The 114,126-nt window shown below is 68.2% G+C and carries 107 protein-coding genes (2 of these 107 cut by a window edge); 62 read left to right on the top strand and 45 right to left on the bottom strand.

Going from position 1 to position 114,126, the window contains the following annotated elements; translation table 11 throughout:
- Positions 1-798 carry the beginning of an FAD-binding and (Fe-S)-binding domain-containing protein gene (locus IT779_RS11070; protein ID WP_196149131.1) on the bottom strand. The gene continues 1,953 nt to the left of window position 1, outside the view, so only the first 798 of its 2,751 coding nucleotides appear in the window; the start codon lies at positions 796-798; the stop codon falls past the left edge of the window.
- An 85-nt stretch (positions 799-883) separates the two neighbouring features.
- Here IT779_RS11070 and IT779_RS11065 point away from each other — a divergent pair, with 85 nt between their 5' ends.
- Complete coding sequence (locus IT779_RS11065; protein WP_196149130.1) at positions 884-1,879, top strand: acrylyl-CoA reductase family protein; 996 nt, start codon at positions 884-886, stop codon at positions 1,877-1,879.
- A 42-nt stretch (positions 1,880-1,921) separates the two neighbouring features.
- Here the strand turns inward: IT779_RS11065 and IT779_RS11060 are convergent, their stop codons facing one another.
- Both IT779_RS11060 and IT779_RS11055 read right to left on the bottom strand, forming a co-directional pair.
- Positions 1,922-3,802 (bottom strand): ABC transporter ATP-binding protein, encoded by a 1,881-nt coding sequence (locus IT779_RS11060; RefSeq protein WP_196149129.1) that lies wholly within the window; start codon positions 3,800-3,802, stop codon positions 1,922-1,924.
- Between the two features lie 92 nt (positions 3,803-3,894).
- The gene (locus IT779_RS11055) at positions 3,895-4,998 is read right to left on the bottom strand and encodes a DNA polymerase IV (protein ID WP_196149128.1); all 1,104 of its coding nucleotides are present in this window, start codon (positions 4,996-4,998) and stop codon (positions 3,895-3,897) included.
- 108 nt (positions 4,999-5,106) lie between these two features.
- Between IT779_RS11055 and IT779_RS11050 the strand changes: the two genes are divergently transcribed.
- The gene (locus IT779_RS11050; protein WP_196149127.1) at positions 5,107-5,688 is read left to right on the top strand and encodes a TetR/AcrR family transcriptional regulator; all 582 of its coding nucleotides are present in this window, start codon (positions 5,107-5,109) and stop codon (positions 5,686-5,688) included.
- The gene (locus IT779_RS11045; RefSeq protein ID WP_196149126.1) at positions 5,688-6,116 is read left to right on the top strand and encodes a PaaI family thioesterase; all 429 of its coding nucleotides are present in this window, start codon (positions 5,688-5,690) and stop codon (positions 6,114-6,116) included. The genes IT779_RS11050 and IT779_RS11045 overlap by 1 nt, the downstream gene beginning before the upstream one ends.
- A 225-nt stretch (positions 6,117-6,341) precedes the next feature.
- Here IT779_RS11045 and lon read toward each other — a convergent pair whose 3' ends face one another.
- Positions 6,342-8,681, bottom strand: a complete 2,340-nt coding sequence (gene lon / locus IT779_RS11040) for an endopeptidase La (protein ID WP_232541654.1) — start codon at positions 8,679-8,681, stop codon at positions 6,342-6,344.
- A 315-nt stretch (positions 8,682-8,996) separates the two neighbouring features.
- Between lon and IT779_RS11035 the strand changes: the two genes are divergently transcribed.
- From IT779_RS11035 to IT779_RS11025, 3 genes are all read left to right on the top strand, one after another.
- Positions 8,997-10,277, top strand: a complete 1,281-nt coding sequence (locus IT779_RS11035; RefSeq protein ID WP_196149125.1) for an AAA family ATPase — start codon at positions 8,997-8,999, stop codon at positions 10,275-10,277.
- Positions 10,274-10,939, top strand: coding sequence for an RloB family protein (locus tag IT779_RS11030; protein ID WP_196149124.1), 666 nt, complete (start codon positions 10,274-10,276; stop codon positions 10,937-10,939). Before IT779_RS11035 ends, IT779_RS11030 begins: the two co-directional genes overlap by 4 nt.
- A gap of 218 nt (positions 10,940-11,157) precedes the next feature.
- A complete protein-coding gene (locus IT779_RS11025) occupies positions 11,158-12,495 on the top strand; it encodes a lipase family protein (RefSeq protein WP_196149187.1) in 1,338 nt (445 codons plus the stop codon).
- 158 nt (positions 12,496-12,653) lie between these two features.
- Here IT779_RS11025 and IT779_RS11020 read toward each other — a convergent pair whose 3' ends face one another.
- Positions 12,654-13,670: a phosphotransferase gene (locus IT779_RS11020; protein ID WP_196149186.1), complete on the bottom strand. Its 1,017-nt coding sequence runs from the start codon at positions 13,668-13,670 to the stop codon at positions 12,654-12,656.
- A gap of 231 nt (positions 13,671-13,901) precedes the next feature.
- On the opposite strand from IT779_RS11020, the gene IT779_RS11015 reads away from it, so the two are divergent.
- From IT779_RS11015 to IT779_RS11005, 3 genes are all read left to right on the top strand, one after another.
- Positions 13,902-14,885 carry a LacI family DNA-binding transcriptional regulator gene (locus IT779_RS11015; protein ID WP_196149123.1) on the top strand — a complete coding sequence of 328 codons (984 nt, stop codon included), beginning with the start codon at positions 13,902-13,904 and terminating at the stop codon, positions 14,883-14,885.
- 94 nt (positions 14,886-14,979) lie between these two features.
- Positions 14,980-16,335, top strand: coding sequence for a hypothetical protein (locus IT779_RS11010; RefSeq protein WP_196149122.1), 1,356 nt, complete (start codon positions 14,980-14,982; stop codon positions 16,333-16,335).
- Positions 16,336-16,771: 436 nt separating this feature from the next.
- On the top strand, positions 16,772-17,224 hold the full coding sequence (locus IT779_RS11005) for a hypothetical protein (protein WP_196149121.1): 453 nt from the start codon (positions 16,772-16,774) through the stop codon (positions 17,222-17,224).
- A 13-nt stretch (positions 17,225-17,237) separates the two neighbouring features.
- Here the strand turns inward: IT779_RS11005 and IT779_RS11000 are convergent, their stop codons facing one another.
- Positions 17,238-17,594, bottom strand: a complete 357-nt coding sequence (locus IT779_RS11000) for a hypothetical protein (protein WP_196149120.1) — start codon at positions 17,592-17,594, stop codon at positions 17,238-17,240.
- Between the two features lie 234 nt (positions 17,595-17,828).
- Here IT779_RS11000 and IT779_RS10995 point away from each other — a divergent pair, with 234 nt between their 5' ends.
- The 6 genes from IT779_RS10995 (at position 17,829) to IT779_RS10975 (ending at position 25,948) form a co-directional block, all read left to right on the top strand.
- Positions 17,829-19,397, top strand: a complete 1,569-nt coding sequence (locus IT779_RS10995; protein ID WP_196149119.1) for an FAD-binding oxidoreductase — start codon at positions 17,829-17,831, stop codon at positions 19,395-19,397.
- Positions 19,398-19,874: 477 nt separating this feature from the next.
- Complete coding sequence (locus tag IT779_RS10990) at positions 19,875-20,609, top strand: IPT/TIG domain-containing protein (RefSeq protein ID WP_198428345.1); 735 nt, start codon at positions 19,875-19,877, stop codon at positions 20,607-20,609.
- Positions 20,610-20,707: 98 nt separating this feature from the next.
- A complete protein-coding gene (locus IT779_RS10985; RefSeq protein WP_196149117.1) occupies positions 20,708-21,598 on the top strand; it encodes a hypothetical protein in 891 nt (296 codons plus the stop codon).
- 512 nt (positions 21,599-22,110) lie between these two features.
- On the top strand, positions 22,111-22,245 hold the full coding sequence (locus IT779_RS38475; RefSeq protein WP_269781559.1) for a hypothetical protein: 135 nt from the start codon (positions 22,111-22,113) through the stop codon (positions 22,243-22,245).
- A 63-nt stretch (positions 22,246-22,308) separates the two neighbouring features.
- Complete coding sequence (locus IT779_RS10980) at positions 22,309-24,144, top strand: cutinase family protein (protein ID WP_196149116.1); 1,836 nt, start codon at positions 22,309-22,311, stop codon at positions 24,142-24,144.
- Positions 24,145-24,478: 334 nt separating this feature from the next.
- Complete coding sequence (locus IT779_RS10975; RefSeq protein WP_196149115.1) at positions 24,479-25,948, top strand: metallophosphoesterase; 1,470 nt, start codon at positions 24,479-24,481, stop codon at positions 25,946-25,948.
- Between the two features lie 9 nt (positions 25,949-25,957).
- Here the strand turns inward: IT779_RS10975 and IT779_RS10970 are convergent, their stop codons facing one another.
- Complete coding sequence (locus tag IT779_RS10970) at positions 25,958-26,980, bottom strand: alpha/beta hydrolase (protein ID WP_232541595.1); 1,023 nt, start codon at positions 26,978-26,980, stop codon at positions 25,958-25,960.
- A gap of 258 nt (positions 26,981-27,238) precedes the next feature.
- Between IT779_RS10970 and IT779_RS10965 the strand changes: the two genes are divergently transcribed.
- Positions 27,239-28,288 (top strand): hypothetical protein, encoded by a 1,050-nt coding sequence (locus IT779_RS10965; protein ID WP_196149114.1) that lies wholly within the window; start codon positions 27,239-27,241, stop codon positions 28,286-28,288.
- Positions 28,289-28,436: 148 nt separating this feature from the next.
- Here the strand turns inward: IT779_RS10965 and IT779_RS10960 are convergent, their stop codons facing one another.
- The 3 genes from IT779_RS10960 to IT779_RS10950 all read right to left on the bottom strand — a co-directional run bounded on the left by IT779_RS10960 (position 28,437) and on the right by IT779_RS10950 (position 32,931).
- On the bottom strand, positions 28,437-29,255 hold the full coding sequence (locus tag IT779_RS10960; RefSeq protein ID WP_196149113.1) for an SAM-dependent methyltransferase: 819 nt from the start codon (positions 29,253-29,255) through the stop codon (positions 28,437-28,439).
- 322 nt (positions 29,256-29,577) lie between these two features.
- On the bottom strand, positions 29,578-30,585 hold the full coding sequence (locus IT779_RS10955) for a Ppx/GppA phosphatase family protein (RefSeq protein WP_196149112.1): 1,008 nt from the start codon (positions 30,583-30,585) through the stop codon (positions 29,578-29,580).
- A 117-nt stretch (positions 30,586-30,702) separates the two neighbouring features.
- The gene (locus IT779_RS10950; RefSeq protein ID WP_196149111.1) at positions 30,703-32,931 is read right to left on the bottom strand and encodes an acyl-CoA dehydrogenase; all 2,229 of its coding nucleotides are present in this window, start codon (positions 32,929-32,931) and stop codon (positions 30,703-30,705) included.
- A 441-nt stretch (positions 32,932-33,372) separates the two neighbouring features.
- Between IT779_RS10950 and IT779_RS10945 the strand changes: the two genes are divergently transcribed.
- Together IT779_RS10945 and IT779_RS10940 are read left to right on the top strand one after the other, a co-directional pair.
- Positions 33,373-34,311, top strand: coding sequence for a helix-turn-helix domain-containing protein (locus IT779_RS10945; protein WP_196149110.1), 939 nt, complete (start codon positions 33,373-33,375; stop codon positions 34,309-34,311).
- A gap of 137 nt (positions 34,312-34,448) precedes the next feature.
- Positions 34,449-34,616 carry a hypothetical protein gene (locus IT779_RS10940; protein WP_196149109.1) on the top strand — a complete coding sequence of 56 codons (168 nt, stop codon included), beginning with the start codon at positions 34,449-34,451 and terminating at the stop codon, positions 34,614-34,616.
- A gap of 21 nt (positions 34,617-34,637) precedes the next feature.
- Here IT779_RS10940 and IT779_RS10935 read toward each other — a convergent pair whose 3' ends face one another.
- The gene (locus tag IT779_RS10935; protein ID WP_196149184.1) at positions 34,638-34,973 is read right to left on the bottom strand and encodes a cupin domain-containing protein; all 336 of its coding nucleotides are present in this window, start codon (positions 34,971-34,973) and stop codon (positions 34,638-34,640) included.
- Between the two features lie 430 nt (positions 34,974-35,403).
- Between IT779_RS10935 and IT779_RS10930 the strand changes: the two genes are divergently transcribed.
- On the top strand, positions 35,404-36,258 hold the full coding sequence (locus IT779_RS10930; RefSeq protein WP_196149108.1) for a mycofactocin-coupled SDR family oxidoreductase: 855 nt from the start codon (positions 35,404-35,406) through the stop codon (positions 36,256-36,258).
- A gap of 6 nt (positions 36,259-36,264) precedes the next feature.
- Here IT779_RS10930 and IT779_RS10925 read toward each other — a convergent pair whose 3' ends face one another.
- Positions 36,265-37,443: an acyl-CoA dehydrogenase family protein gene (locus IT779_RS10925; RefSeq protein ID WP_196149107.1), complete on the bottom strand. Its 1,179-nt coding sequence runs from the start codon at positions 37,441-37,443 to the stop codon at positions 36,265-36,267.
- A gap of 73 nt (positions 37,444-37,516) precedes the next feature.
- Positions 37,517-38,212, bottom strand: a complete 696-nt coding sequence (locus IT779_RS10920) for a TetR/AcrR family transcriptional regulator (RefSeq protein WP_196149106.1) — start codon at positions 38,210-38,212, stop codon at positions 37,517-37,519.
- A gap of 105 nt (positions 38,213-38,317) precedes the next feature.
- On the opposite strand from IT779_RS10920, the gene IT779_RS10915 reads away from it, so the two are divergent.
- The 3 genes from IT779_RS10915 to IT779_RS10905 all read left to right on the top strand — a co-directional run bounded on the left by IT779_RS10915 (position 38,318) and on the right by IT779_RS10905 (position 39,815).
- Positions 38,318-38,494 carry a DUF6374 family protein gene (locus IT779_RS10915; RefSeq protein ID WP_196149105.1) on the top strand — a complete coding sequence of 59 codons (177 nt, stop codon included), beginning with the start codon at positions 38,318-38,320 and terminating at the stop codon, positions 38,492-38,494.
- 195 nt (positions 38,495-38,689) lie between these two features.
- Positions 38,690-39,418 (top strand): DUF308 domain-containing protein, encoded by a 729-nt coding sequence (locus tag IT779_RS10910; protein ID WP_196149104.1) that lies wholly within the window; start codon positions 38,690-38,692, stop codon positions 39,416-39,418.
- Positions 39,419-39,485: 67 nt separating this feature from the next.
- Positions 39,486-39,815, top strand: a complete 330-nt coding sequence (locus IT779_RS10905; RefSeq protein ID WP_196149103.1) for a plasmid stabilization protein — start codon at positions 39,486-39,488, stop codon at positions 39,813-39,815.
- A gap of 49 nt (positions 39,816-39,864) precedes the next feature.
- On the opposite strand, the gene IT779_RS10900 is transcribed toward IT779_RS10905, so the two are convergent.
- Both IT779_RS10900 and IT779_RS10895 read right to left on the bottom strand, forming a co-directional pair.
- Entirely contained in the window at positions 39,865-40,455 is a 591-nt protein-coding gene (locus tag IT779_RS10900) for an SLATT domain-containing protein (protein WP_196149102.1), read from the bottom strand.
- A gap of 327 nt (positions 40,456-40,782) precedes the next feature.
- Positions 40,783-41,652 (bottom strand): formylglycine-generating enzyme family protein, encoded by an 870-nt coding sequence (locus tag IT779_RS10895; RefSeq protein WP_332838744.1) that lies wholly within the window; start codon positions 41,650-41,652, stop codon positions 40,783-40,785.
- Between the two features lie 120 nt (positions 41,653-41,772).
- Between IT779_RS10895 and IT779_RS10890 the strand changes: the two genes are divergently transcribed.
- The 4 genes from IT779_RS10890 to cysC all read left to right on the top strand — a co-directional run bounded on the left by IT779_RS10890 (position 41,773) and on the right by cysC (position 46,872).
- On the top strand, positions 41,773-43,131 hold the full coding sequence (locus IT779_RS10890) for a sulfatase family protein (protein ID WP_196149101.1): 1,359 nt from the start codon (positions 41,773-41,775) through the stop codon (positions 43,129-43,131).
- Positions 43,132-43,232: 101 nt separating this feature from the next.
- A complete protein-coding gene (gene stf0 / locus IT779_RS10885; protein WP_196149100.1) occupies positions 43,233-44,036 on the top strand; it encodes a trehalose 2-sulfotransferase in 804 nt (267 codons plus the stop codon).
- A complete protein-coding gene (cysD, locus tag IT779_RS10880) occupies positions 44,033-44,965 on the top strand; it encodes a sulfate adenylyltransferase subunit CysD (RefSeq protein ID WP_332838743.1) in 933 nt (310 codons plus the stop codon). Before stf0 ends, cysD begins: the two co-directional genes overlap by 4 nt.
- Complete coding sequence (gene cysC / locus IT779_RS10875) at positions 44,965-46,872, top strand: adenylyl-sulfate kinase (protein ID WP_196149099.1); 1,908 nt, start codon at positions 44,965-44,967, stop codon at positions 46,870-46,872. Before cysD ends, cysC begins: the two co-directional genes overlap by 1 nt.
- A 127-nt stretch (positions 46,873-46,999) precedes the next feature.
- Here the strand turns inward: cysC and IT779_RS10870 are convergent, their stop codons facing one another.
- The 5 genes from IT779_RS10870 to IT779_RS10850 all read right to left on the bottom strand — a co-directional run bounded on the left by IT779_RS10870 (position 47,000) and on the right by IT779_RS10850 (position 50,719).
- Positions 47,000-47,446 carry a hypothetical protein gene (locus tag IT779_RS10870; protein WP_196149098.1) on the bottom strand — a complete coding sequence of 149 codons (447 nt, stop codon included), beginning with the start codon at positions 47,444-47,446 and terminating at the stop codon, positions 47,000-47,002.
- Positions 47,446-48,243 (bottom strand): hypothetical protein, encoded by a 798-nt coding sequence (locus IT779_RS10865; RefSeq protein WP_196149097.1) that lies wholly within the window; start codon positions 48,241-48,243, stop codon positions 47,446-47,448. The genes IT779_RS10870 and IT779_RS10865 overlap by 1 nt, the downstream gene beginning before the upstream one ends.
- Positions 48,244-48,258: 15 nt before the next feature.
- Positions 48,259-48,570 (bottom strand): hypothetical protein, encoded by a 312-nt coding sequence (locus IT779_RS10860; protein ID WP_196149096.1) that lies wholly within the window; start codon positions 48,568-48,570, stop codon positions 48,259-48,261.
- A complete protein-coding gene (locus IT779_RS10855; protein WP_196149095.1) occupies positions 48,570-49,253 on the bottom strand; it encodes a hypothetical protein in 684 nt (227 codons plus the stop codon). Before IT779_RS10855 ends, IT779_RS10860 begins: the two co-directional genes overlap by 1 nt.
- Positions 49,254-49,777: 524 nt before the next feature.
- Entirely contained in the window at positions 49,778-50,719 is a 942-nt protein-coding gene (locus IT779_RS10850) for a nitrilase-related carbon-nitrogen hydrolase (protein ID WP_232541594.1), read from the bottom strand.
- A gap of 55 nt (positions 50,720-50,774) precedes the next feature.
- Between IT779_RS10850 and IT779_RS10845 the strand changes: the two genes are divergently transcribed.
- On the top strand, positions 50,775-51,794 hold the full coding sequence (locus IT779_RS10845) for a zinc-dependent alcohol dehydrogenase (RefSeq protein ID WP_196149094.1): 1,020 nt from the start codon (positions 50,775-50,777) through the stop codon (positions 51,792-51,794).
- Positions 51,795-52,012: 218 nt separating this feature from the next.
- Here the strand turns inward: IT779_RS10845 and IT779_RS10840 are convergent, their stop codons facing one another.
- Together IT779_RS10840 and IT779_RS10835 are read right to left on the bottom strand one after the other, a co-directional pair.
- Positions 52,013-52,618, bottom strand: coding sequence for a TetR/AcrR family transcriptional regulator (locus tag IT779_RS10840; RefSeq protein ID WP_196149093.1), 606 nt, complete (start codon positions 52,616-52,618; stop codon positions 52,013-52,015).
- A gap of 59 nt (positions 52,619-52,677) precedes the next feature.
- Complete coding sequence (locus tag IT779_RS10835; protein WP_196149092.1) at positions 52,678-54,249, bottom strand: Scr1 family TA system antitoxin-like transcriptional regulator; 1,572 nt, start codon at positions 54,247-54,249, stop codon at positions 52,678-52,680.
- A gap of 432 nt (positions 54,250-54,681) precedes the next feature.
- Here IT779_RS10835 and IT779_RS10830 point away from each other — a divergent pair, with 432 nt between their 5' ends.
- On the top strand, positions 54,682-54,945 hold the full coding sequence (locus IT779_RS10830) for a hypothetical protein (RefSeq protein WP_196149091.1): 264 nt from the start codon (positions 54,682-54,684) through the stop codon (positions 54,943-54,945).
- A gap of 134 nt (positions 54,946-55,079) precedes the next feature.
- Positions 55,080-56,078, top strand: a complete 999-nt coding sequence (locus tag IT779_RS10825; RefSeq protein WP_332838742.1) for an NAD-dependent epimerase/dehydratase family protein — start codon at positions 55,080-55,082, stop codon at positions 56,076-56,078.
- On the opposite strand, the gene IT779_RS10820 is transcribed toward IT779_RS10825, so the two are convergent.
- From IT779_RS10820 to IT779_RS10780, 9 genes are read right to left on the bottom strand one after another with little or no spacing between them, the layout of a single operon-like run.
- A complete protein-coding gene (locus IT779_RS10820; RefSeq protein ID WP_232541593.1) occupies positions 56,052-56,660 on the bottom strand; it encodes a hypothetical protein in 609 nt (202 codons plus the stop codon). The two genes, IT779_RS10825 and IT779_RS10820, sit on opposite strands and share 27 nt — an antisense overlap.
- A 41-nt stretch (positions 56,661-56,701) precedes the next feature.
- A complete protein-coding gene (locus IT779_RS10815) occupies positions 56,702-57,658 on the bottom strand; it encodes an MlaD family protein (protein ID WP_196149089.1) in 957 nt (318 codons plus the stop codon).
- Entirely contained in the window at positions 57,655-58,722 is a 1,068-nt protein-coding gene (locus IT779_RS10810) for an MlaD family protein (RefSeq protein WP_196149088.1), read from the bottom strand. Before IT779_RS10810 ends, IT779_RS10815 begins: the two co-directional genes overlap by 4 nt.
- Entirely contained in the window at positions 58,719-59,825 is a 1,107-nt protein-coding gene (locus tag IT779_RS10805) for an MlaD family protein (protein WP_232541592.1), read from the bottom strand. The genes IT779_RS10810 and IT779_RS10805 overlap by 4 nt, the downstream gene beginning before the upstream one ends.
- The gene (locus IT779_RS10800) at positions 59,825-60,877 is read right to left on the bottom strand and encodes an MlaD family protein (RefSeq protein ID WP_332838741.1); all 1,053 of its coding nucleotides are present in this window, start codon (positions 60,875-60,877) and stop codon (positions 59,825-59,827) included. The genes IT779_RS10805 and IT779_RS10800 overlap by 1 nt, the downstream gene beginning before the upstream one ends.
- Complete coding sequence (locus IT779_RS10795; protein WP_196149086.1) at positions 60,865-61,869, bottom strand: MlaD family protein; 1,005 nt, start codon at positions 61,867-61,869, stop codon at positions 60,865-60,867. Before IT779_RS10795 ends, IT779_RS10800 begins: the two co-directional genes overlap by 13 nt.
- Complete coding sequence (locus IT779_RS10790; protein WP_196149085.1) at positions 61,869-62,912, bottom strand: MlaD family protein; 1,044 nt, start codon at positions 62,910-62,912, stop codon at positions 61,869-61,871. Before IT779_RS10790 ends, IT779_RS10795 begins: the two co-directional genes overlap by 1 nt.
- A 3-nt stretch (positions 62,913-62,915) precedes the next feature.
- A complete protein-coding gene (locus IT779_RS10785; protein WP_196149084.1) occupies positions 62,916-63,779 on the bottom strand; it encodes an ABC transporter permease in 864 nt (287 codons plus the stop codon).
- Positions 63,776-64,603 carry an MlaE family ABC transporter permease gene (locus IT779_RS10780; RefSeq protein ID WP_332838740.1) on the bottom strand — a complete coding sequence of 276 codons (828 nt, stop codon included), beginning with the start codon at positions 64,601-64,603 and terminating at the stop codon, positions 63,776-63,778. Before IT779_RS10780 ends, IT779_RS10785 begins: the two co-directional genes overlap by 4 nt.
- 748 nt (positions 64,604-65,351) lie before the next feature.
- Here IT779_RS10780 and IT779_RS10775 point away from each other — a divergent pair.
- From IT779_RS10775 to IT779_RS10760, 4 genes are read left to right on the top strand one after another with little or no spacing between them, the layout of a single operon-like run.
- Positions 65,352-67,121, top strand: coding sequence for a hypothetical protein (locus IT779_RS10775; RefSeq protein ID WP_232541649.1), 1,770 nt, complete (start codon positions 65,352-65,354; stop codon positions 67,119-67,121).
- Positions 67,118-67,282 (top strand): hypothetical protein, encoded by a 165-nt coding sequence (locus tag IT779_RS10770; RefSeq protein ID WP_196149082.1) that lies wholly within the window; start codon positions 67,118-67,120, stop codon positions 67,280-67,282. Before IT779_RS10775 ends, IT779_RS10770 begins: the two co-directional genes overlap by 4 nt.
- Positions 67,279-67,650 carry a hypothetical protein gene (locus tag IT779_RS10765; protein WP_196149081.1) on the top strand — a complete coding sequence of 124 codons (372 nt, stop codon included), beginning with the start codon at positions 67,279-67,281 and terminating at the stop codon, positions 67,648-67,650. The genes IT779_RS10770 and IT779_RS10765 overlap by 4 nt, the downstream gene beginning before the upstream one ends.
- Positions 67,647-68,972: a hypothetical protein gene (locus tag IT779_RS10760; protein WP_196149080.1), complete on the top strand. Its 1,326-nt coding sequence runs from the start codon at positions 67,647-67,649 to the stop codon at positions 68,970-68,972. Before IT779_RS10765 ends, IT779_RS10760 begins: the two co-directional genes overlap by 4 nt.
- 37 nt (positions 68,973-69,009) lie before the next feature.
- On the opposite strand, the gene IT779_RS10755 is transcribed toward IT779_RS10760, so the two are convergent.
- Complete coding sequence (locus IT779_RS10755) at positions 69,010-70,398, bottom strand: lipase family protein (RefSeq protein ID WP_196149079.1); 1,389 nt, start codon at positions 70,396-70,398, stop codon at positions 69,010-69,012.
- A gap of 685 nt (positions 70,399-71,083) precedes the next feature.
- Positions 71,084-72,571 (bottom strand): amidase, encoded by a 1,488-nt coding sequence (locus IT779_RS10750; protein ID WP_196149078.1) that lies wholly within the window; start codon positions 72,569-72,571, stop codon positions 71,084-71,086.
- 290 nt (positions 72,572-72,861) lie between these two features.
- Between IT779_RS10750 and IT779_RS10745 the strand changes: the two genes are divergently transcribed.
- From IT779_RS10745 to IT779_RS10710, 8 genes are all read left to right on the top strand, one after another.
- Positions 72,862-73,605, top strand: a complete 744-nt coding sequence (locus tag IT779_RS10745) for an ABC transporter permease (RefSeq protein WP_196149077.1) — start codon at positions 72,862-72,864, stop codon at positions 73,603-73,605.
- Between the two features lie 104 nt (positions 73,606-73,709).
- Complete coding sequence (locus IT779_RS10740; protein ID WP_196149076.1) at positions 73,710-75,047, top strand: cytochrome P450; 1,338 nt, start codon at positions 73,710-73,712, stop codon at positions 75,045-75,047.
- Between the two features lie 46 nt (positions 75,048-75,093).
- Positions 75,094-75,693: a TetR/AcrR family transcriptional regulator gene (locus IT779_RS10735; RefSeq protein ID WP_196149075.1), complete on the top strand. Its 600-nt coding sequence runs from the start codon at positions 75,094-75,096 to the stop codon at positions 75,691-75,693.
- A 97-nt stretch (positions 75,694-75,790) separates the two neighbouring features.
- Entirely contained in the window at positions 75,791-76,768 is a 978-nt protein-coding gene (locus tag IT779_RS10730) for an oxygenase MpaB family protein (protein ID WP_196149074.1), read from the top strand.
- 162 nt (positions 76,769-76,930) lie between these two features.
- Positions 76,931-77,830, top strand: coding sequence for an iron uptake transporter permease EfeU (gene efeU, locus IT779_RS10725; protein WP_196149073.1), 900 nt, complete (start codon positions 76,931-76,933; stop codon positions 77,828-77,830).
- Positions 77,831-77,848: 18 nt separating this feature from the next.
- A complete protein-coding gene (gene efeO / locus IT779_RS10720) occupies positions 77,849-78,979 on the top strand; it encodes an iron uptake system protein EfeO (protein ID WP_196149072.1) in 1,131 nt (376 codons plus the stop codon).
- Positions 78,963-80,246 (top strand): iron uptake transporter deferrochelatase/peroxidase subunit, encoded by a 1,284-nt coding sequence (efeB, locus tag IT779_RS10715; RefSeq protein ID WP_196149071.1) that lies wholly within the window; start codon positions 78,963-78,965, stop codon positions 80,244-80,246. Before efeO ends, efeB begins: the two co-directional genes overlap by 17 nt.
- Positions 80,247-80,410: 164 nt before the next feature.
- A complete protein-coding gene (locus tag IT779_RS10710; protein WP_196149070.1) occupies positions 80,411-81,433 on the top strand; it encodes an esterase/lipase family protein in 1,023 nt (340 codons plus the stop codon).
- Positions 81,434-81,501: 68 nt separating this feature from the next.
- Here the strand turns inward: IT779_RS10710 and IT779_RS10705 are convergent, their stop codons facing one another.
- On the bottom strand, positions 81,502-83,751 hold the full coding sequence (locus IT779_RS10705; RefSeq protein WP_196149069.1) for an MMPL family transporter: 2,250 nt from the start codon (positions 83,749-83,751) through the stop codon (positions 81,502-81,504).
- A 200-nt stretch (positions 83,752-83,951) separates the two neighbouring features.
- Between IT779_RS10705 and IT779_RS10700 the strand changes: the two genes are divergently transcribed.
- Positions 83,952-84,566 (top strand): TetR/AcrR family transcriptional regulator, encoded by a 615-nt coding sequence (locus IT779_RS10700; protein WP_196149068.1) that lies wholly within the window; start codon positions 83,952-83,954, stop codon positions 84,564-84,566.
- Positions 84,567-84,577: 11 nt separating this feature from the next.
- On the opposite strand, the gene IT779_RS10695 is transcribed toward IT779_RS10700, so the two are convergent.
- The 6 genes from IT779_RS10695 to IT779_RS38745 all read right to left on the bottom strand — a co-directional run bounded on the left by IT779_RS10695 (position 84,578) and on the right by IT779_RS38745 (position 91,842).
- Entirely contained in the window at positions 84,578-85,261 is a 684-nt protein-coding gene (locus IT779_RS10695) for a hypothetical protein (RefSeq protein WP_196149067.1), read from the bottom strand.
- Between the two features lie 73 nt (positions 85,262-85,334).
- The gene (locus tag IT779_RS10690) at positions 85,335-86,549 is read right to left on the bottom strand and encodes an FAD-dependent oxidoreductase (RefSeq protein ID WP_196149178.1); all 1,215 of its coding nucleotides are present in this window, start codon (positions 86,547-86,549) and stop codon (positions 85,335-85,337) included.
- Between the two features lie 58 nt (positions 86,550-86,607).
- Positions 86,608-87,879, bottom strand: coding sequence for a lipase family protein (locus tag IT779_RS10685; RefSeq protein WP_196149066.1), 1,272 nt, complete (start codon positions 87,877-87,879; stop codon positions 86,608-86,610).
- Between the two features lie 403 nt (positions 87,880-88,282).
- Positions 88,283-88,912, bottom strand: coding sequence for a TetR/AcrR family transcriptional regulator (locus IT779_RS10680; RefSeq protein WP_196149065.1), 630 nt, complete (start codon positions 88,910-88,912; stop codon positions 88,283-88,285).
- A 204-nt stretch (positions 88,913-89,116) separates the two neighbouring features.
- Positions 89,117-90,493, bottom strand: a complete 1,377-nt coding sequence (locus IT779_RS10675) for an ABC1 kinase family protein (RefSeq protein WP_196149064.1) — start codon at positions 90,491-90,493, stop codon at positions 89,117-89,119.
- Between the two features lie 11 nt (positions 90,494-90,504).
- Positions 90,505-91,842 (bottom strand): PucR family transcriptional regulator, encoded by a 1,338-nt coding sequence (locus IT779_RS38745; RefSeq protein WP_196149063.1) that lies wholly within the window; start codon positions 91,840-91,842, stop codon positions 90,505-90,507.
- Between the two features lie 568 nt (positions 91,843-92,410).
- On the opposite strand from IT779_RS38745, the gene IT779_RS10665 reads away from it, so the two are divergent.
- The 5 genes from IT779_RS10665 (at position 92,411) to IT779_RS10650 (ending at position 96,012) form a co-directional block, all read left to right on the top strand.
- Positions 92,411-93,004 (top strand): TetR/AcrR family transcriptional regulator, encoded by a 594-nt coding sequence (locus IT779_RS10665; RefSeq protein ID WP_196149062.1) that lies wholly within the window; start codon positions 92,411-92,413, stop codon positions 93,002-93,004.
- Positions 93,001-93,900 (top strand): glycosyltransferase family protein, encoded by a 900-nt coding sequence (locus IT779_RS10660; protein WP_198428343.1) that lies wholly within the window; start codon positions 93,001-93,003, stop codon positions 93,898-93,900. Before IT779_RS10665 ends, IT779_RS10660 begins: the two co-directional genes overlap by 4 nt.
- On the top strand, positions 93,783-94,322 hold the full coding sequence (locus tag IT779_RS37135) for a glycosyltransferase (RefSeq protein ID WP_232541591.1): 540 nt from the start codon (positions 93,783-93,785) through the stop codon (positions 94,320-94,322). Before IT779_RS10660 ends, IT779_RS37135 begins: the two co-directional genes overlap by 118 nt.
- Positions 94,323-94,456: 134 nt before the next feature.
- Positions 94,457-94,654 (top strand): hypothetical protein, encoded by a 198-nt coding sequence (locus IT779_RS10655; RefSeq protein WP_196149061.1) that lies wholly within the window; start codon positions 94,457-94,459, stop codon positions 94,652-94,654.
- Positions 94,651-96,012, top strand: a complete 1,362-nt coding sequence (locus IT779_RS10650; protein WP_332838739.1) for a LuxR family transcriptional regulator — start codon at positions 94,651-94,653, stop codon at positions 96,010-96,012. Before IT779_RS10655 ends, IT779_RS10650 begins: the two co-directional genes overlap by 4 nt.
- Positions 96,013-96,478: 466 nt before the next feature.
- On the opposite strand, the gene IT779_RS10645 is transcribed toward IT779_RS10650, so the two are convergent.
- Positions 96,479-96,904 (bottom strand): DUF1330 domain-containing protein, encoded by a 426-nt coding sequence (locus IT779_RS10645; protein ID WP_196149059.1) that lies wholly within the window; start codon positions 96,902-96,904, stop codon positions 96,479-96,481.
- Positions 96,905-97,224: 320 nt separating this feature from the next.
- On the opposite strand from IT779_RS10645, the gene IT779_RS10640 reads away from it, so the two are divergent.
- On the top strand, positions 97,225-98,958 hold the full coding sequence (locus IT779_RS10640; RefSeq protein ID WP_196149177.1) for a phytoene desaturase family protein: 1,734 nt from the start codon (positions 97,225-97,227) through the stop codon (positions 98,956-98,958).
- A gap of 219 nt (positions 98,959-99,177) precedes the next feature.
- On the opposite strand, the gene IT779_RS10635 is transcribed toward IT779_RS10640, so the two are convergent.
- A complete protein-coding gene (locus IT779_RS10635) occupies positions 99,178-100,326 on the bottom strand; it encodes an acyl-CoA dehydrogenase family protein (protein ID WP_196149176.1) in 1,149 nt (382 codons plus the stop codon).
- 201 nt (positions 100,327-100,527) lie between these two features.
- Between IT779_RS10635 and IT779_RS10630 the strand changes: the two genes are divergently transcribed.
- Genes IT779_RS10630 through IT779_RS10610 form a run of 5 tightly spaced genes read left to right on the top strand, consistent with a single transcriptional unit; the run spans position 100,528 to position 103,606 of the window.
- Positions 100,528-101,319: an enoyl-CoA hydratase/isomerase family protein gene (locus IT779_RS10630; RefSeq protein ID WP_196149058.1), complete on the top strand. Its 792-nt coding sequence runs from the start codon at positions 100,528-100,530 to the stop codon at positions 101,317-101,319.
- Between the two features lie 40 nt (positions 101,320-101,359).
- Positions 101,360-102,625 (top strand): aromatic ring-hydroxylating oxygenase subunit alpha, encoded by a 1,266-nt coding sequence (locus IT779_RS10625; RefSeq protein WP_196149057.1) that lies wholly within the window; start codon positions 101,360-101,362, stop codon positions 102,623-102,625.
- A complete protein-coding gene (locus tag IT779_RS10620) occupies positions 102,622-103,143 on the top strand; it encodes an aromatic-ring-hydroxylating dioxygenase subunit beta (RefSeq protein WP_196149056.1) in 522 nt (173 codons plus the stop codon). Before IT779_RS10625 ends, IT779_RS10620 begins: the two co-directional genes overlap by 4 nt.
- A 26-nt stretch (positions 103,144-103,169) precedes the next feature.
- Positions 103,170-103,418, top strand: a complete 249-nt coding sequence (locus IT779_RS10615) for a hypothetical protein (protein WP_332838748.1) — start codon at positions 103,170-103,172, stop codon at positions 103,416-103,418.
- Complete coding sequence (locus IT779_RS10610; RefSeq protein WP_196149054.1) at positions 103,415-103,606, top strand: ferredoxin; 192 nt, start codon at positions 103,415-103,417, stop codon at positions 103,604-103,606. Before IT779_RS10615 ends, IT779_RS10610 begins: the two co-directional genes overlap by 4 nt.
- Before the next feature lie 177 nt (positions 103,607-103,783).
- On the opposite strand, the gene IT779_RS10605 is transcribed toward IT779_RS10610, so the two are convergent.
- From IT779_RS10605 to IT779_RS10595, 3 genes are read right to left on the bottom strand one after another with little or no spacing between them, the layout of a single operon-like run.
- Positions 103,784-104,938 (bottom strand): acetyl-CoA C-acetyltransferase, encoded by a 1,155-nt coding sequence (locus IT779_RS10605; protein WP_196149053.1) that lies wholly within the window; start codon positions 104,936-104,938, stop codon positions 103,784-103,786.
- The gene (locus tag IT779_RS10600; protein ID WP_196149052.1) at positions 104,931-105,599 is read right to left on the bottom strand and encodes a TetR/AcrR family transcriptional regulator; all 669 of its coding nucleotides are present in this window, start codon (positions 105,597-105,599) and stop codon (positions 104,931-104,933) included. Before IT779_RS10600 ends, IT779_RS10605 begins: the two co-directional genes overlap by 8 nt.
- Positions 105,599-106,396 (bottom strand): SDR family NAD(P)-dependent oxidoreductase, encoded by a 798-nt coding sequence (locus IT779_RS10595; protein WP_196149051.1) that lies wholly within the window; start codon positions 106,394-106,396, stop codon positions 105,599-105,601. The genes IT779_RS10600 and IT779_RS10595 overlap by 1 nt, the downstream gene beginning before the upstream one ends.
- Positions 106,397-106,485: 89 nt before the next feature.
- On the opposite strand from IT779_RS10595, the gene IT779_RS10590 reads away from it, so the two are divergent.
- From IT779_RS10590 to IT779_RS10550, 9 genes are all read left to right on the top strand, one after another.
- On the top strand, positions 106,486-106,938 hold the full coding sequence (locus IT779_RS10590; RefSeq protein ID WP_196149050.1) for a MaoC family dehydratase: 453 nt from the start codon (positions 106,486-106,488) through the stop codon (positions 106,936-106,938).
- The gene (fabG, locus tag IT779_RS10585) at positions 106,935-107,669 is read left to right on the top strand and encodes a 3-oxoacyl-ACP reductase FabG (RefSeq protein WP_196149049.1); all 735 of its coding nucleotides are present in this window, start codon (positions 106,935-106,937) and stop codon (positions 107,667-107,669) included. Before IT779_RS10590 ends, fabG begins: the two co-directional genes overlap by 4 nt.
- On the top strand, positions 107,666-108,445 hold the full coding sequence (locus IT779_RS10580; RefSeq protein WP_332838738.1) for an enoyl-CoA hydratase/isomerase family protein: 780 nt from the start codon (positions 107,666-107,668) through the stop codon (positions 108,443-108,445). Before fabG ends, IT779_RS10580 begins: the two co-directional genes overlap by 4 nt.
- 2 nt (positions 108,446-108,447) lie before the next feature.
- Complete coding sequence (locus tag IT779_RS10575) at positions 108,448-109,257, top strand: enoyl-CoA hydratase/isomerase family protein (RefSeq protein ID WP_196149048.1); 810 nt, start codon at positions 108,448-108,450, stop codon at positions 109,255-109,257.
- On the top strand, positions 109,257-109,448 hold the full coding sequence (locus IT779_RS10570; RefSeq protein WP_196149047.1) for a hypothetical protein: 192 nt from the start codon (positions 109,257-109,259) through the stop codon (positions 109,446-109,448). The genes IT779_RS10575 and IT779_RS10570 overlap by 1 nt, the downstream gene beginning before the upstream one ends.
- The gene (locus IT779_RS10565) at positions 109,445-110,650 is read left to right on the top strand and encodes an acetyl-CoA C-acetyltransferase (RefSeq protein WP_196149046.1); all 1,206 of its coding nucleotides are present in this window, start codon (positions 109,445-109,447) and stop codon (positions 110,648-110,650) included. Before IT779_RS10570 ends, IT779_RS10565 begins: the two co-directional genes overlap by 4 nt.
- 17 nt (positions 110,651-110,667) lie before the next feature.
- Positions 110,668-112,098, top strand: coding sequence for an OB-fold domain-containing protein (locus IT779_RS10560; RefSeq protein WP_196149045.1), 1,431 nt, complete (start codon positions 110,668-110,670; stop codon positions 112,096-112,098).
- On the top strand, positions 112,095-113,288 hold the full coding sequence (locus tag IT779_RS10555; RefSeq protein ID WP_196149044.1) for an acetyl-CoA acetyltransferase: 1,194 nt from the start codon (positions 112,095-112,097) through the stop codon (positions 113,286-113,288). The genes IT779_RS10560 and IT779_RS10555 overlap by 4 nt, the downstream gene beginning before the upstream one ends.
- 64 nt (positions 113,289-113,352) lie before the next feature.
- Positions 113,353-114,126: the 5' portion of an SDR family NAD(P)-dependent oxidoreductase gene (locus IT779_RS10550; protein WP_196149043.1), read on the top strand. 90 nt of this gene lie beyond the right edge of the window; the window shows 774 of its 864 coding nt (coding positions 1-774); it begins with the start codon at positions 113,353-113,355; the stop codon falls past the right edge of the window.

Raw genomic sequence — 114,126 nt, 5'->3', positions numbered from 1 at the left:
GGCGGCCTCCGCCATGCCCGGATAGCCGAGCACCGTGAGCACCGTCGCCGCGGGCAACTCCGCCAGCCGCACCGTCGCCTCCAGCAGCACACCGCAAGTTCCCTCGCTGCCGACGAAGGATTTCGCCACCGCCGAACCACGCTCGGGCAGCAGATGTTCCAATCCGTAGCCGCTGGCCTGCCGGTCGAATCTCCCCAGTTCCGTACGCAGTACAGCGAGGTTGGCCCCGGTGAAATCGGCCAGGCCAGGCACCGAGCCGAGATCGTCGGCGAGGATCCGTTCGGCGCCGGTGCCGTCGAGTACGCGCAGCGACACCGTGTTGTCGGAGGTCCGCCCCCACGCCACCGCATGCGGTCCGCAGGCATTGTTGCCGATCATCCCGCCCAGAGTGCAGCGATTCTGGGTCGACGGATCGGGGCCGAACCGCAGCCCGTGCGCAGCCGCGACACCTTGCAGGCGCGACAACACCACCCCCGGCTGCACCCGCGCGATCCGACGCTCCGGATCGATATCGAGCACACGACGCAGATACCTACTGAAATCGAGCACGATGCCGGAACCGATGGCATTACCCGCCACCGAAGTGCCCGCACCACGCGCGGTAACGCCGAGTCCGTGTTCGCGCGCGAAGTCGAGGACCGCCGCGACATCGGCATCGGCACGCGGAAAGACGACGGCAGCCGGAAGCACCCGGTAATTCGAGGCATCCGAGGAATACTCCGCAAGCCGCCGCACGGACAGGTCGACCTCACCGTCGAGCCGCCCGCGCAACGCCGATACCAACCGGTCGTCGATCACCCTGCCAGCGTAAACGCGATCCCGCAGCACCAGGCCCAGCAGGCACGTCCCGCGGAGCTGAAGGCGACGCCAATAGACTCAACCCATGGATTTCTGGGCGATGGTGGCACACGAATCGGACAGCGGGATCGTCTTGACCAAGGAACGGGTGTCGGAGGATTTCCTCCCTCCCGCCGCGGTGACGATCAAAGTGCACTACTCGAGCGCGAACTACAAGGACGCCCTGGCGATCACCCCGGGCGGCGGTGTGGTCCGCAAGTACCCGATAGTTCCCGGTATCGACATAACCGGCGAGGTGGTCACCTCCGAGGACGACGATTTCACCCCCGGCGACCTGGTCGTAGCGCACGGCTACGACATCGGCGTCGCCCAGCACGGCGGTTTCGCCGAGTACGCGCGGGTCCCCGCCGAGTGGGTGGTGAAACTCGACGGCCTCAGCACCCGCGACGCCGCGATCATCGGCACCGCCGGTTTCACGGCCGCCCTGAGCGTGCAGACCTTGCTCGACCGGGAACTGACCCCGGAGACCGGCGCGATCCTGGTGACGGGAGCGACCGGCGGCGTCGGCAGCGTGGCCATCGATATCCTGTCCGGTCTCGGTTTCGAGGTGGTGGCCTCCACCGGCAAGTCCGACGCCGCCGACCGTCTCGCCGATATCGGCGCGAACGAGGTCATCGGCCGCCTACCGGAGGATCCGGACGCCAAGCCGCGCCCGCTGGGCCGCACCAGGTGGGCGGGCGCGGTGGACAGCGTCGGCGGCGCCTCCCTGGCCCACGTCCTGAGCGTGATCGGCTACGGCGGAACCGTGGCGGCCGGCGGCTTGACCGGCGGCACGGCCTTGCCGACCACGGTCATGCCCTTCATCCTGCGCGGCGTCGCCCTGATCGGCATCGATTCGGTGGCCCTCCCCATCGAGAAGCGCCGCGCTCTCTGGACCCGCCTCGCGAACGAATTCCGCCCGAGCCACCTGTCGACCCTCGAGAACTTCGCCCCCATCACCGAGGCCGAACCGGTCCTCCGCAGCCTCCAGAACGGAACCCATTCCGGCCGAACCATCTTCGGCGTGGCCGGCGAATTCTGACCCGAAAAGCGCGGCCTCGATCCGGCCGCGCTTTCCCGGATGTCACGCGGCGGCGGGTTCCGAAGCGTCGGCGAATTGGGTGCGGTAGAGCTCGGCGTAGCGGCCGTTGGCGGCGAGCAGGTCCGGGTGGGTGCCGCGTTCTATTATTCGGCCCTCTTCCATGACCAGGATCTGGTCGGCGGCGCGGACGGTGGAGAGGCGGTGGGCGATGACGAGTGCGGTGCGGCCGGACAGCGCCTCGGTGAGCGCTTCCTGCACGGCGGCTTCGGAGGTGGAGTCGAGGGACGCGGTCGCTTCGTCGAGGATGACCACTCTCGGCTGTTTCAGCAGGAGGCGGGCGATGGTGAGGCGTTGACGTTCACCGCCGGACAGCCGATAACCGCGTTCGCCGACCACGGTGTCGAGCCCGTCCTGCAGGGATTCGACGAGATCGCGTAAACGGGCGCGCAGCAACGCGTCCCACAGTTCCGGCTCGGTGGCTTCGGGGCGGGCGAGCAGCAGGTTGGCGCGGATGGTGTCGTGGAACAGGTGCCCGTCCTGGGTGACCAGGCCCACCGCGGCGCGCAGCGAAGGCGTGCTCAGTTCGCGCACGTCGACGCCGCTGAGGCGGACCGCGCCGGAGTCGACATCGTAGAGTCGCGAAACCAATTGGGCCACGGTGGATTTACCGGCACCGGAGGAACCGACGAGCGCGATCAGCTGACCCGGCTCGGCCCGCAACGACACCCCGTGCAGCACCTCGACCCCGCCGCGCGTATCCAGTGTCGACACATCCTCGAGCGAGGCCAGCGACACCTTGTCCGCGGACGGATACCCGAAACTCACCGCGTCCAATTCCACCGAGACCGGGCCTTCGGGCACCGCCACCGCGTCGGGCGCGTCCTCGATCAGCGGTTTCAGGTCGAGGATTTCGAAGACCCGCTCGAAACTCACCAGCGCCGACATGATTTCCATGCGCGCGCTCGCCAACGCCGTCAGCGGAGCGTAGAGCCTGGTCAGCAGTAGTGACAGCGCGACAACCGCACCCGCGTCCAACTGTCCGCGCAGCGCGTACCAGCCGCCGAGCCCGTAGACCAGCGCCACCGCGAGCGCCGAGACCAGGGTGAGCGAGGTGACGAACACGGTCTGCAACATGGCGGTGCGCACCCCGATATCGCGCACTCGTCGCGCCCGCGTGGCGAATTCGTCGGACTCCTGCGCGGGCCTGCCGAACAGTTTGACCAAAGTGGCCCCGGGCGCGGAGAACCGTTCGGTCATCTGGTTTCCCATGGCGGCGTTCAGACCGGCGGCTTCGCGCTGGATATCGGCCAGTCGGCGCCCCATCCGTCGCGCGGGAATCACGAAGACCGGCAACAGGATCAGGGCGAGCAAGGTGATCTGCCAGGAGATGGTGACCATCACCGCGAGCGTCAGCGCGAGGGTGACGAGATTGGCGACCACTCCGGACAAGGTGTCGCTGAAGGCTCGTTGCGCGCCGATCACATCGTTGTTGAGGCGGCTGACGAGCGCGCCGGTTCGGGTGCGGGTGAAGAAGGCGACCGGCATGCGCTGCACGTGGTCGAAGACCGCGGTGCGCAGGTCGAGGATCAGTCCTTCACCGATACGGGTTGACATCCACCGGATTGCCAGGCCGAGTCCGGCGTCTACCACGGCCAGGGCGCCGATAAGGGCGGCGAGGGTGACGACGACGCGCGGGGCGGAGCCGTCGACGATGTCGTTGACTACTCGGCCCGCGAGGACCGGTGTGGCCACCGCCAGCAGTGCCGACAGGACGCTGAACAGGAGGAACGAACCGATCCTCCGTCGGTGTGGGCCTGCGAAGCTCAGGATTCGGCGTGCGATGGCCAGGCGGAACGGGCGCTGTTCGCGCGGTGCGTTCGCTTGGCGATACATCTGGTTCCACGCCACGGATTCGATACTCACGTCCTGGTCCTCTCGCTCCCCGTCATTCAACCCCCGGACACCGACACTAAAACCTCAACCTAGGTCCAGGGCAAGTTGTATTCATCGGCGGGTTATTCGGGTAGTAGTTCGAGGCGTACGCCTAGTAGGCGTACTGGGCGGTCCAGGGGGAAGCGGGCTGTTACCGCGAGGGCGGTGTCGGCGATTTGGTCTACGTCGGTGGTCGGGGTGGGGAGTTTGCGTTGTTTGGTGCGGGTGAAGAAGGTGTTGGTGCGGACGGTTACCGAGACTCTGGTGCTGATGCGGCCTTCGGCGGCCATCTCTTCGGCGACCTCGCGGGCCAGGCGTGCTACCTGCGCGTCTATCTCGGTGCGGTCGGTCAGGTCTTTCGGGAAAGTTTCGGATTTGCTGCGGCCCACGGGGGTTCTCGGTTCGGTGGTTACTTCGGTGTCACCTTTGCCGTGGCCGAGGACCCGCAGGTAGGGGCCGGTATTCGGGCCGAATTCGGTGGCCAGACGCCCGCGGTCGGCGGTCATGAGGTCGGCTACGGTGTCGATGCCGAGTGTTGCCAGTCTGGCGGCGATGCGGGGGCCGATTCCCCAGAGAGCGCTGGTGGGGCGGTGGGCCATTACTTCGGTCCAGTTGGCGGCCGTCAGTCGGAACATGCCCGCAGTGGCCGCGACGGGGTCGGCGGGCGGTGCGGCGGATTTGCTCGCGGATTTGGCGAAGCCGGTGGCCAGTTTGGCGGTGAGTTTGTTGTCGCCTATGCCGATGGCGCAGGTCAGGTTCAATTCGGCGATGGCGGTGCGGATTTCGGTGGCGAGTTGTTCGGGGGCCGCGGTGTCGGCGGCCAGGAAGGCCTCGTCCCAACCCCAGACTTCGACTCGGCCGGGGAAGGTGCGCAACAGGGCCATGACTTCCTCGGATGCCTCCTCGTAGGTGGTCATGTCCAGCGGGAGGAATATGCCTTCGGGGCATTTGCGGTGTGCTGAACGCAGTGCCATTCCGGCGCGCACGCCGAAGGCGCGTGCGGGGTAGGACGCGCAGGTGACGACCTTGCGGGGCTCGGTGGGGTCGCCGTTGCCGCCGACGATCACGGGGAGGCCGCGCAGTTCGGGGTGGCGGCGGTACTCGACGGCGGCCTGGAACTGGTCGAGATCGATATGCAGCAGCCAGCGGGCGGCGGCGCCGTCCGGTTCGGGCGAAATCTCGGCCATCGGGGCACCTCCGCGCGCCACGTGTCGTGTTGCCCACACCCTCGCGCCCCATCGTAGGGATACGGGGAAGTCTTGCGTGCGACACCAGAACAGAACTAGATTCTGTTTGTGAAGATTCGAGATCGGTTGCTGCTCGCGGCGGAACGGCAGTTCGCCGAGCACGGCGCTCTCGACGCGACATTGACCCAGATCAGGGCGGCGGCGGGGGCCAGCGTCGGTGCGCTCTATCACCACTTTCCCGACAAATCCGATCTGTATCGGCAGGTGTGGGCGCATGCGCTCACCGACTATCAACAGCATTTCTGGGTGGTGGTCGGGCACAGCGCCTGCGCGCGCGAAGGCGTCACCGCGGGGGTGCGCGAACATCTGCGCTGGGTGGGGGAGAACCAGTACCGGGCGCGGATACTGCTCTCGGCGCGTCCGCCCGGAGTCCGCGACAGCGAAAGCAACCGGGCCTTCCTCGCCGACGTCTGGCGCTGGTGGCGCACCCACGCGAACTACGGCGCGGTGCGCGAGCTGCCCTTCGACCTGGTCTACGCGCTGTGGCTCGGACCGGCCCAGGAATACAGCAGGCAATGGCTCGCGGGCGACATGCGCGCCGCCCCGACCTCCGTCGCCGGAGAACTCGCCGAAGCCGCCTGGCTCACCCTCGGCGTCGCCACCGGAACACCAGGCACGAAAGGCACGTGATGACGACCACGACCATGGACATCGACTCCGCGCGGCAAGTGCTCGCCGCCCAGCCGTTCGCGCGTCTGGTCGGCACCGAGATCACCGAATTCGGCGGCGGCCGAGCTACTCTGGTGATCCCGGTGCGCGACGAACTGCGGCAGCAATTCGGTTTCGTGCACGGGGGTGTGCTGTCCTACGCCGCCGACAACGCCCTCACCTTCGCGGCGGGCACCGTACTCGGGCCCAATGTGCTGACCGGAGGGTTCACCGTCACCTATCTGCGGCCCGCGGCGGGCGATCGGCTGCGCGCCGAAGCCGTCGTCGCCGGGTCGACCCGCAGGCAGGCGGTGGTGAACTGCGAGATCTACGCGGAGAGTTCGGATGCGGAGCCGGTGCTGTGCGCGGTCGCCCAAGGGACCACGCGCGTCGTGGAGCGGGCGCTGTAGCCGAACCGTGCACGCACGAGGCCCGCGCTTCGTACCCGGACGCCGAACACCGTCGAGAGCGGTCACGGACGCCGACGGCGATACCGCGAGCGTGGTCGGCGGAACACCTGTTGTCGACCGGCATCTTGTTGTGCGCCCGAGTGACAGGACCCGAGAGGCCGGGCACGAAAGAATCCGTGCCGGCCTCTGGTTTCGGCCGATCAGACCGAAGCTCGCTCAGGCCGATTACGCCGAGGCCGCGAAAGCCCGACGATCCAGCGACGCCTCCGTCATCGGCTCGATGGCGTAGGCGAGGATGTCGGCCACGTCGGCGACGGGACGGACATCGAGGGCGGCCAGCACCTCGGCGGGGACCTCGTCCAGATCCGGTTCGTTGCGCGCCGGAATGAACACGGTCTTCAACCCGGCCCGCTGCGCGGCGAGCAGCTTCTGCTTCACGCCGCCGATCGGCAGCACCCGGCCGTTCAGCGTGACCTCACCGGTCATGCCGACATCGCCGCGCACCTGCCTGCCCAACGCCAGCGACACCAGCGCCGTAACCATCGTCACACCCGCGGAAGGGCCGTCCTTCGGGACCGCGCCCGCCGGGAAATGGATGTGGATGCCTCGGTCGAGCACCGACGGTTCGATGCCGATCTCTTCCAGGTGCGAGCGCACGTAGGTCAGCGCGATCTGCGCGGACTCCTTCATGACGTCGCCGAGTTGGCCGGTGAGGGTCAACGAGCGTTCGCCCTCGGCGGCGTTGGCCTCGATGTAGAGGACGTCGCCGCCTGCGCCCGTCACCGCGAGTCCGGTCGCGACGCCGGGCACCGAGGTGCGTTCCATCGAATCGGGGGTGAAGCGGGGTCGGCCGAGGTAGTCGGTCAGGTCGCCGAGTCCGATCGTCAGTGCGGTCGACGTGCCGATCTCCTCGACGCCGCCGTTGTAGCCGAGTTCGGTGTCGTAGCCGAGCGAGTCGGGTTCGGACAGTTTCGTCGCGGCCTTGCGCAGCGCCTTCGCGATCAGCCGTTCCATCTGCCGCACGCCCGCCTCGCGGGTGTAGTTCGCGGCGATCTCGCGCAGCGCCTCCTCGGTGATCGACACCTCGTCGGCGGTCAACGCGTTGCGGTCCAGCTGCCGTGGCACCAGGAAGTCGCGTGCGATGGCCACCTTGTCGGCCTCGGTGTAGCCGTCGACGGTGATGAGTTCCATCCGGTCGAGCAGCGGGCCGGGGATGGTTTCCATCACATTGGCGGTCGCGATGAAGAGCACGTCGGACAGGTCGAGATCCAGGTCGAGGTAGTGGTCGCGGAAGGTGTGGTTCTGCGCGGGATCCAGCACCTCGAGCAGGGCCGCCGCCGGGTCGCCGCGGAAATCGGAGCCGACCTTGTCGATCTCGTCGAGCAGGACGACCGGATTCATCGAACCCGCCTCCTTCATCGCGCGCACGATCCGACCCGGCAACGCGCCGACATACGTGCGGCGGTGCCCTCGGATCTCGGCCTCGTCGCGCACACCGCCGAGGGCGACGCGCACGAACTTCCGGCCGAGCGCACGCGCCACGGATTCACCGAGCGAGGTCTTGCCGACACCGGGCGGGCCGACCAACACAAGCACCGCGCCGGAACCGCGTCCGCCGACCACCTCCAACCCGCGCCGCGCGCGACGGGCACGCACGGCCAGGTACTCGACCATGCGGTCCTTGACCTCGTCCAGACCGTGATGATCCGCGTCGAGTACCGCGCGCGCCGCCGAGATATCGGTGCTGTCAGCGGTTTTCACCGTCCACGGCAGTTCGAGGACGGTGTCGAGCCAGGTGCGGATCCACCCCGATTCCGGGCTCTGATCGCTGGCGCGCTCCAACCTGCCGACCTCGCGCAACGCGGCCTCGCGCACGGTGTCGGGCAGGTCAGCGTCGGTCACGCGGGTCCGGTAGTCGTCGGCGCCGTCGGGCTCGTCCTCGCCGAGTTCCTTGCGAATCGCGTTGAGCTGCTGGCGCAGCAGGTATTCGCGCTGACTCTTCTCGAGTCCTTCGCGCACGTCGTCACTGATCTTCTCGGTGATCTCGGCTTCGGCGATATGCGCCTTCGTCCACTCGATGAGCGTGGTCAAACGCTGTGTGACATCCGGGGTTTCGAGCAGTTCACGTTTCTGGTCGGCGGTCAGGTACGGCGCGTAGCCCGCCGTGTCGGCGATGGCCGACGGATCGGTGAGCTGGTTGACCGCATCGATGACCTGCCACGCCTCGCGCCGTTGCAGCACCGAGACGACGAGTTTCTTGTATTCGGCGGCGAGTTCCCTGGTCCGGCCGTCGGGTTCGGGCGTCGCCACCACCTCGGCCTCAACCCACAGCGCGGCGCCGGGCCCGGTGACCCCGTGCCCGATCCGCGCCCGCCGCTCGGCTTTCAACACGGCCGCGGGCGCGCCACCGCGCATCCGACCGACTTGTTCGATGGTGGCGACGACGCCGTAGGCGGCATACCCTTCCGACAGCCGCGGCGCGAGCAGCACCGCCTCGGTCTTCGCGGCCCGCGCGGCGTCGATCGCCGCCTGCGCGGATTCATCCAGTTCGATGGGCACGACCATGCCCGGCAGCACGATCGGATCGGTCAGGAACAGCACCGGCAGATTCTGAGCTGTAGTCACGTTTCGACCCTTCCAAAACTTGAGCGATACCCACTCAACCCCCACCCCACCCCCGTTGTTCCCCCACCAACCCCACTTCGCTCACAGCGGAACCAACAAGGTCCGCAACAGCGCGAACCTGCTACCGGACGGCAGTCTCGCGCGGAGATCAAGGACAGAAGCGCTGTTGATCCAATCCCCGATCGAGCGCTGACAGAGTCGGATTTTGGTATCTTTTGGACGAAAACACCCATTTGAATGTAGTGAGGTGGCGCGATGCTCATCCGGTTCGAAGTGGAGAACTTCCGCTCGATCGTCGAGCCGGCGGAGTTGTCGATGGTCGCGGTGGACGACAGACCGGAGGTACGGATCCATCCGAAGTTCGGCGCTTCCCTGGTACCGGTCGCAGGCATCTTCGGTCCCAACGCCTCCGGGAAATCGAATGTGCTGGCGGCACTGGCCTGGCTGCGGTCAGCGGTGCGACATTCGTTGCGTGGATGGGACGACGAGATCCCGGTCGAACCATTCGCCTTCGGCGACCGGAAAAGCCAAGACTCTTCGTTCGCATTGGAGCTGGAGATCGGCGGGATCCGCTTCGAGTATCTCCTGGATGTCGGAAGGCATCGAGTCAGCTACGAGGCACTCTTCCACTATCCGGAAGGACGCAAGCGAAGGGTTTTCGAGCGCGAGGCGAACGAGCTCGTGCTCCAGCGCGGCCTCGGTGAGCTCGCGGGCACCCGAACGCTCCTCACCGACCGGTCACTCGCGCTGTCCATCATGCGACGCTTCGACGAGCCGACCACCTCGGCTTTCGCTCGAACCCTCCTTCGCATCACCGCGATGGGGCAACCTCTCAGCGGCCTGCGACGCAGTCCCGCCCGGACAATGCACTCGACGCTGCGCCTGTTCGATCCACCACGAGAGGGAGATTTCGACGACGCGCTGCCGGGTGAAACAGAGTTCGACGAGCAAGAATGGCAATCGACTCGCCGACACGCGATCGCATTGCTCCAGCTCGCCGATCTCGGCGTGGCAGATGTCGAAATCGAGGAAACCCGAATCGAATCCGAGCGAAGCGGTACCGTCACGCGACGAGTACCGCAACTTGTCCACGTCGCCGACAAAGAACGATTGCCGTTCGAGTATCAGCACGAGTCGGCCGGAACTCAAGCTTGGTTCGAACTGATCGGACCGGTGCTCATGGCACTGCGAAGCGGCGCGGTCATACTCTTCGATGAACTCGATGCCAGTTTGCACCCGACACTTACGGCTCGCCTCGTCGAACTATTCAAAGGCCACAAGTCCAACCCGCACGGCGCTCAACTCGTGTTCACCTCGCACGACACCAACCTCTTGAATCACCTCAACCGCGACGAGGTATGGCTGACTCAGAAGGAGTCGAACGGCTCGACACGCTTCGCCGCTCTCTCCGATTTCGCGGGCGAGCGAGTTCGCCGATCGGCGAACCTGGAGAGTGGCTATCTGAGCGGGCGCTTCGGTGCGCTGCCTGACGTGTCCCGCCTTGATGTCCTGCAAGATCTGGGACTGATCGGATGAGCGCGAAGGACCGGGGCAAGAAGGGGAAGCCCCTGAAGCGCAGAACCGAAACCAAACCGGTGCGAACCACCTTTCCGGTCTACGCGGAAGGAAAGTCGACCGAACCCGAGTACATCGACGCACTGAAACGGCTACCCGAGTTCACCGAAGCTGTGTCCGTGGATGTGTCGATCGAGGAAGCCGGGGCCACACCGATGCGCCTCGTGGAAAGCGCCTGCGCCGACAAGCGCCGCGCCGACCTCGACATCGATTTCTATTGGTGTGTATTCGATGTGGAATTCCCACAAAATCATCCCCACCTCGATCGGGCAAGGCAAATGGCGACGGACAATGGCGTCCGTTTGGCGATCAGCAACCCGTGCTTCGAGATCTGGCTGATCCTTCACCACTGTCGCCACGCAGGTCATATCTCGACCGATGGGGCAATACAGCTCCGACGTGAACTCGACGGATCAGATGGCAAACATCTCGACGGTCCCCTCTACATGAAACTCGCGGACGACGCTGTCCGCCACGCGCAGTCTCTCCGGGAGAAACACCGTAGGGATGGCACAGAGTTCCCGGACGACAACCCCTCATCCTCCGTGGACCTGTTCGTGACCCACCTTCGCCAGGAAGTACGGTCCGCGATGGAAAACCTGCGGACCGCCACACACCCGTAGGACGGCCATTCGACTACGAGAGTGTCGCTCACCGCACAGACCTGCACGGATACTTCGCTCACAGCGGATTTCGAACGATGTGAGTCGGGGGGTTCTCGCAAAATTTCGGTAACTAAGTTACTGTCTGGTAGTCGTTTGGTGACCCGTGTCATGTCTCGGGTCGCGGTGCGGCGTTGGACACACCGGCGATGGCGCCGGGGATCTCATGGGAGTTGCAGATGTACGGACAGCGCGGTCGGGGCCGATCGCTATGGGGACGTTGTGCCGCTTCATTCGCGGTCGCGGTGGCGGCGGCGTGCTTCACCGCGGCGGGCGGGGTCGGCGTCGGCGTGCCGGAGGCGGCGGCCGCGCCGGTCAGCAGCTTCTACACGCCGCCCGCGCAGATCCCATCGGCGCCGGGCTCGATCGTCAAGACCCAGCCGATGCCGCTGTACATCACGGCGCCGACATCGGCGGGTTGGCCGGGCAAGGCGCAGCTGGTCATGTACACGAGTCGACTACAGGACGGGTCGCCGGTCGCGGTCAGCGGCACGTTCATCGACGCGGCGGTGCCGTGGTCCGGTCCCGGTCCTCGGCCGACCGTCGTGATCGCCCCCGGTACCTCGGGCCAGGGTGACCAGTGCGCGATGTCGGTGGCGTTCTCCACGGGCCTCGCGCTGCTCACCGACCCGTCGCTCGGAATTTCGGCGAACCAGGAACTGCCCGCGTCGGCGGTGTGGAGCGCGCTCGGCGCGCGGGTCCTCGTCACCGACTACATCGGCCTCGGCACCCCCGGTATCCACACCTACGGCAACCGGATCGAATCCGGCCAAGCCGTGCTCGACGGCGTACGCGCCGCCAACGCGCTCGCCGGGGTCGGATCGGACACCCCGACGGTGCTGTGGGGCTACTCACAGGGCGGCGGCGCGACCGCGGCGGCCGTGGAGATGGCCCCCGACTACGCGCCCGAACTCAACCTCAAGGGCACCTGGGCCGGTGGGCCGACCGCCGATCTCGGCGCGATCACGCCGCGCATCGACGGCTCCCTCATCAGCGGCGCCATCGGCTTCGCCATCAACGCGCTGGCCGCTCGCTACCCCGCGATCAACGACTCCATCAGGAAGATCTCGAGCCCGTCCGGTATCGGGCTGCTGAACGAGTTGAGCACTTCGTGCATCGCCGACGTGATCATGAAACACCCGTTCATGCGCACGAATTCGATGACCATAGACGGCCGTTCGCTGAGCGAGCACATCGCGGAACTGCCCGAGGCCGTGGCCGCGCTGGACGAGATGAAGATCGGCAATCTGACCCCCGCGTCGCCGGTGCTCATCACCAGCGGTCGCAACGACGACGCGGTGCCGTACGGCCAAGCCCGTCAGCTCGCCTCCGACTGGTGCGCGAAGGGCGCGACGGTCACCTTCCGTACCAACGAACTGCCACCGATCCTGCCGGGCAGCGTGCTTCCCGGCCACTTCGGGCCGGAACTGATCGACGGGTTCGGTCCCGACAACGCCGTCACCTACTTGCTCGATCGCCTCGGTGACAAGCCCCTCACCGGCTGCACCATCGACTGATCGACGCACACGCGTGGCGGGCCGCACCGAAAGGTGTCGGCCCGCCATCGTCGTATCCGGGACGACCTTCTCCGAAGCCTCGCCGCTCCCGGAGCATCGCCCCTTCGGCGTGGCGATGCTCCGGGACAACGGCTGTCTCCCGCTCGGCCGCGGAAAATCTAGCGGGCGAGGTCGTGCAGCGCCGCGGCGGTTTCGAGGTCGGCGTAGGCGGCCGAGTAGCGGCGTGCGAGGGCGATAGCGATATCGGGACGCTGCCAGAGTTCGCCCGCACTCGCGGTGCACAGCCACAGCGTGAGGCCGTGCGCGACGGAAGCCCGGTAACCCTGGCGGATCTCCGCCCGCGTCGGTTTCTCCCCGGCGGGGAGTTCGAGGGCGTCGCGATAGTCGTCGAGGATGCGGTCTTCGGCGGCGCGACGGTCCTCGATCGTGAGCGCGCCCTGGAGGAAGTAGCCGAGATCGAGCGACCAGTGTCCGCGCCGAACCACCTGCCAGTCCAGGAATCCGACGTGGGTGTCGTCGATGAGGTAGGTGTTGCCGATATGAGCGTCGCCGTGCAGTAGGGTCTGCGGACCCGCGGTGAGGCTGCGAATGTAGGGCTTCCAGATGTCCTCGATCAGTTCGCCGATGGTGAGCGCGGTCACGGCGGGTGGCGCGTCCGGGCCGAGAGCCGCGATCGCCGCGGGTAAGGGGGCGATCTCCATCCCGTCCCATGGCCGGAACGGTTCGAGCCATTCGAGATCAGGCCGCTCGCGCAGGCGCGATCCCCAGAATCGGCTGTGCAGTCGCGCCAGCGCGCGCACGCCGTTCGCGGCCTGGTCGACGGTGAGCGGCCGGGTGGCGTCGCGCGGGTCGGCGTCGCGCAGCGTGAGGTCTTCCATGACCAGGAGGAAGTCCTCGGCGTCTTCGTCGATGAGCGCGGCGAACACGGCCGGGTGTTCGACGGGCAGTGGCACGCCGCTGCCGAAGAGTCGCGGTTCGTGGAACATGCCGCTGGTGAGTTTGATCAGTTCCTTGTGCGCGGGGTCGGCGGCCTTGACGAAGACCGACTCCGGACCCGGCGTCCCGTCGTAGGTGAGGGCGAGACGGGCGCGGCGGTTGGTGCCGTCGTCACGCAACGCGACCTCGATCGACGTCACTCGGACGCCGGGATGACGGTCTCCGAGGACGGTGGTCATCCATTCCGGAGTGATCTGGTCCCAGTCCGCTGGGATCGGCGAATGTTCGACAGCCACCGCGATTCCTTCGTTCGAATTCGGCTTCTCCAGATTTGAGAAGCAGATTCTCAACTTACTCGCGTAAGTGGTCGCCGTCCAGAGTGCGACACAGCCGTGGCGGCGCGCGCGGTCGGCCGTGCGATGATGCTGGTCGGGACGTAGCAGGGGCCGGTTCGGAGGCGGTGAGTTGGCGTGAAACGGTCGGCAAGACCGACGCGGGCCGATGTCGCCAGACTGGCGAAGGTATCGACGGCGACGGTTAGCTACGTGCTCAACAACGTCGCCGGACAACGGATCTCGCCGCAGACCCAGCGAGCCGTGCGGGAGGCGGCGGCCGCGCTCGGCTACCGGCCGAACCTCGCCGCCCGGAACCTGGTGATCGGCGGCAGCGGCCTGGTGCTCTACATCGTGCCGCAGATGGCGCTCGGCGCACTCGCCATGGAGGTCGGCAGCCGCCTGACCACGGCATTGGCCCGCCACGGCATCGTGATGTCGCTGCAATTCGAAACCGAGGACGGCGCGAACATCGCCGAGGCCATCGCCGGACTCGATCCCATCGCCGTCGCGGGCGTCTTCCCGCTCACCGGCGCGGCACTCGACCTGGCAGGCGCCGCGGGCCTACCCCAGATCCATTTGGGCAGCGCCAATCTGCACACCCTGGCGGCACTGCACCTCGAAGTCGGGCGGCTGCGGGTGCGCCACCTGCTCGCCCACGGACACCGCAGACTCGGATTCGCCTACTCCGACGACCCCAAACTCCGACTGTTCGGCGACTACTGGCTGGAGGGCCTGCGCGTCGCCGCCCGCGACCACGAACTGCCCGACCCCGTCGTCGGTGAAGTCGGCGCCGACGGCGCGAACGCCGCCGAGATCGTGAGGTCCTGGACCGAACGCGGCGTGACCGCCGTCTGCGCGCAGAGCGACGAGACCGCCTTCGTCGTCCTGCACGGCATCCGCCGGGCCGGGCTGCGCTGCCCCCAGGACCTGGCGGTCATGGGAGTCGACGCCATCGGTCTCGGCATCGTCAGCGACCCGCCGCTGACCACGGTCGGCTTCCGCGCCGCCGCCATCGTCGACACCGCGGTCGATTCGATGATGAGCGCACTCGGCCTCCCCCACGAGCCCGCCGAGGAGCACGGCGAATTCGCGATACTCATCGACCGCGACTCGGTATAGCCGCGAGCGCGCAGGCCGCGTTGACACCCGGGACGAGCTGATGAGACGGTGAGTCCCACCAACTCGGACAAGGCCGGATCAGGGGGCTTCCACGATGACGACACTCGCCTCGGGCGTGTTCATCGATTGGGAGGAATTGACCGGACAGTCGAAATTCGTGGTCGATCTGATCACCTTCCCGATCTTCAGCGCGCTCGCGGGCTGGCTGACGAACTGGACCGGCGTGCTGATGTTGTTCTGGCCGGACCGATTCCGCGGCGTGCGCGTCCCCGGTTTGGCCGTGCTCTACCCGTATTTCCCGAGACGAGTCCAGGTGCTGCCCACCTTCTCCGGTGACGGCCGCCGTTTCGGATTCCAGGGATTCATTCCGGCGCGGGCCGAGAAGATGGCGAGCATCTGCGTCGACAAGGCGCTGCTCCGCATCGGAAGTCCACGCGATTTCATTCACGAGCTAGACCTCGAGGGCATCGCCGACTACATCGCCGAAAACGCCCGCTCGCAGGTCAGATCGATCGTCGACGACATCATGTACCGGGAGAATCCGGACCTGTGGCGCACGGTCCCCAAGCAGATGAAACAGGTCGTCTACCAGCGAGTCGACCGGGAGCTGCCGCGTTTGACCAGACGCGCGTTCGAATCGCTCGGCGACAATATCGACCATCTGATCGATATCAAGAGTTTCGTGATCCGCTACCTACAGGGAAATCCGACCATCCTCAAGGACCTGACCACCACGATCGCCGCACCGGAATTGCGATTCATGGTCAGGATCGGTCTGCTCGGCGCACCGTTCGGCCTGCTCATGGCGTTGTACCTGCACGTCCACCACAACATTCCGGTAATCGGCTGGCTGCCCACGTGGGTGATCGTGCTCGCAGGCGCCGCCGCCATCGGCGTGATCGTGAACGTGATCGCCGTGAAGATGGTCTTCGAACCCGGCGATCCACAGCCCCGCTACAAATACCTGTGGAAGCAGGCCCTACTGGCCAAACGCCAGCCACAAGCGGCAACCGACCTCGCACATATCCTCGCCTACCAGGTGTTGACGCTCCCGAACCTGTCACACGAACTCCTCGACGGCCCGAACGGCGACAAGACACGGCAGCTGATCGAGCGCCTGGTCTCCGACGAGATCCACCGCCAACTCGGCCCAACCACCCCGATGGTGCGCGCGGCATTCGGCAAACGACAGTTCGACAATCTGAAAGTCGGCGCGGCAGGCGCAGCGGTCGGCCTGGCGCCGAGCGTGATGCAAGACGAGGAATTCGCCCTGGAGCAGGCACAAAAGATCGATGAATTCGCGGCACGCAAGCTGCAATTACTGAGCCCAGGCGAGTTCATGGAGATGTTCTACGCCTCGGTAGAACAAGACGCCTGGCTCCTCTACCTACACGGAGCCCTACTAGGCCTAGGCGTCGGCCTGACCCACCTACTCCTCTTCGGCTGGTAACCCCAAAAACAAGCGATCATGCTTGCATCTTTCCTACCCCCGATGCATGCTGAAAACCCCAAACCCGCAACCCCCAACCCCACCAGGAGCCAGCCCGCCAACCACCGTTCACGCCCCACCTCAACCCAACCACCACCACTCGCCCGATACCGCTCGCCCGATACCGCTCGCCCGATACCCCCCCGACCACCACCGCTCGCCCCCGATACCGCCAACCACCACCACTGGCGGTACCCCCCAAGCGTCTCCTTCCAAGCCCCACCCCAGCCCACTCGGGAGCGAGCCCGACGAGCGACGGTTCGCGGCCGTCTCGCGTCCCAGCGTTCGAGACAATGCGACGCAGGAGCAAGTATCGAACGCTGGGACGCGAGACCCCCAGGGCCGCGAACCCGCGGCGCCGCAGGCGCCGCCAAATAAACAGAGCTAAGCTGCCGCGATGGGTGTTCTCGACATCGTGCTCCTGGTGGCCGCCATCGTCGTGGTCGTGCTCACCGTCGTCGTGATCGTCGCGCGTGTGGCGCTCGGGAAGGCGCGTCGGTCCGCGCAGGAGACCATCGCCGCCACCTTCGCGCCAGGGGAGGCGCTACGCACCGACCCGATGGCCAACTTCTTCGGGCTGGCGTCCAAAGCCGGACTCCAGATCCGCGGCAACGGCCCCCTCGTGCTGACCGGAACACGCCTGTGGTTCCAGCGCATCGGTTCGGATGCGCCACTGGAGATCTCGCTCGCCTCGGTCACCGATGTCGACCTCGTTCGCTCGCACGCGGGCAAGACGGTGAGTCGCGATCTGCTGCGCGTCACCTTCGACGGCGACAGCGCCGCATGGTATGTCCGCGAACCCGCTGCCTGGCGCGACCGAATCCTCACCGGGCGACCCGAATTCCACTAGCCGGACCGGGTTTTCACGATGTCGAGCAGGTCCACACGGTAGGCGTATCTGTCGGATCGCCGTAACCATGGACCGAATGACTGCACGGTGCGGCGAAGTTGAGCACCGAATCCTCGATGTCGGAGTTGCCGCGATAGATGATCAGGCAGGTGCCCGCGGCGAACAGGGCGCCGACGAATATCCCGTGCACCGAGGTGTAGAACGAGGCGCTGATCGAGGTCGACACGTCGCCGTCGGCCAGCCATTCGGCGAACTGCGCGACCGCGATGAGTCCGACCACGAGGACGATGCCGAACCGGAGTGCGCGGTAGGTGTCGATCGCGTCCGGCGGATGCGCGATGACCAGTGGTTTCGGGTCCGCGGCGTGCATTTTCGTCCTCCTCGGCGAAGACAGCGGGATGTGGCGAGGGGAGGAGAATTGTCCTCGCTCGCACGGTAGTCGGGGCGGGATCGGTCCCGTATCGTTCGAACGTTCGGAAATCCTTGCGTTGTCGTGATGTTCGCAACTCGGATCGGCCGTGCGGGGTGAGGTCGCACGCGGCGCGGCGCGACCGGCTACTGTCTGGTGCGCCCGTATGCACACGTGACCCGAGGGGGATCCGTTATGCCGTTGTCTCGCCGGAGCTTCCTCGCGGCGCCCATGGTCGGCGCCGCCGCGACCGCTCTCGGTGCGGGGGCCGCGAACGCCGCGGACGTGAAGGTGGTGCGGGCGGGTGAGGCCGAGTACGCGGCGTTGACCACGCGCGGCTACAACCGGCGGTTCACCGCGCGCCCGAGGCAGATCTTCGTGCCCGCGAACGCGGAGGAGGTGCGGGTCGCGGTCGAACGGTCGGTGGGCGATGGGCTGCCGTTGGCGGTGCGGTCCGGCGGGCACGGATTCGACGATTTCGTGGACAACGACCGGACCGGGGCGATCGTGGACCTGCAGCGTCTGGCCGGGGTGTCCTGGGACGAGTCGCAGCGCGCGTTCGCCGTCGAACCCGGCGCCGATCTGGGCTCGGTCTACGAACGGCTGCTCGGCGGTTGGGGTGTCACGGTGCCCGCGGGCATCTGCAAGGGGGTCGGTGCAGGCGGTCACGTGAGCGGCGGCGGGTACGGTCCGCTGTCGCGGCGGTTCGGCCTGGTGGCCGACCATTTGTACGGAGTCGAGGTGGTGACCGTCGACGCGCGCGGATCCGCGACGACGGTGCTGGCGACCAAAGACGGCCCGCACGCGGATCTGTGGTGGGCCCACACCGGCGGCGGTGGCGGCAATTTCGGTGTCGTGACCAAATATCTGCTGCGTTCGCCCGAGGCCGACGGCGCGGATCCGGCGCGCGCCCTGCCGAAGCCGCCGGGCAGCATGCTGAATACCCGGCTGGTGCTGCCGTTGGCCACCGAGGAATCGTTCATCCGTTTCGTCGGCAATTATCTCGCTTTCTTCGAACAGCACAGCGCACCCGACGATCCGTTCGCGGGCCTGTACGCGCCGCTGCACATCCGGCCCGGTATCGCGGGGCCCTCCGACGTGCTGATCCTGCTCGACGCCGACCGGCCCGACGCGGGCGCGCTGTTCGACGAATTCGTCGCGGCGGTGTCGCGGGATGTCGTTCCCGGTCCGGTGGTGCTGCCACCGACCACGGCCTCCTACGCCGACACCCTCGCGAATGTCTATTACGCGAAGGGTATGCCGGGATTCCGGGTCAAGGTGAAATCCGCGTACCTGCGCACCTCGTATTCGACGGACCAATTGCGCACCCTGTACCGCTATCTCACCGATATTCGTTTCCTCGGCGAATCCCAGCTGGAATTCATGCCGTTCGGTGGCCGGACCAATGCCGTCGCCCCCGACGCCACCGCCGTGTCCGCGCGCGATTCGTTCATGAAGATGCTCGTCCACGCGGCTTGGCGGGTGCCCGGCGACGACGAGCGCTATGTGGCGTGGGCGCGCGAGATGTTCCGCGACGTCTACGCGGGCACCGGCGGCGTGCCCGCGCCGAACGCGGCCAACGGCGGCAGCTACATCAACTACCCCGATCCCGACATGGCCGATCCGCGCTGGAACACTTCGGGCGTGCCGTGGCACACCCTTTACTACGGCGCCAACTATCCCCGCCTCACCCGCGTCAAGGCGCAGTACGATCCGGCGAATCTGTTCCAGCACAAACTGTCCGTCGGCCGACCCGACTGGTGAACGACGCCGTTACCGTCTCGGGGGCCGACTTTCCGGCCCCGGAGTCGGTCTCGATCGGGTCACGGTCGCGCCGGACCGAATGACGTTCCAGCCCTTCGTTGTCGGGGCCGTTGATGTGAAACCGTCTATGTAACAGGACGACTACTCGAATGCGGGGTGAATATCCGTGTCCGGTGGTGGTCGAATTCGTCGTGAACAGACCGTCCCGTTCGTCGGATGTTGTGATGGCTAACCTTCTGCTCACCGCAGTAGTGTCGACGAAATATCCAGTGCGGCAAGGATTCGCGGTGTCATGTGGCACCATGGAGGCAAGCCTCCACTTCCTCCGGCAACGAATGCGAAAACGGACAAAACCGGATCAGAGATTCGTTGCCAGACACCGCCGCAAGGGTGTTAATGGAAGTACCGGGGCGGTTCGAGAACTGGACGACCCGGGTCGGGGAGTTCACATTCATCGCAACAAGAGGAGGCAGAGCCATGCCTACCATCACTTCTCTCGCGCCGACTTCCGGCCCGTCGACCGGTGGCACGAGCGTGGTCATCACCGGTACCGGGTTCGGTGGCGCCACCACGGTTCTATTCGACTCCACCGCAACCACTTTCACGCTCGATTCGGATACGCGGATCACCGCGATCGCGCCCGGCGGAGCGGTCGGCGCCGCGCAGGTCACCGTCACCGACGCGAACGGCGTCAGCAATGCCGTGACCTACGACTACCTCGCGGTGCCCGCGCTCACCGACATCACGCCGAGTCAGGGCGCCACCGCGGGTGGAACCACCGTGGTACTCACAGGCGCCGGTCTCACCGACGTGACCGCGGTCGACTTCGGCGGCACACCCGCGACCTCGTTCACGGTCGACTCCGACACCCAGATCACCGCTGTCACACCGGCGGGCACCGGGATCGCGGCGGTCACGGTCACCGCGCCCGGCGGCGTGAGCGGCGCGGTGACCTACGTGTACGTGGTGGTGCCGAACGTCACGGCGGTCTCGCCCGCATCGGGTGCGGAGGCGGGCGGCACCGCCGTCACGATCACCGGCACCGATTTCAGCGGTCCGTTGACGGTGCGGTTCGGCGGCACGGCGACCTCGTTCACCATCGATTCCGACACCCAGATCACGGCCGTCGCGCCACCCGGAACGGGCACGGTGCAGGTCACGGTCGCCGGAACCGGTGGTGCGGGCACAGGTGTCGTGTACACCTACATCTGAGGCGAAGCGCATCCAGCGCCGTCGGTGACGACCGAGGCGCGGGGCGCTCGACGGTGGAACGACGCGTGCGCGCACGCGCAGGGGCGAGGGGGTTCGCGGTGCCGACCGTGTTGAAAATGCTGCTGGCGGAGCGTCATCTGACGAGTCATCCGGATTTTCTCTCCGTCTACGATCGATGCGCCGCGCAACTCGACCCGCCGGTGCCGCCGGGGCACGGGCCGGCGAAAGCGCAGTACTACCAATGGTTGTCGGGCCGCATGGTCGGGCTGCCGCGCGACTACCACCGCAAGGTGCTCCAGCGCATGTTCCCCGGCTGGACCGTGGAGAGACTGTTCCAGATGGCAGACATCATTCCCTCGGGCGCGCGCGGGCACCGGCCGTCCACACCGGTCGACAGCGAGCTCGAGGCGTTCCTCGGCGCCGATATGGTCGAGCACGGCGCGACTCTGGTCTATCCCGCTCGCGGCGGCTCGGCGGTGATGGTGCCCGAGGGCGATCTGCGCGGGCTGCTGTATGTGTCGGCGCTGTTGCAGCGCAATACCGGTCTGCGCGTGGATTTCCGCAACGATCGCGAGGTCGCCGTGCGCGGTGACCGCCAGTACATCACCTTCGGCGCCGCGGGCGCCGCCCGGTATTCGCTGATGGCCGAGCATCCGCTGTTCACGCTGGGGGTCGGGCGCGGCGAGACGATCGACCACGTGGAGTTGAGCGACGGCGCCCGTTTCGACGCGGGCGGCGATCGCCACATCGGTCTCGTCGCCCGCGTGCGGCCGAGTCCGCGGCTGTATCCCGGTCGGTACTGGTTCCATTGCGCGGGGCCGGGTACGCGTGGCGCGGCGGGTGCGGGCTGGTTCCTGGCGAATCAGTGGAATGCGCTGCACGAGCAGGTCGGCGATCGGGAGTTCGTCGCGGTCGTCGGCGTCCGCGCGCACTCCGACCAGACCTCGGGCTTGGTGACGTTGCTCGTGGCGCCACCCCGCGAACCCTGAACCGCGCGCGCCGAAGTGAAATTCGGCGCGCCGGTGGTTTGGAATGCGGGGCCCGTGGGTAATAAGTCGAATTGGGGATTTCCGTGTGCCGCTTCGTATATCCGGAAATCGCGGAATTCAGAATAGATTCGGCCCGCGACAGGCCATCCTTTACCGCTCCGGTGCCGAATACGAGATGGTTGTGCCGCTCCGGCAGGAAATCTCGCGCATGCCGTGCCGGTGCGGTGCGATCACGGAAAGTCCGGACGTTCGTCCGGGCGTGACATCGAAATTCGACGAAAGAGGCGAGAAGAATGGGTCTGCTCAGTGGTCTGCTCGGCGTGGTCGGCAATGTCGTGACGAGCCTGGTCGGTGTGATCACCGGCCTCGGGGGCGCGCTGTTCTGACCCCTCGCACCGGCGGAGATCTCGCGTCGCGCTCGATCGCGCGAGAATCTCCGCCGCGCCGTGTGAAGCGGCTCGGATGCCCGCCTCGGACACGCTCGACGTGCCGAACGAGGTGGGCATTCCGGTGTGGTACGCCCGTTTGTCGCGGGCGCCGCGCACGCGTGGCGCCCGGTGGTGAGAGGACACGGAATGCTGTTGAGCGTGCTCGGCCAATTGGTCGGCGCCGTACTGGATCTGGTGATCGGACTGCTGGTTCCCTAGCGGGCCCGCCGCATCGTCGTCCGCCGCTCACCCGCCACCGCTGTCGTGAAATCGGAGGTACGGATGAAGTGTGCCCGTCGTGCGGTGCGGCGTTCGATCCGCGTGCTCGTCGTCGCGGTGGCCGTGCAGGCCGCGGCGGCGGCGGTCACCGTCGCCGATGACAGCGTCCTGGATTCCGGCGCCTGTCCCGGCCTCGTCGTGCTCGGTGTGCAGGGGACCGGCCAGTCCTCGCCGGACTCCGCCGTCGGCGAGGATTCCGGCATGCTGGCGTTGGTGCTCGGTCCGTTGCACGGCGTCGGCGACGGTCGTGTGGTCGCGCGCGCGTACGTGCCTTACGCGGCGGGCTTCGGTGGCGCGGTGCCGGGTGCGCGGATACCGTATTCCGCCTCGGCGAGTGCGGGTTTGGCGCGGCTGCGGGAGATGGCAGGCGAGATCGCGGCTCGCTGTCCGCGATCCCAACTCGGATTGATCGGGTATTCCCAAGGGGCACATGTTGTTTCGATGTTCGCGCGGGAAGTGGGGCGCGGTGCGGGTGTGGTCGCGCCCGACCGGGTCGCCTCGGTCGCGCTGCTCGCCGACCCGACGCGCACGCCCGGCGCGCCGACCTTCCCCGGACTCCCCGGCCGCGAGCGACCCGATCCCGCGCCGGGAACCACCGGCGCGCAGGTGGATACCGTCCCCGAATTCGCGCCCGAGGGCCCGTCCGGCGGCGGCATCGGCCCGCTGAGCGATATCGCGGACGATTTCGGGGCGCTGACCGGTCGTGTGGCGTCCCTGTGCCTGCCGGGTGACCTCGCCTGCGACGCGCCCGCAGGCGCGCCGCTACTGCACATGGTCGTCAATATTCTCGGCCAAGCCGATCTGGTCGCCTCGGACCCGCTCGGTTCGCTCACTTCCATCTCCGACGCGGTGGGGGAGACGGTCGGGCGCACCGCGGCCGCGGTCGTCAATCACGATCTGCGCGGCTATTCCCTCGGCACGCTGTCGCTGCGGCCGGAGAAGCCGCTGAGCGTCCGCCTCGCCGAAGCGGCCGACCCGCGCGTCGAGGCCGACGCCGAAATGCGCGCCGCCGCACTGAAACTCGGTACCAGCGCACTCAACACCCTGCTGGCGATCGTCGGTATGGCGTTCACCCCGGACGAGGTCGCGGCCATCGCGACGGCCACCGATCCGCTCGGCGGCATCGAGCGCGTGGTGACCACGATCATCGCCGCCGCGCGTCGCCCGCTGCCGCGGCGCACCGTCTTCGATCTGGTCACCAAGACCTTCGACGCCTTGGGGTATCTGGGCGCCGACGCGAGCGAACTGCTCGATCCGGTGCTGTGGGCGCGCTACACCGACGCGGTGCGCCGCCACCGGGACTATCCGAACGCGGGTTTCGCGGCAGACGGGGAGTCGGCGACGGGGCTGGTGCTGAACTGGTTCACGGCGGTCGCCGAGGATCTCGCCGTGCACCGGATTCCGCCGACACCGCCGTCCATCGTCCCCGACTCCGCTTCGAACGATCCGGCTCCCGACACCACCCCGCTCGTGCCGATCGAGGAATCCGCGCCGGCCGAGCGGTACGCGCCGCCGAGCGGTGCGAGTGTGCCGGTGAATTCGGAGCATCGGGTGCGCCCGGTGTCGGACACCACCTCGCGGCCCCAGAACGGGCAGCGCACGTATCTGCACGCGCTGCTGTTGCTGATGGGCATGGTCGTGTGCGCGGTCTCGGCGAGCTACTACGCGCGCCGCGTGCGGCCGGAATACCTGCTGCGTCCCGTGCCTCGCACGCGAGGCATCGGGTTCCTCCGCTCGGGCCGCACCACCGTAACCGCGCCGCCGCGCCCGCGACGGGGCGCACCGCGGAGCGGGGTGGGCGGATCCGAAGCCGACTCACGTGTGCGAGACGACTCGTGAGCGGGTGCGCCCGCCAACGCGTGTGAGGCGAGTCTCGATGGGGTGCGGCCGGATCGCGGGTATGGGGGCGCGTGTGGGACGACCCTGATGTGTGAAGCTGATCGCGTGGGCGGCCCGAGTTCATGAGGCGCGAACTCGGGCCACCGCGGGTGGTTCCGCTCGATGCGACGGGATGGCTCGGATGGAATGGCTCGTGAACTGCCGATGACGTGCGGTGTGGCTCATTCAGGAAACCGGCGGTCAACGGACCGGTGCGGCTCAACCGGTGTTCACGGACCGTAACGATCGGGTCGATACGCTCGTCGCCGTCGATAGACCTACCTCAGGGGTTGCGATGGGCCGTTACGAGCCTTCCCGCAGGACCGTCCTCACCGCTCTGACCGCCGTCGCCGCATTTCCGGTGGGCGGACTCACTGTGCTCGCGTCCACTTCCGAGGCGGTGATGGCCCGCGACCTCGAGGTGCTCACGGTGAGCGACCAGTCCGTCGCGGTGAGCTGGACGACCGCCGTGGCCGACCCGCTCGGGCGGTGGCGTCCGGTCGAGGCGGATACCGAACTCGCCCTCGGCCCCGCGGATTCGCGCAGGCCGCCGCCTGTGGTGTATTTCGATCCGACGCCGACCGCTTTCCACTATGTCGAGATCAGCGGACTGGAGCCGGGACGGCGGTACTGGTTCGAGGCGCGGTCGAACGGGGTGCGCGCGGTGTCGGGGGTGACGCTGCGCTGGTGGAACGACGAGCAGCGGCACGAGTTCCGCACGCTCACACCGCCGCCGGGGCGACTGCTGCGCACCCTCGCGCTGGCCAACGACCTGCACTACGGCGAGGAGGTGAGCGGACAGATCCTGGCGGTGCTGCCGACCGGCGTGCGTCAGGAACCGGGGATGCCGCCGTATCCGGCGGTCATGCTGGACGCGCTGTTGGCCGACGTGCGCGCACCCGATCGCGCGGCGGACCATCTGATCCTGGCGGGCGACCTCACCAGCGACGGCCGCCCGACCGAATCGCGCGCGCTGCGAGACCGGCTCGACGCCTTCGGCGAATTCGGCCGGGACCTGTTGGTGTGCCGCGGCAATCACGACCGGCCGCGCGTCGGTGCGCACTGGCAGTCGGGCGTCCGGCTGTCCGGTACCGAACACCACGACTGCTGGGGGCCGTATTTCCTGCCGAGGCAGCGGCTCTACGACTACGACCTCGACGGGCTGCGGGTGATCGGACTCGACACCACCGACCTCGACGGCGCGGGCGGCGGCATCGACGCCGACCAGATGTCGCGGCTGCGCACCCTGCTGCGCGCGGAACCCGACCGTCCCACCCTGGTTTTCGGACATCACCCGGTGACGCGCGAGTCCGGTATGAGCAATCTCGGCGGCCCCGGCTTCGTGTTGAACCGACGCGACGGCGCGACGCTGCACCAGCTCTACGAGCGCGCGCCGGGGGTGTTCCTGCACCACAGCGGTCACACGCACCGCAACCGGCGCACCCGCCCCGACACCGCCGTCCCGGTGGAATTCCTCGAAGTGGCCTCGATCAAGGAATACCCGACCGGCTACGCGCTGCTGCGGCTCTACGAGGGCGGGTACATGGTCACCTTCCAGACCACTCGGACGGCCGCCGCGCGGCGCTGGAGCGCACGCACCCGCACCCAGCTGTTCGGGCTGCAGCAGCGCTACAGTCTCGGGTCGCTCGCCGACCGCAATCACGTGGTGCGCCGCGACATGTCGGGGATCAGGCGGGCCCGCAAGTCGAACGCGCCCGCGCTGCGGACCCGACATCGCGGCGTGCCAACCGTTGCCCATCGCTGAACTCGGAAGTCATTCGCCCACAGTCGCTTTCATCCAGTCGAGGACGGCCTCGCGGTAGCCGGCGGTATTGCGGGCGAGGTTCACCGAGTGTCCGCTGTCGGGCAGAACGTAGGTGCGCAGCCGGGCGGCGGGGGAGAAGTAGGGCGCCTCGGCGGCATACAGGGCGGCGCTGTCCCGGCAGACGGAATAGGCCGGGCCGCAGGACAATCGGTCCAGGCTGCCATTCACCAGGAGTACCGGGACGTCGATGCGGGCGGACATGCCCGGCAGCGTCGAGGTGAGGCCGTCGGGGTATTCGGTGAGCGAGAAGGTCTCCTTGCTCGCCTCGTCGAGCGCGAGCACACGCGGGTCGACATTGCCCGCGCCGAAGAAGTTCTGTTCGCGTGTACCGGGTCTGGTGACGAGGTAGCCGGAATCCAGGTCGCGCCCGGCGAATACCGGGTCATCGGCGGCGGGGTGGTAGGTGCCGATGACGCCGAGCACTTCGGGGATGTTCAGTGCGTGGGAATAGCCGGTCAGCAGTACGCCGTCGACGTCGCGATAGGCGGTGGCCTCCATCACCGAGGTGCCCGAACTCAGCGAATGCCCCGCGGTGACGACCTTGCCGAACGGCGCTGCGCCCGCGACTCCGCCGCGCAGCGCACCAACGATGCCGTGCAAGGCGTCGGCGGTGGCGGTGGCGGTGAGCGACAGGCTCGGCGGTCGGCTGCTCGCGCCGTTGCCGAGGCGATCGGCCACCAGGGTCGCGTATCCGGCGGCGTTCATGGCGCGTCGGAAGTTGTAGGTCTGCGGTTCGTAGGGGAAATCCCAGTAGGTGTGGTTGTAGTTGGAGCCTGCCATCAGCACCATCACGGTGTCGGTCGGGCGGTCGGGCAGGCACAGGGTGGCGGCCAGCGTGCCCTGCGGTACGGGGAAGCCGATGTCGCGGCAATTATCTTGTGGCGCAGTGGGTTCGGCTTCGGCAACGGCGGGCGTGAGACACAGCAGTGCCGCCACGGCGGCCGCGGCCGCGGCTCGGATCGAGCTTCGCAAGTGCTGCACTCCCTGCGGTATCGGCGTGTGACATGCCTCTTCCGGTGACGGAGGCTAGCGGGCGATCCGTGCGGTGCGCAAGAGCTCGCGCAGGGCGAACCGATCGCGGGTGCGGGTGGAATCGCCGGTGCGCAGCGCGTTCTCGGCTCAGCTATCGCGCGGCAAGGGTTTGTGCCATGCTCCCGTCATATGTGCGTGCATCTGTGCGCACGGTCGACCACGGCGGTCGGCGGGAGTTCTGGAGAGGTTCGATCTGCCATGTACGACTCGGGCGCGCGGGTGGCGCATTTCGTCGGCAGTTTCCCGGCGGGGAGTACCGAGGAGGCGATGCGGGCGATACTCGACGGCGCGGGTTCGCGTCTGTTCAGCTTGCCCACGGGGGAGACCGGTCGGTACGAGTGGTACATCACGCCGATCATCGAGGATCTCGTCGCCCAAGGGGTGCTCGAGGTCAAGCGGCACGGCACGGCTCGGTCGAGTCGTGAGCGGACGATCCATCGCGTTCCGGATGGTGTCGAACTGACAGGCGAGGCAATGGAACTCGGCTACCGGCGCGAGGCCGAGGAGGCTTTGCCGCTGTTCCGGCGGTTCCGCGCGGAACGCGACCTGCCCGGCCTTGCCCTCCAGATCGGCATGCCTACCGATTTCACCCTGGCCTTCATCGCGTTGGGACCCGGCGGTATCCGCGCGCACCGCGCCGCCTTTCGCGATGCGACGGTCCGCGATATCGCCGCGATCCGAGCGGCGGCCGGTGACGATGTCGTCGTGCAGCTGGAGGCGACCGCCGAGATGATCTCCATGGTGAAAGCCCGGCCGCTGCACCGGATCGCGGACGCGGCCGTCGGACTCGGAAAGAACATCGCGGCACTGGCCGCGGCCGCGCCCTCGGGTACCCGATTCGGCGTGCACCTGTGCCTCGGCAGTATGAACAACCGGTCTCGCGCGATACCGCGAGACGCCCGCCCACTCGTCGACCTGGCGAATTCCGTTGTGCGTCAGTGGCCTTCGGGGCGACCGCTGGAGTACCTACACGGCCCGCTCGCGGCGGGCGCCGTCCCGCCCGCCACCGACGCGAGGTTCTACGCGCCACTACGCGAGCTGGACCTACCGCCCGGAACCCGGTTCATCGCCGGATGCGTACACGAAACACCCTCGTGGACAGCGCAGCTCGATACCCTGCGGATGATCGAGGACGCACTGGGTCGCCCGGTGGACGGCGTCGCGAGCGCGTGCGGACTCGGTCGTCGTCCGCGCACCGTCGCGGACGCGATGGTGGCCCGCGCCGCCGCGTTGTGCGTTGCGCCTTGAGTATTCGAGCGGTGCGGCCGACGCCGAGGACGACGGGTTTCGGTGGTTCACGCCGCCGTGTTGTGCGTTGCGCCTCGAGTATTCGATGCGGTGCGGCCACCGCGGAGCACGGCGAGTTGGGTGGCCCGCGCCGCCGCGCCCTGAACGTTCAGACGGTGCGGCCGATGCCGCCGAGGACGACGAGTTTGGTGGCGGGCAGGTCGTCGTCGAGCCAGTCCTGCACGGTGACCACGCCGGGTTCGAGCACGTCGAAGCCCTCGAGCAGGGCCGCCACCTCGTCACGGGTGCGGTAGCGGGGCTGCGCCGAACTGCCCGCCGTCGAACTCGACGAGCGGTCGATGAAGTCGGCGTGGGTGTCGACGGTGGCGTGGGTGAAAGCCAGATAGCTGCCCGGCGCGACGGCATCGCGCAAGGTGGCGATGATGCCCGCCGGGTCCTCGTCGTCCATGATGTAGTGCAGGACGCCGACGATCAGGATCGCGACCGGTTGGTCGAAGTCGATGAGCCTTTCGGCGCGCAACTGTTCGAGAATGGCCGCGGGACGGCGGATGTCGCCCAGTACGGCGGTCACCCCGGCCGTGCTGCCGAGCAGGGCGTTGCTGTGCACATGCACGACCGGATCGTAGTCGACGGCGACCACGCGCGCCGACGGCTCGATCTTCTGGGCGATCTCGTGCACGTTCGGCGAGATCGGGATGCCCGCGCCGATATCGATGAACTGCCGCACGCCCGCTTCGGCCGCGAATTCGACCGCGTGCAAAAGGAATCGGCGGCTGAACCAGGCGGTTGTCCTGGTATCGGGCGCCACGGACAGCATCTGGTGCGCGAGGATCTGGTCGACCTCGTAGTTGTCCTTGCCGCCCAACATGTAGTTGTAGACGCGCGCCGCGTTCGGCTTGGTGGGATCGGCGCCGACGGGCACCCGTTGGGTCCGCGGCGTCGCGCCGTCTTCGGTATCCCGGCTCATTGCCGTCACATTACTGTCCGCGCGCGAGCCCGCCGGGCGTGACCGACATCTTCGCCGCCGGATTGCGCATTTCGGTCACCGTCGACGGGTGTCCGCGTCGGAGTCGCGACACCTGAAACCTCCCTGTGCGGCGGATCTTTCGCAAATGCGACCAATCGGCGATTGCGGTAGTATTGCGGTCAAGGGGGATCGGTGGCGGTAACCGGTGCATTCATCAATCGGAGCGCATATGTGGTCAACCGTAAAATTGGCCTCTACCTGCATAGATTGTGATAGCTGAAATGTATCGTCCCATAGTTTGAGTTCTGCGCAACGTAGTCGGTCATGTCCGTAGCCGGGTGGTTGCTATCGGCTCGCGCTGCGTCGGGAATCGCAGCGGAGTGAGCGGCACGGTCACGGCCGGATCGGACAGATGCGAAATATGGTGCAGCGCTACACCTTCCCGCAACGCCCACGGACTGACCTCGAGCTGGTCGATGCCGAATTCGGTCATGGTGGCCTCGGCGATCATCGCCCCGGCGAGCAGTTGTCGGGCGCGCGAGGGCGCGACCCCGCGTAATCGGGTGCGTTCGCGCGCCGACAGACACGCCAGTCTGCCGACCGTGGCACGCACGCTGTCGCGGCTGAGCGGGCGCTGCGCCCACGGCCGATGCCGCTGCGGACCCGCGCCCGCGATGCGCGCGAGCTGCTTGAAGGTCTTCGAACTGCCGATCACCCGGCGCGGACCGCCCTCGCGCAGCAGCGGATCGCGGACTTCGGCCAGACAGGCGCGGATATGGCGGCGCAATCCCGCGCGCTCCGGCAGCGAGGGCGGGTCGCCGATCAGGAAACCGCGCGTGAGCAGGCGCGTGCCCAACGGCAGCGACAGGGTCAAGCTCGGTTCGGCGTCGCTGCCGAACGCCAATTCGGTACTGCCGCCGCCGATGTCGAGGCTCAGCAGCGGCCCGGCCTGCCGTCCGCTCCAACTCCGCACGGCCAGATACGTCAGGTGCGCCTCCTGGGCGCCGGACAGGAACTGCGGCCGGATCCCGACCGCGCCGTCGATGCGGTCGAGCACATCGTCGCGGTTGGGCGCGTCCCGGATCGCGGCGGTGACGAAGGCGTAGAAGCCGTCGATATCGCAGCGACGCGCTTCCGCGAGCACCCGGGTGACACCATTCACCGTGCGGCGCACGCCCGCGCCGCCGATCGTGCCGTCGCACTCGATATATCCCTCGAGCCGCAACGGGCGCTTGATCGCCCGGACCGGACGCAGCGGTCCGCGGGCGGACCCCTCCACGACGACTAGTTGCGCCGCATGCGAACCGATGTCCAGGATTGCGAGTCTCATGGACGCGTTCTACCCGCATTCACCCGCTTATACCGAAATTTTTACCTATCTGTCACCGGTCGGGAACCTCGCGTCGACAACCTGGCGCGGGCGCGGAAACCGTTCCGCGGTAAGGAATCAGGTGATCAGCGGGTCGCGGGGCATGCCGAGGATGCGTTCGGCGATCTGGTTGCGGGTGATCTCGGAGGTGCCGCCCGCGATGGACATGGCGCGCGCGCCGAGGGTCATCATGCCGACCACGGCGGACTGCCCTTCGGCCAGCGCCAGTTCGGGTCCGGTGATCGCGGACATGATCGCGGTCTGCTCACTCCAGTGTTGGGCCTGTTTGAGTTTGGTGATGTTGCCCTCGGGGCCGGGACCCGCGCCTTCGATACTGCGCACGGCCCTGCGCAATTCGAGCAGCCGGACGGCGTGTTCGTCGGCGAGGAACTGTCCGATCCGCACCTCGGCGCCCGCGAGTCGGTGTGCGTGCTCGCGCGCCATCGGCATCAGCATGTCCTCGGCGAAGGAACCCGCCGCCGAGCCGCCGCCGATGCTCACGCGTTCGTTGCCGAGCGTCGCGCGGGCCACGCGCCACCCGGCGTTCGGCGTGCCGACCACGTCCTCGTCGGGCACGAACACGTCCTGGAAGAAGACCTCGTTGAATTCCGAGGTGCCGAGCAGGGTGCGCAGCGGCCGCACCAGCACGCCCTCGGCCCGCATATCGATGATCATCGCGGTGATACCCGCGTGCTTGGGCGCGTCGGGGTCGGTGCGCACGGTCGCCAGGCCGCGGCTAGCCACGTGCGCGCCGCTGGTCCACACCTTCTGACCGGTGACCCGCCAGCCGCCGTCCACCCGGATCGCCCGCGTCTTGACCGCCGCCGCGTCCGAGCCCGCCTCGGGTTCGGAGAACAGCTGGCACCACACCTCCTCGCGCAGCAGCGCCTTCTCCACGTATCTGTCGATCTGGTCGTCGGTGCCGTGCTGGATCAGGGTGAGGATCACCCAGCCCGTGATCGAGTAGTCGGGGCGTTTCACTCCCGCCAGCGCCATCTCTTCGTCGATGACCAGCTGTTCGACCGCGCTCGCGGACCGGCCCCACGGCTTCGGCCAGTGCGGCATGAGGTATCCGGTGGCGATCAGTTCGCGATGCCGGTCCGATTCGTCGAGCGCCGCGATTCGCTCGGTGTCCGAACGGATTCCGGTGCGCAGCACCTCGGCTTCGGCGGGCAGGTCGAGGCTGTTGCGCCGGACCGTGCCCGCCGCTGTGAGCGCGTACACCTGCGCGGCGGGCGCGTCGCCGCCGAACAGCGCGCGCAGGGCGAGCGCGCGGCGCAGGTGCAGGTGCGCGTCGTGTTCCCAGGTGAAGCCGATGCCGCCGTGGATCTGGATGTTCAGTTCGGCGTCGCGCACGTAGGCGGGGAAGGCGAGGGCAGCGGTGGCCGCGGCGATCAGCTGGAATTGCGCCGCCTCCGGAGTTCGGGCCGCAGCCTTGGACCGCGCCACGGCCTGAGTCTCGGCCGCAGCCTTGGACCGCGCGTCGTCCGCGGCGCGTGCCGCGTCCCACACGGTGGCGACCGCGGACTCGGCGGCCACGAACATGTCGGCGCAATGATGTTTGACCGCTTGGAAAGTCGCGATGGTCCGACCGAATTGCGTACGCGTCTTCGCGTATTCGACGGCGTCGGTGACACAGTCGCTCGCGCCGCCGACCGCCTCGGCCGCGAACAGCGTGCGCGCGATGGCCGTCGCGGTATCGCGAGCGCCGGGCAGCACGGCGAGCGGTCGCACCTCGGACAATGTCACGTGACCTGAACGCCGCGTCGGATCGAGATTCGGCGGCGCCGACACCGTGACACCGTCCGCCGTGCGCTCGACCACGAGCACATCCGGTCCCGCGCCGAGCAGCAACAGATCCGCGGTGGGCGCGCCGAGCACGACTCCGGCATCGCCGCGCGCGCGGCCGTCGGCGGTGATCTCCAGATCGCCTGCCGGTCCGACGCCCGCGGTCACCGAGCCGTCGATCAAACCGGGTAGGAGACGCTCGCGCTGTGCGGCGGTTCCGCACGCGGCCACCGTCGCCGAGGCGACCACGGTCGGTACGAACGGGCCGGGCGCGACCGCGCGGCCGAACTCCTCGACCACCACCACCAGTTCGGCCAGGCCGTATCCGCTTCCCCCGTATTCGGCGTGGATGTGCAGGCCAAGCCAGCCGAGTTCGGCTATTTCCGGCCAGAACGAGGGCAAGCTGTCCTCGGCGGCCTCCAGCATCGCTCGCGCGGCCGCGCGAGCCTCTCGTCGTTCGAGCAGTGCGCGCACCACCTCGCCGAGTTCGCGATGGTCGTCGGTCAATCCGATACCCATGGGGTCCTCCACGGTGGGGTCGCACGGTCAGGCGTTACGAACGTTAGCGACCGGAAGGGAATCCGCGTGGGCGAACGGGGCAGCCCCGTTGCTGCGCGGTGGGCAACAGGTGGTCGAATCGCGTGTGGGTCCGGGCGCCCGCGCCGCCGAATTCGCTCGGCGCTTCGACCAGCCGCTGCGCCGAGAGCCGGATCTCGACACAAGTCTCCTGTGGAAAGCGCAGGTCAGGCGGTTCGTACGGCGGACCGCGGCGTTCGCGCCGCCGACCTCGGGCAGGCGACCGTGGTAGCGTCGGTATTTCTCGGCAAGGACTGTTCGGGACCGCCGTCGGTGGTCCGATTCGCCCGGTGACCGCGCGGTTCGTGGCGGGTGCGACGCTCCGGCTCAAGTGTCGCGGCGAGCACGCCAACGACGGAGGACGGTCGAAGGAACGGTCACGGTATGCGCAATCTCCTGTTCGACAGCTATGATCTCGGAGCGACCGAGGACTTCCTCGTCGACGCCTACACCTCGATGAGTATCACCGACGACAGTGCGCGCGGGGTGCGGACCCGAGTGCGCCGTGACATGCTCGGCCCGGTGAGTCTGGACCGGCTCCGGTTCGGATTCGACATGAGCTACGACGCCGACGCGCTGCACAAGGTGTGCCTGTGCACGATGCATTCCGGGTCGATCGAGGAAACCGTCCGCGATACCGGCGTCGGCGCGTTCGTACCCGGAGAGATCGGCATGCTGACCCCGCCGGAACTGCCCTATTCGGGGGTGGTCCGCTCGGCCGACTACAGCGTCACCATGTTCGATACCGCCCTGCTCGACCGCGCCGCCGCCGACGCGCGGACCCCGGTGCGGATCACCGGCCCCCGCCCGGTGTCCGCCGCGGCTGGGCGACTGCTGTCGGAGGTGGTCGAGCATCTGCGACGGCTCGCCGCCGACCCCGACGCCTGTTCCGACCTGGTGTCCGCGACCGCGGTCGACTATCTGACGGCCACCGTCCTGCACACCATGCCGACCACCGCCGTGGTCGAACCGACCACCCTCGACCGCCGCGACGCCCGCCCCGACACCGTGCGCCGCGCCGTCGCTTACATCGAATCCCATCTGGGCGAAAGCATTTCGGTGGTCGATATCGCCGCCGCCGCGTGCGTCACGGTGCGCGCCCTGCAACTGGCGTTCCGCCGCCACCTCGACACCACCCCCGCGCGATACCTGCGCCGCCTGCGCCTGGCCGCCGCCCACGAACACCTGATCGCCGCCGACCCCGCCGACGGCGCCACCGTCACCTCGGTCGCCTACGAGTGGGGTTTCGCCCACCCCGGCCGCTTCGCCATCGCCTACCGCCGCGCCTACGGCTGCGCCCCGGTCACCACCCTGCGCTCCTGAGTGGCGCATCGCACGCCAGGATGTTGGTGCGCGCGCCGATTCGTGGGTAGTGCGAGGACGAGGCGACCGCACCGTCGACCGCCCCCCTCCAAGCAGCCGTTCGCGGCCCACGGACTCTCGCACCAGGAGATGATCACGTGAACGTCCACACCACGACGCCTCGAACCGAAACCCCGAATCGGAGCGCTACGCCGCGCCGCGAGGAGGTCGCGGAATGCTTCGGCACCGCACGCTCCGGCCGCGGCATCCTGATCGCCTGGATAGTCCTCGTCATCGCCGCGAGCCTGCTTGTCGTCCTGCTCTGATCCCCCGGCTGCTCAGGCCCGTCACCCGGCCGGGTAGAAGAGGAACAGGACGCAGCCGCTCGAGGTCGAGGGAATGTGCCACGACCCGGCGGGCGCGTGCAGGAACGTGCCTGCCGGGTAGTCGCGCGCGCCGTCGTTGAACACGCCTGCCACGACGTAGACCTCCTCCGGACCCGGCTCGTGGATATCGCGACGCGGCCACGAGGCGCCGGGATCCATTTCCAACACGGCCGCGTGCGCGCCACCGGGGTCCTTCCAGAGCGGGCGCACGCGGACGCCCGGAAAGGGCTCCCGGACAATCGATTCCGATATGTGGGTGGAGAAATAGCCGGGCTGGTCGAGAATTTCGGGATGCATGGTGTCCACAATGCCCGTAGGTGAACCCAATTGGCCTTCCTCGCTGGAACTTCCGAATGCGGCACGTTGCTGATCCATCACGCCTCCTGAGCGGTCGTCGGTGCGTACCGGTCACTCGGGACCGCTGTACCCGCGAACCGCCGCTCGAACCATCCGGCGACCACTTCGCGGTGGGGTACCGGATTCCGTCGCCTCCCCCTGGGGGCTCGGGCGCCTACCGGATCGGTCGACCCGCCGGTAGTCCGAGGTCGTAGCCCTGCTGAGCGGCCGACGTACCGCGTTGGGTACCGGCGATTCTCGGACAGTCGATCATGGCCGGGGCGCCACCGTCGTATAGTCCAAGACACCTGACTCGACACTAGTCCACCGGGCGCTCCCGGTGCGGCGTCGGGCCGGGCGACTCGCACCACACGACGAAGGCGGCCTCGAGATGCTTGACACCAGTCGGACCCTGCACGGCCGGGTGGCCCTGGTCACGGGAGCCGCGCGCGGCCAGGGGCGGGCACACGCGGTGCGGCTGGCGCGCGAGGGCGCCGACATCGTTGCCATCGATATCTGTGGCTCCGTCTCCGACACCGTCACCTACCCGCCCGCCACCGGCGAGGACCTCGCCGAGACCGCGCGCGCGATCGAGGCCGAGGGCGGCAAGGCGCTCGCCCGCGCGGTCGACATCCGGGACTTGAGCGCACTGCAGGCGGTCGTCGCCGACGCGGTCGCGCGATTCGGCCGCCTCGACATCCTCGTGGCGAACGCGGGCGTGCTCAGCTGGGGCAGGCTGTTCGAACTGTCGGAAGAGCAGTGGGACACCGTCATCGACGTGAACCTCAACGGCACCTGGCGCACGGTTCGCGCCGCCGTGCCCGCCATGATCGAGGCGGGCAACGGCGGGTCGATCGTGATCGTCAGCTCCTCGGCCGGTCTGAAGGCCACGCCGGGCAACGGCCACTACGCGGCCTCCAAACACGGACTCGTCGGCCTCACCAACTCGCTCGCGCTCGAAGTGGGGGAGTACGGCATCCGGGTCAACTCCATCCACCCGTACTCGGTCGACACCCCCATGATCGATCCCGACGCGATGATGAAACTCTTCGCCGAATACCCGTCGTTCCTGCACAGCTTCCCGCCGGTGCCCTACCGTCCCGCCACGTCGGACGGCGCCGACGGCCGCGGCGGTTTCATGCCGCCCGAAGAGGTCGCCGACATCGTGGCGTGGCTCGCGGGCCCGGGTTCGGGGTCGACCACCGGCAATCAGATCGCCGTCGATTCGGGCGCCCTCAAGTACTGAGCCGGGCTACCGGGATGGCAGGCCGAGCACGTGTTCGGCCAGGTGGTTGAGCGCGAATTCGTTGCTGACCGGCCCCGACCTGGACAGGCGCGTGTCGAGGTAGAGGTCGAGCCAGCCCTCGCGCTCGTCCCAGGCGTCCGCGCCGAAGACCCGCATGGCGTGGTCGGCGGCGTCGAAGGAGAGTTCCGAGGCGAGGAGTTTGACGGCGTTCGCTTCGGCGGCGATCGCCTGCGGTGAGCCGTCGGCGTCGACGGTCGCCGCGGCACGGTGCAGTAGCAGTCGGACGGCGCACGCGCGGGCGTGCAGGTGGGCGAGCGGGTGGGAGATCGCCTGGTTCGCGCTGATCGGCTTGCTCCGGGAGATGACGCGCTCCTTGGCGCGCGCCACACCGCGGTCGATGCAGTAGGTGGCGGTGCCCGTGCAGATCGCGGCCGTGAGCACGCGTTCCACGCCCGCGAACGGCCACAGCGTGAACAGTCCAGCGCCTTCCGCGCCGACGAGGTCGGTGCCCGGCACCGCCACATCGTCGAATTCCAGCTGGAACTGCCGGACGCCCTCGCGGTAGCCCATGGGGATCTCGGTGATGGTGGCGCCCGGTGCGCGCGGGTCGACGAGCAGCGTGGTGAAGCCGGCGGCGGGTCCGTCGCCCGGGGTGCGTCCGAGCACGAGGACGCGTTCGGCGACATCGAGTCCCGAGGTGATCCGCTTGAGTCCGTTCACCACGAAATCCGCACCGACGCGGCGGATTTCGGTGCCGGTGCCGAAGACGTTGTGTCCGGTGTCCGGTTCGGTGGCCGCCATGGCGAGGTGGCTCGCGCCCGCGGCGATCCTGGGCAGCCAGTGCTCGCGGGCCCGGTCGGGGCCGACGCGGTCGATCGCGTACGCGACGGCGGTGGACAGCACCGGCATCCACAGCACGATGCCGCGCTCGGCGAAGGCTTCGAGCACCAGCGCGGCGCCGAGCAAGCCGCCTTCGGCTCCGCCGTGTTCGCTCGGGATCAGCAGACCCGCCCAGCCGTTGGCGCGAAACCGCTCCCACAGCCCGGGATGCATTTCGCCGTGGTCGATCAGGTGGCCGCGGATCTCGGCGGCGCGCGGGGCGAATTCGGCCGCGAGGTCGCGGGCCGCAGCCTGGATGGCGCGGTGTTCGGCGGACAGCTCGAACGGGGTGGTCGCGGTGATCATCGGAACTCCTGGAAGCCGGGCTTCGGGTGACCTCGGCAGAGTAACACTCCGGAGTTTTAGTCGGTAGGCCGATTCAGTGCCCGTACAGGGGCGTGACGGCCTCGCCATCGGCGAGCACCGCGCCTGCCTCGTCGAGCAGTTGGATGCGGACGCGACCGCTGACCGGCCGCGCGGGCGTCGACCTGCGCGGGCCCGGGTCGACGGCGACGGCCGCGACGGCGGCGTCCACCAGTTCGTCCAGATAGGCCGTCGCCGACCCCGGAATCTGACCGGCCAGCCACTGCTGCGCCACGGCGTGCGCGGGCCCGGTGATCACGGCGACCAGCACCGTCATGGGCAGTTCGCGGACCGTACCGCGTTCGACGAACGGCGTCAGAAACTCCCGGTACGCCCCGCCCACCTCGGTGTTCATCGCCCGCAACTCGTCGCCCGCGGCGGTTGACCAGTCGAGTCGGCCCTGCGCGTAGAGGAAACGGGCGCGCGCGGGATTGCGCTCGACCCACGAAAGATGCTGCTCGATGACGCCCCCGATGGCCTCGCGCGGCGTACTCGGCCCGCGCTCGAGCACGCGCCGATAGCCGTCCTGGATCGACCGGATGGACTCCACGTAGAGCGCGCCCGCGATCGCCTCCTTGGTGGGGAAGTGGTGGAACAGCGCGCCGTTGGACACGCCGCTGCGCTCCCGGATCCTGGCTATCGTCGTGCGCTCGTAGCCCTCGGTGGTGAAGCAGTCGAGTGCGGCGCGTAAGACTTCGTCACGAACTCCCATGCGCTGACAGAGTAATGCTCCGGAGCGGCCGTGGATATCGCGACATCGCGACGCGACGGAGGTTCGGATAGAACGTCTGTTCGATTGCGGGTATGGTCTCGGTTCATGTCCGACCCCGACCGCATCGACTTCGCCAGAGCGCAGGTGGAGGATGTGCGCCGCGCGCTGCTCGACGCCGCGGCCTTCGGCAAGACCTTGCGGCCCGCCCCGCTGGAAGGTCTCGCGGGCAAGCTCGCGGCGGCGCTGCGCATCTACCGCGAGGTCGGCGAACAGGGTGAGTGAGCCCCGCCGGATCTCGCGGGCGGGCACGCGGATCACCCGCGCTGGATTACCGAGGTGCTCCGACATCGAGGATCCGCGCCGCGGATTCGATCGACGACACCGCTCGGTGCCGCTTCGGCGGGCCGTCCCGATCCAACGGAAACACTGTGGTCGGATCGACGGTGTCGATCGGCGGTGAATGGGCATCCGTGCCGCATGACGACACATGCTCGCCGTCCCGCAGCGACGGGTCGGCCGTTCTCCCCTTCGCCCCGCACTGCCGCGCCACTGTTCGCGCGCGCCGACGACCCGGATTCGCGAGTCCACCGTGGTCGCGAAGCGCTCGTTGTGCTCGGTATCGCTTGGGCCGCACTGGCGTTGCCGGTCGCGGTGTGGCCGGGCCGGTCGGTAGCGACCCTCGAGCTGCTGTTCGGACTCGTACTCGCCCTCGGTGCGGGCGCGCAGATATTCCTCGCCGCAGGCGCGCGTTTCGCGACGCCGCTGCGGGTGCTGCTCGTGGTGTGCGGCCTGATCTCGGCAGGCTTCGCGCTCATGTGCGTGAGCGGCGGCAATTCGGTGCCGATGCTCTCGATGTGGCTCGGGATCGGTTGGGCGACAACGGGTATCGGCCTGGCCAATGTCGCGGTGTGGGACGACGAACTGGCCCGTCCGCTGCGACACGAACTGGTCGGGCTCGCCGTGCTGTTCGCCGGGGTCCTGCTGCTGTTGCTGCCGTTGGACTCGGTGACGGCACTGGCCATGGTCGCCGCGGCCGCCATGATCCTGCTCGGCGCGGCGCACGTGCTGCTGGCGGGCGTCGGACGCGGCGAAGTCGTCCCGGCCTGGACGCGACGAATCCGCAGGCCCGCCCGCCCCGTCGCGCACCGGCCCGCCGCGCACTTCCCCAACCCTTTCCAGGGTCCGCGACCTGCTTCGAGCCGATAGAACGGGTAGCGCCCGCTGGTTTCGATCGCGGGATCGGGGTACCTGCCGACCAGAGGAGGTGATCGACATGCCGAAGGAATGGACGGACAAACAGGAACGGCAGTACGAGCACATCAGGGATTCCGCCGAGGATCGCGGCACCTCGGAAAAGCGGGCGAAGGAGATCGCCGCGCGGACGGTGAACAAGAACCGCGCGCAGGCCGGTCAGACCCGGACGGCGAGCCGCACCTCGGTCGAGGACAAGTCGCCGCAGCAGCGCGGCGGTCAGCGTTCGGGCACGCGTAGGCCGAAGGGGCCGACCCGCGACCAGCTGTACAACGAGGCCAAGAAGCGCGATATCGACGGCCGCTCCAAGATGTCGAAGTCCGAGCTCGCCCACGCGCTCGGGCGGGACTGAGCCCGCGGCCCGCTCGTTTCGGGCCCCTACCCGCGGTAGCTTCGGCGCGCTACCGCCGACCGCCCCGTATCTCGCCCGCGTGCGGGAACTGGGTGGTCCACGCGATGGTCTCGCGCGCGATCACCTCGTTGACCCGGTGCGAGAACTCCCTGAGAAGTCCCATGCGGCGGTCGATTTCGCCGTTGGAGTTGGCCGAGGCCCGTGACACCGACGCCCATTCGAGCTGGAAATCGCACATCATCGCGTTGATCGACTGAACGCAGCGCGTATCGCGCGTCCACGCGGTGGAGACACCGAAGAACCGGTCGATCGCCGCGCACCCGACGGCGCAGGCCAGCAGGACATACCCCCAGCTCGGGTTGAGGGTGTCGAGGCCTGCGGTGGTTGCGAGCGGCACCAGGATTCCGACGAGACCGAGCACGATCATGGTCGCGGTGAGCGCTAGGCTGGTGCGCTGCTTGACGCGTTTGTCCTTCGCGTACCAGTCGCGCGCGTCCATCGCGTACGCCTCGACGCGGTGGAAAAGCCAGGCGAGTGTCTCATCGGAACTCGACCAGTCGGCGGAGCGCAGATCCAGCGAAGAGGGTACTCCGAAGTCCTGCGAGCGCTCCCCGCCGATGGGCAATCGGTGCTCGGTCACCGCCGTACTGTATCGCCCGCGCCGATGCCACGCGCGCCCGCCTTCCGACTGCGCGACGCGAGCGCGGCTACGGTCGCGCGATTCTTCGGCAACCCGTGCTACTCGGTGCCGCAACAAGTCTCGGACCTGCGACGATATCCGCTCCGGCCGCTTTCGGGTACGGTTGTGCCGGTTTCCGGCATGCGGTGCGCGGCGCCCCGACCGGCCGCTCGGTGTTGTCTCGCACCGCGCCAACGCTTTCCGTACGACGCGCGCGCGGGCGACGGCTGCGATGCTGCCGGGCAAAGGATTCGGGCGCGGCCGGTGAACAGCGGGTGAACCGTGCGCTCAGAACGCCGCGCCGACGATCCGGAATCCGATGTGGCCGCTCGAGGTGTCCGCGCTCGCGCCCGAGCGCGCCGAGGTGCGGTAGCGGCGGCAGTAACTTTCGTGACACATATGCGATCCGCCGCGAATCACGCCGCGCCGGTCGCCGCGGCGCGGATCGAATTCCCCGGTGGTCCATTCCCAGACATTGCCGGTGGTGTGGAACAGCCCGAAACCGTTGGGGGCGTAGTCGTGCACGGGCGCGGTGAAGGTGGCGCCTGCGGGCGTACTCGACGAACCGGGGAATTCGCCGCGCCAGATGTTCATCATGGCCGCGCCGCCTGGATCGCGCTGCGAGCCCCACGGATAGGGCTGCCCGCTCAGCCCGCCCCGGCACGCGAACTCCCACTGCGCCTCGGTGGGTATCGCCGTGCCGCTCCACGCGCAGTACTCCCGCGCGTCCGCGAGCGAGACGTGCACTACCGGATGGTCGGCGAGATCGCGCCGCGCGTCGATCTCGGCGCGCGGACCCGCCGGATGCCGCCAGTCCGCGCCGCCGACCACCGCCCACCACGGCGTATCCGCGATACGCGGATGCTCGCGATCGTGCTCGGGCAGCGCTGCCTCGAATACCAGCGAGTCGCCGAAGCGTTCGGCGTCGGTGACGTAGCCGGTGGCGGCGACGAAGGCGTCGAACTGCGCGACGGTCACCGTGGTCGCGGCGATCGCGAACGGCGCCACCGTCTCGCGCCGCACCGGCCCCTCGCCGTCGAGCGGGTAGATATCCGGGTCCGCGCTGCCCATGAGAAATTCGCCGCCCGCCAGTGACACCATTTCCGGCGATATCGAATCCGGCGCGGCGTTCGTCGCGGCGGCCGCCGTGCGTTTCACTTCCGATTCCGGCCGTGTAACTTGACTGGGGGTGCAGCAGTTATTGCGCATACCCGATTATGGCGCGCGGTTCGACCGTGATCACGCGCGATCCACGAACAACATGGGCTGGGAGTATCGATGACCGAACGTTCCGCGGAAAACGTCGTTATCGTCCATTGGCACGACCTCGGTCGGCATCTCGGAGTCTACGGTCACGATTCGGTGCGCAGTCCGCGCGCCGACGCGCTGGCCGCCGAGGGCGTGCTGTGCACCCGCGCACACGCAACGGCCCCGCTGTGCTCGCCGTCGCGCGGGTCGCTGTTCACCGGCCGGTACCCGCACAGCAACGGCCTCGTCGGGCTGGCCCACCACGGCTGGGAGTATCGGCCGGAGGTTTCGACGCTGCCGGCAATCCTCTCGCGAACAGGCTGGCACACCGCGCTGTTCGGCATGCAGCACGAGTCCTCGTTCCCGCGGCGGCTCGGTTTCGACGAGTACGACGTCACCAACTCCTACTGCGAGTACGTCGTGGACAGGGTGCGCACCTGGCTCTCGGACGCGCCAGCGAAACCGTTCCTGCTCACCGCCGGATTCTTCGAGACCCACCGCCCCTATCCGGCCGATCGGTACCGGCCCGCCGACGCGGCGTCCATCGAGGTGCCCGACTACCTGCCCGATACCCCGGAAGTCCGCGCGGACCTGGCGGAATTCCACGGCTCGATCGAGGTCGCCGACGCCGCGCTCGGCGAGATCCTTGACGCGCTCGCCGACAACGGGCTCGACGAGAGCACGTGGGTGGTGTTCCTCACCGATCACGGGCCCGCCTTCCCGCGCGCCAAATCCACACTCTACGAACCCGGCACCGGCATCACCGTGATCATCCGTCCGCCCACCGGCCTCGGCGTCGCGCCGCTGGTCTACGACGAGCTGTTCAGCGGCGTCGACCTGGTGCCGACCCTGCTCGAACTGCTCGGCGTCGAGGTGCCCGAGGATGTGCAGGGCATCTCGCACGCCGCCCAACTGGTCACCGACCGCGCCGCCGACCCCGCCCGCACGGAGGTGTTCACCGAGAAGACCTATCACGACGCCTTCGACCCCATCCGGGCCATCAGGACCAAGGAGTTCAGCTACATCGAGAACTACGCGCGGCGCCCGATCCTGGAGCTGCCATGGGACATCGAGGACAGTCCGTCCGGTCGCGCGGTGGCCGATCAGGTGTCTGGCGAACGTCCGGCATCCGAACTGTACGACCTGGTCCGCGATCCAGGGGAGACGCACAACCTACACGGCGACCCCCGGTATCTCGAGGTCGCCGAGGGGTTGGCGCTGCGCCTGCACGAGTGGCGCGAACGCACCGGCGACGTGATCCCGTCGGAGTTCGTCGGTACCAGGATCTCCGAGCGATACACCCAGACCTACGCCTTGATCAAGGGCCTGGAATTGCCGTCGCGCAAGGCGTTGAGCGAACATCGCGGCGTCGCGGACAGCTCGTCGTGATATTCGAAGAATGGCGGATCACGGAAAAGTCAATATTTTTCGTCACCGTGATTCGAATTCGCTGAAAAGTGCGCGGCCGCGAATCCTGTTATTCTTCGGCCATGTCCGATCGGCCGCGCTCCTATCTCGTCCTCGCTTCCCAACGCAGTGGCAGCACACTTCTGGTCGAGTCGCTGCGCGCGACCGGAATCGCGGGCGAACCGCACGAATTCTTCCAATACCTGCCGGAGACGAGTCTGGCGCCGCAGCCGCGGCAGTGGTTCGCGGGCGTCGAGGACGAGTCGGTCCTCGAACTGCTCGCGCCGCTGCGCGCGGGGGAGCCGAGTACCGAGACCGCCGAGCAGTGGCGCGACCGGATCCGGCGAGAAGGCCGCAGCTCCAACGGGATCTGGGGCGGCAAACTCATGTGGAACCAGACACCGCTGCTGCTCGACCGCGCCGCGGGTCTGCCCGAACGCAGCGGCACGGGCCTGCGCGCGGCGATCGTCGACGTACTCGGTGAGGAACCGCTGTTCGTCCACGTGCACCGCCCGGACAAGGTCCACCAGGCCGTCTCGTTCTGGCGGGCGGTGCAGACCAGGGTCTGGCGCGCGCCCGCGGCCCGCGGCTCCGGTGACACCGCCCGCTACCACGTGCTCGGTATCGCGCATCTGCTGCGCATCCTGAAGGAACAGGACGCGCGCTGGCGCGAATGGTTCGCGGCCGAGTCCATCACGCCGCTCGAGGTGAATTACCGCGACCTGGCAGCGGATTCGACCGCGGCGGTCGGCAAGGTGCTGCTCGAACTCGGACTCGATCCATCGGTCGCGCCCGCGCCGGTCCTCGAACGCCAGGCCGACGTGCGCTCCAACACCTGGGTCGAGCGATTCCTCATCGACGCGGCGGAACAGGGGATCCCACTGTGACAACGACACTGGAAACCAGACGCGACCACGCGCGGGTCGACGAACTGCGCATCCTGGAAGCCGAATCGGTGCACATCATCCGGGAAGTCGTGTCCGAGCTGGAACGGCCGGTGCTGCTGTTCTCCGCTGGCAAGGACTCGATCGTGCTGCTTCGCCTGGCGGAGAAAGCGTTTCGGCCGGCGCCGCTGCCGTTCCCGGTGCTGCACGTCGACACCGGACACAACTTCGACGAGGTCATCGCCTTCCGCGACCGCCGGATCGAGCGGGCCGGGCATCGGCTCGTCGTCGCATCGGTCCAGGAATCCATCGACCGTGGTCGCGTCAAGGAAGTGGGCGGCCCCAACGGTTCTCGCAACCGGCTCCAGATCCGCACCCTGCTCGACGCGCTGGAGGACGGCGGATTCGACGCGGCCTTCGGCGGCGCGCGCCGCGACGAGGAACGCGCGCGGGCCAAGGAACGGGTGCTGAGCTTCCGCGACGAATTCGGCCAGTGGGACCCGCGCGCACAACGCCCGGAACCGTGGTCGCTGTACAACGGCCGGATCCGGCCCGGCGAGCAGGTGCGGGTGTTCCCGCTCAGCAACTGGACCGAACTCGACATCTGGCGCTACATCCAGTTGGAGGGCCTCGAGCTCCCGCCGATCTACTTCGCGCACGAGCGCGAGGTCTTCGAACGCGACGGATTGCTTTTGGCCACTTCGCGATTCACCACGCCGGGCGCGGGCGAGCCGGTCTCGGTGCAGCGGGTCCGCTACCGCACCGTCGGCGACCTCACGATCACCGGCGCGGTGCGTTCCGAGGCCGCCGACATCGCCGCCGTGATCGCCGAGATCGGCGCGTCGACGGTCTCCGAGCGCGGCGAGACCCGCGCCGACGATCGCACCTCCGCCGCCGCGATGGAGGACCGCAAGCGGGAGGGGTACTTCTGATGACCGAATACGCACCGAGACAACTGCTTCGGCTCGCCACCGCCGGATCGGTGGACGACGGGAAGAGCACGCTCATCGGCAGGCTGCTCTACGACACCGACAGTCTGCCGACCGACCATCTGGAAGCGGTGGTCGGCCCGGACGGCGTCCCCGATCTGGCCGCGCTCTCGGACGGGCTGCGCGCCGAACGCGAACAGGGCATCACCATCGATGTCGCCTACCGGTTCTTCTCCACCGACACCCGCAGCTACATCCTCGCCGACACGCCGGGACACGAGCACTACACCCGCAACATGTTCACCGGTGCGTCCACCGCGCACGTCGCGGTGCTGGTCGTCGACGCCACCGCGGGTGTGCTGCGCCAGACCCGTCGCCACGCCCGCATCGCGTCACTGCTCGGCATCAAACACCTGGTGGCTGCGGTCAACAAGATCGACCTCACCGGCTACGACCACGACCGCTACGCCGAGGTCAGCGAACAGATCCACCGGGTCACCGACCGGCTCGACGCCGCCGAGGTGCGGGTCATCCCGATCGCCGCCAAGGACGGCGACAACGTGGTGCACCGCTCGCCGAACACCCCCTGGTACACCGGGCCGACCTTGCTCGAATACCTCGAATCGATCGAACTCGTCGCCCCGCACGCCGATCACCGCCAGCTCCGGCTGCCCGTGCAGTGGGTCTCGCGCCCCGCGCAGGGGGAGCGCCGCCGCTACACCGGCAGGCTCTCCGCGGGCACCGTCGCCGTTGGGGACAGCGTCACCGTGCTGCCCTCGGGCGCGCAGACCGTGGTGACCGCGGTGGACACCCTCGACGACAACCGAACCGTCGCGGTCGCACCGCTTTCGGTGTCGCTGGAACTCGCCGACAATATCGACGTCGGCCGCGGTGCGGTGCTGATCAGCGGCGATCCCGATGCGCCGCAACCGGTTCGGGCCCGCGAACTCGACGCGATCGTGTGCTGGCTCGGTTCGACCCCGTTGCGCGCGGGCAGCAGGCTCTCGCTCAAACACACCACCTCCACCGTGCGCGCCACCGTGCAGGCGCTGCACACCCGGCTCGACCCGGAGACCCTCGACGAGCACGACAGCCCGACGGAGTTGGCGCTCAACGACATCGGCTCGGTCACGTTGCGCACCAGTTCGGTGGTGATCGCCGACCGGTACTCCGAGAACAAGGACGCGGGCGCGTTCGTCCTCATCGACGAGAGCTCCAACGACACGGTCGCCGCGGGCACGATCATCGAAGCGCGAGAGGTCCAGCCGGGCAACCCGATTCGCCGCAATGTCAAGTGGCATCGGTCCTCGCTGGAACGCAACCATCGCTGGGCGGTCACCGGACAGCGCGGCGCCACACTGTGGTTCACCGGTCTGCCCGCCTCCGGGAAGTCGACCGTTGCGGTCGCGCTGGAGCGCGTGCTCGTCGAATCGGGGCAGTCGGCCTACCTGCTCGACGGCGACAATATCCGGCACGGCCTGTCCGACGATCTCGGTTTCTCGCCGGGCGACCGGGCCGAGAACATCCGGCGGGTCGGTCATCTCGCCCGCCTGTTCGCCGACGCGGGCGTAATCTCGATCGCATCGCTGGTCTCTCCGCTGGAATCCGACCGCGCCATCGCCCGCGAACTCCACGCCGCCGCCGACCTGCTCTTCCTCGAGGTCTACGTCGCCACCCCGCTGGCCGAATGCGAACGCCGAGATCCCAAGGGGCTCTACGCGAGAGCGCGCGCGGGCGAACTGAAGGGCATGACCGGCATCGACGCACCCTACGAACCGCCGGTCGCCCCCGACCTGATCATCGACACCACCGGCGCCGACATCGATGACCTGGTCGAACAAACCCTGAAACTCCTGCGCGCCCGTCAAGGCGTCGCGCCGGTCGGCGCGGGTCTCGCCGCGGAAACGTAGACGGACCGCGCCGCCGACCGGACTTTCGGGTTGCCGCGAGAACCCCTATCCGGCTGGGTCATTCGTCGAGGAAGTTCGACCTGTGGCAGGCGCCGTCGGTCGAGAACCTCGAATGGCTCGACGCCGCTCAGAGACGCCGATGCTCGACACGGCCCCGAGGCGACGGGGCACCGTCGCGGCGCGAGAACCGCAACTGCACCGCGAGATCGAATCCGAAGGCGAGTGCCGTCAACCAGAGCACCGCCGATATCTTCCCGATCGCGAGCAGCGCGACCGCCCCCACGGCCAGCGCCGTGAAGTCGACCCACAGCACCATCTCGGCGACACGAGTCGCGACCCTGCCCGCACGCCCGCGAAACAGCAGCACGCCGACGCCGAGGAAGATCAGCGCGGAGACGACGGGAACCCATATCGCCGCGGCGTCGGCGGCGGTGGGTGAATCGGCCTCGCGCAGCAACAGAGCGAGACCAAATGAAATCGCCAACATGAGCAGCGAACACGCCGTCGCCGCCCCGATCCTGATCCGAGTGAGACGGCGCACCGCCGCCGCATCACCACGCGAGTCAGCAGTCATCAGGCCGTCTTCACCGACCAGTCCGCGTCTGCGTCAGTAACAGTCGCATCGCTGTAACCCCCCGAATTCGATGTGGGCCAATGGCCGGAAGGGAATCCCTGAGGATTGTCCAACTCGACCTGAAGAGCCTGCGCCTGAGTAATTTCCGAATTGAGGATCGCGACCATTCCGGTGATGGCGGTGACCACCATTGTCGCGAACTTCGCGGTGGTGACCAGGCCTGCGACACCTGCCGGAATCGCACCGATTCCGGATCCCGCCGCGGCGACCTCCATCGTCGCCTCGATGACGAGGGACAGCACCACTCCCAACAACGACGCATAGAATGCGACTCCGGCGCCACCGATGGTGAGCATCGCGGTCCGGCATGCGTTCGCGACCGTGCCGATTCGTGCTACGGCGGTCTTCTGTGGGGTAATGGCATCGGCATATGCCTTCGCCGCAGCGCCCTGCCAGTATCCGTCGACCTTCACGGCTGTGTCTTCCAGCCCGCCGGCCATCTTGTTCGCTTGTCCAGCGACATCGAGCCAGTCGTAAGAGGTACTGATGAAGAACGCGGGCGCCGCGATGCCCTTCAAGGACTCGACGAACTTGTTCCACAACTCGCGCACGGCGTTCGCGAACTTCTTGCCCAGCTCCATTATTTCGTCGTCGATACGCAGAACGTAGCGCACGTAGGGCATTTTTGCCGCGTCGTTGAATGCGACCTGAATCTTGTCCGGCATTCCCGACAGTTCCCCGACCTTGTCGACGAGATCCTCGGCTATTTGTTGCATCTGTGCGACGGATAGTTCCATGGAATTTCCTTCGAGTCAGTACAGGTTGCGGATCTCGTGTTCCCGAGCGAGATCCTCCTGCTCGTAGACCTGGGCGACCGTATTCAGGGTTCCCGCTATCTCGCCCATCGCCGTCGCCCCCTCCTTCAGTCGGCTCTGCAGCAGGTCTATGATCTGGTCGTACTCGTCTATGAAGCCGCGGAAGAGCCCGGCCTCTCGCTCGGTGTATCTGTAGTCCGATACCTCGGTCGCCAACTTGCCCGTCTCTGTGGACCTGTCCGCCCAACCCGTGGCCTGTGACCGCAGGGCGCCGAGTGCCACTGATATCTGCTGCGCTGTCGGCGCCATCAACGCCCCCTCATCCGATTTTTGTCCTGAAGCAATCCGACCAACTGCTCGGTGGCTGCCAACAGATCGCTGGTCCTCGGTTTCGTTCTGCTCTCCGCAGCGAAGCGATCTCTGTCTGCGATCAACCGGTTGTTGATATTCGTCGTGATCTGACTCGCCGGATGCCGTAGTGCCCAGCTCTGATCGATTCCGCAAGCCGAGAGTCCGTAGTCGGAGAATTCGAACCATACGAATGCGTCGTGACCCGATGCCACGCCCGAATCGGTCGAACCAGCCGGCACGGCAGCGGCCGATGTCATCGAAAGTATGTCCTCGATCAGATCACCCACATCTCGCCCGGGGAGCGCAGCGGTGCCTATTTCACTCGTCGTGGCGGGAACTCGGCGCCGCTCACCGCGCTGCACAGCATTCTTCACCTCTTCGGTGGCCTTGCGCCAGCCGTCCGCGAAAGCGATCCCGACCGCCTCCATGATGGCGGCATCGAGGCGACGTTCGCCCAGTCGCGCCTGCCAATCACGCGCGACCACGAATTTCGTCGGAAAGTTGCGCCGATCCAGAGCGGTGTGCACCGCGCCGCTCGGGTCTTGTCCCACACGTTCCATCGAGCGGCTGATCTCATCGATCCACTCGTATTCGGCGGCCTGATCGAGGATTCGGTGTTGCAGTGTGGTCAGGTCGCCCATGAGGCTGTCGAAAATCGTCGTCCCGTTCGGCGATTCGATCGACGCCGATGGTCGTGGCGCGGCAGATCCCCGGTTGGGAGGCGCGGAACTCGGTGCAAGTGGCTCCGATAGGCCGAACGAGCCAGGACGGGCGACCGGCGAGGGAGCCTGCGCAGGCAGGTGATGACGAGGCGCGGCGGGGGAGGCTTTCGGTAGCGGCCGAAGAGGTTCCTCGTCCCAGTACTCGTCCGGGTCGTCGTAATGGTTGTAGAACCCGCCCGCCGTCACCGTACCTCGCGATGGTCGCCGATCGCCGATGCGCACCGCACCGGTCGATCCGGAATAGGCATGATCGATGAACCCCCCCGTTCGTGCAGTAACCGCCGATCGGCGGACGCGACCACCTTGTCTCGCGAAGGTGCGGTTTGTCAATCGGCTCGGTGCCCGGTGGGAGGGGTGCTACAGGTCCCAGTACTCGAACTCGCTGTAGTCGGGTAGATGTGTCCGTGACGGATCCGGCACCGCTCTGGTTGCTGCGAGAACACTTACCCGGCTGGGTTATTCGTCCAAGAAGGTCGTCGCGGTGCGGCGGGTTCGGTCGACGGTGACGGAGAAGACGTCGGGGCGGGAGTAGTGGCCGGTGGGGTCGAAGTTCTGGCGCTGCCCGGCGACCACGGCCGGGTCGATGTCGGCGATGACGAGTCGTTCCTCGCCGACGACGGGCTCGACGATCCACGTGCCGTCGGGGGCCGCGATGGCGGAGCCGCCGTCGTAGCCGCTGGGTTTGCCGACCGCGAGCAGGGCGTCACGCAGTGGAAGTCGGCGGGTAGGTCGGCGTAGTCGAGGACGGCGCCGACGGCCAGTGCGTAGAGGCGACCTTCCATCGCGATGAACCGGGTGATGTCGCGGGTGTTGCGGACCGAGCCGGGCCAGGTCGAGACGTGCAGGGTGGCGCCGTCGGCGTAGAGGGCGTGGCGGGCCTGCGGCATCCAGTTCTCCCAGCACGAGAGCCCGCTCGCGCGGAATTCGCCCACCGGGTGGGTGCGCAGGCCGTTGCCGTCGCCCATGCCCCACACCAGTCGCTCCTCGTGGGTCGGCACCAGTTTGCGGTGCGCGCCGACCAGGCCGCGCGTCGGGTCGATGGCGACGAGCGTGCAGTACACGGTGCCGCGCACGCGTTCGGTGATGCCGAGATAGCAGAAGACGCCAAGGTCGGCGACGGCCGCGCGGATGGTGGCCAGGTGTGGTCCGTCGAGGGTGACGGCGGCGTCGAGGTAGTAGGCGTAGGCGGCCTTCTGGTCCGGGTTGTCGAAGCGCGCGCCGCCGGTGCGGGCCAACCAGACGGGATAGCCGGACAGGAAGGTCTCGGGGAACGCGACCAGGTCGACGTCGGCCGCGGCGGCCCGGGTGAGCCAGTCCACGACGGTCGCGGTCCCCGCGGTCGGGTCGAGCCAGACCGGGCGGGCTTGTGCGGCGGCGATTCTCATTCTTCGATGCTAGGCAGGCTTGACTAGAAAGATCGTTCTAGCGAGACTTGGCGATATGAAGCGACTCATGCTCAACGGTCCCGGCTCCCTCGAATGGGACAAGGTCGACGAACCAACGCTCACCGGCCCCGACCAAGCTCTGGTGCGGCCGGTCGCGCTCGCCACCTGCGATATCGACCCCGCCGTGCTGCGCGGAGCGTTCCCGCTGGCCGGTCCGTACCCGTTCGGTCACGAAGGCGTGGTCGAGGTCGTGTCCATCGGGGAGCAGGTGCGCACCGTCGCGGTCGGCGACCTGGTTGTGGTGCCGTTCCAGATCTCGTGCGGGGAATGCGCGCCGTGTCGTCAAGGACGCACCGGGAACTGCGCGAGCCACCCGATGATGTCCACCTTCGGACTCGGCCCGATGGGCGGACTCCACTGGGGTGGGCTGTGGGCCGATCTGGCGCTGATCCCGCACGCCGACGCCATGCTCGTGCCGCTGCCCGCCGGTGTCGCGCCTGCGGCGGTCGCCAGCGCCAGTGACAATATTCCGGATGCCTATCGTGCGGTCGGTCCGCAGCTCGCCGCGCGGCCCGGCGCCGAGGTACTGGTCGTCGGCGGTTCCGGTGCGCGATCCATCGGACTGTACGCGGCCGGTCTCGCCGTCGCGCTCGGCTCGGATCGGGTTGTCTACCTGGATGATTCGCCGGAACGGCTGGGTATCGCCGCCGCCATGGGCGCCGAGGCGATCGAAGGCGAAGCGAACGCTCGGGTCGGACGGTTCCCGATCACCGTCGAGGCGGACGGCGGCGCCAAGGCCCTGCGCGCGGCCATCGAGGCCACCGCCGTGGACGGCTGGTGCACGAGTGTCAGCGTGCAACTCAACGATGTCGCGTTGCCCCTGTTGGGCATGTACACCCGGTGCTGCACCTTCCACACCGGTCGCGCCCACGTCCGGCCCGCCATTCCCCTCGTGCTCGAGCTCGTCGCGGCGGGCCGCTTCGACCCCTCGCTCGTCACCACCGCCACGGTGCCGTGGGAAGACGCCATCGACGCGTTGCTGGAAGGCCCGATCAAACTCGTAGCGGTGCGCTGACCGGTCGGGTGGCTTGCGTTGCAGGCAGATCTTGTCGAGTCCGTCGCGGTGCGCTGCTCGGGAGCTGCGCGGATCGTGTACCGGCGTGGTACGTGGTCTGTGTCGGCCTCCTTCGACGCGCCGGGGGAGGGGCCGATCGAGTTCGTCGCGGCTGGTCGGTCGAAGACCTGGTGCTGTCCGCAGGTAGGTCAATCGACGCGCGGTGCGCTGATCGGGATCTAGGCGGGCCGGGGGTCGGCGCGGTCCGCGTCCGCATCGGCCTCCCGCAACGCGGACCGGATGAAGTTCTCCATGCTGTCGGCGACCGTGCGCAGCGGGGCCTCCGACTGCCGGACGCGGGCGAGCAGCGTCGCGCCCTCGTAGGCGGCGACGACCGTGGTGGCGAGGTCGCGCGCCCGCGCTTCGGTGACCCCGAGTTCGGTCAGCAAACCGGCGTAGGCCCCTTCCATCTGTTCGAAGGCGGCGGCACACGCCAGGCGGACCGTCTCCGCGTCGGAACCGCCGTCGAGGGCGGGCGTGCCGATCGGGCACCCCTCGCTCCACTCCGAATTCGTGAGCTTGTGCGACATGAACTCGAACATGCCCGCGGTCGTGGCCAGGACATCACCCCGCGCGGCCGCGATCGTCCGGCACGCGAGCACGCCGGTCCCGGTGATCGCGGCCACCGCGATCTCCTCCTTGCCGCCGGGGAAGTGATGGTAGATCGATCCGTAGGGCAAACCCGCCGCCTCGCTCAACCGCTTCAACCCGAATCCGTGGAATCCGTGCCGGGCCAGCAACCCCGCAGCCGCCACCTCGATCCTGCGCCGCGATTCCGAAACCATGCCCCCATTCTCCGCTACCCCCGCGCGACCCCGACTCGGCGGGCGCGCGGAGGTGCGGATCACCGTGGTCCGGTGCCGTGTGCCGGTTCGGCGTGGCCGTCGAGTCGGTCGGCGAGGCGGCGCAGCGAGTCGATGGTGTCGCGCGGCGGCAGGGCGGCGACGCTGAGTCTGCTCCACAGGGCGGCATACACTTCGACGTCGCGCGCGGTATCCATGTAGAGGGTGCTGGTGAGATCCTCGATGCGCACCAGGTCGGGCCGTCGCACGCGCTGGGAGCCGAAACGCAGGAGTGTGAACGGGATCGAGTAGTTGCGCGCCGCCACCCGACTCGGCGCGAGTTGCAGGGTGACATTGCGTTTGCGCGCCATCAGGATCAGGTGTTCGACCTGTTCGCGCCGCAGGTCGGGGGTTCCGGGCAGCCGGTGCAGGATGGTTTCGTCGATGATGGCCCACAGCCGGGTCGGCTGCGCGCGGAACAGGATGTGTTGGCGTTCCAGGCGCGCGCGGACCCCGCGGTCGACGTCGCCGTCGCGCGACATCCGCAGCACCGCCCGCGCGTAGCTCTCGGTCTGCAGAAGCTCAGGGACGGAAGCGGATTCGAAGACACGCACGGTGTCGGCGGCGCGTTCGTGATCGAGGTAGCCCCGAAACCACGGCGGCAGCGCGGTGTTGTTGCGCGTCCACCAACCCGACTGCCCCGCCTCGCCCGCGAGCCGCACGCATTCCTCGACGACATCGGGATTCCGCACGCCGTAGACGTGCAGCAGCCTGCGCAGCAGGTGTTCGTCGAAGGCCGCGCGCCCGGCTTCGAGCCCGGACAGGAACTCCGGCGGACAGTCGAGCAGACGATCGACCGTCGCATGGTCCATCCCGTGCTGTTCTCGCCGATGTCGCAGATACTCGCCGAGCGCCATCCGCAGCACGGTCGGATCCGATCGACGGAACGGCTCACCCGTACCCCGCCGATCGAACCGCCCGGCGTCCGCTGCGGCGCGGTCGTCGGTGTCGCGTCGAGTGGTGTCGCGTCGAGTGGTGTCGCCGGTGGTGTGGTGCGCGGCGTCGTGCTGAGCGGTGGTATCGCGTGGAGCGGCGCCTGTGGTGTCCCGGGCGGCGGTGTCACGATATGTGAGGTCATCGGCTGTGTTTCGAGTGGCGCCGCGTTCGGTGGTGCTGTCGGTGTCGCGCCGAGCGGTGTGGTCGCGGGCGGCTGGAATCAGCGTTCTGCCTATGGTGCCGAGGATTTCGGCGAGGCGCGCACCGTGGTCCGCCGAGCCCGCGTCGGCGAGCGCGGTGGCGAGTTCGAATCCTTCGCCGAGCGCACGCAACGCCGGACCGTTGGCGCGCTCGTCGGCGAGGGGGAGCGGCGCGATGACCGCTTGCGCGCCGAGTGCGGGCGCCCCGCCGGTGAGCGTGCGACGCGCACTGCCCGGCGTCCAGCCCAGCGCTTGCTCGAGGATCGCGAGGGTGCCGTCGGAGACCGGGCGCGCGCCGTGTTCGACGATGCCGAGCAGCCGGTAGCTCAATCCGCTGGCGCGGGCCAGATGCGTGCGGGTGGACATCCCGAGTTCCTTGCGCCTGCCGATCACCGCCTCGGCAAGGCGGTGCCACCCGCCGGTCGCCACTGTAGGCATGTCGTGCCACCTCCGATCCGATCGCTCCACAATAGCTGCCATCGGCCGCGAAAACCGCTCGGGTACAAGGATTCCACGGTGTGGACGCCGGTTCCGGTTCCAAATGGCATATTGTGCCTATCTGTGACTACCATTGCGCCATGGCACTGCACGACGTAAGCACGAGCGGCGCACTGTTCCAGCCGATCGGTGGCGCATCCGGCATCGGCCGCGGTGCGCGAATCACGGCCACCCGCATCCGCCGAGCCGCATCCGCCGCCTGGCGCGGCTGTCCGTAGGGCCTTCGCGCGCCGCATCGTCGCCGCCGCGAGATCGAGCCGCCGCCATCGAGGCCGTCGGTCCGCCTGCTCCCTGCCCCTCGGGTTCCGCATCCCACCCGCGATGCTTCCCCCTGCCCGCGTGCGCTATCCGCGCACGGACGAAAGCATGGTCATGGAACTACGAAAAACATTGCTTCCCACCGCATCTCACGAACAGCGCTACGACTCGGCGGTGCTGTCGCTGAGTCTCGCGGTCGTGGTCCAACTCGCCACCATCGCCGCGCTGGTCACCTCCATCCTCGCCACGGTCGCCGAATCCTCGGTGGCGGCCACGATCGTGGTCACCGGTGGCGGCTATGTCCTCGCGCTGATGGTCGGCCTGGTGTTCCTGCGCGGCGATCTCCGGCGTCGCCACCGCGGGCGCCTTCGGGGGTAGCGGGTCCACCGCCGAAACGGTCGCGAAGCAGGTCGACCGGAGTCCCCGCGGCGGAATGTACATGTGTCTAGACTGATGGCCGAAACGCTGTCCATGTACTTGTTCCGAAAGGGGTCGACCGCGTGCGGTGTGTGGTGACGGGAGCCTCGGGCTTCGTCGGAGTCAACTTGGTCCGCGCCCTGGTGGCCGCCGGACACGATGTCGTCGCGATCGACCGCGTGCGGCGCGGACCCGACGCGGACACGGTGACGTGGAGCGAGGTCGACATCCTCGACGCGGCGGCGATGGCGCCGGTATTCGACGGCGCGGAGGTCGTCTACCACCTGGCGGCGGTGATCGCGCTGTCCAAGCGACAGGAGCAGGCGGCCTTCGCGGTGAACGTCACCGGCGCGCGCGCCGTGGCCGAGGCCGCCAGGGTCGCGGGCGTGCGACGCCTGGTGCAGTGCAGTTCGCTGGCCGCGTTCGACCCGAGACAGGGCGGCGTGCCCGACGAGCGGCGCCCCCGCTCCCTCGCCCCGGAACTGCCCGCCTACCACCGCACCAAGGCATTGGGCGAACTCGAGGTGCTCGCCGAAGTCGAGCGCGGCCTCGACGCGGTGATCTGCAACCCGACCGGCATCTTCGGCCCCGAGGACTACGGGCCGTCGCGACTGAACAACATGCTGCTCTCGGCCGCGCGCGGACGGCTGCCGGTCGGCGTGCGCTCCGACTTCGACATGGTCGACGTGCGCGATATCGCACTCGGCCTGATCGCGGCGGGCGAACACGGCCGCAGCGGCGAGAACTACCTGCTGAGCGGGCACACCACCGATTTCGTGCACGTCCTGTCACTGGCCGCCCGCCTGTGCGGCAGGCGCCCACCGCTCATGAGCTTCCCGGTCGGTGTCCTGTCCGGGGTGACCCGCGTCCTCGAACCCGTCGGCGACCTGCTCGGCCGCGACGAACTGTCACGTGGCGCGACAGAGGCGCTGCGGCTGCCGCCGGTGGTCGACGGGTCGAAGGCGCGCCGGGAACTCGGCTACGCGCCCCGTCCGACCGACGACACCGTGCGCGATCTCATCGTGCACTTCATCGACACCGACCGCCTGCGCCCGCGCGCGAAGAACCTACTTGCCGCCGATCGCGTTCTGTAGGCCGCCGACGTCGCTGATCTGCCAGTTCGCATTGCGGTCGATGGTCAGCGAATAGGTGACGGTGGTCTGGCCGCCCGCCGGGTTCTGCGCGCTCGTCGAGTTCACGTTCAGGTAGGCGTTCACCTTGTAGACCCCGCCCGACTCGGACAGCACCTGCGCCGAGAGCGGCGTGGCCGTCGAGTTCCATTGCAGGGGCAGCAGGATCTGCTCCAGCTGCGGGCCGGTCGCGTCGAACTTGGCCGAGAGCTGCGGTGTCGTACCGGTTTTCAGCCGCCCGAGCCACGCGTTGACGTCGCGGTAGTCGATGGTCGACGCGCCGAGGGCGTAGCTGGAGGCGATCTCCTCGGCGTGCTTGTCGTCGGCCGCGACCTGGTCGCGGTCGGACAGCGTGGACTCGGCCGAGAAGTACAGGACGGCGAAGACGACGGTGGAGATCACCAGCGCCGCGATCACCACACCGGTCACCACCGTCGACAGCCGTATCGACACGGTGCGCGCGCCCGGGGGCGGGGACGCCTCCCGCGCCGCATCGTCGGTGTCCGTCGTCTCCGAGGTGGTCTTCTCGTCGGTCGCGGTGCCCATGGTGTCCGTTCCTTCCGCCGGGATGTGCCGGTCTTTCGTGGTTATTTGACGCCGACGCGGAAATGTAGCGTGCCGTCGGGGTCGACGCCGCCGAGCGCCTGTTCGATCAGCGTACTGACATCGAGCGCGGGGCCGCCGCGGGTGACCTCGGCGACGACCGGTCCGAGCGCCGGAGCGATCTTGCTCAGGCTCGGCCCGATCTTGTTCAGCAGCGCCTCCACCTCGCCGAGGAACGGGACGAGCCCGTCGCCGGTGAAGTAGGAGGGCACCGGCCGTGCCTCGACCAGCGCCGAACTCGACTGGACGATATCGCTGAGGGTGACGCCGAATTCGCCGAACAGCGGGCCCGCGTCGGCCAGCGAGGGGCCCATCCAGCTGATGTCGCCGCCGAGCGCCTGCAGGTCGTCGAACAGCTGCCGGATCCGGTCGGTGCGGCTGAGCAGGGTGGCGGCCAGCAGTGTGGTCGAGCGTTCCAGCGTCTGCATGGTGGTGTCGGTGCCCGACAGCGCCTGGTCGAAGGTGCCGATCAGACTCGTCATGACCTCGGGCTTCACCTGCTTCAACAGTTCCACCAGGCGGGTCGACAATGCCGTGATGGTCATCGGCATGTGGACTCGATCGGTGGAAACGGTCTGACCGTTCTCCAAGTAGGGCCCGCCGGGTCGGTCGGGCCGGAAGCTGATGTAGGGCTCGCCCAGCGCCGACAGCTGTTCGATCCTGATGTCGCCCGCGACCGGGATGCGGTACCGGTCGTCGATCTCGAGTTCCACCGCGACGCCGCCCGCCTGCTTGCGCACCTCGCGGGTCTTGCCGACCTGCACGCCGCTGAGCAGCACGGGCGCGCCGGGACCGAGTCCGCCGGAGTTCTCCAGGTACATCCGCACCGAGATGTGGGAGCGACGCGGATCCAGGTGCAGCACCCCGAGACCCATGTAGGCGACGCCGATGACCAGTACCGCGGCGATGGCCGCCAGCGAGGTGATCGCGCGGACGTTCATCGGACGACTCCGATCATGCGCAGGGTGTCGACGATGCGGGTGGTCTGTTCCGAGGGCGGCATCGCCGCGCCCGCCACGGCCACCTCGGTGACGTCGAGTCGCGGTCCGCGCTCGGTGAAGGGAATGATCTTGTTCTGCAGCAGGTCGACGAGCGTCTTCAGATTCGACGGCGACGAGGTGTCGAAGGGCTGACTCCCGAACAGCAGCGGGACGATGGCCACGACCGTGCGGTCCAGCGACCCGACCAGCGGGGCCAGCCAGGCGGCCGCGGGCGCGACCGGCCCGAGCGCGGCCAGCACCCGGATGACACCGATCTGGGCGTTGATCGCGTCGGTGGTGTGCTGCACGCCGTAGGGCGTCAGCAGCGCGTCCAGGATCGGCCCGTTGTCGAGCACGCCGTGCTGCACCGTCGAGCCGAGTCCGTCGAGGACCGAGTCGACCGAGTCCAGGTTGCGCGACAGGTCGGTGAGGTCGGCGCCGAGCGTGCCCGCGATGCGCGCGGTGTCGCGCGGATCCTTCGGCATGACGGCGTTCATCTTGCGCACGATCTCCTGGATGTCGGTGATCGCGCCGCTGCCGACGAACACCGAGAGGGAGGCGAGGATGTCCTCGAGCACCGGCGACTGCGCGGTGTCGGCCAACGGGATGGTCCCGCCCGCGTCCAGGTCGCCCGAGGTCGCCGAGGTCGGCTCGACCAGGGCGATGTGGATGTCGCCGAGCGGGGTCTCCTGCTGGAGTTCGGCCGTGGTCCCGCGCGGCAGGCGCACCGACTTCAGGATCGCGACATCGGCGACCACGTAGCCCGCGCGCCCCGGCGCCGGATCGACGACGGTCACATCGGTCAGCTGTCCCACCGGGACGCCGCCCGCGATGACCTTGGCTCCGGTCGGCAGGTTGAGCACGTTCGCGAATTCGATGCGCAGCGGATAGGTCGGGCCGCCCGGACCCGAACCAGGCACCGTGATGTCGGCGGGTTGGAAACCGCATCCGGCGACCGAGACGGCGAGGGCCACCAGCAGTGCCGCGCCGAGTCTGCGCAACCGGGAGGACTGTGCGGCGCTCATCGCGCGCTCACCGCCCCGAGCAGCACGGGCAGCGCGGGCACGGCGACCGCGCCGCCCGCCGCGGCCGGGCACGGCTGCCCGGTGATGGTCTGCAGGGCCGCGCACACCTGGCTCGCCTGCTGTTCGGGCACCGCGAGCGCGGGCGGCGCGTACGCGACGGTCGCCTTCCCGGTCGCGGGATCGACGGCACTGGCGAATCCGCCCGCGATGGCGGGCGTCCGGCCGAGCAGTTCGGTGAGCGAGCCGACGCCCGCGGCCAGCAGTTGGGGCAGGTTCTCGATGGAGCCGACGGCGCGCACGGCAGGGGTGCCGAGCATCGTGACGACATCGTTGAGCTGCGGCAGCACATCGGACAGGTCGCCGACCAGCTTCACGATCGGCGGGAAGGCGATGGTGACGATGTCGTAGAAGGTCTGCGGAAGTTCGGTGACGATGGTCTCCACCTTTCCCCAGCCGCCGCGCGCGCGGTGCGCGAGTTCGGCGATGGCGTCGATCAGCGCGCCGACATGGCCGATCGCGGCGTTCGGCGACGCGAGCGCGCGCCCGAGCTGCTCGATCAATGCGTTGAGCTGCGCGCCGGATCCCGCGGTCGCCTTGTCCAGGGATTCCAGGCCCGAGCCGAGCGCGTCGCGCTGGGCGGGATCCTGCGCGCCGTTGATCTGGTCGGTCAACTGGGCGAGGGCGTTGAAGGTGCGGGAGAAGCTCAGCGGCGTCAGGGTTTTGGTGATGCACTGGGCCGGATCCCAGCCGGGGCCGTCGGCGGGTTCGGCGCCGACGAGTTCGAGTTCGCGGTCGGCGATGATGGTGTCGCTCACCGTCACGGCCCCGACGTCCAGTGGCAGCGCGCGATCCTCGCGCACGGTGAAACGCACACGGGCCGAACTGCCCTCGGGCGCGATCTCGGTGACCTTGCCGACCTCGATGCCGAGCACCGTGACGGCGCTGCCCTTGTACAGGCCGATGCTGTCCGGCATGTCCGCGCAGTACGTGCGGGTGTCGGGTTCGGGTCTGGCCAAGGTGAATCCGATCACCGCGACGAGCGCGAAGACCACGATCACCGCGGCGGACATGAGTCCGCGCGATCCGAGGATACGGGTCAGCATCAACAACCTCCGCCGGGGATCGGCACGCAGATACGGGTGACCGGGACGCGCGCCGCGGACTGGTCGACGGCGAATCCGTTGCCGCCCTTGGTCAGCGGCAGCAGTTTGTCGCTCATCGCGCGCAGCGAGTCGAACAGCGTGTCCAGGTATCCGCCGAGTTCCTCGAGTTTCGGGATCGCGTCGGCGAGCGGTCGCGCTTGCTCGTGCAACGATCTGTCCCAGGCGCGGCCGAGCGGGGCAAGACCGTGCACGACGGCGGTGACGTCAACGAGCGCTTCGGCGATGACGGTCTTGTCGTTGCGCACGATGCCCTCCAGCACGTGCAGTTGGTCGAGCAGTTTCACCAGCACGTCCGAACTCGCGTTCAGCGCCGTCAGGTATTCGTCGGCGAAATTGAGCGCGCGGGAGATGTCGGAGTTCTGCTTGTCCATGATCGTGACGATGTCGCGGGCGGCGCGCCCGGCGGCGCGCAGCGCGTCCGGACTGCCGTCGATCGAGGAGGCGAGGACCGCGAGGTTCTGGCGCAGCGTGTCGCCGTCGACATTCTCGACCGGGCGCACCGCGTCCTGGAAAGCCTGGGACAGGTTGTAGGGCAACACGACTCGGCTCTGCGGGATCACCTCCGACCCGAGTTCGCTGGTCCCGGCGGGGTCGAGGGCGATGTAGTAGCCGCCGACCACGGTCAGCATCCGCACCGACAGCGAGGTCTGGTCGCCGACGAAGACGTCGTCGGACACGGTGAACTTCATGCGCACCCGGTCGCGCATCAGGTCGAGTTTCTTCACCTTCCCGACCGGGATGCCCGCGAGCCGCACGTCGTCGCCTTCGCGGACCGACCCGGCGCGGGCCAGGTCGGCGGTGTACTCCCGCTCCGGTGTCGTCCCGTTCACGTAGATCACGCCGATGGCGACCAGCAGCACGACGGCGACCGCGATGCCGCCGAGCGCCCAGCGCAGGTCGACCGGCCGCGAGTCGACGCTGTCGACGGGTCGCGGTCGTTTGACGCGGGGCGGTCGTTTCGAACCGGGCAATAGTTCCGTCAGGCGCGACACAGTGTGATCCTCTGGCCGGTGATCAAGATCTGGAGGGGGGCCGGCGCTTCGGCGGCGCCCTGCGAGCAGGTCAGGCCCGCCTGCGGGCCGGTGGCCGGTACGGCCGAGGCCATGGCCTGGATGAGGCCGGGCAGCCGCCCGAACACCTCGACGGCCTGTCTCGGTTCCGGGAACGCCTGCTGCAGCGCGGCATCGAGATCCCGGCCTTTCTCGCCGGTGATGCCCGCGACCTCGAGCATGTGGCGCACCGGCTTGATGATCGGCGGGATCGCGACCGCGAAGTCCGTCAGGCCGGGCAGTTCCTTGGCGATGACCTCGAACAGATTGGTCAGGTTGGTCAGCATCTGCACGGTGTCGGTCGACCGTCCGCGTAGCTGGTCGGCCACCCGCCCGAGGTTGCCGACCAGTGTCGAGATCACCGCCTGGCGATCGGAGGCGTAGCGGGCCAGCCCGTTGATCGCGTCGAGCGCCGGACCGATGCCGGTGCCGTCGCCCTGCAGCACCGCGAGCAGGCTGTTGGTGAACCGGTTGAGTTCGTCGCCGGTGAGCTCGGCCAGTACCGGCTGGAGTCCGTTGAACAGGGTGGTGATGTCGAAGGCGGGCACCGTCTCCGAGGTGCCGAAGACCTTCTCCGGATCGCGACGACCCCGCGGATTCTCCGGTTGCGCGATATCCAGATAGCGGAACCCGGTGAGGTTCTGATACCGGATCGCCAGGGTGCTCTCGGCGAAGACGGGATGATCGCGCGAGACGGTGAACCGCACGCGGGCGAGTACACCGTCGAGTTCGACCGAACCCACCTTGCCGACCTGCACGCCGTACACCCGGACGTCGTCACCGCTGCGCAGGCCGTTGGCGTCGCTGAACAGCGCGGTGAAGGTGTCGGTCTCACCCTGCACCGGACGCTCGATCAACCGGAAGACCCCGACCAGCGCGAACGCGAGCACCACGGCGACGACGCCGACCCGAATCGAGAGCGAACGAACCGACATCAGCGTCCCTCCGTCGGCGCCGCGCCGCCGAGCACCGCCGCCAGCGGCGCCGCGAGACCCGGCACCGTGTCCAGTTCCACCCGCGCGCGCAGCGCGGGCCCGTCGAAGGCGACGCCGAGTCGGGCGAGCAATTCGGTGAGCTGTTCGGCCGAGCGCGCGGGCGCGCTGACCGAGCCCGACACCTCGTCGAGCAGCATGGCGATGATCGGCATCAGGCCCGCGACATGGGTTTCGGCCGTGCGCAGCGTGCTCGTCGCCGAGGGCAGCAGCTTCAGTCGCACATTGGTCCACATCTGATCGACCTTCTCGATGTGCTTCGGGTCGGACAGATATTCGTTGGTGTTGGCGGCGTTGAGCACCTTCAACCCGCCGGTGAACATCGGCGGCAGACCCGCCAGCGCCGAACCGTACTGGTCCAGCAGGAACGACGGCTCGAGGGCGCGGGTCTCGGTGTAGGCGCGCGCCATCGCGCCGATGGCCTGGAACAGCGGAGTGAACGCCTCGACGTCACGCGAGACCTGGCTCAGCAGTTCGGTGAGCTTCGGGGTGAGCACGCCGTCGGTGAGCGTGCCGGTGGATTTCAGCAGCGCGGCCAGCGTCGCGTCGGTGACCCGGTCGGTGTGCGCGGTCAGGTCCACGGTGGAGCCGTCGACCAACTTCTGCCCGCCGGAATTCGAATTCAGTTGCAGCGTGCTGATTCCGAAGAGGTTGCCTGGCGCGTATTCGACCGAGAGCGTGTCGGTCAGTCCGAACAGCTGCTCGCGATCCAGGTGCAGCGAAATGCTCTTGCGGCCCTGGCCCGCGGTGGTGATCGAGGATACCGATCCCACCCGGACGCCGTCGAGGCGCACATCGGTGCCGGGCTCGACGCCCGCTCCGATGGTCTCGGCGAGCAGTTCCACGCGGATCTCGCTATCGGGACGCGATTCCGGATATACGCGCCAGACGACGCAGGCGGCGACGGTCAGCAGGACCGCGCACGCGCCGATCACGCGCGCGCGCCGTGGTCCGACCTCGGCGCCGGACAGTGTGTAAGCAGGCATCTCTCACCCGGTGAACGTGATGGGGGACTGGAAACCCCACAGGAGGATGGTGGCGAACATGTCGAGGGTGATGATCGCGACGAGGCTGGCCCGGATCGCGCGCCCGGAACCGATGCCGACGCCCTCGGGACCGCCGGTGGCGAAAAATCCCTGGTAGCTGTGGATCAGCACGACCGCGATCGCGAAGATGGTGACCTTGATCGTCGAGGCGAGGACATCCCAACTCAGCACGAACTGGTCGAAATAGTGGTCGTAGGTGCCGGTCGGCGTGCCGTGAATGGTCGTCACGATCACCTCGCACGACATGTAACTCAGGATCAGCGCGACCACGAATGCCGGTGCGACGGCGACGATTCCCGCGATCACGCGGGTGGTCACCACGAAGGGCACCGAACGGATGCCAAGCGATTCCAGCGCGTCGATCTCCTCGGAGATGCGCATGGACCCGATCTCCGCGGTCATGCGACATCCGGCCTGCGCGGCGAATCCGACGCCCGCAGCGATCGGCGCCAGTTCGCGGGTGATGCCGAATGCCGAGATGAGACCGGTGAGCTGGCCGAGGGACAGCAGGTTCAGCGCGCTGTACGCCTCGATGCCGATGGAGGCGCCCATCGCCGCGCCGAGCAGCAACATCAGCGGCACGACGCCGCCGCCGATGATGATCGAGCCGCGACCCCAGGTCATATCGGTGATGACCATGATCGTCTGGCGACGGTAGCGGGCGAGCGTGTATGGGATCGAAGACAGTACCTGCCAACAGAATCCGAGGACGAACCCGATGGAGTCGACGGGGCCGAGGGGACGCGCCCCGCGTCCCCAGCGCGTCAGCCTGCGTAGACCCGCCGGGACGTACGGCGCCGCGGTCACGCCATCCTCACCGGGAAGAACATGGTGACCACCTGTGTGATAACGGTATTCAGGACGACGACCGCGGCGATGGACATGACGACCGCGGCGTTGACGCCGTCGGCGACGCCGCGCGGTCCGCCCTTGGCCTCCATGCCGCGCTGGCAGGCGATCACCACAACGAGCATCCCGAAGATCATCGATTTGATCAGCGATACCCAGATGTCGAGGCTGGTGGTGAAGGAGCCGAACGATTCCCAGTAGCTGCCCGGCGTCACGTCGAGCGCGGTCACCGCCACCGCGAATCCGGCCGCGATGCCGACCACGATGATCAGGATGTTGAGCAGCGGCGCGACCAGCATCATCGCCGCGATTCGCGGAACCACAAGGCGCTGAATCGGATCCACGCCCATTACGCGCATCGCGTCGACTTCCTCCCGGATCGTGCGTGCGCCGAGGTCGGCGGCGATCGCGGCGGCTCCCGCGCCACCGAGCAGCATCGCGGCCACCATCGGCGCACCCTGTTTGATCACCCCGAGTCCGCCCGCGGCGCCGATCATCGTATCCGCGCCGAGCTGGGTCACGATATTTCCGACCTGCGCGGACAGGATGATTCCGAAAGGAATGGCCATCAGAATTCCGGGCACCGCCGTGACTTTGATGAGAAACCAGGCCTGGGTGAGACTTTCATGTATCTGGAAGCGCAATGTCAGCGCATCGACGGCGCCGATGCGCAGCGCGCGGGCGCCGATGCGCAGCGCCCTTCCCAGTGTGGCGAGGCTGGACAGCACGGTATCGGAGAAATTCCGTCCGAGCGCCGCCGCGGGTGTCACCCCAGTTGCCACATCGACCTCCCTGTCGAATCTCGGCCGACCACGCTCGTCATTCGACGGACCGGACATGCGTCCCCGATCGTCGGCGGGCGACCCGGCCCCGCCGAGTACGGCGTGCGGAACATTTCGGTGTCGACGGTTGGTAGCCGTCTGCTATAGGTGTGCGGCGTGTCCTTACGCCACCGCATGGCCGAGGTCGGTCGCGGCATCGAGAAATCGGACCGAGGTGAAATCCTCGGCCTGGCGCCTCGCGGGCGCTCGGCGTATCCGCCTGAGCAAGACCATAGTCGTATCCGAACTCATCCGTGATTTGTATCCCAGACAATAGCCTGGACAGATGTCTGGACCGTACTACAGCCGTCTGCCCGGCGCAAGCATACGTGAGTGGTCGGTCACGTTCGCGAAGTTCGACCGATTCGGGAACGGCATTATTGGCGGCAAATAAATTGGAGAATTATTCGGTGAATGCGTGAAATTCGCCGATGTCCCGAAACCGCTGTCGCATCGCCTGGTCGGAGGGGTTGTTCGGTGTTCGCGGATTGGGTGGCCGATCGGGTGGGTACCGCTTTCATGCGGGCGGCCGCCGAGGCGTGCGCGATGGATCCGAGGCCGTATCCGGCACGCGGTGGTTCGTGATACCTTGCGTAACACGTAAAGCCGTTCGCGATGGAGGTCTCCGGTGCTCGACGACGTGCACGACAACTGGCTCGCCGCCGCGGGCGACGCGGGCGGTGGCGCGGCGCTGGACCAGGTCGCCGTGATGACCGGCGGCGCCACCTTGATCGCCGCGGTGTTGCTGTGGGTCGGATACCGGCACCGGACCCGGCGCATCACCTGGCTCGGGCGCCTCGCCGACCGCCTCGGCCGCGTCGTGAATCGGCCCGGCTGGGTGGCGCTGCCGCTGGCGATGTTCCTCGCGACCATCCTGACCGCGCTGCTCGGCTTCATCTGGGATGTCAGCCTGCACATCGGCAACGGGCGCGACTCCGGCCCGCTGGCGAACCCGGCGCACTACTTCATCCTCATCGGACTGTTCTTCCTGTTCACCGCTGGGATGTCGGCGATCGTACTGCCTCTCGACGAGAAACCGGGCGCCGCCGCCGTGCGCATCACTCGCACCTGGTACGCACCGGTCGGCGGCATCCTGATCGCGGGCGCCGGGCTGTACGCGCTGATCGGATTCCCGCTCGACGACATCTGGCATCGGATATTCGGACAGGACGTCACCCTCTGGGGACCGACGCACCTCATGCTCATCGGCGGCGCCGGACTGTCGCTGGTCGGGGTCCTGCTGCTGGAATTCGAAGGCAGGCGCAATCGGCCGGAACCCGAACGTCGCGACGGCAGGCTCATGTGGCTGATCCGCGCCTTCGGCTTCGGCGGCCTGCTCATCGGGCTGTCGGTGTTCCAGGTCGAATTCGACTTCGGCGTCGAACAATTCCGGCTCGTGCTGCAGCCGATGCTGATGGTGGCCGCGGCGGCGGTCACCCTGGTCGCCGCCCGGCTCACCCTCGGCGCGGGTAGCACGCTGGTCGTCTTCGCCTTCGCGGCGGTGGTGCGCACCGTGGTCGCGGTGCTCGTCGGCGGGCCGATCATCGACGCGCCGCGCAATGTCTTCCCCCTGTATCTGGGTGCGGCCGTCGTCGTGGAACTGCTGGCCCTGCTGCCGATCGTCCGTAATCGGCTGTGGTGGGGCGCGCTGTGCGGTGTCGGCGTCGCGACGGTCGGCTTGTGGCTCGAATCGCTGTGGGTCGACGCGATGTTCGTCGACCCGTGGCCCGCGGCGATGTGGCCGGAACTGCTCGCCATGGCGATACCGGTCGCGGTGGCGGGCGGCGTCGTCGGCGCGCTGCTCGCCACGGTACTGCTCGGCGAGCCGCTGCCGCGTCCGGCGGTGCGGCGCGCGCTGGTGGTCGGCGCGGTGGTGATCGTGGCCGCCGCCACCGCCAACGGATTGGCGAGCCGGGTTCCGGAGAACGCGACGGCCACCGTCACGCTCACCGACGCGGCGCCGAGCGCGGGCGGGCGCATGGTGCTCGCCGACATCAGGGTCACCCCCGACGACCTGGTCGGCAGCGACCCCGAATGGATCCAGATCCTGTCCTGGCAGGGCGGCGTCGGCGGCGACAGTCCCGGCCGCGGACTCGTCGTCGACCACCTGCGTCGCGTCGGCGCGGGGCATTACGTCTCCACCGAACCCGTTCCGGCGCACGGGACGTGGAAGACCGTGCTGCGCGCGCAGGACGGCCGGGTCCAGACCGCGCTGCCCATCTACATGGCCGCCGATCCCGGCATCGGCGCCGCGGAAGTGCCCGCGTCGTCCTCGTTCACGCGGCCGTTCGTCGCCGAGATCACCGTGCTGCAACGGGAAAGGTCCTTCGACCATCCGGCCTGGCTGTTCGGCGCGGCCTCGCTGGTGGTGCTCGCGTGCAGTCTCGCCCTCGTCTGGGCGCTGTCGTGGGGTGCGGCGCGGATAGACCAGCGTTACCGTCGCGTCGACGCGGCGGCGGAACCGGTCGCCGCGCCATGACATCCGACGAGGTCGACGTCCTCGCCGATCATTCGATCCTGCTGGCGATTCCGGCGTTCCTGCCCGCGCTGCTCGTCGTCGGAGTCGTCGTGTTCCTCGCCGTGCGCGACCGTCGCACCGATGACGAGCAGACCTCCGACACCGACGAGGACCGCCGATGAGCAGATTCGCGGCCGTGTTGCTGACCGGTCTGCTCGCGACGGGCTGCGCCGCCGCCGATCCGGGGCGCCCGGCGTCGACCACGGCATCCGGCGATGCCGCGGCGATCGTGATCGAGGTGCGCATCGCCGACGGTTCGGTGCGTCCCGTCGATGCCCGCCGCGACGCGCGGGTCGGTGAGCCCGTGGAACTCGTCGTGGACAGCGACACCGAGGACGAGATACACGTGCACGGCACTCCCGAGCACACCTTTCGCGTCGCGGCCGCACCCGCGCAACGTTTTCAATTCACCGTGGCGGTGCCGGGGCGGGTCGAGGTCGAACTGCATCGCGCCGACCGCACCGTGGTGACACTGCTCGTGCGCGCATGACCGTTCTGGCGCACGGCATCGGCGGCGCGAGCGACCTGCCGATCCCGCTGTCGTACGCGCTGGTCGGCGCGGCGTGGGCGCTCACCTTCTCCTTCGCGGTCCTGCTGTTCGTCTGGCGTGAACCCCGACTGGACCCGGACGCACCGGGTATCGCACTCCCGTCGCCGCTGCGGACCGTCGTCGACGCACCGGTCGTGCGCCGGATCCTGGCGACGGCGGGTGTCGCCGCCACGGCCTTCGTGCTCGCGATCGCCTTCCTCGGCGCCGACGATTCGGCGCGCAATCCCGGGCCCGGCGTGCTCTACATCTACGTCTGGGTCGGCGTCATGATCGCCTCCCTGCTCGTGGGCCCGGTCTGGAAAATCGTGTCCCCGCCGCGCGCACTGCACCGTGCCGTCTGCGCGCTGTCGGGTCGCCGGGTGACCGAAAGCCTGTTCGCCTACCCACCCGGGCTCGGCCGGTGGCCCGCGGTGGTCGGCCTGTTCTCTTTCGTATGGCTCGAACTCGTCTACCCGGAGCCGGGTTCGGTCGCGGCGGTGACCACCTGGATCGTGGGATACCTCGTCGTCACCACGGCGGGCCTGATCGTGTTCGGCGTCGCCTGGGGCGAGAACGGCGATCCGCTCGAGGTATACAGCAGCCTGCTCGCGCGCCTGAGCCCCGTCGGCCGCCGCGACACCGGCGAACCCGTACTGCGCGCCCCGCTGGACAACCTCGCGGGCACACCGGCTGTCGCCGGTTCGGTGGCCGTCGCCGCCACCCTGCTCGGCTCGACCGCCTTCGACAGCTTCTCGACGTTCCCCGCCTGGCGCGCACTCCAAGCCGATCTCGCGGATCCCTTCCCCGTACTCCTGCGCACGGCGGGCCTGCTCGGCTTCATCGTCGTGGTGGGCGGCGCGTTCACCCTCGCGTCCCGCGCCACCGGCGGCGTCACCGCGTCCGAACGCGCCCGACTCCCGGTGCTGCTGGCACCCAGCCTCACCCCCATCGTGGCAGGCTACCTCGTCGCCCACTACCTCACATTCCTGCTGGAGAAGGGCCAGGCCACCGCTGTCCTGTTCGCCGACCCGTTCCACCGCGGCTGGAACCTCGCGGGCCTCGCCGACCGCGAAGTCTCCTACCTGCTGTCCACCCACCCCGCCGCACTCGGCACGGTGAAGGTGGCGGCGGTACTGCTCGGCCACATTCTCGGCGTGGCCGCCGCCCACGACCGCTGCCTGCGCCTACTTCCCCCCGCCCACCGCCGCACCGGCCAGCTCGCCCTGATGCTCACCATGGTCGCCTTCACCTTCACCGGCCTCTACCTGCTCTTCGAGTCCTGAACACGAACAGGTTGGGCAAGAACAGGTTCTGTTCGAACTAGCGGTGCGCCCCGCATTCGTTGGGCGCGGGTTCGCCGCGCAGGCGGGCGTCGAGCCAGGCGATCGAACCGGGGAATCCGGTGGCCAGGCCGATGATGTGCTCGCCGGGTTCACTGCGGAACACCGCCGTGGCGCCGCTCGCGCATTGGCGTCGGTACAGGTCCTGACTGCCTTCGAAGGGAATCCACAGATCGTGGGCCGCGTGATAGATGTACATCGGCACCGAGGACCTGCGGTCGCCGAGGTCGGTGCGCGCGAGGATCTCCTCAGCGATATCGCTGGTGAGCGGGGCGGAGATGTTGGCGGCGATGTCGAGCGGCAATCCGACCACGCCGAGCGGACCGTCCACCTCGCCGCACGCGTCCTTGATGGGCGAGGACGCCACCCACAGCGCGAGATTATTGGCGTATCCGAGGATTTCGGGATGCTCACGCGCCATCGCGAGCACCACGACCAGCAGGACGCCGGAGGCGAAATTGCCGTTGAACCGGTTCGCGACGACCCGGTTGTTCTCGATGAGCCCCCCGGTGCTCGCGCCGACCAGTACGTCCGCGAGTTCGGGCGCGTACTCGTCGAGCAGCATGGCCGTGGCGTAGGAGGCGATGGCGCCGCCGGAGTAGCCGCCGACCGCGAACCGGCTCTCCCCGAATTCCGCTGCGGGCAGCGACCTTACGGCGCGGATGCCGTCGAGGATCACGTGACCGGCCACATTCGGTTCGGCGTAGGACATGAACGGGCCTTCGTGATCCGGGATCAGCACCGCGTAACCCTGGCTCAGCGCCCACGCCGTGGTCGGCGGCAGTACGTCGGTGATGTTGCTCCGCGACAGGATCCCGTGCGCCAGTGCGTAACTGGGCGTGCACCGCAGGCCGAGGGAGTTGATCGGCAGTGCGTCGATCAGCACCGGACGAGTTCCCGCGCCGGTCCACGGATTCGGCGGGACCACCAATGTCGATGTGCCGTAGGAAGGTTCGCCGTTCGCGGACGTCGACCGGTACTTCAGCAGCCGCGCGTGACCGACCAGGGTCGGAAGCGATTGGGCCGCCGTCGCGGTCACGTCCCGCTGTTCGACGATGTCGCCGGGGGCGAACTCGTCCAACCGTTGCGGCCACGTGTCGAAGATCGGATCACCGGTGGGCGACGGCTGGACCGCACGCCACAACCCGGACAGTTCCGGCGACAGATCCGCCGCCGTCGGCGGCGCGGGCGCCGCGGGGGCGGGCAGTGCGGGGATCACATCGTCTATCCACTGTTGCAGATCCGACGGCGGTGACGGATCCGCCGCGGCGTGCGGCATGCCCGTCAGTAGCAGGCAGCCTGCCGCCGTGGTGACCATCAACCTGCGCAGCGACCGCGCGCGACCGATCCGCGCGTGTCGTTCCTTCATTCCGCATTCCTCCGGTGATCGATGAACAGTCCTCGTGGCCCAGAAACTCCCCCGAAACTGTCTCGTCACTGAATGCGTTGGGGCACCGCATGTTCCGAGCGGCCGACGCCACACTAGTGCGCGTCGGCGCGATAGGCGTCCCCACAGTTGATCTTTATGGACATTCACGGACGATCGCGCGGGCGCTGTGGTTTGACACAACCTTCGTTCACACCGCGTGTCGCGGATGCGCGCCCCGTGGCGCCGATGCGCCGGTCGGAAGCGGCTCGTTTGCGGATGCCACCGTCTGAGAAGGTGGCGGCGTCGCGATCGGGCGTGCGGTCGATCCGCGCCGGATTCTGCTCGCGGCGAAGGTCGCGCCCGAGCCGGGTATCGCGGAATCCGCTGCGGCCGCGAGCTCACGACGCTCCGGAGGAGGCGCGCCGTAGCGCGTCTGCGACGGCCGGAGCTCGGGACGCCGGACAGGCCGTCGTGAACGTCGGGCGGGCGTCACGGACGCGGTGGCGTCACGAATGCGGGCCGGTCCTTACGAATACGGGACGGGCGTTGCGAATGTGGGCCCGGCGTCGTGAATGTCGGCGGGACATCACGGACGCGGGGCGGGCATCGCGAATGCTGAGTGTGCGACGTCGATTACCATCGGTGTCTTGGAAAACCAACTGTTCCGTAGTGGATTTGGAACTGGCTAGCGGATCGGAGCCGGATGCCGGTGCGCCCATGGGCGAGCCTGTTCCAACTGCGCGGCGAGTCGAAGGAGATCGCCTTCGGCCCCGAGCCGCCCGACGAACTGCACGCCCAGTGGCAACCCGGCCTCGGTCCAGTGCAGCGGCACACTGATCGCGGGTCTGCCGGTCAGATTGGCGAGTTGGGTGTAAGGCACCCAGCCGAGGCTGTCGGCGATGAGCTGTTCGAGTATTCCGCTGGCCGCCAGCACTTTTCCGCCGCGCAGTCGGCTGACGATCCGGGACGCGACGCGCAGGTGCCCCGCGGTGGCGGTGGCGCCGACCGGCAGCGGCGGGGTGGCGAGCGTTGGAGTGAGGAAATAGTCGTAACTCTCGTGGAAGGTCGCCAGCGACTGGATGTAGTCGTTGACGTTCCCGAGCGAGGTGAGCAGCGCCCCGACTCCGGCGGCCCGCCCGAGTTCGGCGACCGCGAGGGTGTCGGCCTCGAAGTCGCTGTCGCGCGCACCCGTCCGTCGTTTGATCGCGACGGTGTCGCCGTAGAGGCTCGCGAACCAGATCGTCAGGAAGTCGCGCGCCAACGCCTCGTCGTCGTAGGGCGGTCGGACCTCGTCGACGTGGTGACCGAGTTCGGTGAGCAGCGCCGCGGCGCTCTCGACCGCTGCTATCGCCTCCCGGTCCGGGCGCGCGTTGATCGCCGACGCGTAGGAGTAGCCGATCCGCGCGCGGCCGGGAGCGTCGGTGATCTGCTCGGCGAACGGCCGCGACGGCAGTGCGGCCCGGTAGGCCGCGCGCGGGTTCTCGCCGATGATCGCGTCGTAGAGCGCCGCGCTGTCGCGAACGGTCCGCGACACCACGCCCTGGGTCACCATGCCGAACATCGGTTCGCCGATCTGCGGCCCGTACGGTGTGAGCCCGCGCCCGGCCTTCAGTCCGACCAGCCCGTTGCAGGCGGCCGGTATGCGGATGGACCCGCCACCGTCGTTGGCCCCGGCGGCGGGCACGATGCCCGCGGCCACCGCGGCCCCCGACCCGCCGGACGACCCGCCCGGCGTGTGCGCGATATTCCACGGATTGCGCGTCGGCCCCCAGAAGTCCGGTTCGGTGACGCCCTTCCCGCCGAATTCGGGCGTATTGGTCTTCCCGAAGATCACCAGCCCCGCGTCGAGGAAGCGCCGCACCAGCAGACTGTGCTCGGCGGCGATCTCCCCGGCCAGCGACCGCGACCCCGAGGTGGTCGGGAAGCCCGCGTACTCCTGCTGCAGGTCCTTGATGAGGAACGGAACCCCGGCGAACGGCCCGGCCAGGTCGTCGCGGGCGACCTGCGCGTCGGCGGCCTCGTCGAGCCTGCGCACGATCGCGTTGAGCGTCGGGTCGACGGCATCGGCCCGCCGCCGCGCCAGCGCGAGCAACTCGGCGGGCTTCACTTCGCCCCGCGCCACCGATTCGGCCATGGCGGTGGCGTCCAGCGACATGTACTCGTCGAGCTCCATCGCCGGATCCTATTCCGTACCGCACCTCGAAACGAGCATCTTCGACGCTCGGCGGCGTCGTGATCCGACCTTCGGCTCGACGAATGGCGCGAACGTGTCGTCGGCACATGGTGCGGGCCGCTCCGATTTCGCGGGCACATGCCGGATTCCGTCGAGATATCGCCGCGGCGGGTGTCCGGTGCGGCAGGGTGTCCCACGGTGATTACGTGGTGCGTAGCGACCGCGTCGTCGACCTCGATCCTGGAATCCGAGGTGGGCCGCGGCGCCGATCGAGAAGGGCGTGGGAGCGGATGGATTCTGCGGTTCGGCCGGGAGTCGCGTTGGCGGTGCTGTGTGTCGTCATGGTGGCGGGTGCGGCGCTGCTGTATCGAGTGGCGGGCCTGGGTGCGGCATCGGTGGCGCCGAAGGCGGCGATCAGAGGAGCCGTGCAGCTCGGGCTCGTCGCGTTGGTACTCGCCGCCGCGCTGACGCGGCTGTGGTCGTCCTTGCTCGTACTCGCGGTCATGTTCGTCGCGGCGGTGCTGACTTCGGCGCGGCGGGCGTCGGCCGGATGGTCCTCGGGGTGGTTGGCGATGGCCATCGGCGCCGGTGTCGGTGTGGTGTTGCCGCTGATGTTGTTCAGCGCGGTGGTGCCGCCGACGGGGGTCGCGGTGGTGCCGGTCGGCGGGATCGTGCTCGGCGGGACGATGACGGCGACCTCGTTGGCGGCGCGGCGCGGGCTCGACGCGGTGGAGCAGCGGTGGGGTGAGGTCGAGGCGGCGCTGAGTCTGGGGTTCACCGATCGGGAGGCGCGTCTCGAGGTCGTGCGGCCGACCGCGGGTGACGCGTTGTTGCCCGGTGTCGATCAGACGCGCACGGTCGGTGTGGTGGCATTGCCAGGAGCGTTCGTCGGCGTGTTGCTCGCCAGTGGATCGGCGGCTGAGGCGGCTGCCGTGCAGATGCTGGTATTGATCGGGTTGCTGCTGTCGCAGGCGTGCGCGGTCGCGGTCACCGTCGAGTTGATCGCGCGGTCGATGGTGCACCGGGGCAGGTGATCTCGCCGAGCCGCCGCTTCGGTTTGTGGAACAGTGATACATTATCGATTATTCGTTCCATTCGTGTCGTGGACGCGATGGAACCCGGAGGATGGAGCGCCGCGATGGCCAAGCGGATGTGTGCCGTACCCGAAGGATCAGGACTGAAGCCGATCTACGGCACCGGCGCGCCCGGATTCGTCGACATGGCGATCAGCGCGATCGACCGCAAGGCCGCCACCCGGCGTCGCCGCGAGCGCTTCGGCGACATCACCTACCAGAACTTCTTCGGCCGTACCTGCGTGCTGCCCATGACGCCGGACACCGCGGAACCGGCGATCATGAACCGGGACAAGATCTTCGCGAACGAACCCGCCTGGGACTTCATGATCGGCGTCGCCTTCAAACGCGGCCTGCTGCTCATGGACGGCGAACCGCACCGCAGGCATCGGTTGCTGTTCCAGCAGGCGTTCAGCGCCAACAACCTCAAGGGCTACCTGCAGCGAATGCAGCCGATGGTCGAACGCCGCGTCGAGAACCTGCCCACCGGCGAACTGCGCCTGGCCGACGAATTCAAGGCGATCATTCTCGACCTCGCCCTCGAGGTATTCCTCGGGGTCCGACTGTCGCGCGCCGAGGCCGACCGCGTCAACGCGGCATTCCTGGACTGCCTCGCGGGCACCACCGCGCTGGTCAGGCGCAACCTGCCCGGCGGCGCGTACCGCAGAGCCGCGAAGGGGCGGGCGGTGCTCGAAGCCTTCTTCCGCGAACATCTGCCTGCCAAACGCGGCCGCGAGACCCCCGACCTGTTCTCGATCCTGTGCCATGCCAGCGCCGAGGACGGCGACCGATTCACCGACGAGCAGATCATCGACCACATGATCTTCCTGCTGTTCGCCGCCCACGACACCTCGGCCACCGCGCTGTCGACCATGGCCTACCACCTGGCCAAGAATCCCGAATGGCAGCGCCGCGCGCGAGCCGAATCCCTTTCGCTGTCCGCCGAACTCGGCTACGACACGCTCTCCGAACTGCGCTGCCTCGACCGCGTGCTCAAGGAATCGCTGCGGTTGAACGCGCCGGTGCCGGTACTGTCGCGCGCGGCGCTCGAAGACACCGATCTGGCGGGCTATTACGTGCCGAAAGGGACGCTGATCCTCATCGCCCCCGACGCCGTGCACGAGAACCCCGCGGTCTGGCATGACCCGACGCGCTTCGATCCCGACCGCTTCACCGAGGACCGCGCCGAGGACCGCGCCCACCGATTCGCCTGGTTCCCGTTCGGCGGGGGAGTGCACAAATGCATCGGACTCCACTTCGCGCAGTTGGAGATCAAGACGATGATGCACCACCTGCTGCGCCACAACGAGTGGACGGTGCCGAGCGACTACGAATGGAAGGTCGACCCGCGAACCCTCGGCGACCCCAAACGCGGACTGCCCGCCCGTTTCACCCCGCTGTGACGCCCGATCCGCACCCGCCCCGTGTGCGTTCCGTAGGATTCGGCTGATGGCAGGCACTCGCATGCGCACCGACGCCACCCCCTCGGAACAGGAGCGAGTCCTCGTCGACGCCGCCGCACACGAATTCGCCGATGTCGGCATCCGGCGCGCGAACATGGACCTGGTCGCGCGCCGCGCGGGGGTCAGCCGCAGCACGCTCTACCGCCGTTTCCCCAACAAGGAGGAGCTGCTGACCGCGGTGCTGCGCCAGACCTCCACCTCGATCGGGCGCCGGATCGTCGCGCGCATCGACGGCATGCCACCGACGGACGCGATCGTCGAGGCGTTCCGCGTCGCGGTCGCCGAGGTCGACGCAAGTCCGCTGCTGCGCCGCATCATGACCAGCGATACCGATCTCGCGGGCAGCATCTTCGGATTCCTCGGCCCCGATATGGCGGTGGTCCTCGACACCATCTCGACCGGTGTCGCCGACGCCTTGCGCGCGGCGGGCGCCACCATGCCCGACGGCGACCTGCGCGTCGCCGCCGAACTGCTGGTGCGCCTGTGCACCTCGCTGATCCAGGCGCCCTCGCCGGTCATCGATTTCGCCGACGAGCGAGCCGTGACCGAATTCGGCGAGAAGTTCCTCGCGAAACTGGTCTGGTAGCTGAGTATCTCGCACTGAAACGTTGACACACTATTGTGTATCTGTTTCATCGACTCGTATACTTCGGAGCGACAGCGCATCGAGAAGGGTCGTGGCCATGTCGATCGAGCGAGAGCACGCCGTACCGCCCCCGCAGGCTCGCGATGGCGACGCCAGTCTCGCTGCGCGACAACGAATTCAGCGCCCGGTGCCTCCGGATTCGTTGACCTGGAAGTACTTCGGCGACAGGCGGTCGCTCCTGCTGATCGGCCGCGCCGGAACCACCGAGAACATGTATCCGCAACTCGGCCAAGCGGTTTCGGACCACTCGGTGATCTTCACCGATCTGTTCGCGCGAGTGCGGCGATCTGTTCCGCGCATCATGCGCGTGGTCTACGGCGACGACGGCGCCACTACCGGCGTGCAGATCCGCAATTTCCACAAACCGTTGCGCGGCACCATGGCCGACGGTTCGAAATTCGACGGCCAACCGTACAGCGGACTCGATCCCGAAACCTTCTACTGGGCGCACGCGACCTTTCTCGACGTCCTCTTCCTCACCTGCGAACGATTCATCCGCCCGCTCTCCGACGACGAGAAGGAACAACTGTTCCAGGAATCGCGGGACTGGTACAGCCTCTACGGCATGGACGCCACCGGCACGCCCGCCACCTATCGCGAGTTCGAGGAATACTGGCGGCGGGTGGTCGCCGAGGATCTGGTCGGGCACACGAAGGTCGCGCGCTACACCGTCGGCTACATCACCAAGGGCATCAGCCGTGCCGTACCCCGCCCCCGCGCCGTCCCGAAACCCCTCTGGACGAAAATCTTCGCCCCCGCCCTCGACACCGTCGCCGCATTCCTCGGCGCGGGCGGACTCGACCCCGCCCTGCGCGACCGACTCGGCATCCCGTGGACCGACCGCAAGGACCGCCGCTACCGCCGATTCTGCGCCGCCGTCCGCGCGATCGGCCCCGCCTGGGAACGACTGGCCCCCCTCACCTGGCGCTACGACCCGGCCGCGGTGGCCGGATTCCAGCGCGAGGGCGTCGACCCGCGTCGGATCCGACCGAGGAAAGCGCTCCCGACGACATAGGCGAACCGGACGCCGCCCGGCGCGTCGCCGCGTGACAGGGCCGACAGTCACCGAATCCCGAGACATTCGCATCGATGGCGAGGTCTTTTTTCCGCCGATCGTATGTCAGACTAGGTTTGCCTTACCGAAGCTGGTGTAGGCGTAGTCGGCTCGGGAGTGGATGTGACTGATCGTGTGTTCGCCTCCGATGCGCCGTCGGTGGCCGCCCAGTTGTTCGGCAGCGGCCTGATCGGCGTGCGGGAGGGCCTCGAAACCGGGATCGTGGTGATGATCCTGGTCGCCTTCCTGGTGAAATCGCAGCGTCAGGACGCGTTGAAGTGGGTCGCGGCGGGGGTCGGCGGCGCGCTGGCAATGGTGGCCGCGGTCTTCGTCGCCATTCACTACGGCACCTCGACGGTCACCGGAGTGGCGGCGGAATTGATCGCGGGCCTGGCCTCGCTGGCAGCCGTGGTGATCGTCACGTGGATGGTGCTGTGGATGCGCGCGGCCGCGCGGTCGATCTCGGGGGAGTTGCGAGCAGGCTTGACCCACGCGCTCAGCGTCGGCCCGGCGGCGGTGGTGACGCTGGCATTCCTGGCGGTCGGTCGCGAAGGGGTCGAGACCGCGCTGCTGATGGTGGGTTACGCGGAGAACGCCTCGGGCAGTCAATGGCCGCTGGTCGGCCTGCTGGTCGGGATCGCGGTGGCGGCCGTGCTGACGGTGGCGATGTATTTCGGTGCGGTGCGCGTCGATCTCGCGGTCTTCTTCCGGTACACCGGCATCCTGTTGATCGTGGTCGCGGCGGGCATCCTCGCCTACGGCGTGCGCGCCTTGCAGACCGCGGACTGGTTGCCGGGGCTGTCGCGGCACGCGTTCGACATCTCGTCGTGGTTCTCGATGTCGAGCTGGTACGGCACCGTCGCGCAGGGCATCTTCAATTTTCGGGCGGACCCCACGATTCTCCAGGTGATCGCGTGGACGGTCTATCTCGTGGCGGTGCTCGCATTGTTCCTGCGACCGACGCCTGCCGTGACCCGAGGCGGGGGACAAGCTCCGACAACGACCGCGGCCTCGCCGTCGTGAACGAAAGGTTCGATCTTCGTGCGTTTTTCCATACTTCCCGTCGCGGTGGCGGTGACGGTGCCTTTGGCGCTCGTGGCGTGTACGAGCAAATCCGATTCGGCGGCCGGTGAGATCGCGGTGACCACCGACGATTCCCAGTGCGTGGTGGCGAACACGTCGGCCGAAACCGGGACGGTGACATTCTCGATCACCAACAACGGCACGAAGGTCACCGAGTTCTACGTCTACGGCGCCGGCGACCGGGTGATCGGTGAGGTGGAGAACATCGGTCCCGGTCTCACCCGCAAGCTGATCGTGTCGGTTTCCGATCCGGGCACGTACCAGACCGCGTGCAAACCGGGCATGGTCGGCGACGGCATCCGCCACGATTTCACCGTCACCGGTCAGGCGGTGGCGCGCGACCAGTCGGGCAAGCTGGCCGAGGCGGCCACCGGATACCGGCGCTATATCGTCAGCCAGGTCGCGGCATTGCAGGAGACCGCGAAATCGTTCGTCGCGGCGATCGAGTCCGGAGACGTGGAGTCCGCGAAGAAGCAGTATCCGCTGACCCGCACCTATTACGAACGCATCGAGCCGGTGGCCGAGAGCTTCCCCGACGATCTCGATCCGCGCTTGGACCTGCGCGAAGCCGATCTCGCCCCCGGTGACCGGTGGACGGGATTCCATCGGTTGGAAAAGGATCTGTGGGCACAGGGTCTACAACCCGACACCAACCGCATCGCCGATCAATTGCTCGCCGACATCGCGGAATTGGCGGCGGGCGTCGGCGCGGCGGACTACGAGGTGGACCCGGTCCAGGTCGCGGGCGGCGCGCAGACGCTGCTCGACGAGATCGCGCGCACGAAGATCACCGGCGAAGAAGACACCTTCTCGCACACCGACCTGTGGGATTTCCAGGCCAATGTCGACGGTTCGCAGGCCGCGATCGCCAGCGTGCGCCCGATCGTGGACGAACGTCGCGCCGAACTCGGCGCCCAGATCGATCGCCGATTCGCCGAACTCGACGGTGAACTCGCGAAGTACCGGCAGGGTGACGGCCACATCGGGTACGACAAGGTCACCGAGGAGCAGCGGGGTGCGCTGTCGCGTCGAATCGACGCGCTCTCGGCCGTAGTGAGTCAGGTGCAGGGCGTTGTCGCGGGATCGTAGCGAGGATGACCGTTCGGTCCTCGGCGGGATCTCCCGGCGCGGACTGATCGGCTCGGCCGGGGTCGGCGTCGTCGCCGCGGGCGCGGGCGTGCTGGCCGGTCGGGTCACCGCGCACGCGGCATCGGCGCAGCCGGAGACCGTGCCCTTCCGCGGCGCCCACCAGGCGGGCATCACGACCGCGGTGCAGGACCGGCTGCATTTCGCGGCGTTCGACGTGCACACCGACTCTCGCGCCGAACTGGTCGACCTGCTGCGGACCTGGACGCTGATGGCGGAGCGGATGACCACCGGCGGCGAGGCCGTCGCCGACGGCGCGGTGGGCGCGGGCGCCTACAACCCGCCCACCGATACCGGTGAGGCGCTCGACCTTTCGCCGTCGCGCTTGACGCTGACCATCGGATTCGGCCCTTCGCTGTTCACCACAGCCGACGGGCGCGACCGGTTCGGCATCGCCGCCCGCAGACCCGCGGCGTTGGCCGACCTGCCGAAGTTCACCGGCGACGCCCTCGACCCCGCGCGCGGCGGCGGCGACATCGCCATCCAGGCGTGCGCCGACGATCCGCAGGTCGCGGTGCACGCGGTCCGCAATCTCGCGCGGGTCGGGTTCGGCGCGGTGTCGGTGCGGTGGTCCCAGCTCGGATTCGGGCGCACCTCGTCGACCTCGACGAGTCAGGTGACACCGCGCAATCTGCTCGGCTTCAAGGACGGCACCCGCAATATCAAGGCCGAGGACCACGCGGCGGTCGAGAAATTCGTGTGGGCCGATCCGGCCGACGGCCAGGCGTGGATGGGCGGCGGTTCCTATCTGGTGACCCGCCGCATCCGCATGTTGGTCGAACCGTGGGACCGCACGAGCCTGCACGAGCAGCAACGCGTCATCGGCCGCGCCAAGGGCAGCGGCGCTCCTTTGGGTGGCGCCGACGAATTCGACGACCTCGACCTGCAATCGGCCGGACCTTCGGGTCCGCTGGTCGACCGCGACGCGCATGTGCGGCTCGCCTCGCGCGAGGAGTTGGGCGGCATCCAGATCCTGCGGCGCGGCTACAACTTCACCGACGGCTCCGACGGGTTCGGACACCTCGACGCCGGATTGTTCTTCATCGCCTATTGCCGCGACCCGCGCGCCCAATTCGTGCCGATGCAGGACGCTCTGGCGCGCAACGACGCGCTCAACGAATACATCAAACACGTCGGCTCCGCGGTCTTCGCCTGCCCGCCGGGACTCGGCGCCGACGACTACTGGGGATCGGGGCTGTTCGCCGAATAATTCCGTGCGGCGCGGAAAAGCCGCACAGCGCCGTTCCGGCAAGCGGCTTTTTCTCGTGCGCGCATTTGTATCCAGCAACGCGTTTGCCTACCGACGGTGTGATTGTTCCCGAATGGTCCCCGAAGTCGTCGACCTACGACGCCGGGTGACACATAGTCCTCAGCATGAAAGATCCGAGAAAGACACGGGTGCGGCGGTCGGGAGTGGCGGCGTTGGCCGTCGCGGCCGCGCTGGTTCAAGGAGGGATGTCGGCGACAGCGCAAGCCGATCCGGCGCCCGCGACTCCTTTGCCCGTGCCGCAGAACTTCATCATCGACGCCGTCCTCGGCGCGCTGCAGGGCGGCGGCGCGAGCCCGCCCGGCACGAACAACTGGGGATGCCGTCCTTCGGCCGAGCATCCCGAGCCGGTGGTGTTGGTGCACGGCCTGATGGCCAACCGGGTCGACAACTGGCAGACCTACGGCCCGCTGCTGGCCAACAACGGCTACTGCGTGTTCGCGCTCACCTACGGCAGCGCCGACGGCGACCCGAACGGGAACATCGGCGGTCTCACCTCGATGCAGACCAGTTCGAAGACCCTCGACGCGTTCGTGGACCGGGTTCGCCAGGCGACGGGCGCGCCGAAGGTCGCCATCGTCGGCCACTCCGAGGGCGCGACCATGCCCTACTGGTATCTCAAGCGCGACGGCGGGGCGAGCAAGGTCTCGAAGATGATCGGGCTCTCGCCCGCGGTGCACGGCATCGGCGGCGAAGAGCTGGCCAACACCGGGTCGAGCACCGGTTCCGCGGACGTGCCCGCACCGTTCCAGTTCTCCGCCACCTCGGACTTCATCCGCCAACTCAACGAGGGCGGCATCACCGTTCCCGGTGTCGCCTACACCCAGATCGTCACCCGCTACGACGAGGTGATCGTTCCTTACACCTCGGGCATCGTCAACGAGCCCGGCGCGGTCAACCATGTGGTCCAGGACTACTGCCCGCAGGACTACGCCGACCACCTCTCCATCAATTCCGATCCCGGCGCCGCGAGCCTGGTCCTCAACGCACTCGACCCGGCGCACGCCGAGCCGGTGCAGTGCGCCCTCGTCCTGCCCGCGATCGGCGTCGTCGGCGGTTCGGGTTCAGCCTCCGGCTCGGGCGGTTCGGGCTCCGCTTCCGGGTCGGCGGGCACCGGATCCGGCGGATAGCCGTTTCGGTGGTGCTCCGGCGGCCCGCCCGCTTTCCGCTCCGGGAAGGTGGGCGGGCCGCTCGCGTGTCAGCGGCCCGCGGTCACCGGGTCGGCGACGCTCTCGCTCGGCGCGTCCAGGCGACGCGCCAGTCCACTGCCCTCGATATCGAAGGGCGGCACGAGAGCGCCGAGTCGCTTCGGCAGGAACCACATGCGTTCGCCGACGATCAGCATGAGCGCCGGGACGATGAGCATGCGGACGAGGAAAGCGTCGGCGAGTACGCCGACGGCGAGGGCGAAACCGATGGTCTTCAAGATGACGTCGTCGGTGAGGGCGAATCCGGCGAAGACGCCGACCATGATGATCGCGGCCGCAACGACCACGCGGGCGCTGTGCGTGAACCCGTCGAGCACGGCACGGCGCGCGGGAGTGCCGTGCGCATACGCCTCCCGCATCCGGCTCACCAGGAAAACCTCGTAGTCCATGGCGAGTCCGAACAGGATGCCGGTGAGCAGGATCGGCAGGATGAACAGCACCGGACTCGTCGTGTCGAGGCCGAGAAGCTGCTGCGCCCAACCCCATTGGAAGACCGCGACGGTGGCGCCGAGGGAAACGCCGACCGAGAGCAGGAAGCCGAGGGCGGCCTTGATCGGCACCCAGATCGAGCGGAACACCCCGACCAGCAGGAAGATCGCGAGTCCGACCACGACCGCGAGGTAGAGCGGGAACACCTGCGCGAGCTTGGTCGAGATGTCGACGCCGACGGCGGTCTGCCCGGTGACCATGGCGTGCGCCCCGGTGCGGGCGGGCAGGTCGGCGGCGGTGGCGCGGATCTCGGCGACGAGATCCTTGGTCGCCTGATCCGAAGGGCCGGAGCCGGGGATCACGGTGATGGTGGCGAAACGCACGGCCGCGAGCTGCTGGGCGAGGCCCTGCCTGGCTTGCGGGCTGTCGTTCGCGGCCGCGGGCAGCACGGCGGCGATATCGGAACCCGGTCGGGCGGCGAGGTTTCGCAGATCGGCGGTGACCGTGTCGACGGCGGCGACGGGATCGGCGGACCCCGCGGTGTCGACCACGACGACGAGCGGACCGTTGGCGCCCGCGCCGAAGTTCTCGGCGATCATCTCGTAGGCGACGCGCGCATCGCTGCCCGCGGGTTTGCTCGCATCGTCGGGCAGCGCGAGCTGCATGGACGCGATCGGGATCGAGGCGACGGCCGCGACGAGAACGCCCGCGACCAGAGCGACCCACCGGTGCCGCGACACGAATTCGATCCAACGGCGGCCGTGGGTGCGCACCCCGGCGCCCGGCTGTCCCGACGTGGCGCGAGTGCGGCCACGCACGACCTTCTCGCCCGCGAAGCCGAGTAGTGCGGGCAGCAGGGTGAGCGAGATCAGCACGGCGATGCCGACGGTGAACGCGCCGCCGAGGCCCATCTGCGTGAGGAATCCGATGCCGCAGATGGCGAGTCCGATCAGCGCGATGATCACGGTGAGGCCGGCGAACACCACCGCCGAGCCCGCGGTGCCGACCGCGCGACCCGCCGCCTCCTCCAGCGTGCGGCCCGCGCGGACCTCGGCGCGGTAGCGCGACATGATGAACAGCGCGTAGTCGATGCCGACGGCCAAACCGAGCATGGTGCCCAATGCCGGTGTGACGGAACTGAGTTCGACGAAACCGGTGAGGGTGGTGATGGAGACCAGCCCGATGCCGACCCCGACGATGGCGGTCAGCAGCGGCATGCCCGCCGCGAGCAGGGATCCGAAGGTGAAGGCCAGCACGATCAAGGCGATGCCGATGCCGAACACCTCGGCGATCGGGGTCTCGGTCTCGGTCAGCGCGTCGCCGCCGATGGCGACGTTCACGCCCGCGGCTTCGGCGGCGTGCGCGGCGTCCTCCAGCGCGCCGCGGTCCGCGTCGGTCAGTTCGTTGGCGACCTCGCGGTAGGTGATGGTCGCGTAGCCGACGTGCCCGTCCGGCGACAGGGCGCCCGCGGTGTACGGATCGGCGACCGTCTGGATGTTGTCGGTCCGCAGTCGGTTCAGCGCGGCGGTGACGGTGTCGCGGTAGCCGGGCTCGGTCAGCGAACGGCCCTCGGGGGCTTCGAACACCACCCTCGCGGTCGCGCCGTCGGGGGATGCCTGCGGGGCGCGCTGTTCGATCAGCGCGAAAGCCCGGGTGGACTCGATGCCGGACAGTTCGAACTTGTCGCTCGTCTTACCCGACAGCGTGGCCGCGCCGAGCCCCGCAACGGCGAGTACGAGCAGCCAGCAGGCCGCGACCGCCCTGCGGTGGACGAACGACCATCGGCCGAGCCGGAACAGCTGCCATGCCATAGTTCTTCCTCCCGAAGGTGCGGATAAGCGGACCCGACAGTCCGGATATTCGCGAGTGTAGGGTCGGGTGCGCCGATAAGCCCTCTTCAGAAGGCGATTGGTGAACGAACTCACGATCGGGGGGTCGATGAGACGGCACTCACACCCCGTCTCGGTATGTGACCTGTATCAATGGCTTCGGACACGGCACGATGGTCACCATGGCGACATCGGATACGGAGTCTGACCTAGCGACGCGGGCCGCCGCGGGCGCGCAGCCGCGCAGAGCCGACGCGCGACAGAACCTGGAACGCGTCCTGGCGGCGGCCGTCGAGGTGTTCACCGAACGCGGTCTGGAGGCGACGATTCCGGAGATCGCCGCGCGCGCGGGTGTCGGCAAGGGGACCGTCTACCGCAGCTTTCCCACCAAGGCGGATCTGGTGCGGGCACTGGCCCGCCCGCACCTGGACTGGTTCCACGAACTCGGCGCCGTCGCGGTGCGCGCGGCGAGCGCCGACGCCTACGGCGCGCTCGAGGACCTGCTCGAGCAGATCGCCGCCCGCCTCGCCCAGGACCGCTTGATGGTCGACGTGCTCAGCGGCTTCGACGATATCGGCGACGAACGCCTCGCCGCCCACCTGGAAAGCATTCTCGCGCTCGGCCGCTCCCAAGGCACGCTGCGTCCCGACGCGACCGGCCTCGACCTCGACATCCTGGTCTCCGGAGTCGCACGAGCCCTGATCGGTCACGACATCCGCGACCCCGACGTGTGGCGCCGCTACGCCAGACTCGCGCTCGGCGCACTGCGACCTGACCCCGAACCGAGATCGCCGTGAAGTTCGACGCGCTACCCGCCCAACGCCGTCGGTGCGCGATTCGTTGCCCGGTCTCGCGCGTAGACGAGGATGTCGCGGGCGAACTCCGAGGCCCGCCCGTCGGCGACGCCGCGCCGGAGGCGGTTCACGGCGTCGTCGAGTCGCGGTCCCGGTCCGTGATCGGTGAGCAGGACGACGGCCACCTCCCATACGCGCGCATCGGGTTCGGGATGGGCGAGCACCTCGTCCAGGTACTCGTCGGGCTCGAGCAGTCGCAGCGCTCTGCGGGCGTAGGCGTGCAGGCGCGCGGGGAGTTCGGCGCGGATGGCGTCGAGGTCGGCCTGCAGCGCGTGGCCCGGCCGGTCCGGATCGGTGCGCAGCGTCCACGGAATGGTGAGTGGCTTGGGTAGCCGGTGCGCGTCGATGAGATCGGGGCCCGCGGCTTCGTCCTCGGGCACGGGCGGGAGACCGTTTCGCGCGTTCCGCCAGTCGCGGAACTCCCGCCACGCACCCGGCGTCGCGCTCAGCGTGAGACCGAAGCTGATGACCTGCTGACCATCGGTCCACGTGCGCGTGATCCTGGTGCGGCCGATACGGGCGAGACCACCGGGCCTCGGGTGCGTCCAGACCGGCTCGGCGCCGTGGAATCCGTACGGCTCGAGCAGTTTCCCGGTGTCGCGGAACAGGCGGCGCAGTGCCGTATCGGAGCTGACCATTCGGGCAGAATAGCCGCGCCGTCCGACACGGTCGTTCGGCGCCGCGTCCCCACCGCGGACCGGGGAGGCAGGCCTACGGTGTGTCGATCGGTGTGCGCTCCTCGCTGGTTTCGGCGGACAACTTCGGATGGCTCGTCGCTCGGATGAAGTCGGTCAGCGCCCTGGTCGTCAAACCCGACGGCAGCAGCGCGGCGGGCTTCAACGTGGCCTCGCCGTGCGAGACCTGGCGCGCGGTGACCCAGGACACGGCGGCCACCTTGCGCCTGCGGATCTTCTCGTATCGCCGCAGCGCGTCGGGGACGGAATGCGCCGACGCCAGGCTGCGGCGCAGCACCATCGTGTCGAGGAGCGCTTGATTGGTGCCCTGGGCGAGGGTCGGCGGCATGGTGTGCGCGGCGTCGCCGAGCAGGGTGAGTCTGCCGTGACCCCACGCGCGCGGTATCGGGTGTCGGAAGTGCGGGAACGGCGACATGCGTAGGTCGTCGTCGGTCAACTTCGCCAGGACGCGGTCGACTCCGGGGGACCAGCCGGTGAAATGGGCTCGCAGGGTGTCGACGGGGGAGTCCGGCCGCACGAAGTCCGGCGACCACGGCAGGTCGAACCACCATTGCAGGCGGCCCGCACCCGCGGGCCACAACCCGAGGTTGCCCCCTTCGCCGATGATGATCACCGCGATATCGCTGTCGGCGAGGTCGGGCAGTTCGATCAGCCCCTGCCAACTGCACCAGCCGGTGTGCGTCGCCTCCGGAATGCGCGCCGCCGCGCGGACGGTCGAATGCCGACCGTCCGCGCCGATCAGGAGATCCCCCTCGGCCGAGGCGCCGTCCGCGAAATCGACGCGCACGCCGTCGGAGGTGTTCCGCACGCCGACCACACGCGCGTCGCAACGGACCCGCTCGCGCGGAAAGCCGTCCATGAGCCGTTCCAACAGGATTCGACGCGGAACCATCCGGGTCGGCTTCCCCAGCGTGGCGCTCAAGGCCGCCAGATCGATCTCGGCGACGCGGCGTCCGGTCGCGGTCGAGACCCGCACCTCGGACAGAACCTGACCGGCTCCGTCCATGTCGACGCCGAGCTGCCCGAGCACCTTCGCGCCGTTGGGCCAGATCGTCACCGCGCCGCCCTTGGCCCGCACCGCGGCCGCCCGCTCGAACACCGTCACATCGTGGCCGTCGCGTAGCAGCCCTCTGGCGGCGGAGATGCCGCCGACACCCGCGCCGACGATCAGCACCCGCAGGCCCGATGATGTTGGAGCTGAGCTGTTTCGAGGTCCGTTCGACTTCCACATGTATCGAGAGACGTGCGGACGGCCCGATCGGTTCATTCGAATCGGATACTCGTCCCGGCTAGGGCAGGGCCGCGCAGTTCACGGGCGCGGGCAGATTCGCGAGCCGGTCGGTCATCCACGGTTGCGTGGTCGCCACGGACGGGAAGAAGCTCAGGTCGTGGGTGCCGACGAATCCCGCGAGGGGCGGCACCGTGGCGTCGGCGTCGAGTTGGACGGTGGCGCCGCCGCCGCACCAGCTCGCGGCCATCGCGCGCACCGCGGGATACGGGGCGCCCTCGTCGTTGCGGGCCGCGTAGACGCGCACCGGCGCCGCCGGGCGGACTCCGCCGAGTCGCTGCTCGTCGAACACCCGCTTCAATTCCGGGGAATTGTCGATGACGACCGCGAGCGGCAGCCCGCTGGTGGTCCATTGGGTCGTGCTCTGCGGTTGCACGAAGATTCCGGAGAGCCCACCGCCGCATTTTCCGACCGCGTCGCGCATGATCGCCTTACCGGTGTCGTTGAGCGCGGCATCGAGTTCCGGCAGGGTCTCGGGATAGTCGGCGGCGATGCCGTTGAGTATCCAGGCGATGGCGGGCGCGACACCGGGACGGCCGTCGCTGCGCGCGATGTATTCCTGCGGACCGACCAGCGGCCCGCCCACATAAGCGCCGCGCACATTCAGTTCGGGCGCGTACTCCGCCTGCAACTCGGCCGCGGCCGCGGACGCCATCGCGCCCTGGGAATAGCCGTAGAGAATGACCGGCGAATCGGGACCGAGCCCAGGCAATCGCACCGCAGCCCGCGCGGAATCCAATACCGCATAGCCCTGCGTCCTGCGGTTCAGGAAGTCGTGGACGCCCGGGACGCCGAAATCGTGATAGTCGGTCATCACCACCGCCATACCGGCGGACAGCAGTTGGTAGATCGCGATGAGGTCGTATTCGAAGACGATATCGGCGGGCGGCTGGAATCGGACCACCTGCGCCAGCATCGCCGAGGGCGCGCATTCGGGCCCTTGCCCCTGGGTGCCGCCCGCGTAGGCCACCAGCGGGCGCGGGCCGGGACCGGTCCACGGCAGCGTCGGCTCCAGATACGTGGCGACCGCCGTGGTCGGCGCGCCGTGGGTATCGGTGCTCGCGTAGACGACGCGCGTGGATTTCGCGGGTACCGGACCGGCCTGCCCCGGCACCGTCACCGCCAGATGAGCGCCATCGGCACGCAGGATTTCACCACCGGCGGCTGCCATCGGCGGTTGCGTCCATACGGGCGGTGCGGTGCATACTCCGGCCGCGACGATGGTGAGGATTCCCGTCAAAGCCGCTATCCATGCGCGTTTCTCGCTTGTCATATCGAAGATCCTTCGTGCGAAGTGAGTTCGTCCATACCGATCCGGAATCGAACGCCGCGAACGCGAATGGAACTTCCGATCATCGGGTCGCGGCGGAAAGCTTGACGTGCGATTCAATTCGAATACAGCGAGCATCTGAAGTTCGTGCGCGAAACCAGGTACCTCGAGGTGTAGAGCCCCCACCCTAAGCCCTACGACCGACAATGTTCCGCAGGTACGGCCTTCCGATGCGCCGACATCGAACACCGCACGGTGGCATGACGAACGAGTATCGATACCACTTGCACACAATTTTCGCGACAGAACCCGGAAGATTCCTCGAGATTTCGGATTCGACTGAACCGCCGCTCCGGCCAATTCCGCTGCGAAAGAACGCAATTGGCCGGGATCGCCTGCGGATCCGCTAGTCGGTTTCGGCGGCTGCCTCGGCGTCGAGCCAGGCCGCGACCATACGGGCCGTCATATCGATCGCTCGGTCCCGGTCCTCGACGTCGACTTCCACCGCGGACACCCGGAGCACAGCCGCGAAGCTGGTGTTCAGAATGACGAAGGTCATGAGATCGTACCGGTGATCGTCGCCGGGGCCGAGGATCTGGATCAGGACCACCTTGATCAACAGATGTAGGCGCGGTTCGAATTCGGGCAGACCGCTGCTGTAGAACTGCACCCCCGCGACCATGGCGCGCACCAGACGCGCGTTGGCGACGAGTTCATCGCTGATGACGCGCAGGATGTCGGCGAACAGGGCGTGCACCGTGCGATCGGCGACATCGAAGATCTGCTCGGTCAACCTGCGTTCGGTGTTCTGCAACATCCGCTCGAGCAGTTCGTCGACGATGACCGCGCGGTCGGCGAAATACCGGTACAGCGTGCCGACGCTCACCCCGGCTTCGGTGGCGATCCGATTGGTCGAGGTGTTCGCGATGCCGCGTTCTCCGAACAGGCGGGCCGCGGTGTCGAGTATGTGCTCCCGCGTCGCTTTGGCCCGTTCCTGTGTCGGGCGGCGGCGTCGGCCCGCGACGTTGGCGCGCATCGCCCTCTCCCTGGTGAATCGACGGATGAAACCTGCTCATCCTAGTGCTCTGCCCGTCGTTCGATGCCGATTCGCCCGTTTAGAGCGGTTTCGGGCCTCGAACGGTTCGGATTCCGGGTTGTTTCGGGGCTGCGGATGGTTTCAGGCGGCGGTCGATATCAGGTGCACGTCGGCTTCGGACGACGGGTGTGGTACCTGCCCGGGTCACTCGCGTCGTCGCGCCCGCCAGGCTGCGATCTCGCGCCCGAGGTCGGTGACGGGTTCGTCGCGATAGAGCCATTCGCGCGCGATCCGGTGCCAGTTGTTGCTCGCCCGCAGCTGGCCGATGGTGGCGAAGGTGAACAGGTCGGCGCGACGGGAGAACACGTGCTCCGGCGGCAACGATTGCCGACGCATGCCCTGGAACCGGGAAACGCTCGGATCGACGACGAGTACGACCGCGGCGGTGGCGATTTCCGGGGTGACGGTGAGCGGCTCGTCCACGAGGTGCCAGCCAACGGTCGCGCGCACATAGTCCAGGCATTCTTCGGCGTCGACACCGGATTCCGGGTCGATGATGCCGCGCTCGACCCAGGCGCGGTAGAGGTCGTCGGCGCGGCCCTCGCCCGCGGCGCGCAGACAGCTGCGCTCGAACTCCACGTGCACGGGGTCCATGTGGTTGTAGAGGCCGAAGTCGACGAACGCGATCCGACCGTCGGCGGCGAGCAGGACATTGCCGGGATGTGGGTCGCCACAGAACTCGTAGTCGGTGAACAGCGAGGTGATGTAGAAGCGGTAGATCAGCTCGCCGACCCGGTCCCGGTCCGCGTCCGGCAGCGTGCGGATGTGTTCGAACGACTTCCCGTCGACGAATTCGGTGACCAGCACGCGCTCGGTGCAGTACTCGGGCACGGTGTCGGGCACGGTGACGAACGGGTGGCCGCGATATCGGGCGGCGAGACTGTGCTGTGTACGGGCCTCGGCCGGATAGTCGAGTTCACGGGCGAGGTTGCGGGCGATCTCACCGAGTACCGCGTCGTCGGCCGCGCTCGGTACCGCGGCTTTCCACAGCGAACTGAACATCCGCAGGTTTCGCAGATCCGCGTCGATGGCGTCCTCGACGCCTGGGTACTGGACCTTCACCGCGACCCAGCGCCCGTCACGCAGCCGCGCGCGATACACCTGCCCGATCGAGGCCGCCGCGATCGGCGTCTCGTCGAAGTCCGCGAACACCTGCGTCAGCGGCCCCAATTCGTCCTCGATCACCGCGCGCATGGTGGTGAACGGTGCGGCGGGGGCACGATCGCGGAGTTCGGCCAGTTTCGTACGGAACAACTCCCGGTGCGACTGCGGGGCCAGGTCGAGGTCGAGGACCGAGAGCATCTGCCCGACCTTCATCGCCGCGCCTTTCAACCCGCCGAGCACGGTGACGATCTGCTGCGCGGTCTGCAGGGTCGACCGTTCGGCGAGATATTCCCGTGCCCGACCGGGCGCCGTCAGCATCGACAGCCGCACCCCGACGCCGCGGACCGTCTGTTCGGCGGTCAACAACCCGATGCGACTGCCGCGCGCGACGCGGCCGGTGGGAATTCGATCGGCCACTGCCTCACCTTTCATGGTCGCGGATCATCATCCGCACCGGAGGGTGACGATACCGCCTCCGCCGCGCGTCGCCCGCCGTTTTCCGCGGCCCCGCAACGGCAGGTGCGAGCGGATGCCGGCGTGGCCTCGCGCACGATCATCGCCGAACGCAGATACCACAGACTGGTGGGATCACCGGGGTCGAGCCCGGTCACCTCGCCGATGCGCCGCAACCGGTAGTCGACCGTATTCGGGTGCACATTCAGCTGTTTCGCGGTCGCCTTGCGCTGCCCGTCGGTGGTCAGGTGCACGCGCAGCGTCTCGAGCAGGTCGGGATGATCGTCGAGGGCCGCCAGCTGCCCGGCGAGCTGGTCGCGCGTCGATCCGGGACGGGTCAGCTGATAGTGCGCCGCCAACTCCGCGAACCGGTACACCCCCGGCGCCCGCCCCAGCCGTTGCGCCAGATCGAGCAGTTCGTGCGCGTGCCGCACCAGCTGCGGTATCTCGGCGGTCGCCGCGACGACGGTGGCCACGGTCAGCGGCACCCGCGCCGCCGCCGACAGCAGCGCCACCAATTCCTCGACCGGCATCCCGACGCCGTCGACATCGGGCAGCAGCAGGGTGCCGCCGTCCACCGACAGCAGCGCCAGCGGAGTCGTCTCCGTATGCGTGGCCAATGCCGCCTGCACCCGCCGCAATTTGCGCCGGGCAACGATCTGGCCGTTCAAGTTCGCGTTCGCCTCGTCGGGATGCGGCGGTATCGCGACGGCGAGTACGTGGTATCGCTGCGCGACCGGCACGCCGAACGCGTCCGCCGTGGCGGCGGGATGCCCGCTGAGCAGCGCCGAGGTCAACGTGTGCGTCGCCACCCGATTCTCGACCGCGGCGCCACGACATTCGCGCACATACGAAACTCCGACACTCGCGGTCACCAGTTTCGACAGATCGAGAAGCGTGGTGGTCAAGGTACGCACCCCGGCGATATCGGCGGTCCGCGGATCCGCGAACATCATGTCCATACCGAACTTGAAACCCGCGTTGACCCCGCGCAACACCACCTCGATATCGACGCCGTCACCGGCCAACGCCGCCAACGCCGCCTGCAACCGATCGGTCGACTCCGGCACCGCGACCCCGCGCAAGCGGCGAAGCGTCCAATCCAAGCAGAGCCGAACCACCACCGTCAGCTCCCGCCGCGGCACCCCCGCCGGAGTGAACCGCAACTCCGGCGCCCGTACCCCGACATGGTCGACGATCGCCCGCGACATCTTGTCGAATCGGTACGGCGTAATGACGTACCCGTGCGTGTGCGACCCGAAATCGGCCCGATACCTCGGCCCGGCCGTCCGGTCCAGATTCTTGGTGATCACCGATGACCTCCTGTCCGCGCCCGGAGCGCCGACGGTCAAGGTGACGAGGCCGAATCCTGTTCCACGCCATACACGTCGACCACAGCTCTCCGACGTAGCAAGAACCCTAAGCCGAGCGGTAACTCGACTACTACTCCGCTTTCAGATCCGAATAACCGACCCATCGCAGCGCTGTGACCTGCAACTATTCAGAACTCTGTCGGCAGATTCACACCGAGTTCCCAGAAAATGTCACAAGCGCTCACTTTTCCGCTCACTCGTGACGAGCGCCGCGACACCACCCCTTCGCGACAACAATTCGATCCCCGTCATCGTCGCCCCCGGACGACGCCGCTGTCATCGTAGACGAGCAAATGCGAAGTCCCCGCGACGGTCATGGAACGAGCGTTTCAATACCGTTCGGCTCGCGACGAAGCGGCGGCGGGCTCGGTTGATCGACGCGAGGTCGATGCGACGCGGTTCGAACGGGAGGGCTTCGTCGGCCGGGTCGCTCTTCGCTGTGTCGCGCGCGGCGTGTCGACAAATTTCGCTTGACCGACACTCAAGCCAATGGTTGAGTGTCAGTCAAATGAAAACGACACGTAGTTACACCCAGTCCGGCCGGGCCGAGAATACGATCGCCACGCGGGCCCGAATCCTGGCCGCCGCGCAGGAACTGTTCCTGGACAAGGCTTTCGAGGACGTGACCCTCGCGGCCGTGGCGAAGGCCTCCGGGGTGTCGCATCAGACCGTGCTCAACCACTTCGAATCCAAGGCCGGGGTGGTTCTCGGGGTCGCGGAGGCGCTGGCGGCGCAGGGCGACAGCGCGCGCAACGCGGCGCGCCCGGGTGATATCGAGGGCGCGATCGCCGCCCTCGTCGGCGACTACGAGCGGATCGGCGATGCCAACGTGCGCTGGGCGATGTCGGCGGACCGTTTCCCCGAGTTGGCCGCCCAGATGGACGTGGCGCGGGCAGGACATCGGAAGTGGCTGGTGGCGATGTTCGGCGACGGGTTGCCCACCGAGCCCGGCGATCGTGAGCACTACCTGGACGTCTTGCACGCCGCCACCGACGTCTACGTGTGGAAGCTGCTCCGCCGAGACCTTCGACGCGACCGCGCCGAAACCGAGAAGACCATGGCCGACCTCGTCGCGGGTGTCCTGAGAGGAATCACGAAATGAACGCTCGTACATACCTGTTCGCTCTCGTCGACGGGGGAGGCACCGTGCCTCCCGAACTCGGCATGGTGCGCCGCCTCGTCCAGCGTGGTCATCGCGTGACGGTGCTCGCCGACGAGTCGATGGCCGCGGAGGTGCGCGACACGGGTGCCACCTACCTGGAATGGACCGCGGCCCCGAGCAGCGCCTCGCGTCGACCGGAGGACGCCCGATACCGGGATTGGGAATGCGGCAATCCGTTCGAGCTGTTCCGCATGCTCCTCGATGAGCAGTTCGCCGGTCCCGCCCCGGGATACGCGAAGGATATGGCCGCCGCCTTGGACGCGGTGCACCCCGATCTGGCGGTCTGTTCGTTCTTCGCCATCGGCGCGATGGTGGCGGCGCAAGCGCGCGGTGTCCCGTTCGACGTGCCGTTCCCGAACACCTACCTGCTCCCGGTACCGGGAATGCCGCCTTCGGGACTCGGGTTGCGGCCCGCTCGTGGACCGGTCGGCAGGTTGCGTGATCTGGCCGTACGGACGATGACGCTCGGGCAGTGGAACAAAGGGGTGCCCGCGCTGAACTCGCTGCGCGCGTCATACGGCCTGCCGCCGGTCGAGGAGTTCTTCGATCAGGTGCACCTCGCCCGAAAGCACCTCGTCCTCACCTCGGCGGAGTTCGACTCCCAGCGCGGATGCCCGCGCACGTCCGCTACGTCGGCGCTGTCCTCGATGATCCCGCGTGGACGACCGGCGCGTCGTGGACGCCCCCGGCGGGGGATGAGCCGCTGGTCCTGGTGGCTTTGTCGTCGACATTCCAGGACCAGACGAGTTGCCTGCAGCGCGTCATCGACGCTCTCGCGGCACTGCCGGTGCGCGGGTACGTCACCACCGGACCCGCCATCGATCCCGCGGCTCTGACGGCGCCGGGCAATGTCGAAATCGTCGCGACCGCACCGCATTCGCACGTCCTCGCGCACGCGAACGCGGTCATCACCCACGCCGGGCACGGCACGGTCGTCCGCGCCCTCGCCGCGGGCGTCCCCATCCTGGCGCTGCCACACGGCCGGGATCAGGCCGACAACGCGGTCAGGGTCAGCACGCGCGGCGCCGGAATCACGTTGTCCAGGAAGGCATCCCCGCGCAAGATCGCAACGGCGACGCAGCGTTTGTTGACGAATGTCGGCTACCGGGAAGCCGCCGCGCGACTCGGTGTCACCATCCGGCGTGACGCGCAGGCGGGTGACCTGATCGCCGAACTCGAGGAAGCGGGATCCGCGAGAACCGAAGCTGTCGGCACCACGCGGTGCATGGGTGCGGTACCGGCGGCGCGGTTGGGGTAGGCGGCTACTTCAGCCGGTCGGCCGAGCCGGGCCGAGACTGGTTTCAGGGCCGGTCCCGGTCCACACCGTCCGTGGTGGCAGGGCCTTGATCCTGCGCTACCGAGCATGGACGGTGGGAAAGGTCGTGGTTGGGCATGAGCGAGGACGAGCGGGATCGGTGGGCGATCGATCGGCTGCCGTTCCCTTACGCGGAGGCACTGCGGCTCCGCGCCGCAGGGGTGGATGATGAGGTTATCGCGCAGGTCCTGGCCCTGGACGTGGCGGCGGTGGGGTCGGTACTGACGATGGCCGAGGTGAAGCCGGCCGCGATCCGCGATCGTGGGCGGCGATGACAATGGGCATCGGCCACTTCGCCCCACCGTCGGCTACCAGCGATTATTCTGAGGCCATGGTGGCCCCGTGGCCGCTGATCGGGCGGACCGAGGAACTGGACCGGCTGCGGGAATCCACTGCTCCCGCAGCCCGCGGTTCGGTCCTTTCGGGTCCGGCCGGTGTCGGCAAAACGCGTCTCGCCCGGGAAGTTTTCGCATACTGGCAGGGCCGAGGGCGGCGGTGCCGTTGGTTCGTTGGCACCCGATCCGCGCAGTCGGTGCCATTAGCCGCCCACCGAGCCGGGGTGATCGTCCTCGACACCGACGCGGCGCCCGCGGTAGCGCGGCTGGCGCACCCGCTGCTCGGGGAAGTACGCCGCGCACGCAGCCTTCCCACCCGGTTACAGGAGCTGCGCAGCAAGGTCGCACGCGAGTTGGAAGTCCACGACAACGCTCCCGCGCCGATCATGCTGGTCCGGCGAGCTGTGCTCATGTGTGGATCCGATCTCGCACCCGACAGCGACCTGCTGATCGACGCCGCCCGCGCCGCGCTGCGACTGTCGGATCCGATCACCGCCGAACGCCTCGCGCGACACGCCGTCGCGGCAGGGGGCGGGTATCGGGCCCACTGGGCGCACGTCGGTGGGTTGATCGACACGCAACGCTTCCGCGAGGCATACGAGATGACCACCATGCCGGCGGCATCGGCCAAGTCACCGCGAGAACGAGTGGCCATGGCGGTGCTCGCTGCCGTGATCAAGGACATGATGGTGGGACCGCCCGGCGAAAATCGCCTGGCCGCGCTGGAAAACGAGGCCGCCGAAACAGCTCGCGGGCAATGCTTCTTCGCCCACGAAGTGCTGTGCCGCCAAACCGCGGCCCAGTTCGGCGACCACAACCAAGCGCAACGCCTCACCGAACTCGCGGCGATCGTCGAAGGACCACGGGTCGCGGCGGCCACGCTGCACGCCACCAGTTCGAAGAACGGCGACTGCGACGGTCTGTGCGAGGCCGCCGGTCGCTATGAGCAGTTCGGTGACCGGATCGCCGCGGCCGACACCTTCGCGCAAGCATCGAACCTGTTGCGAGACCGTGGTCTTCGCGGCGCCGCGCTGACCGCGGCGGCGTCGGCCGAACGACTCTCCGCATCGACCGGAGCCGCCACACCCGCACTACGCGCGCTGCGATGTCCCTGCCCGCTGACCGCGCGGCAACGCGAAGTGATCGCCCTGGTCGCCGCGGGACTGACCAACCGCCAGATCGCCGAACAACTCGTCACCTCGATCCGAACCGTGGAGGGACATCTGTTCCGGGCTTCGCAACGCACCGGAATCAGCAGTCGTGCGGGGCTCGCCGCGCTGGTGGACCACAGCCCATGACACTTCGTGACCCGCTCTCGCAAGAAGTCACAGACCGGACAGGCTCGAAGCATGGCTGCTCGGAGCAGCGTCGAACTTCGACAGTCGAGCGTGCCGGAGCGTCTGCTGAGCCGGTGCCTCGGACGCCTCAGGGGGTAATCGGTGATCGGAAGTCACGAACCACGCGCAGAATCCAAATAGGGCTACAGCAGCTGACGCACAATGACGCGACCATCATGACAGGGGATTGCACTGCCCAGTTTGTCCGCGCCGTCGATCCCGACCATGAGGAAGCCGAGACTGACCGCGGCAACGGCGATTCCAGTGCAGATCAAAATGAATCGGTCGAGGCGCACAGACAGCATCATGCTGTGTGCCAATAGGATTCGCAACATATGTGACCCGGTGTGCGAAAAACGGCTGGCCGCTGCGTACGCCAAACCGTCTGCCGGTCGGCTCGGTGGCGACAAACCGGTGTGGAGAGGTGTCAGATGTCCCCGTAGGTGGCCAGATACATTCTGAAGTCCGCGAATACTTTGTCTCTCAACGGAATAAGAGCAAGATACTCGGGCTCGAAGAAGATGCGTTCCGCGATCTCGGTGGACGGGAGGTCGATGATCATGACGAGATCGATCGCAGTTGTCCCGTATAGAGACTTCTCGACGCGTTGTCGTCGGATCACCAGCGCGCCGTGACGGTCGAGGTACCCGCGTACCCTGCGGGAGTACTCGGCGAAATGTTCCTCGTATCCGTCTCGGAAGACGCCCTCGACGACAATCGTTGCTTGTCTCACAAAAACCTCCAAGCCCTCTGCTGCGTCCCGACGGGCAAGGCCACCGCGGCGCGATGGTGAACGTCGGTGTCGCTCGACCGTATCGAGACCGAATGGTAACGGCGATGTCGTACTTGTCATCGTTCGGCGAAAAGGGCGGTCTGGGCGCCGCGGTGGAGCGGCAGCGCTCAGCAACGACTTCCCCGAGAGCCGCGATCCGCGGTGGCCTCCGCGCAAGCGAGGCTCACCTCGCGTGGGAGCGGTAGTGGTCAGGCAGCGGCGGAGACCTGTCGATCATCCGGGCCGCGCGCGCTGACTGAACTCACCCGCCGATATCGGGCCGACCCTTCCCGGTCTGCCTCGGATCTCGAGACCATTCCCCCCTCCTGTTGTTCGGGCTTTTCAAACCACTCATTTTTTTCTATTATAGATTAACCAATGTCGCTCAGGAGGGATGGTCCATGCCACCTCGTCGAACACCCGTGACTGCCGTGCAGGACCAGATTCCGCAGAGCGCGGATGTCGTTGTGGTCGGTTCCGGCCACAACGGTCTCGTCGCCGCCGCGTACCTCGCCCAGGCGGGGCTCGACGTCGTTGTCGTCGAAGCGTCGCCGACCGCGGGCGGAATGACCTCGACGAACTCGTTCGCTCCCGAGGCGCCGGAGTACACGATCAACGAGGCGTCGATCCAGGCGTCGCTGTTCCGGACGACCACGATCAACGACGACCTCGGGCTGGCACGTAGGTTCGGGCTCAAGCAGACGGTCATCGATCCGGCGCATTTCCAGCTGGCCGCGGACGGTTCGTCGCTGGGGCTGTGGCGGGATCCGAGGAAGACGGCGGACGAACTGCGGCGTTTCTCCCAGCGGGACGCGACCGCGCTGCTCGAGCTGTACGAGGTCATCGATGCCGCGGTCGCGATCGGGCTGCCGATGATGCAGACGAATGTCACGCGCCCCGAGCTGACGAAGGTGTTCAAGGCGCTGAAGGCGACCGCGAAGAATTACCGGCAGTTGGTGAACATCGGTCGCTGGATGGCCAGTTCGCAGGCCGAGGCGATCGAGGAGAGCTTCGAACACGACATGATTCGTGCTCCGCTGCTCACCTCCCTGCCCTTCATGCCCTTCGACGCCGATCTGTCGGGATGGTCGCTGATCTACCTCGGTGTGCTTTCGCGCTACGGCGTGGCGATGTTCCACGGCGGGACGGGGTCGCTGCCGAAGGCGCTCATCGCCAGTATCGAATCGAACGGTGGCCGGGTGTTCACCAGCAGTCCGGTCGAGCAGCTCGTGATGACCGGGGAGCGCTGCACCGGCGTCCGGCTGGCGGGCGGTCGCGAAATCGTCGCGCGGCGCGGCGTGCTGACGGCCATGAGCCCGCGCACCACGCTGACCCGGCTGCTGCCCGCAGGCGTGCTGACCCGCAAACAGCAGAACGCCGCCGACCACATTCCGACCAAGAAGCGGGGTATCGCGGACTACAAACTCAACGTCGCCCTCTCGGGTCGCATCGACATGTCCAAGCACGAGAAGTGGCGCGGCGACGGCATCGATCTGCGACTCGCCTGCAACTGCTACCACACCTTCGATCAGGCCATGGAAGCCGCGCGATCGTGTGTGCGCGGCCAGGTGCCGGACGCGATTCCGGGGTTGGCTCAGGTGACGAATGCCTTCGATCCGTCGATGTCGCCCGATGGCAAGGATTTGTGGTGGTTCTGGACCGGCCTGACACCCTCGATTCCCGAGGAAGGCTGGGATGCCGCCCGTAAGAAGATCACCGACAGCGTGCTCAGGGATGCCGAGCAGTACTACAAGGGCGTGGAGTCGCTCGAGGTCGCCCGACGCCCGCTGGCCCTGCCCGACATCGAGGAACGCTTCTGGGCGATCGACGGGAGCGTCTATCACGTCGACCCCACGATCAGCCGGTTCGGGCCGAACAAGCCGGTGGTGGGTTTCGCGGGCTACAAGACGCCGGTTCCCGGGCTCTTCCTCACCGGTTCCGGCACTCACCCGGTGGCGGGCATCAGCGGTATGCCGGGGCAGAACGCCGCGCGGACGATGCTCAGGGAATTCAAGCTCGAGGACAAAGGCGGCAGGCTGGGGAAGGTGCGGGCGCGGCTCGCCCGCGAGCGGGATCTGAAGAAGAATCCGTTCACCAGCGGGCAGAACGACCCGTGGCCCGCGGGCGTGGACTGATCTGTGCCCGAATTCGTTGCGCACCTACGGCGGCCGCCTCGCGGCCGCCGCGGAGGCCGTCGTTCACGGGCCGTCTCGCTGGGACGCGGCTGCGCGGTTGCCTGTGTGTGAGTCTCCGGACCTGCGAGGTTCTTGTCAGGGAATGCATATGGCCCCCGCCACGTGGCGGGGGCCATATGCGTCACATGCGTGCTGTGGCCGGTTTCGGAGAGACTTCGGCTATCCCGAGAACTCGCGTCCGATGATCTCCTTCATGATTTCGGTGGTCCCCCCGTAGATCGTCTGGATCCGGGTGTCGACGTAGGCGCGGGCGACGGGGTACTCCACCATGTACCCGTATCCGCCGTGCAGTTGTAGGCAGCGGTCGATAACGCGTTTCTGTAGTTCGCTGAGGTACCACTTGCCTTTGGCGGCGTCGACGGGGCTGAGTTTTCCCGCGTTGTAGGCGAGCACCGACCGGTCGACGTAGGCCTGCGCGATGTCCAGCTCGGTGTCCATCTCGGCGAGTTCGAAGCGGACGTGCTGGTTGTCGCCGATCGGGCGGCCGAAGGCGTGGCGTTCGAAGCAGTAGCGCCGGGTCTCGTCGAAGATCGCGCGCGACACCGCGATCGCGCCCGCGCTGACCCCGAGGCGTTCGCGGGGGAGGTGGCTCATGAGATGGCGGAGTCCGCGGCCCACCTCGCCGAGTACGTTCTTCGCCGGAATCCGGACGTCGTCGAAGAACAGCTCGGCCGTGTCCTGCCCTGGCAACCCGATCTTCTCCAGCTTGCGGCCGCGGCGGAAGCCCGGCATGTCGGCTTCGACGACGAAGAGGGTCAGTCCGGCATCGCCGTCCTGTGCGCGGGTGCGGGCGGCGACGATGACGAGGTCCGCCATGATCCCGCTGGAGATGAAAGTCTTCTGCCCGTTCAGGATCCAGTCGTCCCCGTCGGGGCGCGCCTCGGTGCGGATGCCACGCAGATCGCTGCCCGCACCCGGTTCGGTCATCGCCAGTGCACCGATGATCTCGCCGGTGGCGAAGCCGGGTAGCCAGCGTCCGCGCTGTTCATCGGTGGTCAGGTCGAGCAGGTAGTGCAGGACCAGGTCGTCTTGTAGGGCGATCGTCACGGCGAAGGACAGGGCGTGGGAGCGAGCGAGCTCCTCGCAGACGATCATGCGATACCGATAGTCGGATTCTCCTGAGCCGCCGTACGCCTCGGGGATCTGGAGCCCGTAGATGCCCGCCTTGGCGGCCGCGACGAACGCATCGCGATCGACCCATCGGTTCGCGTCCCATCGCTCCCGATGGGGGACCACGACCCGTGCGGCGAACTCGCGCACGGTTTCCCGGTACATCTCGTGGTCGTCGGTGTAGAGGTTTCGGTCCATCGCGCAGAGTCCGTTCGCCGGTGACATACTGATTGATTAATCTAACATGTGTTCAAAAATGCCGTGAAACCCGAGCTCAACCCACTCCTAGGTTGACCGGTGATCCAATCAAATTTATATTAGATTCAAAGAATGACGAGGTAGGGTCGGTTCACCTGCGGGGTGGCCGTACCTTCTGAGCGAGGGGATCGGACACGCTCGATGACCGATGACACGACAGTGCGGGACGTGGTGCGCCGCGACGACGTCGGGGCGGTTCGCGTCCTCACGCTCAACCGTCCGCGGCGTCGCAATGCCATCGACATGCCGCTGCGGCTGCGGTTGGGTGACCTCATCGAAACGGCCATGGCGGACAACGATGTTCGGGTGATCGTGCTCACCGGCGCGGGCGAGACCTTCTGCTCCGGCGGTGACATATCGACCATGCGGCGGCAGAGCGCGGAGCAGACCCGGCCGCGCGCGGAAGCCGCGCAGCGGGTCGTGCGCGCGATCTGGACGGGCGGCAAACCGGTGATCGCGGCGGTCGAGGGGTCGGCCTTCGGTGCGGGCGTCGCGCTGGCGCTGGCCTGCGATCGTGTGATCGCGGCGAAGGACGCGGTGTTCAGCACGGCGTTCACCGGTGTCGGGCTGGCCGGTGACATGGGCATCTTCGCCACGCTTCCGGCGCGGGTCGGACCGGCGCGGGCCAAGCAACTGATGCTGCTGCCGCGCAAGCTCTCCGGGTTCGAAGCGCTGGAAATGGGGCTGGTGGACGCGGTTGTCGAGCCGGGGCGGGCACTGACCGAAGCGCTCGCCGACGCCGCCCGCATGGCCGCGGGTCCACCGCTGGCGATCCGGGAGATGAAGACACTGCTGTGCCGTTGGCCGTCGGACCCGCTCGGGATCCTGGCCGACGAGGTCGAGGCCCAGGCGCGGCTGTTCGACACCGAAGATTTCGCCGAGGGCGTCACGGCTTTTCACGAGCGACGGGCTCCTCGCTTCGCCGGGCGCTGACCGCGTGGGAAGCGTTCCGGGTCCGAGAATGGGAGCAGAAATGAACACCGAGAAACGGTCGGCGCCCCGTGTCGACTACACCCGATTGATCGAAGCCGATCGGGTGCACGGGTCGGTCTATACCGATCCGGAGGTATTCGCCGACGAGCTGGAGCGAATCTGGTACGGCGGTTGGGTATTCGTCGGCCATGCCAGTGAAGTCGCGCAGCCCAACGACTACGTCCGCAAGAAGATCGGCCCCCAGGACGTCGTGATGACCCGCGACGCTGCGGGCGATGTCCACCTGTTGACGAACCGGTGCCCGCATCGCGGCAATCTCGTCTGCGACGCCCCGAGCGGCAACTCCAGTTCTTTCCGGTGCCCGTATCACGGGTGGACCTTCCGCAACACCGGCGAGCTGCTCGGCTATCCCTACAACAAGGGTTACGGCGGCAAAGGCAAGCTCGACGTGGGCATGGGCGTCGTGCCGAGGGTGGACGAGTACCACGGCTTCGTCTTCGGCAGCTTCGATCCCGACGTGCCGCCCCTGCTCGAACACCTCGGCGCCGCGGCCGGTGAGATCGACCGGCTCGCGCGGCTCTCGCCGCGGGGGCGGGTGCGACTGGACGCGGGCTGGCTCCGGCATCGGACGCGGGCGAATTGGAAACTGCTGGCCGAGAACGAAACCGACGGATATCACCCGCAGTTCGTGCACGGCTCGATCTTCTCGGTCACCGGTTCGACGATCGGTCCGCTCTACAGCGACTCGTCCACCGCGGTCACCCGTGCCCTCGGGAACGGGCACAGCGAGAACGATCTGCGCCCGGAGTTCCGCAAGTTCGGCGAGCCGATGCGCTGGTTCGGCACGACCGAGGCGAAGGTGCCCGGGTATGCCGCCGCGATGCGGAATCGCTACGGCGTCGAGGCGGAGCAGATCCTCATCGAAGGCGGCCCCCACGTGATGGTCTTCCCGAACCTGTTCATCGCCGAGATCCAGGTCTTCAACATCCAGCCGATCTCGGCGACGGAATGCGTCCAGTACTCCACCGCCGTGCAATTGGACGGTGCGCCGGAGCTGAACCGCAGACTGCTGTCGCAATGCGTCGGCTCGGTCGGGCCCGCGGGCATGCTCCTCGCCGACGATACCGAGATGTACGAGCGCAACCAGGTCGGCGTCGGCCAGCTCCGTCCCGAATGGTTGACGCTGAAGCGCGGCCTGGGGCGCGAGCGCACCGACGAGAACGGGTATCTGGTCGGCGGCGCCACCGACGAGACCGGCATGCGGGCGTTCTGGCGTCACTACGAAAAGATCATGGAGGCGAAATGACGGTCGCTCACGAAGCATCGACCGAGCCGGGTGACGTGGCCGTCGACGTCCACCTCGGACGCGAGATCGAGCAGTTCCTCTTCCGCGAAGCCCGACTCGCGGACGAGCACCGCTACGACGACTGGGAGGCGCTGTGGACCGACGACGCGAAATACTGGGTGCCGACGGCCGAGTCACTCGCGGATCCGGACCGGTTCATGTCGGTGATCTTCGACAACCGCCGCCGCATCCACACTCGCCTCGAGCAACTGCGCACCGGTAAACGGTACGCGCAGGCGCCGCCGTCGAGCCTGCGCAGGCTGCTCAGCAATATCGAGGTGCTCGGCCGCGCGGGCGAGGACTTCGTGGTCGGGGCGAACTTCGTCGTCTTCGAGTCCAAGCCGCGCGGGATCGAAACCTGGGCGGGGCGCGTTCGGTATCGCGTGCGTCGCGTCGCCGCGGAACTGCGCCTGGTGGAGAAGACGGTCGTGCTGGTGAACAACGCGGAACCGATCCCGACACTCGGGTTCTTGATCTAGGCGTGCGAGCGGACATGGAACTGGGCATTGTCGCCGGAGAATTCGCGCAGGTCGCAGTGGCCGTCGATGCCACGGCCAGAGGCCCGAGGCTGCGCCTGACCGACCTGCGCACCGGCCGGGTCCGCTATCTGGACCCGCTGGAGCTGGAAACGATCATCTGGCTGCGCGACAGCCACTTTCGACAACTGCTCGACCCGTCGGCCGACCGCTGGCGGGACGACGTGACGGAATCGGCCGGCGCGGTCGTGCCCACATTCTCGGAGGAGGAGAAATGAAGATCACCTTGGATCGCGCGAAGTGCACGGGACTCGGCATCTGTGAATCGTTGGCGCCGTGCCACTTCGAAGTCGACGACGGCGGTGTGTTGCTCGTCCTGAAGGAGACGGTGAGCGAATCGGAGCGCGGCGAGGTCGAGGAGGCCGTCGCGGGTTGCCCGACCGAGGCTCTGCGCCTGGCGGATTGACGCTCGGGGTGTGTTCCCCGGACCAGCCCTCGCGGCATGGCCGGGGAACAGTCGTGTCGGCGGGCGGAGGCAAGCCGTTCTCACCGACCGATTCTCGCGCCGGGTGAGTAGGACGCCACGGCGCACCCACCGCACATGCGGTGGGTGCGCCGTCCACGGTGTGTCAGCACACCGACATCAGCCGAGGCGCTCGATGATCGTCACGTTCGCCATCCCGCCGCCCTCGCACATCGTCTGCAGCCCGTAGCGGCCGCCGGTGCGCTCGAGTTCGTGCAGCAAGGTGATCATGATGCGTGCCCCCGAAGCGCCGAGCGGATGCCCGAGCGCGATGGCGCCGCCGTTGACATTGGTCTTGTCCGGGTCGGCGCCGGTGTGCTGGAGCCAGGCCAGCACCACGCTGGCGAACGCCTCGTTCACCTCGAAGAGATCGATGTCCTCGACGCCGAGGCCGGTCTTGGACAGGGCGCGCGCGGTCGCGGGCAGCGGTGCGGTGAGCAGGTTGACCGGATCCGATCCGAGCACCGACATGTGGTGTATCCGGGCGCGCGGGGTGAATCCGTGTTCCCGCACTGCCTGTTCGGAGGCGATCAGCACGGCCGCGGAGGCATCGGAGATCTGACTCGACACCGCGGCGGTGAGTCTGCCGCCCGGGGTGAGCGTCTTCAGCGTCGCCATCTTCTCGAGTGAGGTGTCCGCCCGAGGGCCCTCGTCGTGTTCGATGTCGCGCAGCGGTGCGATCTCGGCGGCGAAACGGCCTTCCCGCTGGGCCGCCAGCGCGCGCTGATGACTGCGGAAAGCGAACTCCTCCATCGCCGTTCGCTCGAGACCGTAGTCGGAGGCGATCTGTTCGGCCGAACGGAACTGCGAGATCTCCTGGGCGCCATAGCGATCGAACCATCCTTCGGAACCGGTCCACGGATCGGTGCTCCCGTATTTCTCGCCCGCGGTGAACGACGACAGGATCGGGAACCGGCTCATGTTCTGCACGCCGCCCGCGACGACCAGATCCGAGGTGCCGCTCAGCACGGCTTGGGCGGCGAAATGCACAGCCTGCTGCGAGGATCCGCACTGGCGGTCGACGGTGACGCCGGGCACGGACTCCGGCAATCCGGCGGCCAGCGCGGCGGTGCGCGCGATGTCGCCCGCCTGGGAGCCGATGGCGTCGATGCAGCCGAAGACCACATCCTCGACGGCGCCCGGATCGAAATCGTTGCGGCCGACGATGGTTCGGATGCTGTGCGCGGCCAGATCGGCCGGGTGCAGCTCGGCGAATCCGCCGCCGCGCCTGCCGACGGGGGACCGGACGGCATCGACGATATACGCCTCAGGCATGGTTTTCTCCTTCTGTTGTCGGCGAAGCGTCGGGCTCTGGTTGCCCTGCTCCGGGAAGTCCGAGGCCGTGCCGGACGAGGCACTGCGCGGTCACCACGAGGGTGGTGAGGGGACCGACTCGCGGGTTCCACCACTCCGGGGTCCAGTTCAAGGCGCCCATCAGAAGCATTCGGGCGGCCGCGAGGTCGAGGTCGGGCCGAACGACGCCCGCCGCTCGGGCCGCATCCAGCAGATCGCGCCAGAGTGCGTTGTACGCACCGCTTTCCGCGCGCAGCCGGTCGCGGATGTCGTCGGGCAACTGCCCGAGATTGCGGGTGACCGCGGTCGCGAAGTCCGACAGGTGCAACTCCACGCCGAGGTGGGCTTCGATGGCGGCGCAGATCCGGTCCATCGGGCCGGTTTCGGCGGGCAACGCGGCCAGCGCGGATTCGACATGGCTGCGTAGCCGATGCTGTCCCACCGCCATGACCTCGGCGATGAGTTCGTCGCGGGAGGCGAAGTAGTAGTAGACCGCGGGCGCGCGTAGTTCGGCGAGCACCGCGATGTCGGCCAGTCGTGTCTCCGAATAGCCTTTCGTGCTGAGCACTTTCGCGGCGGCGGCGAGTATTCGTGCTCTGGTGTCCGGCCCGGAATCGGCGCCGTCGCGGCGTTGTCCGGCCATCAGGGCATCGAGTAGCCGCCGCTGACCGAGAACACCTGACCGGTCACTTGGCGAGCCCCGCGCTCGGAGGAGATCCAGACGACCGCGTTCGCGACGTCCTGCGCGGTCGTCAGCCTGCGCAGCGGGATACCCTTGCGCAGCGCGTCGATCTGCTTGTCGTCGAACACCGTATCGCGTCCGGCCGCCCACAGACTCGCGGCGCCGACGGCGTCCGCGCTCTCCGGAACGACCAGCCCGGGGCAGACCACGTTCGAGCGGATCCCGTGCCGTCCGTGCTCCTTCGCGACGGTGCGGGCCAAGGCGAGCAACGCGGCCTTCGTCGCGCCGTAGACGCCTTGGCGGATCTCGCCGAAGGCGGCGTCGCTCGCGATGAACACGATGGCTCCTGCGCCCGCCTCGCGCATCCGGGCGACGGCTGCCTGAGTGCACGCGATCGAAGCGAACAGATTGACCTCGACCAAGCGTTGCCAGCGCGAGCGATCGGTGTCGTCGGCAAGGAAATTGGGCACGCTCCAGCCCGCGTTGTTGACGAGCACGTCGAGGCCGCCCCACCACCGCACGGCGCGGTCAACGGCCTCGGTCGCGGCCTGCGGCTCGGTGAGATCCACGGCGACGATCTCGGCGGCGGCCGCGCCGAGATCGAGTGCTTCCGCGCGGACTCGCACGGCCTGATCGGCGTCGATGTCGCAGATCGCGACGTGCGCGCCTTCGGCAGCGAACCCGTGCACGATGCCGCGGCCGATGTTGGAAGCGCCGCCGGTGACCAGTACCCGAGCCTGTGCCAATCCGAGATCCATCCGTGCTCCTTCGATGCGTTCCTCGGTGGTTGACGGCCCATGTTATCTAATTTATCTTCAATTTGAAAAGATGGAACGTGAGGAGCGCGATGAAGATCTTCGACGGGATCGCCGAGCTGAGCGCCGCGGCCGGGCAGGAACTCGGCAGCAGCGAGTGGACGGTGATCGAGCAGCCGAAGGTCGACACCTTCGCCGATGCGACCGGTGATCATCAGTGGATTCACTGCGATCCGGCGCGCGCGGCCGAAGGGCCCTTCGGGGGCACCATCGCGCACGGGCTGCTCACTCTCGCACTGCTACCCGTGCTGCAACACCAGATCTATCGGGTGGACAACGTGGGCATGGCGATCAACTACGGCCTGAACAAAGTGCGGTTCCCGGCTCCTGTCCGAGTCGGCGCCAGAGTGCGCGCGAGTTCGACGTTACTCGAGGTCACACCGCTGGAAGGCGCGGCGCAGGCGGTGCTGTCCACCGTGATCGAGATCGAAGGTGGCGGCAAACCGGCTTGCGTGGCCGAGTCGATCGTGCGGTACGTGGCGTGACCGGGCTGATCGAGGGCCGGACGGCGGTGGTCACCGGCGCGGCGCGGGGGATAGGAGAAGCCATCGCCCGGTTGTTGGCCGAGCACGGCGCGAATGTCGTCGTCGCCGATCTCGATGCCGAGCGTGCGCGAGCGACCGCGGACGATCTGCCCGCGGCTCTCGGCGTGGGTTGCGACGTCACCGACGAGCAGGCGGTGGACGCCCTCGTGCACAGGGCGAGAGCGGAATTCGGGTCACTGGACATCTTCGTGAACAACGCGGGCATCACCAGGGACGCGTCGCTGCGCAAGATGCGGGTCGAGGATTTCGAAGCCGTCGTCGATGTGCACCTGAAGGGAACCTGGCTCGGGGTGCGGGCGGCGTCGGCACTCATGCGCGAGGCCGGAAGCGGCTCGATCGTGAACATCTCGTCGCTGTCGGGGAAATCGGGCAATCCCGGACAGACCAATTACAGCGCCGCCAAAGCGGGCATCGTCGGTCTGACCAAGGCCGCCGCGAAAGAGCTCGCACACCACGACATCCGGGTCAACGCGGTGCAACCGGGGCTGATCCGCACCGCGATGACCGAGGCGATGCCGCCGGAGGTTTTCGCCGAACGCGAAGCCGCCATCCCGATGCAGCGCGCGGGCGAGCCCGTCGAAGTGGCCGGAGCGGTGTTGTTCCTGGCTTCGGACCTGTCGAGCTATATGACCGGCGGCGTGCTCGAGGTCGGCGGAGGTCGATTGATGTGACCGAGGTGAGGTCAGCGCCGGTGACCGTGCGCACCGAAGGCACGGTGGGCCACATCGTGTTGAACCGCCCGCGCGCGCTCAATGCCATCACCACCGAGCTCGGCCGCGCACTGCACGACGCACTGGTCGATCTCGCGAGCCGAACTCGCGTCGTGGTCATCCGCGGCGCCGAAGGCAATTTCTCGGTCGGCGGCGATTTCCGCGAACTGGAAAGGCTGCGCGCGCAGGGGCCCGACGCGGTGCGCCCGCTGTTCGAGAACTTCGCGCGCGCCTGCGCGGTCATCCCGGATCTGCCGATTCCGGTCGTGGCGGCCGTGGAGGGCTACGCGATGGCGGGCGGCTTCGAGCTGATGCAGGCCTGCGACATCGCTGTCGTCCGGTCCGACGCCGAGCTGGCGGACAACCACGTCAACTTCGGCCAGATTCCCGGCGGCGGCGGATCGCAGCGGCTGCCCCGGCTGGCGGGTCGCCAGCGCGCGCTCGGTCACCTCCTCGGCGGCGAGCCGTTGTCAGGTGACGAGGCGGCGGCATGGGGCCTCGCCTACCGCAGCCTGCCGCCGGAGACCTTCGAAGCCGGGGTCCAGGCGCTGGCCGAGCGCATCGCCGGGCACGACCCCGCCGCCGTGTCCGGAATAAAGAACCTGGTGCACAACGGATTCGAGCTTCCGCTGCCGGACGCGCTCGCGGTCGAACTCGATGCCGTCGTCGCGCACGTGACCGGAGACGCCGCGGCGCGCGGCATCGCGGCTTTCCACCGCACGACAGCGAAGGAGTGATCATGGGCGAGAGTCTGATCGCGGAAGGACCCGTGCTGCTCGACCTCGACGACAGCGGTGTCGCCGCGTTGACCCTGAACCGGCCCGAGGCCGCGAACGGCATGGACGTACCGCTGCTACAGGCCATGCACGCGGCCATCCTGCGTTGCCACGGTGACGCGCGGGTCCGCGTGGTCACCCTGTCCGGCGCGGGCAAGAACTTCTGCGCCGGTGGCGATGTGCGCACCTTCGCGGCCAAGGGCGCCGCACTGCCCGACTACCTGCGGGAGGCCACCGCCTGGCTTCAGCTCGCGGTCTCCGCGCTGGTGCAGCTGCGTGCCCCGGTCCTCGCCGCCGTGCATGGCTTCGCGGCGGGCGGCGGCGGGTTCGGCCTCGTCTGCGCCGCCGATCTGGTGATCGCGACGGAATCGGCGAAATTCATGTCGGGAGCGGTCCGGGTCGGTATGGCGCCCGACGCCGGAGTGACCGTCACGCTGCCCCGACTCGTCGGGTTCCGCAAGGCGATGGAGATCCTGCTGACCAATCCGACCATCACGGCCGACGAGGCGCTGCGGATCGGTCTGGTGTCGCGCGTCGTGCCCGACGAGCGACTGCGGGAAGAAGTCGAGACCCTCGCGCGCTCGCTCGCCGCGGGCGCGCCGCAGTCGCTCGCGGCCACCAAGCGGCTGCTGTGGAATTCGATCGGAGCGGGGCTCGAGACGCAGCTGCCGCACGAGGCAAGGACCGTTGCCGAGCTGTCGGGCACCGCGGACGCGCGCGAAGGACTGGCCGCCGTGCTCGAACGCCGCGCCCCGGAATTCACGGGCCACTGATGCCGGGCGAGGTTCATAACGCGGGTGAACTCGAGCAGGCCCGGTGGATACGGCCGGGGAACCTGGTGGCGTGGGGGCAGGCATGCGCCGAACCACTCGCCATGACCACCGAGTCGCCGCGCCGCCGCGCCGAGATCGGCAACGGGGCGCGGGCGGCCGAGACCACCACGCGGAGAGAGAGTTTCGTATGAGAAGAGCAGCGCTCGTCGCGCCGCTTCGTACCCCGGTCGGCGCCTTCGGCGGTGCCCTGCGATCGGTGCGGGCCCACGATCTGGCCGCCGCCGTCATCCGCGCGGTCGTGGCGCGATCCGGGCTGGATCCGGCCCGGATCGATGATGTCGCCTTCGCCCAGTCCTACGCGAATTCCGAGGCTCCGTGCATCGGCCGGTGGGCCGCGTTGCACGCGGACCTGCCGATCGAGGTGCCGGGGTTCCAGACCGACCGCCGCTGTGGCGGCGGCCTGCAGGCCGTGGTCACCGCGGCGATGATGGTCCAGACCGGCGCCGCGGACGTGGTCGTCGCGGGCGGCGTCGAGAGCATGAGCAATATCGAGCACTACACCACCGCGGCGCGCTGGGGCAGCGGATCCGGCAACCTGGCCCTGTACGACCGACTCGATCGCGGCCGGGAACGGTCGCAACCGGAATGGCGCTTCGGGCCGATCAGCGGAATGATCGAGACCGCCGAGAACGTGGCGCGCCGGTACGGGATCACTCGCGAGGCGGCCGACGCCTTCGCCGTGCGCAGCCATCGGCGCGCCGCGCGGGCGCGGTCGGAAGGCCGATTCGCCGAAGAGATCGTTTCCGTCCCGGCGCCGCGGCGGCGCGGTGATCCGGTGGTCGTCGACGCCGACGAGGGGATCAGGGCCGACTCGACTCCGGAAATCCTCGCGCGGTTGCGGGCGATTCTGCCCGACGGCACGGTGACAGCGGGCAATTCGTCCCAGCAGAACGACGCGGCGGCGGCCTGTCTGGTCGTCGCCGAGGACCGGCTCGACGAACTCGGCCTCGAACCGATCGGGTTCCTGCGCGGCTGGGCGGCTGCGGGCTGCGATCCGGCGACCATGGGCCTCGGTCCGGTTCCCGCCGTGGCGAAATTGTTCGCCCGCACCGGAATCGGCTTCGACGACCTCGACCTGATCGAGGTGAACGAAGCGTTCGCCTGTCAGGTTCTCGGTGTGCTCGCGGGGTGGGGGCTGACCGAGGCCGAGGTGTCCGACCGCCTCAACGTCAACGGGTCGGCGATCTCGCTCGGACATCCGATCGGCGCCACCGGTGTACGCATCCTCGTCACCGCGCTGCACGAATTGCGCAGACGAGCAGGGAAACTCGCCCTCGCGACCATGTGCATCGGGGGCGGCCAGGGCATGGCGGCACTGATCGAAGCAGCCTGAGGAACGCGAGGACGACGATGGATACTCCCTTTTCTCTGGTCGGGTATGCGAGCTATCTGCCCCGGCACCGGTTGTCGCGGGCCGAGATATCGGCCGCGCTCGGCAGTGGGCCGGGCCGAGGAGCGCGCGTGGTCGCCGGATTCGACGAAGACAGCACGACCATGGGATTCGAAGCGATCCGGGCCGCGCTGCGGGCGACGGGTGCGGACGCCACATCCGCCATCTACTTCGCCACGACCTCGCCCGCCTACCTCGACAAGACAAACGCCTGCGCGGTGCACGCCGCGCTCGGACTTCCCGCGTCGGTCTTCGCGGCCGACGTCGGCGGCGCCGCTCGATCGGCGGTCGCCGCATGGCGGGCCGCCGCGGCATGCGGCGGTTCGGTCGTGCTGGCCGACGTCCGCGGCGGCAGGCCCGGTTCGGCCGACGAGCGCGGCGGCGGTGACGGCGCCGCGGCGTTCCTGTTCGGCGACGCCGATGCCGCGATCGCCGACGTCCTCGCGCAGGCGTCGCGCTCCCTGGAGATCCTGGATCGCTGGCGCGACCCCGCTTCGGCGTCAGGTGATCTGTGGGAAGAGCGCTTCGGCCTCGAGGAGTACCTTCCCGTTGCCGGGCAATGCGTCCGCGAGGTGCTGGCCGAGGCCGGCCTCGACGGGGTCGACCACGCACTCGTGGTGTCGCCGAACCCGGCGGTGCAGAAGAACGCCGCCGAGTTCGGCGCCGGTGCGCGGACCCACATTTCGCCGATCGGACACAGCGGATGCGCCGACCTCGGTGTCGGTCTCGCCGATGTGCTCGATCAGGCGGCGCCGGGGGAGACGATCCTGGTGATCTCGGTCGCCGACGGATGCGACGCCCTGCTCCTGCGCACCACCGCGCGGCTGGCCGAGCGCAGGCAGGCGATTCCGGTGCGCGACCAACTCGCGGCAGGCGCCGACATCGGCTACTTCACCTACCTGAGCTGGCGCGGTCACCTCGATCGCGAGCCGCCGCGGCGCCCCGAACCCGATCGCCCGGCGGCGCCGCCGAGCGCGCGGGCCAGGGACTGGAAATTCACGTTCACCGCAAGCCGTTGTCTGGCTTGCGGATTCGTGCAGCTGCCGCCCGCGCGGGTGTGCAAGAAGTGCGGGTCGGTCGACGAGACCGAGCCGATTCCGATGGCCGACGCGAGCGGTGTCGTTGCCACCTACACCGTGGACCGTCTCGCATTCTCCCCATCGCCGCCGCTGGTCGACGCGGTGGTCGATTTCGACGGCGGCGGCCGGTACACCCTCGAGGTCGCCGACGCCAGGCCCGACGATCTGGCGATCGGTGTCCGCGCGGATCTCGTCTTCCGGCGCCTCTACACCGCCGCCGGGGTGCACAACTACTTCTGGAAAGCCAGGTTGCGGCCCGCACCCGACGTCGAATCCGCCGCGACCGTCGAGAAAGCGGGAGTATCGGCGTGAGCAGCAACGGAATTCGTGATCGGGTCGCCGTCGTCGGCATGGGATGCACGCGATTCGGCGAGCACTGGCACTCCTCGGTCGACGACATGGTGATCGACGCGGCGACCGAAGCCTTCGCGTGCGCGCGCGGGCTGGACCGCGCCGACATCGACGCGTACTGGTTCGGCACGCTCGCCTCGGGACAGTCCGGGATGACGCTGAGCCGTGCGCTCGCGGTCGCGTACAAGCCGGTCACCAGGGTCGAGAACTACTGCGCGACCGGGTCTGAGGCGTTCCGAAACGCTTGTTACGCAGTCGCGTCCGGCGCCTACGACCGGGTCATGGCGATCGGAGCCGAGAAGCTCAAGGACTCCGGGTACTCCGGCTTGCTGCGCGCCGACCCGCCCGGCGACGGCACGGCCGCCGAGTCGATCCTGACCGCACCCGCCGCCTTCTCCCTGCTCGATCCGGCCTACAGCGGCAGATACGGCCTCGACCCGGGCGAGATGCGCGCGGCGATGACCCACGTGGCATGGAAGAACCACGCCAACGGCGCGCGTAATCCCAAGGCGCAGTTCCGGTCCGGGGTATCCAAGGAGAAGATCGAGGCGGCGCCGAAGGTCGCAGGCCGCCTCGGAGTGTTCGACTGCTCGGGGGTGTCGGACGGCGCGGCCGCGGCGCTGATCGTGCGTGCCGAGGACGCCCACCACTACACAGACCGTCCGATGTACGTCAAAGGGCTGTCGCTGGCCGCGGGTCCCGCACTCGGCGCGACGGATCCGAGCTACGACTACACCACGTTCCCGGAGGTGGTGCACAGCGCGCGCGACGCCTATGCGCAGGCGGGCATCGAAGACCCGCGCCGCGACATCTCGCTGGCCGAGGTCCACGACTGCTTCACCCCGACCGAGCTCGTATTGATGGAGGATCTCGGCTTCGCCGAGCGCGGTACGGCATGGAAGGAGATCCTCGACGGAGCCTTCGACCTCGACGGCGGACTGCCGGTGAATCCCGACGGCGGGCTCAAGTCCTTCGGACACCCGGTCGGCGCGAGCGGTCTGCGCATGCTGTACGAGTGCTGGCTGCAGTTCCGCGGCGAGGCCGGACAGCGACAGCTGCGCGACCCGAGGATCGGGCTGACCCACAATCTCGGCGGCAGGCCGGGCAGTTGTGTGTCCTTCGTGTCGATCGTCGGCGCCGAACTCGGTTGAGCGAGAACCGGCGTTGACCTCAGGCGCACTCTTTTTTATATTAGATTAAAGAATGGAGGCCGAGATGGCTGGAGTCGAGGATCGCGTCGTCGTCGTCACGGGTGCGGGCAACGGGCTCGGGCGTGAATACGCGCTGCTGCTGGCACGCGGCGGGGCCAAGGTCGTGGTCAACGATCTGGGCGGAGCCCGCGACGGATCGGGAAGCGACAGCGCGGTGGCCGACATCGTGGTCGAGGAGATCCGGGAAGCGGGCGGGCAGGCCGTCGCCAACTACGACACCGTGGCCACGGAGGAGGGCGCGGCCGCGATCATCGAAACGGCGCTCACCGCCTTCGGCGCCGTGCACGGTGTGGTCAACAACGCGGGAATCCTGCGGGACAAGGCATTTCACAAACTGGACGCAGCCGAGTGGGATCTCGTCACGCGGGTCCACCTGGCGGGCGGCTTCCACGTCACCAGGCAGGCGTGGCCGCACCTGCGCGAGCAGGGCTTCGGCCGGATCGTCGTGGCGACCTCGACCAGCGGTCTCTACGGCAACTTCGGCCAGGCGAACTACGGCGCCGCCAAATCCGGACTCGTCGGCCTGGTCAACACTCTCGCGATCGAGGGTGCGCGGCACGGCATCCTGGCCAACGCCGTCGCGCCGATAGCCGCGACGCGCATGACCCAGGACGTCGCGACCGCCGAGGTGCTGGCCGAGCTGCCCGCGGCGCACGTGGCTCCGGTGGTCGGCTACTTGATGTCGGAGGAATGCTCCGACAGCGGCACGGTCGTGGTCGCGGGCGGCGGTCAGGTGCACCGCGTGCAGTACTTCCAGTCCAAGGGCTTCTCCTTCACC

Origin of the sequence: Nocardia bovistercoris, from assembly GCF_015674855.1 — a bacterium.
GTDB classification, from domain to species: Bacteria; Actinomycetota; Actinomycetes; order Mycobacteriales; family Mycobacteriaceae; genus Nocardia; species Nocardia bovistercoris.
This window is presented reverse-complemented; position numbering and strand designations above follow the sequence as displayed.

Excerpts from the sequence above, each read along its gene's own strand:
- IT779_RS11065 (WP_196149130.1), top strand. The coding sequence starts at position 884 with ATGGATTTCTGGGCGATGGTGGCACACGAATCGGACAGCGGGATCGTC.
- IT779_RS11055 (WP_196149128.1), bottom strand. The coding sequence starts at position 4,998 with ATGGCCGAGATTTCGCCCGAACCGGACGGCGCCGCCGCCCGCTGGCTG.
- IT779_RS11045 (WP_196149126.1), top strand. The coding sequence starts at position 5,688 with ATGACGACCACGACCATGGACATCGACTCCGCGCGGCAAGTGCTCGCC.
- lon (WP_232541654.1), bottom strand. The coding sequence starts at position 8,681 with ATGGTCGTGCCCATCGAACTGGATGAATCCGCGCAGGCGGCGATCGAC.
- IT779_RS11035 (WP_196149125.1), top strand. The coding sequence starts at position 8,997 with ATGCTCATCCGGTTCGAAGTGGAGAACTTCCGCTCGATCGTCGAGCCG.
- IT779_RS11030 (WP_196149124.1), top strand. The coding sequence starts at position 10,274 with ATGAGCGCGAAGGACCGGGGCAAGAAGGGGAAGCCCCTGAAGCGCAGA.
- IT779_RS11025 (WP_196149187.1), top strand. The coding sequence starts at position 11,158 with ATGTACGGACAGCGCGGTCGGGGCCGATCGCTATGGGGACGTTGTGCC.
- IT779_RS11020 (WP_196149186.1), bottom strand. The coding sequence starts at position 13,670 with ATGACCACCGTCCTCGGAGACCGTCATCCCGGCGTCCGAGTGACGTCG.
- IT779_RS11010 (WP_196149122.1), top strand. The coding sequence starts at position 14,980 with ATGACGACACTCGCCTCGGGCGTGTTCATCGATTGGGAGGAATTGACC.
- IT779_RS11005 (WP_196149121.1), top strand. The coding sequence starts at position 16,772 with ATGGGTGTTCTCGACATCGTGCTCCTGGTGGCCGCCATCGTCGTGGTC.
- IT779_RS11000 (WP_196149120.1), bottom strand. The coding sequence starts at position 17,594 with ATGCACGCCGCGGACCCGAAACCACTGGTCATCGCGCATCCGCCGGAC.
- IT779_RS10995 (WP_196149119.1), top strand. The coding sequence starts at position 17,829 with ATGCCGTTGTCTCGCCGGAGCTTCCTCGCGGCGCCCATGGTCGGCGCC.
- IT779_RS10990 (WP_198428345.1), top strand. The coding sequence starts at position 19,875 with ATGCCTACCATCACTTCTCTCGCGCCGACTTCCGGCCCGTCGACCGGT.
- IT779_RS10980 (WP_196149116.1), top strand. The coding sequence starts at position 22,309 with ATGAAGTGTGCCCGTCGTGCGGTGCGGCGTTCGATCCGCGTGCTCGTC.
- IT779_RS10975 (WP_196149115.1), top strand. The coding sequence starts at position 24,479 with ATGGGCCGTTACGAGCCTTCCCGCAGGACCGTCCTCACCGCTCTGACC.
- IT779_RS10965 (WP_196149114.1), top strand. The coding sequence starts at position 27,239 with ATGTACGACTCGGGCGCGCGGGTGGCGCATTTCGTCGGCAGTTTCCCG.
- IT779_RS10960 (WP_196149113.1), bottom strand. The coding sequence starts at position 29,255 with ATGAGCCGGGATACCGAAGACGGCGCGACGCCGCGGACCCAACGGGTG.
- IT779_RS10955 (WP_196149112.1), bottom strand. The coding sequence starts at position 30,585 with ATGAGACTCGCAATCCTGGACATCGGTTCGCATGCGGCGCAACTAGTC.
- IT779_RS10950 (WP_196149111.1), bottom strand. The coding sequence starts at position 32,931 with ATGGGTATCGGATTGACCGACGACCATCGCGAACTCGGCGAGGTGGTG.
- IT779_RS10945 (WP_196149110.1), top strand. The coding sequence starts at position 33,373 with ATGCGCAATCTCCTGTTCGACAGCTATGATCTCGGAGCGACCGAGGAC.
- IT779_RS10935 (WP_196149184.1), bottom strand. The coding sequence starts at position 34,973 with ATGCATCCCGAAATTCTCGACCAGCCCGGCTATTTCTCCACCCACATA.
- IT779_RS10930 (WP_196149108.1), top strand. The coding sequence starts at position 35,404 with ATGCTTGACACCAGTCGGACCCTGCACGGCCGGGTGGCCCTGGTCACG.
- IT779_RS10925 (WP_196149107.1), bottom strand. The coding sequence starts at position 37,443 with ATGATCACCGCGACCACCCCGTTCGAGCTGTCCGCCGAACACCGCGCC.
- IT779_RS10920 (WP_196149106.1), bottom strand. The coding sequence starts at position 38,212 with ATGGGAGTTCGTGACGAAGTCTTACGCGCCGCACTCGACTGCTTCACC.
- IT779_RS10915 (WP_196149105.1), top strand. The coding sequence starts at position 38,318 with ATGTCCGACCCCGACCGCATCGACTTCGCCAGAGCGCAGGTGGAGGAT.
- IT779_RS10910 (WP_196149104.1), top strand. The coding sequence starts at position 38,690 with ATGACGACACATGCTCGCCGTCCCGCAGCGACGGGTCGGCCGTTCTCC.
- IT779_RS10905 (WP_196149103.1), top strand. The coding sequence starts at position 39,486 with ATGCCGAAGGAATGGACGGACAAACAGGAACGGCAGTACGAGCACATC.
- IT779_RS10890 (WP_196149101.1), top strand. The coding sequence starts at position 41,773 with ATGACCGAACGTTCCGCGGAAAACGTCGTTATCGTCCATTGGCACGAC.
- stf0 (WP_196149100.1), top strand. The coding sequence starts at position 43,233 with ATGTCCGATCGGCCGCGCTCCTATCTCGTCCTCGCTTCCCAACGCAGT.
- cysC (WP_196149099.1), top strand. The coding sequence starts at position 44,965 with ATGACCGAATACGCACCGAGACAACTGCTTCGGCTCGCCACCGCCGGA.
- IT779_RS10870 (WP_196149098.1), bottom strand. The coding sequence starts at position 47,446 with ATGACTGCTGACTCGCGTGGTGATGCGGCGGCGGTGCGCCGTCTCACT.
- IT779_RS10865 (WP_196149097.1), bottom strand. The coding sequence starts at position 48,243 with ATGGAACTATCCGTCGCACAGATGCAACAAATAGCCGAGGATCTCGTC.
- IT779_RS10860 (WP_196149096.1), bottom strand. The coding sequence starts at position 48,570 with ATGGCGCCGACAGCGCAGCAGATATCAGTGGCACTCGGCGCCCTGCGG.
- IT779_RS10855 (WP_196149095.1), bottom strand. The coding sequence starts at position 49,253 with ATGGGCGACCTGACCACACTGCAACACCGAATCCTCGATCAGGCCGCC.
- IT779_RS10850 (WP_232541594.1), bottom strand. The coding sequence starts at position 50,719 with ATGAGAATCGCCGCCGCACAAGCCCGCCCGGTCTGGCTCGACCCGACC.
- IT779_RS10845 (WP_196149094.1), top strand. The coding sequence starts at position 50,775 with ATGAAGCGACTCATGCTCAACGGTCCCGGCTCCCTCGAATGGGACAAG.
- IT779_RS10840 (WP_196149093.1), bottom strand. The coding sequence starts at position 52,618 with ATGGTTTCGGAATCGCGGCGCAGGATCGAGGTGGCGGCTGCGGGGTTG.
- IT779_RS10835 (WP_196149092.1), bottom strand. The coding sequence starts at position 54,249 with ATGCCTACAGTGGCGACCGGCGGGTGGCACCGCCTTGCCGAGGCGGTG.
- IT779_RS10830 (WP_196149091.1), top strand. The coding sequence starts at position 54,682 with ATGGAACTACGAAAAACATTGCTTCCCACCGCATCTCACGAACAGCGC.
- IT779_RS10820 (WP_232541593.1), bottom strand. The coding sequence starts at position 56,660 with ATGGGCACCGCGACCGACGAGAAGACCACCTCGGAGACGACGGACACC.
- IT779_RS10815 (WP_196149089.1), bottom strand. The coding sequence starts at position 57,658 with ATGAACGTCCGCGCGATCACCTCGCTGGCGGCCATCGCCGCGGTACTG.
- IT779_RS10810 (WP_196149088.1), bottom strand. The coding sequence starts at position 58,722 with ATGAGCGCCGCACAGTCCTCCCGGTTGCGCAGACTCGGCGCGGCACTG.
- IT779_RS10805 (WP_232541592.1), bottom strand. The coding sequence starts at position 59,825 with ATGCTGACCCGTATCCTCGGATCGCGCGGACTCATGTCCGCCGCGGTG.
- IT779_RS10795 (WP_196149086.1), bottom strand. The coding sequence starts at position 61,869 with ATGTCGGTTCGTTCGCTCTCGATTCGGGTCGGCGTCGTCGCCGTGGTG.
- IT779_RS10790 (WP_196149085.1), bottom strand. The coding sequence starts at position 62,912 with ATGCCTGCTTACACACTGTCCGGCGCCGAGGTCGGACCACGGCGCGCG.
- IT779_RS10775 (WP_232541649.1), top strand. The coding sequence starts at position 65,352 with ATGACCGGCGGCGCCACCTTGATCGCCGCGGTGTTGCTGTGGGTCGGA.
- IT779_RS10770 (WP_196149082.1), top strand. The coding sequence starts at position 67,118 with ATGACATCCGACGAGGTCGACGTCCTCGCCGATCATTCGATCCTGCTG.
- IT779_RS10765 (WP_196149081.1), top strand. The coding sequence starts at position 67,279 with ATGAGCAGATTCGCGGCCGTGTTGCTGACCGGTCTGCTCGCGACGGGC.
- IT779_RS10760 (WP_196149080.1), top strand. The coding sequence starts at position 67,647 with ATGACCGTTCTGGCGCACGGCATCGGCGGCGCGAGCGACCTGCCGATC.
- IT779_RS10755 (WP_196149079.1), bottom strand. The coding sequence starts at position 70,398 with ATGAAGGAACGACACGCGCGGATCGGTCGCGCGCGGTCGCTGCGCAGG.
- IT779_RS10750 (WP_196149078.1), bottom strand. The coding sequence starts at position 72,571 with ATGGAGCTCGACGAGTACATGTCGCTGGACGCCACCGCCATGGCCGAA.
- IT779_RS10745 (WP_196149077.1), top strand. The coding sequence starts at position 72,862 with ATGGATTCTGCGGTTCGGCCGGGAGTCGCGTTGGCGGTGCTGTGTGTC.
- IT779_RS10740 (WP_196149076.1), top strand. The coding sequence starts at position 73,710 with ATGGCCAAGCGGATGTGTGCCGTACCCGAAGGATCAGGACTGAAGCCG.
- IT779_RS10735 (WP_196149075.1), top strand. The coding sequence starts at position 75,094 with ATGGCAGGCACTCGCATGCGCACCGACGCCACCCCCTCGGAACAGGAG.
- IT779_RS10730 (WP_196149074.1), top strand. The coding sequence starts at position 75,791 with ATGTCGATCGAGCGAGAGCACGCCGTACCGCCCCCGCAGGCTCGCGAT.
- IT779_RS10710 (WP_196149070.1), top strand. The coding sequence starts at position 80,411 with ATGAAAGATCCGAGAAAGACACGGGTGCGGCGGTCGGGAGTGGCGGCG.
- IT779_RS10705 (WP_196149069.1), bottom strand. The coding sequence starts at position 83,751 with ATGGCATGGCAGCTGTTCCGGCTCGGCCGATGGTCGTTCGTCCACCGC.
- IT779_RS10700 (WP_196149068.1), top strand. The coding sequence starts at position 83,952 with ATGGCGACATCGGATACGGAGTCTGACCTAGCGACGCGGGCCGCCGCG.
- IT779_RS10695 (WP_196149067.1), bottom strand. The coding sequence starts at position 85,261 with ATGGTCAGCTCCGATACGGCACTGCGCCGCCTGTTCCGCGACACCGGG.
- IT779_RS10690 (WP_196149178.1), bottom strand. The coding sequence starts at position 86,549 with ATGTGGAAGTCGAACGGACCTCGAAACAGCTCAGCTCCAACATCATCG.
- IT779_RS10685 (WP_196149066.1), bottom strand. The coding sequence starts at position 87,879 with ATGACAAGCGAGAAACGCGCATGGATAGCGGCTTTGACGGGAATCCTC.
- IT779_RS10680 (WP_196149065.1), bottom strand. The coding sequence starts at position 88,912 with ATGCGCGCCAACGTCGCGGGCCGACGCCGCCGCCCGACACAGGAACGG.
- IT779_RS10665 (WP_196149062.1), top strand. The coding sequence starts at position 92,411 with ATGAAAACGACACGTAGTTACACCCAGTCCGGCCGGGCCGAGAATACG.
- IT779_RS10660 (WP_198428343.1), top strand. The coding sequence starts at position 93,001 with ATGAACGCTCGTACATACCTGTTCGCTCTCGTCGACGGGGGAGGCACC.
- IT779_RS10655 (WP_196149061.1), top strand. The coding sequence starts at position 94,457 with ATGAGCGAGGACGAGCGGGATCGGTGGGCGATCGATCGGCTGCCGTTC.
- IT779_RS10650 (WP_332838739.1), top strand. The coding sequence starts at position 94,651 with ATGACAATGGGCATCGGCCACTTCGCCCCACCGTCGGCTACCAGCGAT.
- IT779_RS10645 (WP_196149059.1), bottom strand. The coding sequence starts at position 96,904 with ATGACAAGTACGACATCGCCGTTACCATTCGGTCTCGATACGGTCGAG.
- IT779_RS10640 (WP_196149177.1), top strand. The coding sequence starts at position 97,225 with ATGCCACCTCGTCGAACACCCGTGACTGCCGTGCAGGACCAGATTCCG.
- IT779_RS10635 (WP_196149176.1), bottom strand. The coding sequence starts at position 100,326 with ATGGACCGAAACCTCTACACCGACGACCACGAGATGTACCGGGAAACC.
- IT779_RS10630 (WP_196149058.1), top strand. The coding sequence starts at position 100,528 with ATGACCGATGACACGACAGTGCGGGACGTGGTGCGCCGCGACGACGTC.
- IT779_RS10625 (WP_196149057.1), top strand. The coding sequence starts at position 101,360 with ATGAACACCGAGAAACGGTCGGCGCCCCGTGTCGACTACACCCGATTG.
- IT779_RS10620 (WP_196149056.1), top strand. The coding sequence starts at position 102,622 with ATGACGGTCGCTCACGAAGCATCGACCGAGCCGGGTGACGTGGCCGTC.
- IT779_RS10610 (WP_196149054.1), top strand. The coding sequence starts at position 103,415 with ATGAAGATCACCTTGGATCGCGCGAAGTGCACGGGACTCGGCATCTGT.
- IT779_RS10605 (WP_196149053.1), bottom strand. The coding sequence starts at position 104,938 with ATGCCTGAGGCGTATATCGTCGATGCCGTCCGGTCCCCCGTCGGCAGG.
- IT779_RS10600 (WP_196149052.1), bottom strand. The coding sequence starts at position 105,599 with ATGGCCGGACAACGCCGCGACGGCGCCGATTCCGGGCCGGACACCAGA.
- IT779_RS10595 (WP_196149051.1), bottom strand. The coding sequence starts at position 106,396 with ATGGATCTCGGATTGGCACAGGCTCGGGTACTGGTCACCGGCGGCGCT.
- IT779_RS10590 (WP_196149050.1), top strand. The coding sequence starts at position 106,486 with ATGAAGATCTTCGACGGGATCGCCGAGCTGAGCGCCGCGGCCGGGCAG.
- IT779_RS10575 (WP_196149048.1), top strand. The coding sequence starts at position 108,448 with ATGGGCGAGAGTCTGATCGCGGAAGGACCCGTGCTGCTCGACCTCGAC.
- IT779_RS10570 (WP_196149047.1), top strand. The coding sequence starts at position 109,257 with ATGCCGGGCGAGGTTCATAACGCGGGTGAACTCGAGCAGGCCCGGTGG.
- IT779_RS10565 (WP_196149046.1), top strand. The coding sequence starts at position 109,445 with ATGAGAAGAGCAGCGCTCGTCGCGCCGCTTCGTACCCCGGTCGGCGCC.
- IT779_RS10560 (WP_196149045.1), top strand. The coding sequence starts at position 110,668 with ATGGATACTCCCTTTTCTCTGGTCGGGTATGCGAGCTATCTGCCCCGG.